Annotated in this window: 93 protein-coding genes and 6 tRNA genes (2 of these 99 running past the window's edge); 30 read left to right on the forward strand and 69 right to left on the reverse strand. The window is 42.1% G+C overall.

Translation table 11 applies throughout. The features are described 5' to 3' along the window. The 3 genes from AC1XUD_RS07445 to AC1XUD_RS07455 all read left to right on the forward strand — a co-directional run. On the forward strand, window positions 1-259 hold the end of the coding sequence (locus AC1XUD_RS07445) for an MFS transporter (RefSeq protein WP_483360346.1). The gene continues 1,025 nt to the left of window position 1, outside the view; the window shows 259 of its 1,284 coding nt (coding positions 1,026-1,284); its start codon lies off the left edge, out of view; its stop codon occupies window positions 257-259. Between the two features lie 645 nt (window positions 260-904). After that, window positions 905-2,824, forward strand: a complete 1,920-nt coding sequence (locus tag AC1XUD_RS07450; protein ID WP_483360347.1) for an AAA domain-containing protein — start codon at window positions 905-907, stop codon at window positions 2,822-2,824. 268 nt (window positions 2,825-3,092) lie between these two features. Then, window positions 3,093-3,166, forward strand: a tRNA-Pro gene (locus AC1XUD_RS07455). Window positions 3,167-3,213: 47 nt separating this feature from the next. Here the strand turns inward: AC1XUD_RS07455 and AC1XUD_RS07460 are convergent. Beyond that, window positions 3,214-3,576, reverse strand: coding sequence for a helix-turn-helix domain-containing protein (locus AC1XUD_RS07460; RefSeq protein WP_483360348.1), 363 nt, complete (start codon window positions 3,574-3,576; stop codon window positions 3,214-3,216). 240 nt (window positions 3,577-3,816) lie between these two features. Here AC1XUD_RS07460 and AC1XUD_RS07465 point away from each other — a divergent pair, with 240 nt between their 5' ends. The 12 genes from AC1XUD_RS07465 to AC1XUD_RS07520 all read left to right on the forward strand — a co-directional run bounded on the left by AC1XUD_RS07465 (window position 3,817) and on the right by AC1XUD_RS07520 (window position 21,548). After that, complete coding sequence (locus tag AC1XUD_RS07465; RefSeq protein WP_483360349.1) at window positions 3,817-5,136, forward strand: glycosyltransferase; 1,320 nt, start codon at window positions 3,817-3,819, stop codon at window positions 5,134-5,136. Further along, entirely contained in the window at window positions 5,133-6,737 is a 1,605-nt protein-coding gene (locus AC1XUD_RS07470; protein ID WP_483360350.1) for a vitamin K epoxide reductase family protein, read from the forward strand. The genes AC1XUD_RS07465 and AC1XUD_RS07470 overlap by 4 nt, the downstream gene beginning before the upstream one ends. A 108-nt stretch (window positions 6,738-6,845) precedes the next feature. Then, complete coding sequence (locus tag AC1XUD_RS07475) at window positions 6,846-7,088, forward strand: hypothetical protein (protein WP_483360351.1); 243 nt, start codon at window positions 6,846-6,848, stop codon at window positions 7,086-7,088. Window positions 7,089-7,345: 257 nt separating this feature from the next. After that, window positions 7,346-8,845 (forward strand): TlpA family protein disulfide reductase, encoded by a 1,500-nt coding sequence (locus AC1XUD_RS07480; RefSeq protein WP_483360352.1) that lies wholly within the window; start codon window positions 7,346-7,348, stop codon window positions 8,843-8,845. Between the two features lie 42 nt (window positions 8,846-8,887). Then, a complete protein-coding gene (locus AC1XUD_RS07485; RefSeq protein WP_483360353.1) occupies window positions 8,888-10,027 on the forward strand; it encodes a glycosyltransferase family 2 protein in 1,140 nt (379 codons plus the stop codon). After that, entirely contained in the window at window positions 10,024-12,438 is a 2,415-nt protein-coding gene (locus AC1XUD_RS07490) for a peptidase domain-containing ABC transporter (protein ID WP_483360354.1), read from the forward strand. The genes AC1XUD_RS07485 and AC1XUD_RS07490 overlap by 4 nt, the downstream gene beginning before the upstream one ends. Window positions 12,439-12,548: 110 nt before the next feature. Then, window positions 12,549-12,752, forward strand: coding sequence for a hypothetical protein (locus tag AC1XUD_RS07495; RefSeq protein WP_483360355.1), 204 nt, complete (start codon window positions 12,549-12,551; stop codon window positions 12,750-12,752). Between the two features lie 170 nt (window positions 12,753-12,922). Next, window positions 12,923-13,387 carry a hypothetical protein gene (locus AC1XUD_RS07500; protein ID WP_483360356.1) on the forward strand — a complete coding sequence of 155 codons (465 nt, stop codon included), beginning with the start codon at window positions 12,923-12,925 and terminating at the stop codon, window positions 13,385-13,387. Window positions 13,388-13,391: 4 nt separating this feature from the next. Further along, the gene (locus AC1XUD_RS07505) at window positions 13,392-14,687 is read left to right on the forward strand and encodes an HlyD family secretion protein (RefSeq protein ID WP_483360357.1); all 1,296 of its coding nucleotides are present in this window, start codon (window positions 13,392-13,394) and stop codon (window positions 14,685-14,687) included. Between the two features lie 870 nt (window positions 14,688-15,557). Further along, window positions 15,558-18,659 carry a SusC/RagA family TonB-linked outer membrane protein gene (locus AC1XUD_RS07510; protein ID WP_483360358.1) on the forward strand — a complete coding sequence of 1,034 codons (3,102 nt, stop codon included), beginning with the start codon at window positions 15,558-15,560 and terminating at the stop codon, window positions 18,657-18,659. 18 nt (window positions 18,660-18,677) lie between these two features. Then, complete coding sequence (locus AC1XUD_RS07515) at window positions 18,678-20,174, forward strand: RagB/SusD family nutrient uptake outer membrane protein (RefSeq protein WP_483360359.1); 1,497 nt, start codon at window positions 18,678-18,680, stop codon at window positions 20,172-20,174. Window positions 20,175-20,513: 339 nt separating this feature from the next. After that, window positions 20,514-21,548, forward strand: a complete 1,035-nt coding sequence (locus tag AC1XUD_RS07520) for an Atu2307/SP_0267 family LLM class monooxygenase (protein WP_483360360.1) — start codon at window positions 20,514-20,516, stop codon at window positions 21,546-21,548. A 122-nt stretch (window positions 21,549-21,670) separates the two neighbouring features. On the opposite strand, the gene AC1XUD_RS07525 is transcribed toward AC1XUD_RS07520, so the two are convergent. The 17 genes from AC1XUD_RS07525 to AC1XUD_RS07605 all read right to left on the reverse strand — a co-directional run bounded on the left by AC1XUD_RS07525 (window position 21,671) and on the right by AC1XUD_RS07605 (window position 38,554). Next, window positions 21,671-22,000 carry a DUF3467 domain-containing protein gene (locus AC1XUD_RS07525; protein ID WP_483360361.1) on the reverse strand — a complete coding sequence of 110 codons (330 nt, stop codon included), beginning with the start codon at window positions 21,998-22,000 and terminating at the stop codon, window positions 21,671-21,673. Between the two features lie 136 nt (window positions 22,001-22,136). Then, window positions 22,137-26,459 carry a DNA-directed RNA polymerase subunit beta' gene (rpoC, locus tag AC1XUD_RS07530; protein ID WP_483360362.1) on the reverse strand — a complete coding sequence of 1,441 codons (4,323 nt, stop codon included), beginning with the start codon at window positions 26,457-26,459 and terminating at the stop codon, window positions 22,137-22,139. A gap of 94 nt (window positions 26,460-26,553) precedes the next feature. Further along, a complete protein-coding gene (gene rpoB, locus AC1XUD_RS07535; RefSeq protein ID WP_483360363.1) occupies window positions 26,554-30,420 on the reverse strand; it encodes a DNA-directed RNA polymerase subunit beta in 3,867 nt (1,288 codons plus the stop codon). 322 nt (window positions 30,421-30,742) lie between these two features. Beyond that, window positions 30,743-31,126: a 50S ribosomal protein L7/L12 gene (gene rplL / locus AC1XUD_RS07540; protein ID WP_483360364.1), complete on the reverse strand. Its 384-nt coding sequence runs from the start codon at window positions 31,124-31,126 to the stop codon at window positions 30,743-30,745. An 89-nt stretch (window positions 31,127-31,215) separates the two neighbouring features. Beyond that, the gene (gene rplJ, locus AC1XUD_RS07545) at window positions 31,216-31,749 is read right to left on the reverse strand and encodes a 50S ribosomal protein L10 (RefSeq protein ID WP_483360365.1); all 534 of its coding nucleotides are present in this window, start codon (window positions 31,747-31,749) and stop codon (window positions 31,216-31,218) included. Window positions 31,750-31,751: 2 nt separating this feature from the next. Beyond that, complete coding sequence (gene rplA / locus AC1XUD_RS07550) at window positions 31,752-32,450, reverse strand: 50S ribosomal protein L1 (RefSeq protein WP_483360366.1); 699 nt, start codon at window positions 32,448-32,450, stop codon at window positions 31,752-31,754. 33 nt (window positions 32,451-32,483) lie between these two features. Next, a complete protein-coding gene (gene rplK, locus AC1XUD_RS07555; protein ID WP_483360367.1) occupies window positions 32,484-32,933 on the reverse strand; it encodes a 50S ribosomal protein L11 in 450 nt (149 codons plus the stop codon). Window positions 32,934-33,010: 77 nt separating this feature from the next. Then, window positions 33,011-33,565 carry a transcription termination/antitermination protein NusG gene (nusG, locus tag AC1XUD_RS07560; protein WP_483360368.1) on the reverse strand — a complete coding sequence of 185 codons (555 nt, stop codon included), beginning with the start codon at window positions 33,563-33,565 and terminating at the stop codon, window positions 33,011-33,013. A 32-nt stretch (window positions 33,566-33,597) separates the two neighbouring features. After that, entirely contained in the window at window positions 33,598-33,789 is a 192-nt protein-coding gene (gene secE, locus AC1XUD_RS07565; protein ID WP_483360369.1) for a preprotein translocase subunit SecE, read from the reverse strand. Window positions 33,790-33,807: 18 nt separating this feature from the next. After that, window positions 33,808-33,878 (reverse strand) — tRNA-Trp (locus tag AC1XUD_RS07570). 102 nt (window positions 33,879-33,980) lie between these two features. Then, complete coding sequence (tuf, locus tag AC1XUD_RS07575) at window positions 33,981-35,168, reverse strand: elongation factor Tu (RefSeq protein WP_483360370.1); 1,188 nt, start codon at window positions 35,166-35,168, stop codon at window positions 33,981-33,983. A gap of 392 nt (window positions 35,169-35,560) precedes the next feature. After that, a tRNA-Thr gene (locus AC1XUD_RS07580) sits at window positions 35,561-35,632 on the reverse strand. Window positions 35,633-35,712: 80 nt separating this feature from the next. Next, window positions 35,713-35,788: transfer RNA gene (locus tag AC1XUD_RS07585), tRNA-Gly, on the reverse strand. Between the two features lie 58 nt (window positions 35,789-35,846). Further along, a tRNA-Tyr gene (locus tag AC1XUD_RS07590) sits at window positions 35,847-35,929 on the reverse strand. Between the two features lie 155 nt (window positions 35,930-36,084). Next, the gene (locus AC1XUD_RS07595; RefSeq protein ID WP_483360371.1) at window positions 36,085-37,167 is read right to left on the reverse strand and encodes a porin family protein; all 1,083 of its coding nucleotides are present in this window, start codon (window positions 37,165-37,167) and stop codon (window positions 36,085-36,087) included. Between the two features lie 21 nt (window positions 37,168-37,188). Beyond that, the gene (locus AC1XUD_RS07600) at window positions 37,189-37,983 is read right to left on the reverse strand and encodes a hypothetical protein (RefSeq protein WP_483360372.1); all 795 of its coding nucleotides are present in this window, start codon (window positions 37,981-37,983) and stop codon (window positions 37,189-37,191) included. Beyond that, entirely contained in the window at window positions 37,964-38,554 is a 591-nt protein-coding gene (locus tag AC1XUD_RS07605) for an RNA polymerase sigma factor (protein ID WP_483360373.1), read from the reverse strand. The genes AC1XUD_RS07600 and AC1XUD_RS07605 overlap by 20 nt, the downstream gene beginning before the upstream one ends. 337 nt (window positions 38,555-38,891) lie before the next feature. On the opposite strand from AC1XUD_RS07605, the gene murI reads away from it, so the two are divergent. After that, complete coding sequence (gene murI / locus AC1XUD_RS07610; protein ID WP_483360374.1) at window positions 38,892-39,701, forward strand: glutamate racemase; 810 nt, start codon at window positions 38,892-38,894, stop codon at window positions 39,699-39,701. 86 nt (window positions 39,702-39,787) lie between these two features. Here the strand turns inward: murI and AC1XUD_RS07615 are convergent, their stop codons facing one another. From AC1XUD_RS07615 to accD, 23 genes are all read right to left on the reverse strand, one after another. Further along, the gene (locus AC1XUD_RS07615; RefSeq protein ID WP_483360375.1) at window positions 39,788-42,301 is read right to left on the reverse strand and encodes a glycosyl hydrolase; all 2,514 of its coding nucleotides are present in this window, start codon (window positions 42,299-42,301) and stop codon (window positions 39,788-39,790) included. 123 nt (window positions 42,302-42,424) lie between these two features. Continuing rightward, the gene (locus AC1XUD_RS07620; RefSeq protein WP_483360376.1) at window positions 42,425-42,709 is read right to left on the reverse strand and encodes a hypothetical protein; all 285 of its coding nucleotides are present in this window, start codon (window positions 42,707-42,709) and stop codon (window positions 42,425-42,427) included. Continuing rightward, window positions 42,706-43,245 (reverse strand): DUF420 domain-containing protein, encoded by a 540-nt coding sequence (locus AC1XUD_RS07625; RefSeq protein WP_483360377.1) that lies wholly within the window; start codon window positions 43,243-43,245, stop codon window positions 42,706-42,708. Before AC1XUD_RS07625 ends, AC1XUD_RS07620 begins: the two co-directional genes overlap by 4 nt. 1 nt (window position 43,246) lies before the next feature. Further along, window positions 43,247-43,882: a hypothetical protein gene (locus tag AC1XUD_RS07630; RefSeq protein WP_483360378.1), complete on the reverse strand. Its 636-nt coding sequence runs from the start codon at window positions 43,880-43,882 to the stop codon at window positions 43,247-43,249. A gap of 6 nt (window positions 43,883-43,888) precedes the next feature. Next, window positions 43,889-44,218, reverse strand: coding sequence for a cytochrome C oxidase subunit IV family protein (locus AC1XUD_RS07635; protein ID WP_483360379.1), 330 nt, complete (start codon window positions 44,216-44,218; stop codon window positions 43,889-43,891). Between the two features lie 28 nt (window positions 44,219-44,246). Beyond that, window positions 44,247-45,017 carry a cytochrome c oxidase subunit 3 gene (locus AC1XUD_RS07640; protein WP_483360380.1) on the reverse strand — a complete coding sequence of 257 codons (771 nt, stop codon included), beginning with the start codon at window positions 45,015-45,017 and terminating at the stop codon, window positions 44,247-44,249. Window positions 45,018-45,030: 13 nt separating this feature from the next. Further along, on the reverse strand, window positions 45,031-45,618 hold the full coding sequence (locus AC1XUD_RS07645) for a cytochrome c oxidase subunit 3 (RefSeq protein WP_483360381.1): 588 nt from the start codon (window positions 45,616-45,618) through the stop codon (window positions 45,031-45,033). A gap of 17 nt (window positions 45,619-45,635) precedes the next feature. Continuing rightward, a complete protein-coding gene (cyoE, locus tag AC1XUD_RS07650; RefSeq protein ID WP_483360382.1) occupies window positions 45,636-46,526 on the reverse strand; it encodes a heme o synthase in 891 nt (296 codons plus the stop codon). A gap of 5 nt (window positions 46,527-46,531) precedes the next feature. Beyond that, window positions 46,532-47,539, reverse strand: a complete 1,008-nt coding sequence (locus AC1XUD_RS07655) for a COX15/CtaA family protein (protein WP_483360383.1) — start codon at window positions 47,537-47,539, stop codon at window positions 46,532-46,534. Next, window positions 47,517-49,394, reverse strand: coding sequence for a cytochrome c oxidase subunit I (locus AC1XUD_RS07660; RefSeq protein ID WP_483360384.1), 1,878 nt, complete (start codon window positions 49,392-49,394; stop codon window positions 47,517-47,519). The genes AC1XUD_RS07655 and AC1XUD_RS07660 overlap by 23 nt, the downstream gene beginning before the upstream one ends. Before the next feature lie 27 nt (window positions 49,395-49,421). Continuing rightward, a complete protein-coding gene (locus tag AC1XUD_RS07665) occupies window positions 49,422-50,531 on the reverse strand; it encodes a cytochrome c oxidase subunit II (RefSeq protein ID WP_483360385.1) in 1,110 nt (369 codons plus the stop codon). 21 nt (window positions 50,532-50,552) lie between these two features. Further along, window positions 50,553-51,899, reverse strand: a complete 1,347-nt coding sequence (locus AC1XUD_RS07670; RefSeq protein ID WP_483360386.1) for a quinol:cytochrome C oxidoreductase — start codon at window positions 51,897-51,899, stop codon at window positions 50,553-50,555. A 37-nt stretch (window positions 51,900-51,936) separates the two neighbouring features. Beyond that, window positions 51,937-52,545 carry a c-type cytochrome gene (locus AC1XUD_RS07675; RefSeq protein WP_483360608.1) on the reverse strand — a complete coding sequence of 203 codons (609 nt, stop codon included), beginning with the start codon at window positions 52,543-52,545 and terminating at the stop codon, window positions 51,937-51,939. A gap of 12 nt (window positions 52,546-52,557) precedes the next feature. Beyond that, window positions 52,558-53,088, reverse strand: coding sequence for a DUF3341 domain-containing protein (locus AC1XUD_RS07680; protein ID WP_483360387.1), 531 nt, complete (start codon window positions 53,086-53,088; stop codon window positions 52,558-52,560). A 40-nt stretch (window positions 53,089-53,128) separates the two neighbouring features. After that, window positions 53,129-54,553, reverse strand: coding sequence for an NrfD/PsrC family molybdoenzyme membrane anchor subunit (nrfD, locus tag AC1XUD_RS07685; protein ID WP_483360388.1), 1,425 nt, complete (start codon window positions 54,551-54,553; stop codon window positions 53,129-53,131). 56 nt (window positions 54,554-54,609) lie between these two features. Then, on the reverse strand, window positions 54,610-57,693 hold the full coding sequence (locus tag AC1XUD_RS07690) for a TAT-variant-translocated molybdopterin oxidoreductase (protein WP_483360389.1): 3,084 nt from the start codon (window positions 57,691-57,693) through the stop codon (window positions 54,610-54,612). A 48-nt stretch (window positions 57,694-57,741) separates the two neighbouring features. Then, complete coding sequence (locus AC1XUD_RS07695; protein WP_483360390.1) at window positions 57,742-59,019, reverse strand: c-type cytochrome; 1,278 nt, start codon at window positions 59,017-59,019, stop codon at window positions 57,742-57,744. Between the two features lie 271 nt (window positions 59,020-59,290). Next, a tRNA-Cys gene (locus AC1XUD_RS07700) sits at window positions 59,291-59,361 on the reverse strand. A 72-nt stretch (window positions 59,362-59,433) separates the two neighbouring features. Then, the gene (rpsA, locus tag AC1XUD_RS07705; RefSeq protein WP_483360391.1) at window positions 59,434-61,260 is read right to left on the reverse strand and encodes a 30S ribosomal protein S1; all 1,827 of its coding nucleotides are present in this window, start codon (window positions 61,258-61,260) and stop codon (window positions 59,434-59,436) included. Between the two features lie 201 nt (window positions 61,261-61,461). Further along, window positions 61,462-61,971, reverse strand: a complete 510-nt coding sequence (locus AC1XUD_RS07710; protein ID WP_483360392.1) for an HNH endonuclease — start codon at window positions 61,969-61,971, stop codon at window positions 61,462-61,464. 135 nt (window positions 61,972-62,106) lie between these two features. Then, complete coding sequence (gene smpB, locus AC1XUD_RS07715; RefSeq protein WP_483360393.1) at window positions 62,107-62,565, reverse strand: SsrA-binding protein SmpB; 459 nt, start codon at window positions 62,563-62,565, stop codon at window positions 62,107-62,109. Between the two features lie 241 nt (window positions 62,566-62,806). Continuing rightward, the gene (locus tag AC1XUD_RS07720; RefSeq protein ID WP_483360394.1) at window positions 62,807-63,784 is read right to left on the reverse strand and encodes a radical SAM protein; all 978 of its coding nucleotides are present in this window, start codon (window positions 63,782-63,784) and stop codon (window positions 62,807-62,809) included. Between the two features lies 1 nt (window position 63,785). Continuing rightward, window positions 63,786-64,628 carry an acetyl-CoA carboxylase, carboxyltransferase subunit beta gene (gene accD / locus AC1XUD_RS07725; protein ID WP_483360395.1) on the reverse strand — a complete coding sequence of 281 codons (843 nt, stop codon included), beginning with the start codon at window positions 64,626-64,628 and terminating at the stop codon, window positions 63,786-63,788. Between the two features lie 234 nt (window positions 64,629-64,862). On the opposite strand from accD, the gene AC1XUD_RS07730 reads away from it, so the two are divergent. After that, complete coding sequence (locus tag AC1XUD_RS07730) at window positions 64,863-65,405, forward strand: NADPH-dependent FMN reductase (RefSeq protein ID WP_483360396.1); 543 nt, start codon at window positions 64,863-64,865, stop codon at window positions 65,403-65,405. 30 nt (window positions 65,406-65,435) lie between these two features. Here the strand turns inward: AC1XUD_RS07730 and ftsZ are convergent, their stop codons facing one another. From ftsZ to AC1XUD_RS07815, 17 genes are all read right to left on the reverse strand, one after another. Further along, the gene (gene ftsZ / locus AC1XUD_RS07735) at window positions 65,436-66,857 is read right to left on the reverse strand and encodes a cell division protein FtsZ (protein ID WP_483360397.1); all 1,422 of its coding nucleotides are present in this window, start codon (window positions 66,855-66,857) and stop codon (window positions 65,436-65,438) included. A 34-nt stretch (window positions 66,858-66,891) separates the two neighbouring features. Further along, window positions 66,892-68,250 carry a cell division protein FtsA gene (ftsA, locus tag AC1XUD_RS07740; protein WP_483360398.1) on the reverse strand — a complete coding sequence of 453 codons (1,359 nt, stop codon included), beginning with the start codon at window positions 68,248-68,250 and terminating at the stop codon, window positions 66,892-66,894. 18 nt (window positions 68,251-68,268) lie between these two features. After that, window positions 68,269-69,045: a cell division protein FtsQ/DivIB gene (locus AC1XUD_RS07745; RefSeq protein ID WP_483360399.1), complete on the reverse strand. Its 777-nt coding sequence runs from the start codon at window positions 69,043-69,045 to the stop codon at window positions 68,269-68,271. Window positions 69,046-69,070: 25 nt separating this feature from the next. Continuing rightward, complete coding sequence (murC, locus tag AC1XUD_RS07750; RefSeq protein WP_483360400.1) at window positions 69,071-70,462, reverse strand: UDP-N-acetylmuramate--L-alanine ligase; 1,392 nt, start codon at window positions 70,460-70,462, stop codon at window positions 69,071-69,073. Between the two features lie 27 nt (window positions 70,463-70,489). After that, window positions 70,490-71,590 (reverse strand): undecaprenyldiphospho-muramoylpentapeptide beta-N-acetylglucosaminyltransferase, encoded by a 1,101-nt coding sequence (gene murG, locus AC1XUD_RS07755; RefSeq protein WP_483360401.1) that lies wholly within the window; start codon window positions 71,588-71,590, stop codon window positions 70,490-70,492. 6 nt (window positions 71,591-71,596) lie between these two features. After that, entirely contained in the window at window positions 71,597-72,751 is a 1,155-nt protein-coding gene (locus AC1XUD_RS07760) for an FtsW/RodA/SpoVE family cell cycle protein (protein ID WP_483360402.1), read from the reverse strand. 20 nt (window positions 72,752-72,771) lie between these two features. Continuing rightward, complete coding sequence (gene murD / locus AC1XUD_RS07765) at window positions 72,772-74,115, reverse strand: UDP-N-acetylmuramoyl-L-alanine--D-glutamate ligase (protein ID WP_483360609.1); 1,344 nt, start codon at window positions 74,113-74,115, stop codon at window positions 72,772-72,774. 150 nt (window positions 74,116-74,265) lie between these two features. After that, entirely contained in the window at window positions 74,266-74,589 is a 324-nt protein-coding gene (gene mscL, locus AC1XUD_RS07770) for a large-conductance mechanosensitive channel protein MscL (protein ID WP_483360403.1), read from the reverse strand. 28 nt (window positions 74,590-74,617) lie between these two features. Then, window positions 74,618-75,592 carry a DUF3078 domain-containing protein gene (locus AC1XUD_RS07775; RefSeq protein ID WP_483360404.1) on the reverse strand — a complete coding sequence of 325 codons (975 nt, stop codon included), beginning with the start codon at window positions 75,590-75,592 and terminating at the stop codon, window positions 74,618-74,620. Window positions 75,593-75,621: 29 nt separating this feature from the next. After that, on the reverse strand, window positions 75,622-76,449 hold the full coding sequence (locus AC1XUD_RS07780; protein WP_483360405.1) for a mechanosensitive ion channel family protein: 828 nt from the start codon (window positions 76,447-76,449) through the stop codon (window positions 75,622-75,624). 35 nt (window positions 76,450-76,484) lie between these two features. Further along, a complete protein-coding gene (locus AC1XUD_RS07785) occupies window positions 76,485-76,673 on the reverse strand; it encodes a hypothetical protein (protein WP_483360406.1) in 189 nt (62 codons plus the stop codon). Between the two features lie 471 nt (window positions 76,674-77,144). After that, window positions 77,145-77,774, reverse strand: a complete 630-nt coding sequence (locus AC1XUD_RS07790) for an RNA polymerase sigma factor (protein WP_483360407.1) — start codon at window positions 77,772-77,774, stop codon at window positions 77,145-77,147. A 132-nt stretch (window positions 77,775-77,906) separates the two neighbouring features. Further along, window positions 77,907-78,743, reverse strand: a complete 837-nt coding sequence (gene tsf / locus AC1XUD_RS07795) for a translation elongation factor Ts (RefSeq protein ID WP_483360408.1) — start codon at window positions 78,741-78,743, stop codon at window positions 77,907-77,909. A gap of 170 nt (window positions 78,744-78,913) precedes the next feature. Further along, on the reverse strand, window positions 78,914-79,723 hold the full coding sequence (gene rpsB / locus AC1XUD_RS07800) for a 30S ribosomal protein S2 (protein ID WP_483360409.1): 810 nt from the start codon (window positions 79,721-79,723) through the stop codon (window positions 78,914-78,916). Between the two features lie 204 nt (window positions 79,724-79,927). Beyond that, window positions 79,928-80,314 (reverse strand): 30S ribosomal protein S9, encoded by a 387-nt coding sequence (rpsI, locus tag AC1XUD_RS07805; RefSeq protein WP_483360410.1) that lies wholly within the window; start codon window positions 80,312-80,314, stop codon window positions 79,928-79,930. Window positions 80,315-80,317: 3 nt separating this feature from the next. Then, window positions 80,318-80,761 carry a 50S ribosomal protein L13 gene (gene rplM, locus AC1XUD_RS07810; RefSeq protein ID WP_483360411.1) on the reverse strand — a complete coding sequence of 148 codons (444 nt, stop codon included), beginning with the start codon at window positions 80,759-80,761 and terminating at the stop codon, window positions 80,318-80,320. Window positions 80,762-80,989: 228 nt separating this feature from the next. Next, window positions 80,990-81,703, reverse strand: coding sequence for a hypothetical protein (locus AC1XUD_RS07815; RefSeq protein ID WP_483360412.1), 714 nt, complete (start codon window positions 81,701-81,703; stop codon window positions 80,990-80,992). A gap of 200 nt (window positions 81,704-81,903) precedes the next feature. Between AC1XUD_RS07815 and AC1XUD_RS07820 the strand changes: the two genes are divergently transcribed. The 4 genes from AC1XUD_RS07820 (at window position 81,904) to AC1XUD_RS07835 (ending at window position 85,168) form a co-directional block, all read left to right on the forward strand. After that, window positions 81,904-82,566, forward strand: coding sequence for a 3-keto-disaccharide hydrolase (locus AC1XUD_RS07820; RefSeq protein WP_483360413.1), 663 nt, complete (start codon window positions 81,904-81,906; stop codon window positions 82,564-82,566). 44 nt (window positions 82,567-82,610) lie between these two features. After that, the gene (locus AC1XUD_RS07825) at window positions 82,611-83,411 is read left to right on the forward strand and encodes a Rossmann-like and DUF2520 domain-containing protein (RefSeq protein ID WP_483360414.1); all 801 of its coding nucleotides are present in this window, start codon (window positions 82,611-82,613) and stop codon (window positions 83,409-83,411) included. Window positions 83,412-83,476: 65 nt separating this feature from the next. Then, the gene (locus tag AC1XUD_RS07830) at window positions 83,477-83,998 is read left to right on the forward strand and encodes a KdsC family phosphatase (protein WP_483360415.1); all 522 of its coding nucleotides are present in this window, start codon (window positions 83,477-83,479) and stop codon (window positions 83,996-83,998) included. 51 nt (window positions 83,999-84,049) lie between these two features. Beyond that, entirely contained in the window at window positions 84,050-85,168 is a 1,119-nt protein-coding gene (locus AC1XUD_RS07835; RefSeq protein ID WP_483360416.1) for an acyltransferase family protein, read from the forward strand. 1 nt (window position 85,169) lies between these two features. Here the strand turns inward: AC1XUD_RS07835 and AC1XUD_RS07840 are convergent, their stop codons facing one another. Continuing rightward, a complete protein-coding gene (locus AC1XUD_RS07840) occupies window positions 85,170-85,970 on the reverse strand; it encodes a polysaccharide deacetylase family protein (RefSeq protein WP_483360417.1) in 801 nt (266 codons plus the stop codon). A gap of 33 nt (window positions 85,971-86,003) precedes the next feature. On the opposite strand from AC1XUD_RS07840, the gene AC1XUD_RS07845 reads away from it, so the two are divergent. Then, window positions 86,004-87,230, forward strand: coding sequence for a metallophosphoesterase family protein (locus tag AC1XUD_RS07845; RefSeq protein WP_483360418.1), 1,227 nt, complete (start codon window positions 86,004-86,006; stop codon window positions 87,228-87,230). Between the two features lie 205 nt (window positions 87,231-87,435). Here the strand turns inward: AC1XUD_RS07845 and AC1XUD_RS07850 are convergent, their stop codons facing one another. From AC1XUD_RS07850 to AC1XUD_RS07870, 5 genes are all read right to left on the reverse strand, one after another. Further along, window positions 87,436-87,819: a TraR/DksA family transcriptional regulator gene (locus AC1XUD_RS07850; protein ID WP_483360419.1), complete on the reverse strand. Its 384-nt coding sequence runs from the start codon at window positions 87,817-87,819 to the stop codon at window positions 87,436-87,438. Window positions 87,820-88,010: 191 nt separating this feature from the next. Further along, window positions 88,011-88,991 (reverse strand): pyruvate dehydrogenase complex E1 component subunit beta, encoded by a 981-nt coding sequence (locus AC1XUD_RS07855; protein ID WP_483360420.1) that lies wholly within the window; start codon window positions 88,989-88,991, stop codon window positions 88,011-88,013. Window positions 88,992-89,183: 192 nt separating this feature from the next. Then, window positions 89,184-90,062 (reverse strand): transglutaminase family protein, encoded by an 879-nt coding sequence (locus AC1XUD_RS07860; protein ID WP_483360421.1) that lies wholly within the window; start codon window positions 90,060-90,062, stop codon window positions 89,184-89,186. Beyond that, window positions 90,052-92,598 (reverse strand): circularly permuted type 2 ATP-grasp protein, encoded by a 2,547-nt coding sequence (locus AC1XUD_RS07865; RefSeq protein WP_483360422.1) that lies wholly within the window; start codon window positions 92,596-92,598, stop codon window positions 90,052-90,054. Before AC1XUD_RS07865 ends, AC1XUD_RS07860 begins: the two co-directional genes overlap by 11 nt. 66 nt (window positions 92,599-92,664) lie before the next feature. Then, window positions 92,665-96,081: a transglutaminase family protein gene (locus AC1XUD_RS07870; protein ID WP_483360423.1), complete on the reverse strand. Its 3,417-nt coding sequence runs from the start codon at window positions 96,079-96,081 to the stop codon at window positions 92,665-92,667. Between the two features lie 297 nt (window positions 96,082-96,378). Here AC1XUD_RS07870 and proC point away from each other — a divergent pair, with 297 nt between their 5' ends. Together proC and AC1XUD_RS07880 are read left to right on the forward strand one after the other, a co-directional pair. After that, complete coding sequence (gene proC / locus AC1XUD_RS07875) at window positions 96,379-97,182, forward strand: pyrroline-5-carboxylate reductase (RefSeq protein ID WP_483360424.1); 804 nt, start codon at window positions 96,379-96,381, stop codon at window positions 97,180-97,182. Between the two features lie 69 nt (window positions 97,183-97,251). After that, the gene (locus tag AC1XUD_RS07880) at window positions 97,252-99,261 is read left to right on the forward strand and encodes a beta-L-arabinofuranosidase domain-containing protein (protein WP_483360425.1); all 2,010 of its coding nucleotides are present in this window, start codon (window positions 97,252-97,254) and stop codon (window positions 99,259-99,261) included. A gap of 15 nt (window positions 99,262-99,276) precedes the next feature. Here the strand turns inward: AC1XUD_RS07880 and AC1XUD_RS07885 are convergent, their stop codons facing one another. Next, on the reverse strand, window positions 99,277-99,762 hold the full coding sequence (locus AC1XUD_RS07885) for a hypothetical protein (RefSeq protein WP_483360426.1): 486 nt from the start codon (window positions 99,760-99,762) through the stop codon (window positions 99,277-99,279). Window positions 99,763-99,891: 129 nt separating this feature from the next. On the opposite strand from AC1XUD_RS07885, the gene AC1XUD_RS07890 reads away from it, so the two are divergent. Together AC1XUD_RS07890 and AC1XUD_RS07895 are read left to right on the forward strand one after the other, a co-directional pair. Further along, a complete protein-coding gene (locus AC1XUD_RS07890; protein WP_483360427.1) occupies window positions 99,892-101,808 on the forward strand; it encodes a S9 family peptidase in 1,917 nt (638 codons plus the stop codon). 284 nt (window positions 101,809-102,092) lie between these two features. Next, on the forward strand, window positions 102,093-104,648 hold the full coding sequence (locus AC1XUD_RS07895) for an adenosylcobalamin-dependent ribonucleoside-diphosphate reductase (RefSeq protein ID WP_483360428.1): 2,556 nt from the start codon (window positions 102,093-102,095) through the stop codon (window positions 104,646-104,648). Window positions 104,649-104,770: 122 nt separating this feature from the next. Here the strand turns inward: AC1XUD_RS07895 and purB are convergent, their stop codons facing one another. Beyond that, window positions 104,771-106,117 (reverse strand): adenylosuccinate lyase, encoded by a 1,347-nt coding sequence (gene purB, locus AC1XUD_RS07900; RefSeq protein WP_483360429.1) that lies wholly within the window; start codon window positions 106,115-106,117, stop codon window positions 104,771-104,773. 157 nt (window positions 106,118-106,274) lie between these two features. Here purB and AC1XUD_RS07905 point away from each other — a divergent pair, with 157 nt between their 5' ends. Together AC1XUD_RS07905 and AC1XUD_RS07910 are read left to right on the forward strand one after the other, a co-directional pair. After that, on the forward strand, window positions 106,275-107,015 hold the full coding sequence (locus tag AC1XUD_RS07905; protein ID WP_483360430.1) for an MIP/aquaporin family protein: 741 nt from the start codon (window positions 106,275-106,277) through the stop codon (window positions 107,013-107,015). Between the two features lie 35 nt (window positions 107,016-107,050). Beyond that, on the forward strand, window positions 107,051-107,548 hold the full coding sequence (locus AC1XUD_RS07910; RefSeq protein WP_483360431.1) for a heme-binding domain-containing protein: 498 nt from the start codon (window positions 107,051-107,053) through the stop codon (window positions 107,546-107,548). On the opposite strand, the gene AC1XUD_RS07915 is transcribed toward AC1XUD_RS07910, so the two are convergent. From AC1XUD_RS07915 to AC1XUD_RS07925, 3 genes are all read right to left on the reverse strand, one after another. Next, the gene (locus AC1XUD_RS07915; protein WP_483360432.1) at window positions 107,545-109,725 is read right to left on the reverse strand and encodes an FN3 associated domain-containing protein; all 2,181 of its coding nucleotides are present in this window, start codon (window positions 109,723-109,725) and stop codon (window positions 107,545-107,547) included. The genes AC1XUD_RS07910 and AC1XUD_RS07915 overlap by 4 nt on opposite strands. Next, a complete protein-coding gene (locus tag AC1XUD_RS07920) occupies window positions 109,725-111,182 on the reverse strand; it encodes a DUF1501 domain-containing protein (protein ID WP_483360433.1) in 1,458 nt (485 codons plus the stop codon). The genes AC1XUD_RS07915 and AC1XUD_RS07920 overlap by 1 nt, the downstream gene beginning before the upstream one ends. A 183-nt stretch (window positions 111,183-111,365) precedes the next feature. After that, window positions 111,366-113,684, reverse strand: a complete 2,319-nt coding sequence (locus AC1XUD_RS07925; RefSeq protein ID WP_483360434.1) for a PSD1 and planctomycete cytochrome C domain-containing protein — start codon at window positions 113,682-113,684, stop codon at window positions 111,366-111,368. Window positions 113,685-113,887: 203 nt separating this feature from the next. Here AC1XUD_RS07925 and AC1XUD_RS07930 point away from each other — a divergent pair, with 203 nt between their 5' ends. Next, window positions 113,888-114,799, forward strand: a complete 912-nt coding sequence (locus AC1XUD_RS07930; RefSeq protein ID WP_483360610.1) for a 2-oxoadipate dioxygenase/decarboxylase family protein — start codon at window positions 113,888-113,890, stop codon at window positions 114,797-114,799. 192 nt (window positions 114,800-114,991) lie between these two features. Beyond that, a protein-coding gene (locus AC1XUD_RS07935; protein ID WP_483360435.1) for a hypothetical protein crosses the window boundary here: on the forward strand, window positions 114,992-115,343 show its start. Its footprint extends 1,352 nt past the window's final position; 352 of the gene's 1,704 nt are visible here — the first part of the coding sequence; the start codon lies at window positions 114,992-114,994; the stop codon falls past the right edge of the window.

Below are 115,343 nucleotides of genomic sequence, written 5' to 3' on the forward strand. Positions count from 1 at the left end.
CACGCTGCCTTCAGATATGTTTCCGAAACAGGCCGTGAGTTCCGTAGTCGGTATCGGGGGTATGGCCGGGGCAGTTGGCGGCATCCTTTTTCCGATGTTAGTCGGTGGTTTGCTGGATAGCTACAAAGCTGTCGGAAAGTTATCGGAAGGGTATAATATACTGTTCACGATTTGCGGGTTAACCTATCTAGTCGCCTGGCTCATCATTCACCTGCTCACCCGAAAGACCGGGAAAGTGACTTTGGAGGAGCTGCGGTAAAGATTTAAACGCAGAGGTTACGGAGTATTGCGCTGAGTTTTTGTAACCGCAATGGACGCGATAGTTTTCGCAAGGGGCGCAAATGGAGAATTATGCCCTTCGATTAATCTTAAACGCAGAGGTTAAGGAGTTTTACGCTGAGTTTCGCAGAAAGGTAAAAATCAGCGTATCAAGAAATATAGTATCTCTATTCCAGTCTCCAATATATATTATCGAAACCATTGCGTCCATTGCGTAACCCATTGCGCCTATCGAGGTTAAATTCCATGAAAAGAAAAATCTCAGCTCAATTCAAGTAAAATTCTTAAACGCAGAGGCTAGGGAGTTTTATGCTGAGTTTCGCAGAAAGTTATAACCCAGCGTAACTCTGCTGCGTTGGTTTGTTCAAGGGTAAAGTTTTTGTAACCGCAATGGACGCGACAGTTTTCGCAAGGGGCGCAAAGGAGAATTTTGACCTTCAATTAACTTGCCTTAAAGCGTATATTTTTTGGTCTCCAAAGTTTACATTTATCAAAACCATTGCGTCCATTGCGTAACCCATTGCGTCTATCGCGGTTAAATTCCACGAAAAGAAAAAACTCAGCGTAACTCAGCGAGCCACTCCATGAACTCTGCGTTTAAAAACAAACGCCGTACCTTTGCAGCATGGATTATTTTAAAAAGCTGCTGGGTCTGCTAAAAATTGAGCGTGAAGAAGATAGAACGTCCTATCTGAAATTAATTGAAAATTCCTCTGTTTCAGACCGGCGAGCCAATGGACTCGCCTGGTATCCAATTGCCATAAGAGGTTCAGAAATGAGCCGCGGCGATTATCTGACTGTTGAACTAGAACGCACTACGCACCATGACATTATCCATCAAATGCGTTCAGGTATACCAGCCGTGCTTTTCTCAAATCACGATGCCAAGAATGACCGTACCGAAGGCGTCGTTAACTATGTAAACGGAAATCGCCTGAAAATCACGCTCCGCACCGACGAATTGCCGGATTGGGCTCAGAACGGCAAATTGGGTATCGATCTGTTGTTTGATGACAACAGCTACGACGAAATGGAAGGTGCATTAAAAAAAGCAGGTGAGCTTTCTCTAGATACTAAAAAGGGGAGACTGATAAATATTCTTACAGGAGAAATCACTCCTACATTTCAAACAGAAACCTATATATTCAACTCTTCTGCATTGAATCCGTCTCAAAATGAGGCAGTCAACCGCATCATATCAGCGAACGAGTTGGCAATTGTCCACGGTCCTCCGGGGACTGGGAAAACGACCACACTTGTGCAGGCAATTAAGGCTTTGTCGAAAACGGATAGCAAACCAATATTGGTTGTCGCACCCAGCAACGCAGCTGTGGATTTACTGAGCGAAAAAATATCTGAAACGGGTTTGAATGTACTTCGGGTTGGGAATCCGGCGAGGGTTTCTGAAAAGCTCCAGTCATTGACAATGGAACAAAAAATGGCCAATCATCCCGCCATGAAGGATATCAAAACCTTGAAAAAGCGGGCGAATGAGTTCAAAAATATGGCTCATAAGTACAAGCGCAACTTTGGAAAAGCCGAGCGAGAACAACGCAAAGCTCTTTTCGATGAAGCGCACAAGATAATGAAGGATGTAGGCAAAACCGAGGAATATATCATCGCCGATCTGATGACCAAAACGCAGGTTGTGACGGCGACGCTCGTGGGTGCAAATCATTACTCCGTTCGTGAATTCGACTATCATACGGTTGTCATCGACGAAGCAGGTCAGGCCCTGGAACCTGCCTGCTGGATTCCGATCCTGAAAGCGCAAAAGGTGGTTTTAGCCGGAGATCCATTTCAATTGCCTCCAACCATCAAATCTGTCGAAGCGGCCAAAGGCGGATTGGAATATACGTTGCTAGAAAAATGCATAGGAACCCATCCAGAAGCCGTTGTATTGCTCGATGAACAATATCGGATGAATGAGGCCATCATGGGTTATTCTTCGAAGGTATTTTATCAAAACAAACTCCGGGCGCATACCTCTGTCGCTAAACATGTGTTGTTCGACGGAGATCAGCCATTGACGTTCATAGATACGGCAGGCTGTGGTTTTGACGAAAAACTGGAAGGCACCAGTTCAACCAATCCGGAAGAAGCCGCGTTCCTATACCGTTTCCTTAGTCGGCTTGTTGAAGATCTCAAGGCATCTCATAGCACGGAAGCTTCATTGATGGCCAATTTCCCGTCTATTGGCATCATATCTCCTTATAAGCAGCAAATCCAACTGCTAAAAGAACAATTAAATCATGTAGCTGATCTTAAACCTTATCTGGCTTATATATCCGTCAACACCATCGACAGTTTCCAGGGTCAAGAACGCGATCTGGTCTTGATTAGCATGACCAGAAGCAACACGGAAGGAACCATCGGTTTCCTCTCAGACTTACGAAGAATGAACGTAGCCATGACACGCGCCCGTAAAAAGCTTGTAGTCATCGGCGACAGCGCCACACTTTCAATTTATGATTTTTACAAAGGTTTTGTTGAATATGCTGAGAACGCGGGAGGATATCATAGTGCGTGGGAGTTTATGGAATAAAGTTAATTTGTTAGTCGTTAGAGGTGTTAAGATATAAATTAAACGCAGAGTTAACGGAGTATAGCGCAGAGTTACGCAGTGAATAAAAACTCCACGCCACTCTGCGCTATACTCTCTTAACTCTGCGTTTAAACACTTGAACCGATAACCCGAAAAATATTTCGAAATAATTATCGCCCCTATTTGGTATATTGAAATTTACTTTTCTATATTTGCACCCCGATACGCACGGTCTTTGGGTTGTTTCGACGAGCAAAGGAAGTGAATTCGGGGAGTGGCGCAGCCCGGTAGCGCATCTGGTTTGGGACCAGAGGGTCGCAGGTTCGAATCCTGTCTCCCCGACAAAAAGCTCGATCTTAGGATCGGGCTTTTTTGATTTTATATGGAATTCACAGTCTTCTTTTAATTTGTTCTTTAAGGTCGCGTAATTCTTTAATTACCTCTTCATTACTTTCCATCAAAAGATTGTTGTGTTTCTGCAAATATGAAGCCACCGCGCGAAGCTCTGATACTGAACTCTTCTCTTCCATTGTATAAGGTTGATCAGACTCCCCGATCAGATAAGACATGAGTTCAATTGGGCAAACGTCAAATGCTTTAGCCAGTTTAACATACACCTTGAGAGTTGGAGTTCTCTTATCATTCTCCCAATCTATGTAGGTACTATGTCCTACGCCAACCCTATCTGCAATTTCTCGGGTAGTTAATCTTTTCGAGTCACGCATTTTGCGTAAAAGAGTTCCTATTTCCATGACTAGTTTGTTGATGTATGAAGTATCAAAAGTATATAAGACAGTAAAAGAAAAATTTCTACTGAAAGCTCACAAGCTTTATTTACTCACCGGTAACAAAAAAGAATTTGATCGAATTTTTATTGCCAATTGATCGAATTCTTAAACAGCATTAAATCCAGATTAAATTTACTTTTGGCCTGTTGACTGATTAGCCATGAGAAAAACTTGTTGTTCCTACCCGCCTCTATTCGCAGCCATGTGATACCGGCATTGTATCTGGCAGACTTATTGGCCGATGAGTATGACATTCATTTTGCTGTAACTACGGAAGTATTAGAGGAGATCGTAGTAAAACAGGGGTATAATGCGATCCTGACTAGTAGCTTTCGGGTCTGCCTGGGAATGGAAGGGCAATTTGTGTATGAGAAGAAAAAGAGACGTAGTAAATGGGACGTCCTTCAGAGTATCAGAAAAAATGAAATTTTTCAATTTCGACAAGAGGAATTGAGCCAGATTATTGATCGAATCAAACCATCTGTGGTATTCATTGATATCTTCAACAGCTCGGATATACTAGTTCTTTACCCAAAATACAAGGACACTAAACTGGTGTTTTTAAATCCAATGCTGTCCACCTATCGCATCAATGGATTTCCAACGGTTGAACAAGGGCACTGGCCAGAACAGACGTTAAAACCTCAGATCCCAGAAAAGAAAAAAGGTATCCCATTAAAATACTGGCTATCCAGGCCGGTTGATGCTTTGATATCAAAAGAACTGGATCGACAGGTTCAGTTCTTAACAAATGTCGACGGATTTGCCAAGGAACATCCGATAGCAAGAGACAAAACCAGTGCATTGCTTTTTGATAATATACCCGAAATTATCCTTGCCCCATTGGAGCTGGAATTTTCGGCAGACGTGCGTAAGCCTAACCAGTATTATATGGGTTTGTGCATCAATGAAAATAGACAAGACACAGAACTGGACACGTCTTTCGATAGGCGGTTTGGTAAAATTCAGGAGGAAACAAGAAAAGATACCCGACTGATTTATTGCACCTTTGGCACCTTTTATCAAGGTTCAGACAAGGCTTTACTAGATTTCTTGAACAAATTACTTGACGCAATAGAAGGTTTAGAAAATGTGCAAGCGATTTTCTCAGTAAACAAACTCGTGATCGAAACGCTCAATTACCAAAGGAAAATACCCGCGTACATCCACATGTTCAGCCGTGTTCCGCAGTTAAAGGTATTAAAACATGCCGATTTGTTTGTGACTCATGGCGGATTGGGATCGATAAAGGAAAGTATTTATTATGGAGTTCCTATGTTGGTGTATCCACTGGATCTGCATTATGATCAGAACGGAAATGGGTTGAAGGTGGAACATCATGGGCTTGGGTTAAGGGGAGTGTTTCAGTTTGAGCGGAGCGTTGATATGAAAAGGAAAATGTTTCAGCTGCTAGCCGATGAAAAATACAAAAACAACATATCCGTATTTAATAACGCTTATGCCTCAAAGTATCCCATTAGCAAACTGGCAACTGTTTTTAAGCCATCAACCGACTACTTATGAATTTAAACCCCTCCGAGAAAAACGCAAAAGACGCCATAGAATACTTACTTTGGGCCGCCAAAGTAAAAGTTACATCTAAAGCTGTAACCGAAGGGCTTTGCTTGCATCCCGATTTCCCAAGCATGGCAGCCGTAAGCGATGCATTATCTGATTGGAATGTAGATAATTTGGCTACCCGATTACATCCTGACCAAATTAAAGAAATACCCTTGCCCGCATTGGCATACCTTAAAATTAAAGGTGGGCTACTAGCCCCCATCAAGTCTGTCAAAAATGAAAGCATCACTTGGCTGGATACCCAAGCGGGATGGCAAACAGAAAGCCTGAAAAACTTCCAACAAAAATGGGACGGAGTTACGCTATTAATCGAACCGAATGAGCAATCAGGCGAGATTGACTATGCCAAAAGGAAGAAGGAACAATGGGGTGCAACGGCACGGAAACCTTTTCTCATTGGAGGCACCCTGCTTTTTTTGTCCATCCTGATTGGCCTATTTTGGGGTTACACTCCAAATACAAACCTCCTTCTACTATCAGGGCTTAAATTAGTAGGGTCATTACTCAGCGGTCTATTGTTATGGCAGACTCTCGATTCTCAAAATCCATTCTTGCAGAACTTTTGCCAAATAGGAAACTCCAATAATTGCAACAGTATCTTGCAATCTAATGCGGCCAAATTAACTCCATGGCTATCATGGTCGGATATAGGTAACATTTACTTTTCTGGAGGACTACTGGGGCTTAAACTAAGTATCCTAGCCAAAGATAGCGGTGTAGTCTTTATCCTTGCTGTCCTAAGTTCGCTGGCATTACCATATACATTGTACTCACTTTACTATCAAAAAGTAATAGCCAACCAGTGGTGTAAACTATGCATGGCCGTTCAAGTGACACTCTGGTTGGAGGGTATTTGGGTGTTTATCAATTACTCACAAATAAGCCCGAAATTTAGTACACAAACCATTGCACTATTGGCAATAGCGTTCCTCCTTCCATCTCTCATATGGGTATTACTCAAATCCCCTATGATACAGGCGACTCAGGTGTTTGGCTTAAGAAAAGAGCTACAAAAGCTAAAGTTCAGTGAGGGATATGTCCAAATGGTGTTTCAAAACCAACGCAAGATGCCACCCATATTCAAAAATATGAATACTGTACAACTCGGTAATCCTGAAGCTCCACACATATTAACTGTAGTAACGAATCCACTCTGTGGTCCATGCGCCAAAATGCACATTGAGATAAACCAACTGATTGAAAAAAATAACCAGTTCCAAACCCAATTTATTTTTCTTGGGCCAAACAACGCTATGCGGGTTGCAAATAAATTTTTAGAGGCACCGGCCAGCCAGTTACAAACTCTGATGAATTCTTGGTATCATGACAACCGGCAGGACACCGAAAAATGGTTAAGACAATATCCATTTGAACAAACGCCGGTCCACCAAGAGCAATTCCGGCTTTACGCACGGTGGTGTGAGCTCGCTAATATTACCTCAACCCCTACTGTATTTATTAATGGCGTTCTCTTGCCAGGAGCCTTTCAAATAAACGAACTAGGCGGTATTGTAATGGCCCTAAATCAAGCAAATAACACCTAATCAACTCCATAAGGATTTTCGAAAATCAATGAATATATTTTAAACATTTAATATTTAGAAATTATGACTCTATCAAGCTTTAGCGCCCTTGCCTTAACAAGGGAAGAAATGAAGAATATTTTGGGGGGCGGTAGTTGTGCGGTAACATGGACTACATCTTCCGGTGGTGGTGGTGGTGGTGGCGGCGGCGGTATTCCTTATAGCTGCAATTCGCTTCAGTGGGAATATAACTCCAATGGAACAAAAACTGTCACATGCTATAGTACAAGTTATAATACCGCAAAAAAAATTGGTTCCAACAGCGGAGCGAACTGGTGTTGTAATTCTTGTTCAAGTGCTTCATGGTATTGATATTATGACGCCTAACTTCAGTTAAAAGGGATCGAAATCAGTCTCCCTCAAATAATGTTAGGAAAACAGTTCAGAGCTCCAAGCAAATCACTTGGAGCTTTCCTTCAAATTACGGAAACACCGCACCATAAAAAGATATAAAATAAACAATCTAGTCGCTTATCCAAAAAATATACCTGACTTTTAAATTTTTTATAGCTGGCGAGATAATTTATAGATCAATAATCATAGTTTACACATTCAACTAAGCTAAAGTTATGAAATTTATTTCCTTTTTATCATTGATATTTATTTCTCTCACTTGTTGTTGCCAAAGTTATACTAAAGAAATAGACAATAAAATAATTATGGTGTTTGACAGCATCCCAATATATGAAAGAAGAATATCTCCATTTCCCAAATTTGAGATCAAAGACAGTCGCCCTCAAATTTCAATTTTCGATAATTTCAACAAATACAATTTCAATCCAAAATTCTTAAAAGAAGACACAATTGTATTTTTCACCAATAGTAAAAACATCGCCATCGAGTTTCGATATAAGTTAACTAAGGAGCCAATCCATTATGTAGTTGGAAACGGAGATGTAATTAATTTTAAATTTAAAAATGGTATTCCATATGTGTCTGGTAGGTCAACCAAATTGGATAGTTTACTAAATTACGAATACTATAGAATCCTAAGAAAAGGAGGACCTGAACATAAGACCGCATACGACATATATTCCAATACGTACTTAGAAATCAATAAAATAGAAGAATTATTCTTAGAAAATAAAATAAAATCAAAGTGGTATCAAACCGTAATAGATTCCTTAAAAAATGAACAAAAATATCTGATAAAATTAAAAACATCTTTTAGCCAAGAGTCAGCTACAATCGATTTATTGTTGGACAAATTATTTTATCAAATTGCCAAAATAGACTTCGAACAACATAAACTTAGTAAATCTACAATTGAAAATATTCTCGAAGAACAAAAGTCAGTTCATACCAAAATACCCTACTCTTATTTTTTAGAATTTTTAGAATCTATATCTGATAGTGTCAACGTAAAAACATCGAAGACAATACCATATAAAAATGGTAAAGAAGTCGACTATAGAGAAGTATACGATCGAACAAAAGAATGGAACAAAATCAACGATTTTTATAAAAAACATCTTCTGTACCAATATTTAATAAAAATAGGGAATATATTTCCAGAGTCAGACTTAGATATTTACCTATTAAAATTCTCCAATACTTTTAAAGACACGTTACTTTCAAATAGAATAAGACAAGAATTTCCCATAGTTATCAATAGCACATACAAGGGAAAAGATTCCCTATACCTGATTAACGATAAGAAAACAAATTTGACATTTAAAAAATTATTGGACGCTAATAAAGGAAAAATAGTATATGTCGATTTCTGGGCAAGTTGGTGTGGACCATGCAGAGAATCCATGATTGCGTCACATAAACTACGAAAAAAACTAAAAGATAAAAATATTGCTTTCGTGTATCTGTCAATTGATGATAAAATAATGGCTTGGCAGAATGCAAGTTCGAAAGAGGGATTAACTCAACTAAACCATAGCTATTTAATAACGAACTATAAAACATCAGACTTCTTTACAAAAAATAAGCTATCAGAAATACCGAGGTATATGATTTTTGACAAGACAGGAAAGTTGATTTATGGCAATGCTCCACGCCCAGAAAATTCCGAAACTGAAAATCTATTGATAAAACTAGAAAAAAATACTAATTACTGAACAAATTAATAAATCTTAACTATCAATACACACTTCAATTTCATGGGAATTCAAATTATAAATACATATGAAAATATTCATTATATAAATTTATCGAAACGCATGAAATATTCCAACTTTAAATACTTTATTTTGGAAAAAGTGTTAAATATTAAAGAGTATATTGCTAGATATAAAAGTACATTAAATCTTTCTATAATTCGTAAAAAAATTGCCAAGAAGATACATAAAGTAGACACAAAGAGAGTTCCTAATAAACTTGATGAAATTCGATTGTTTGCCATTATGCGAAATGAGGCTCTACGATTGCCTCATTTTATTAGCTACTATAAGAAAATAGGAGTTAATCGCTTTTTTTTTCTTGACAATGGATCAACCGATTTATCCATGAGTATTGTTCAGTCGGAGGATCTGGCTCACTTATTTTACACAGAGGAACCATACAAGGATCATTGGTTATGGATGGAATATTTACTGGATAGATATGGCAAAGGGCATTGGTGCGTAGTAGTTGATATTGATGAATTATTTGAATATCCAAATTCCAAAAAACTATCATTAACCACTTTGATCGAATATTTGGATTCCTGTAACAAAACAGCGGTATCTTCCTTCCTACTCGATATGTATCCCGAAGGCTCAATTGATAATTCATATTATGTTCCTGGCCAAAATCCTTTGGAAGTTCTCAGATATTTCGATCCTGAGTACTTTTCTCAATTATTTACTTTTTACGACAGAAAGTCAATGAAATCGTTCACAACATCGATTTTAAGTGGAGGAATGCGCGATAGGATTTTTGGGATTAGCAACCCACCTTCAATACTTTCAAAAATTTCACTTTTTAAAAACAATGCTCGGGGGTATTTGGTGCAAGGAATGCACGCAATAAATAATTCTCAGGTAAGTGACATACAAGGAGTGGTCTTTCATACGAAGTTTCTTCAGGATTTTATACCGGAAGTGAAAGAAGAATGTGAACGTGAAGAACACTTTGGAGGAGCATTCTATTATAAAATATTCAATAAAACATTAGAACAGTCTCCTAACATTAAATTTGTTTACTCAGGTTCCGTAAAATTCATCGATTCGCTACAATTACTTGAACTTGGCTTAATGAAAACAACTCTTGAATTTGATGCTTTTGCTCGGAAAATAGAGAGAAAAGAGGAAGCAATATGAAACCCTTCCCACACTATAAACAACTAGACCAAATGGACTGCGGCCCAACCTGCTTACGCATGGTGGCAAAGCATTTCCGACGACATTATACTGCACAAAGTCTAAGAGAAAAAGCCCAAGTAAGCCGGGAAGGCGTCTCCCTGCTTGGTATTGCCGAGGCAGCTGAAGCAATTGGCTTTCGTACTATTGGCGTGAAGGTCACTTTAGAAAAGTTGATAGAAGAAGCTCCACTTCCGTGTGTACTGCATTGGGGGCACAATCACTTTGTAGTGCTTTATGGCATCGGCAGTAGTCAGTCGGCAGTTGGACGAGGGGCATTAGCTAAAATTTGGGGTGGGCGTAAGCCATCGGTTGACATAGATTCGGTTTTTTTCAAAAATACGGGTATTTCAACTAACAAGCCAACCCAGCACATAAAACCCACTGAGGGTAAAGTTCGTAATCAAGTTTTTCATATAGCAGATCCTGCAAGAGGCTTGATCACCTATACCGCTGAAGAATTCGAAAAATACTGGCTGGCGGGCAATACCGATAACAAAAAAGAAGGCCTTGCATTGTTGCTAGAACCTACTGCCCGATTTTACGAAGAACAAGGGGAAAAAGTCAATGGGCTACGGTTTGGGCAGTTATTGGGATATCTTTGGCAATATAAAAAGCTTGTTGTTCAGTTGGGTCTGGGGATGCTAGTTGGAAGTGGACTGTCACTTCGATTCCCATTTTTGACCCAGTCGGTTGTGGATGTCGGTATCGGCACGCAGAATATTTCGTTTATGTATATGGTGCTCATTGGCCAAACGGTGTTGATGTGCAGCACGGCGGCCGTAGATTTTTTGCGAAGCTGGATTTTGTTGCATATCAGTACCAGGCTAAATCTCACCATATTATCTGAGTTCCTGTCAAAATTGATGCGGTTGCCCGTTTCCTTTTTCGATGTGAAACAGTTTGGCGATATCATGCAGCGGATTGGAGATCATCACAGGATAGAATCTTTTTTAACGGGACAGACACTCAGCATTTTGTTTTCACTTTTCAATCTTGTGGTTTTTGGTTTTATATTGGCTTATTATCATTTCTCCATCTTTGCTGTTGCGGTCGGGGCTTCCATTTTGTATGCATTTTGGGTAATCCTTTTTCTAAAACAACGCAGAAAACTGGATACTAAGCGATTTGATATTTCGTCGCGTAACCAAAGCCAGATCGTTCAGCTGATACAGGGAATGCAGGATATCAAGCTTTCTGGTGCGGAAACGCCCAAACGATGGCAATGGGAGCGGACACAAGCCAAACTCTTTAAGTGGAATGTGCGGAGCCTGTCGCTTTCTCAATTTCAGCAAGCAGGCGCATTACTAATCAATAACGGAAAGAATATTTTCATTACTTTTTTAGCTGCCAAGGCTGTGGTCGATGGGCAACTTTCGTTGGGCGGCATGATGTCTGTGCAGTATATCCTGGGACAATTTAATGCCCCCATAGAGCAAATGATTGGCTTTTTACAGTCATGGCAGGATGCGCAGATAAGCCTGGAAAGATTAAATGAAGTACACGAGCTTGCAGATGAAGAACCCGCTGGTGAACAAAAGCGAAAAGAGTGGGATGAAAATCAGCATATCACTATTAATGATCTTACGTATACCTATCCAGGTGCAGGAAATGATCCTGTATTAAAAAAAATAAATCTAACGATACCATATGGAAAAACGACTGCCATAGTAGGTACAAGTGGCAGTGGTAAAACAACCTTACTAAAATTATTGCTCCGGTTTTACGAACCTCAAAGCGGCAATATTTCTTTAAAAGCTACTGAAACCATTAAAAGAATTGGGGCTGAAAGTTTACCAAAACCCATGGTCCAGCCATTAGGAAGTCAGCTCGACCTGAAATATATCTCACACAGGGCATGGCGGCAACAATGCGGTGTAGTAATGCAGGAAAGTTTTATTTTTTCAGACACCATTGCCCGCAACATAGCTGTAAGTGATGAAGTGATAGACCAAAACCGTTTATATCAGGCCGCGCATATGGCCAATATTCATCAATTCATTGAATCGCTTCCGTTAGGATATTACACAAAAATTGGTGCAGAAGGAAATGGTATCAGCCAGGGGCAAAAACAAAGGATATTAATTGCGCGCTCGGTTTATAAAAATCCGCAACTTTTACTTTTCGACGAAGCTACCAATGCACTGGATGCAAATAACGAAGCGGTAATTATTAGTAATTTGGAAGAATTCTTCAAAGGCCGAACGGTAGTTGTAGTTGCACATAGGCTCAGTACCGTGAAACATGCAGATCAGATTATCGTAATGGAAAAGGGTCAAATTGTTGAAACAGGAACACATGCTGAACTGGTTATCGCAAAAGGGAAATATTTTGAACTAGTAAGTAATCAGCTTGAGTTGGCGGAGGGTTGATATTTTCAAATTTTGGATTTTCGAAAATCATATGTTATACCTTTCAAAATTAAACAATTACAAAAATGAGTCTTCTAAATTTTAGTGCCTTCGCTTTAACAAGATCTGAAATGAAAAATGTTGTTGGCGCAGAAAAATGCATGCCTGCACACTATGACGTCTGGGTTCACAACGGCCAAGGAAGTAGCAAAAACAACGGGAATCAACAAGTTTTCTGCGCAACTAGCAAGGATTCCGCGTGGAGAATGGCGCATAAAACCAAACAGTATGGCAACTATGCTATGAGTGTCACCTATAATGCCGGAACCTGTTAGAATCATTGAGGCTGTATAAAATGAAAATCAGCCAAATATAGTTCTGCGAACTATTGACTAGGATGCTTCACTCAGGTTTTTGAGCAGAACTTAATTAAACAAAACGAGGCCGCTTCGGAATAAAATTTTCGAAATTTGTTTCTGAGACGGCCTCCTAAAACTACTATTTTATGCGAAAATATATTTTTATATCAATTGCACTCTTCACTGTTGCCACAACATTTGCTCAGAATGCCCATCCTGTAAAATGGAGTATCGCCACTGTCAAAAAAGCAAAAATCGGAGATACAATTCAAGTAGAGTTTGCCGGAAAAATTAATAATGACTGGTATGTTTATGCCTCCGATTCAGATTCGACGGAATACGTGGATCCTGCCAGTCTTTTCCTTGAAGCAAACTCATCATTTGAGCTGGTTTCAAAATTAAAATCATTTAATGCAACAAATTACTATGACCGCGCCCTTAAAACGAATACAAAGGTATTTAGAGAAAACATACTTATGAAACAAACACTTATTGTCAGGAAAAAGCCATTCATATTAACGGGAATTTTAAAATACACGGTTGTTAGGCAGGATATAAATAGCGGTACGGTTTCTCCCAAAACCAGACGTTTTGAAATAAATATCGAATAATTAAGTGAATACACTGAAGCCCATCACCCCCTTCCCGGAACTCCACAGCGAGGAAGTCCACGAGATTATCCGCCGTCCGCCACACTGGCTGATACAATGGGGTATTACACTTTTTTTCGTGTTGTTGATTGTGCTTCTTGCTGGTTGCTGGCTTATAAAATATCCTGATGTTGTTCCCGCAGCGTTTACTTTAACAGCAAACGAAGCGCCAAGAGCAGTGATCGTGCGGTCGGAAGGGAAACTTCAGCGGTTGCTGGTAAAAGATGGGCAGATGGTTACCCTCGGCCAGGTATTGGCTTTCGGGGAAAGTACAGGAAATCATGAGCAAGTTCTTCAATTAGACAGAGATATTAAAAAATTCACTGCTTCCATACAGCAAGACAGATGGGAAGATGTTAATCAGTTGCGTGTCAATTCTTACAACCAGCTCGGCGAGGCTCAAAATGATTTTCAGACTTTCGCACAAAAACTAGCGGAATTGAAAACCTTTTTAAGAGGCGGGTATTATCTTCAGAAACGTAAGCTATTGTTAGATGATATAGATGACCTACAGGCCTTGGAAGCAAATATCACCGAACAACTCGAACTACAAAATCGTGATTTTGCGCTCGCTCAGGACGAATTTAAAGTGCAAGAGAAATTGCACAATGATAAAGTTATAGCACCCTTAGAATATAAAAGAGAAAAGGCAAAGCTTTTGGCAAGAGAAATGCCACTCAAAAATTTGTCCTCAGCATTGATTCAAAACCGATCTACTCAAACTGCTAAACAAAAGGAAATTCTGGAACTAGACAACTCAATATCAGAGCACAAAAATGGTTTCCTTCAATCCCTACAATCACTCCGAAGCAGTATAGAATTGTGGGAACAACGGTATGTATTGACAGCACCAGTTTCCGGGCGTGTTTCATTTGCAGCTCCATGGCAAGAACAGCAACATATAGCCGTCGGACAAGAACTTCTCACCGTTGAACCGTCAGGAGGAACGTTTCAAGGTTTGGTAAAAATCCCCCAGGCAAATCTAGGTAAGGTAAAGGAAGGGCAAACAATCTTGATAAAACTAGACGGTTACCCTTATCGTGAGTTTGGGATGGTCGAAGGAAATTTGTCTAGACTTTCTTCAACGCCAGGAAAAGACACTGTCTACTGGGGATACGTAGCATTACCACATCAGCTACAAACCAGATATGGTAAAAATCTGACATATCGAAATGGTCTGAAAGGTACGGCTGAAATTATTACTGCCGACAGACGCTTGATAGAAAGGTTTCTTTCTGGCGTGCGCGATGGCGGAAAGTAGTTTAAAGATCCGTACTTCAATCTGCGTAACAAATATCCTCCGCTGTCTCACCGAAAATTTAACAACCCATTCCCAGCCAATAAATATTCCAAAATTACCCCCAAACGCAGTTCATTATATTGACCTCCGATATATATAGCTTCCTTTATTACAAATTAAATCTCGTTTACGATTTTTTGTAAAATAATACATTTGACATCAATCGTCACATTTGTGAATTCTAAAAATGATGCGTGTTCACATACTCCGAACTCTGAAAATTGAAGATCAACCGACCGATTGAATTTAAAAGCAACTCATAACTAAAACTAATTGTACTTTTCCAATACAATTAACGAATTCAATTTTACTATCTATTACCTACCATATCATCAGATTAATATCATATTAAAGAAATAACTACTACTATACAATCTGTGACAAGTTTCACCGATAAACATCAATTCCTGATTTCCCGACAATGGGTAGTTTATTGTAGAACACAGGTTTTGTTAGTGAGCATGGATTCTAACAAAGTTATTTTTCATTCAAGCTAAAAGGTTTAATCTATATAAAAATACTGTTTTAAAAGTTATTTACAAGCTGACCACCTGTCTACAAGTATGTGTTTGCGGAAAATGGAATTGATCAATACAATCAGCAACATGAATGTCGGAAGGGTTTGGGAATTGTATATACGACAAGCAAAACAAGTTTATAATCGAGAAAATCTGATTAAAATTCACTAAATTAAATTAAAATGAAATTAACATTTTTAGTCAGTAAGCGTTTTAAATATTCGCACTGCATCAGACCTCCAAATTGTAAAATTCAAATATCTGTTTCACAATTATTTATACCAAAATTCGAAAAACAAATATCTACTAACTAATGGAAAAAATATATAGAAGTTCTGGCATGCCTAATGCCCGGCTCGCAAATGCGTTTCTGTTTTGTTTGACTCTGCTGATTTCCATTACAGCACAGGCGAATGTTACAGTTAAAGGAAAAATAACGGATGCTGGAAATGGTCAGTCATTGCCAGGCGTGAATGTGTTAATTAAGGGCTCCAACATCGGCGCATCTACTGATTTGGAAGGCCGTTACGAAATCGATGCTCCAGAAAATGCGACGCTGGTTTTCAGCTTTGTAGGATTTGAAACTCAGGAGGTTTTAGTTGGAAACAAAACAACGATTGACGTTCAATTAAAGGCCGACACAAAAGTTCTGAGCGAGGTGGTTGTAATCGGCTATGGTACGGTTAAAAAATCTGATTTAACGGGAGCTGTTGCCACTATCAAGGCAGAGCAGCTGATGGACAAACCGGTTCCAAACGTATCACAAGCGCTCCAGGGAAAAATTGCCGGGGTTGAAGTGAGCGTGAACAGTAACGCTCCGGGCGCCGCTGCAAAGGTTCGTGTCCGTGGTTTGGGTTCGATCAATTCAAGCCTTGATCCGCTTTATGTAGTCGATGGTGTGATTGGTGTCGATGCAAACAGCATTAACCCGAACGATATCGCCTCTCTTGAGGTATTGAAAGATGCCTCATCTACTGCTATCTATGGTGCAAGAGGTGCAAACGGCGTAATCATGATATCTACGAAAAGAGGTAGAGAAGGCGGAACGAAGGTGTCATATGACGGAAATGTGAACGTGAGCGACTTGAACCGTCACGTAAAAACCTTGAATTCAGATGAGTTTGTAAAGGTATATAACGAGGCATATGCCAACGGAACGAAGTTCGATCCAAACGGTGGTGTTTGGGCACCTCCAGCTGCTCTTAACCACACAAATTTCCCATTGTTGTTTGATTCTAACGATAAACCACTCTACAATACCAATTGGGAAAAAGAAACTTATAAGCCTGCGACTTCAAACAGTCATAATCTCAGCTTTCAGGGTGGTAACAAAACCACCCAATATAGCCTTTCTCTGGGATATCTGGATCAGAATGGTATCATGATCACGAGTGCGTTCAAAAGATATAATGTAAGATTTACACTCGATAATCAGATTAACAAGTGGCTGAAAGTGGGTGGTAACTTGTCGTTGATCAAGAGCAAGCAGAGGATGGTATCCGACGGAAACGGAGGCTTGAATGTTCCGCGTATGGTGTCCGAGGAGGTGCCAATCGTACCGGTTAAATATCCGGATGGAACCTGGGCCGGCAACAACGACATCGCCGGCTTAGAAGGCGGTCCGAACCCGGTAAACATTGCAAACAACCGATATACCATTAATAATAACCTCCAGATCTTGGGGAATGCCTATATGCAGTTCCACATCGCCGAAGGGCTCGACTTCAAAACTGACTTGGGGTACAATGTGAATTCGCAGAAAAATAACTATTTCTCTTCACAAAATCTTGCCCACTTATCAAAAGATCAGGGTGGCGTTGCGAACATCAGAGGATATTTGAATAGTTACTGGCAGTCTGAAAACTATCTGACTTACAACAAAACGATCAATGAAAGAAACCGCTTCACTGCGCTCTTGGGAGCTTCCTGGCAGCGCTACAATCAGGAAACAGATTTTGTGGAAACGCAAAATTTCATTGACGATATCTTCGCATGGCATACGCTTGGTTCGGGCTCTGTTCGCAGCAGCTCGACATCGAGTGACTACCAGTGGTCTATGAACTCGTACTTTGCGAGGTTAACTTATAACCTGGATGAGAAGTATTTGTTCACTGCGACGGGTCGTTATGATGGATCATCCAAATTCGGAGCCAACAACAAATTCGCGTTTTTCCCATCTGTCGGTGCTGCCTGGAGAGTTTCTGAGGAAGACTTTCTGAAAGGAAACAAGAATATCACCAATTTGAAACTTCGGGCAAGTTACGGTATATCCGGAAACCAGGAAATTGGTCAATATCAGTCTATTGCGCAAATTCAGCCAAACACCGTGGTATTGGGTGGAGCTCAGCAGTCGGTATTGTCGCCCAACTACCTGGGTAATCCTAACCTGAAATGGGAGCGTTCGCTGCAATTTGATGCAGGCGTAGAATTGGGTATCAGAGAAAACATTGATCTGACTGTTGATTATTACAATCGTACAACTAAGGATCTTTTGCTTCAGGCACCAATTCCATGGTCCGCCGGTCAGCGTTCTTCAAACGTATATGAAAACGTTGGATCGGTCAGGAATTCTGGGATTGAAGTTAGTTTGAATACTACAAACATTCAGAAAAAAGATTTTACGTGGACAACCAGCTTCATATTTGCTGCTAACACCAATAAAATCCTGACCCTGAACAATGGTAATGCGGATATCTTCCCGGGACCAAACTTCCTTGGGCAAAACAACGTCCTTCGCGTTGGATCGCCAATCGGATCGTTATATGGTATGACGCGTTTGGGAACTTACAGCACCGACGAAGCGGCACTTGCAGCAGAGCATGGATTAAAACCCGGCGACAGAAAATATATCTACAATGCTGACGGCAGCAACTATTACAGCATCATTGGTCGCACTACTCCCAAATGGACTGGAAACTTCAACAGTACATTCAAATACAAAGGATTTGACTTTTCTTTTGATATCCGTTTTGTGGAAGGCATAAACACCGCAGCCAACTTTAAACACTCAGTGGAAGACCGTCAGACGATCGCAAACAGCCTTGCAACCGTACTGGATGCATGGACGCCGGATCATCAGAATACAATGATCAGCCAGGTCCGTAATTACAAATTCGCACAGGATTCGCATTTCGATACCTGGTGGGTTGAAAACGGATCTTTCATTCGTGCACAGAATGTAACGTTGGGTTATAGCGTATCACAAAATGCGCTTGAAAAACTAAAACTAAGCAAGCTGCGTATCTATGCAAGTGTTCAAAACCTGTTTGTGATTACGAAATACACTGGTTATGATCCTGAGGTTGATACGTTTAACGCTAGTTACGGCGCTAACAGTTCCTTCTCGCAAAACCTGGACTTCTTTGCTAATCCACGCCCACGCGTATGGAATCTTGGTCTAAGCCTTACCTTTTAATTGAAATCTAGAAAAGACATGAAACGACTTAAATATATTATTCTGGCAGTTGCCACACTGACGATTAGTTCGTGTACAAAATTCCTGGAGGAAGAACCAACAGGTTTTATTACACCTGACTCGGATGTTTCGAGTATCAAAGTGGCAAGAGCATATGCCAATTCAGGCTATATCAATCTTTCAACCGGTTTCAACGGTGGGCAATCGGGCTCCTATGGTGGCAATACATGGAATCTGATGGAATTTATGACGGGAAAATCCAATAGTGATTTGGGACAAACCGGATTTGTAAATTTCCAGAAGCTTATATATAGTAATACTTCCTTCTATTTCGATACCTGGTGGCAACAAATGTATCAGGGAATCGGTGCATGTAACCTTGCAATTCAGACAATTCCGGGCATCAATGCAGCGGGTTTAACGGATGAAGCTAAAACTAATATGCTGGCTGAAGCTCATACCCTGAGAGCGCTTTACTATTTCTATCTGGTGAGAATGTATGGTGCGGTTCCAAGTGTGACCGAGCCACCTAAGGATCTCAACCTGAATTTGTCAAGAACTCCGGCAAAGGATATTTATGATAATATTATCATTCCAGACCTTCTGTTGGCGGAGAAATCCACTTTACCCTGGAAAGACAACACAGGTTTGGTTTCGATGGGCATGGTAGAATCTTTGCTAGCAGATGTATATCTGACTTACGCAGGCGCGCCGATCAAAGGTGGGGATAATAACTATGCAGAATCTGCGAAAAGGTCGCTGAACGTAATTCAAAATGGTGGATATACCTTGTTCACGAACTATACAGATATGATCAACCCGGCGAATAAGAATACTGGTGAGTTTATCTTCCAAATTCAATACGCTGCGGCTGTCCCTGCCACCAATCCGCTTACTGCCCTTACCATTCCTAACTACTCGGGTATTTCCAAGTATTCGGATGAATATGGTTCAGTGTTCCCGACTGCCGAGTTCATCGCTTCGTTCCCGAAAGGCGACAAGCGCGTGGAAGAAAAGCAATTCTTTTACTCGACTTATCCAAGTATCACCACTGGGCAGCCTGTTTTTTTCAAGAATAAGTATATCTACAAATGGTTTGATGCAACGGCTGTTACAAGCACTGCCAAATCGGATTTGAACTACACCATGTATCGTTTGGCAGATGTCTATCTGATGTACGCGGAAGCTTCTAACCGCGCTGGCGGCGGACCTAACAGCGATGCTGTTTCGTATGTAAACGCGATTCGTGAAAGAGCAAATCTTGCTCCAATCGGTGCTTTAAGTCAGGATGCATTTGAAAAAGAAGTTTGGATCCAGCGATATTATGAATTGTGCTTCGAGAATAAAATGTGGTTCGACATGCTTAGAACCCAAAAGGTTCACAACGACGTGACCGGCAACTGGGACGACTTCATTGGTCATACCACCGTTTACGGGGCAACTTTCACAGATAAACAATTGCTGTTCCCGATCCCTAAACAGGAATCAGATGTCAATCCTAATCTGTTGAATTGATCTTATTTTGCCAAGAAGGCTCGGAGGCGTCAGGAGTAATAACTTGCTTCGTTTCTTAGTGCCTTTTATGGCAGAATCATCTAAGCCTAACTTTGATCAAAAGAGCACTCTTGTCGAGATACAGGAGTGCTCTTTTATTTGCAACGAGGGTACAAGGTGTTAACATGTAATCTCAAGTCAGTCTTCTTTGTGCTTTCGTGTCTTTGTGGCAAAACATTTGTCAATCTTAGTATTCACCTCGCACGTATAGTACCTTTCCTAATATATATCACTCGGGCTGAAGGAATGGCTGGTAAATTGTGTTGGAACTAATATCCCTTGTTTTGAGTAAATTCTTTTATGGAAATAGGCATTAGTAGTTTTGGAGAAATCGTCCCGGAGCACGTTTCGGGAAATGCGACACGTACGCACGAGCGCATGCAACAAATATTGGAAGAGATTCAGTTGGCAGATCAGGTTGGACTTGATGTTTATGCTTTGGGCGAACATCATCGCCCTGACTTTATTATATCCGCACCGGAAGTAATATTGGCAGCGGCTGCCACATTAACAAAAAATATAAGGCTTTCAAGTTCTGTAACTGTGCTTAGTTCTGCTGACCCGGTAAGGACTTTTCAAAATTTTGCTTCTCTTGATCTTGTATCAAATGGTCGCGCCGAAATCATGGCAGGACGTGGCTCTTTTATTGAGTCGTTTCCACTTTTTGGATATGATTTGAAAGATTATGACGCTCTTTTTACGGAAAAGCTCGAGCTCCTTTTAGCCATCAACAAAAGCGAAAAAATTACCTGGAGTGGCAAACATAGGGCGTCACTCAAAAATGAGGGCGTATATCCTCGTCCCTTGCAACCGTCTATTCCGATATGGCTGGCCGTGGGCGGTACTCCTGGCTCGGCGGTGCGCGCCGGAAAGCTCAATATGCCGATGACATTGGCCATGTTGGGAGGAAGCCCCGACCGATTTGTTCCTTTTACGGATTTGTATCGAAAGTCTGCGAAAGAAGAAGGGCATGATGTGAATAACATTCAGTTAGGAATCAACGCCCAATTCTACGCCGCGAACACGAGCCAGCAAGCTTCTGACGAGTTTTTTCCTCCATATGAAGTATTGATGAACCGCGTCGGACGTGAACGCGGATGGTCGCCTATTAACAGAGATCAGTTTGAATATAGTCGGGAATATGGGCCGTTACTGGTCGGAAGCCCACAGGAAATTATAGACAAGCTTCTTAAGATGCATGAGCTTTTTGGCAATACCCGGTTCCTGATGCAGATGATTGGAGGTCCTCAGGTTTCTCATAGTAAAACTTTGCATGCGATCGAATTGCTGGGCAATGTTATCGCTCCGGCGGTAAGAAAAGCGACGGAGAAATGATATTAGGTTCAAACTGGTGCTGTTAACAGGCATTGACTCATTGTCGAAAAACAAGAAAGTGAGCGGCTCATATTGAGAAACGCTCACTTTCTTTTTGAATTTCCTGATAGCTCGGCAACCGCCTATGCCTCTCCGCCCGGTCCACCAAAACTGATCGGAAAATTGAACGTAGGTTCTATTTCCTGAGTATTCTGAATGGGGCCATATTGCTCCTCATATTTGTCTATATTGTCTTTCAAAGCCACGATAAGCCTTTTGGCGTGTTCCGGGGTGATAATAACCCTTGCCTTAACCTTGGCGCGTGGTACGCCAGGCATCAAACGTATAAAATCAAGGATAAACTCACTGTTGGAATGCGCAATCATGGCAAGATTTGAGTAAACACCCTCCGCCATCTCCTCAGATAGCTCCACGTTGATCTGTTGTTCGTTTTCTTTATTGTTGTCTTCCATGATGATTATGATAATTACCTCTCAAAGGGCTATAAATGTCTTTCAGGGTGAAATTTACTAAAATTAACCAGCAACCAAAAGAAAGAGCCGGTTCCACTCTCGCAGAACCGGCTCTTTTATATTTTACGAAACCTAACTAAACAAGTTCTTTCTTCTTACGAGCTTGTTTTTCGCGTGATTCATTCAGTGCATCAAACTCATCCTGAGATCCAACCATTAGATTTTCATACAAACGCATACCCGTACCAGCCGGGATCAAGTGACCAACGATCACGTTTTCCTTCAGACCTTTCAGTTCGTCACGTTTTCCACGTACCGCTGCTTCGCTCAATACTTTCGTTGTTTCCTGGAACGATGCCGCAGAAACGAAACTTTCAGTACCCAATGAAGCTTGTGTGATCCCCATCAAAGTAGGTTTCGCCACAGCCGCTTGTGCATCACGCGCTACAACCAGTTTAAGGTCACGGCGTTTCAGACTTGAATTTTCATCGCGAAGACGACGAACCGAGATAATCATACCTGGTTTCAATGATTCCGAGTCTCCGGAATCCTCAACCACTTTCATATCCAGAATCTTGTCGTTTTCTTCACGGAATACCACTCTGTCAACAGCCTGCATTTCAAGGAAGTTAGTATCACCTGCATCCAGAATTTCAACTTTCTGCATCATCTGGCGTACGATACATTCGATGTGCTTATCATTGATTTTCACGCCTTGCAGACGGTATACTTCCTGAATTTCATTTACAAGATACTCCTGAACAGCGGTCGGTCCTTTGATAGAAAGGATATCTGCTGGCGTAATCGCTCCATCAGAAAGTGGATCTCCAGCTCTTACGAAGTCACCATCCTGAACAAGGATGTGTTTCGAAAGTGCTACCATGTAACGACGTTGTGTTCCGTCTTTTGATTCGATATGAATCTCACGGTTACCACGTTTCACTCCACCATATGATACCACACCGTCGATTTCAGTAACGGTTGCAGGGTTAGATGGGTTACGCGCTTCGAACAATTCCGTTACACGAGGAAGACCCCCTGTAATATCACGAGTCTTACCAACAACGCGAGGGATTTTCGCCAACGGCTGACCAGCTTTCACTGCCGCGCTGTTCTTAACTACCAAACGAGCCCCAACCGGAAGGTTATAACCTTTTTCAGTCTGATCTTTCAACAACGTACTCTTACCTTTCACCACGATTGCCGGGTTTTTGGTTTTATCACGTGTTTCAATGATAACTGACTCCTGGAAGCCTGTTTGCTCATCAAATTCTTCACGGTAAGTAATACCTTCTTCGATTGCATCAAAAACAACTGTTCCTGTGAATTCTGAAAGAATTACTGCGTGATATGGATCCCATGTACACAATTCCTGGCCTTTGAAAACGATATCGCCTTCTTTTACCAAAAGGTGAGCACCATAAGGTACGTTATTACTGATCAGCAATTGTTTCGTTTCAGGGTGAACAACTTTCACCTCACCTGAACGACCCATTACCACTGTTACATCATCTCCTTCCGAGTTAACAGATTGTACCAAACGAAGATCTTCGAATTGGATCAAACCGTCGAATTTTGCTTTGATGTTTGCATCAACAGAAATGTTGGATGCAGTACCACCGACGTGGAACGTACGAAGTGTCAACTGCGTACCCGGCTCACCGATTGACTGAGATGCAATTACACCTACAGCTTCACCGATGTTTACCATATATGCAGAAGCAAGGCTTCGGCCGTAACATTTTGCACAAACACCATTACGCGTTTCGCAAGTAAGTACGGAGCGAATCTCAACAACCTCAATACTGGTTTCGTCAATATACAAAGCGATCTCCTCAGTAATCTCGCCACCTGATTCAACGATCATCTCGCCGCTCAATGGATCGAAAATATCATGTACACTCACACGACCAAGGATACGCTCAGATAACGGCTCAACGATATCTTCGTTGTCTTTCAAGGCCGAAGTAGCAATACCACGAAGGGTTCCGCAATCTTCCTCAACAACTACAACATCCTGAGCAACGTCATGCAAACGACGAGTCAAGTAACCCGCATCCGCAGTTTTAAGAGCTGTATCGGCAAGACCTTTACGAGCACCGTGTGTTGAGATAAAGTACTCAAGAACGTCAAGACCTTCTTTAAAGTTAGAAAGAATCGGGTTCTCGATGATCTCACCAGCACCACCAGCGATGTTTTTCTGAGGCTTGGCCATAAGACCCCTCATACCACCCAACTGACGAATCTGCTCGCGGGAACCACGGGCTCCTGAGTGCATCATCATATAGATTGAGTTAAATCCACCCTGATCTGTTTCCAGTTGTTTCATCAATGTTTCTGTGATACGCGAGTTAACACGTGTCCAGATATCGATCACCTGGTTATATCGTTCGTTTTCGGTAATAAGACCCATCAGGTAATTACTCCAAACGTTTTCAACATCTATTTTTGCCTGGTCGATCAGTTTTTCCTTCTCGTCAGGAACCATTACGTCGTTCAATCCCATTGACAAACCACCTTTGAACGCCATTTGGAATCCAAGTTCTTTGATTTCGTCAAGGAACTGAGCAGTACGAGCCACACCAGCCATTTTGAATACCAATCCAATGATCTGCTGAAGCTTTTTCTTAGTCAACAATTCATTGATATATCCAACTTCTTCCGGCACAGCCTGGTTAAACAGAATACGTCCTGCAACGGTTTCAACCTGCTTGATCTCAAATGTTCCGTCGTCGTTACGAACACGCAGACGGCATTTGATATTCGCATGTTTCGAAAGTTTGCCTTCGTTGATCGCGATAATCACCTCATCCGGACCGTAGAAAATCTTACCTTCTCCAACGATCGGATATTCAGGAGTACTTACACGTCCTTTCGTTACGTAGTAAAGACCCAAAACCATGTCTTGTGAAGGTACCGTGATCGGTGCTCCGTTGGCAGGGTTCAAAATATTGTGAGATGAAAGCATCAACATCGAAGCTTCCAATACGGCTTCTTGACCTAGTGGTACGTGTACCGCCATCTGGTCACCGTCAAAGTCAGCGTTGAATGCAGTACAAACCAATGGGTGTAGCTGAATCGCTTTACCTTCGATCAACTTAGGTTGGAACGCCTGGATACCTAAACGGTGAAGCGTTGGAGCACGGTTTAGAAGAACAGGGTGTCCTTTCAAAACGTTTTCCAAGATATCCCAAATCACAGGATCTTTACGATCTACGATTTTCTTAGCTGATTTTACAGTCTTAACAATTCCACGCTCGATCAGCTTACGGATAATAAACGGCTTGAAAAGCTCAGCCGCCATATCCTTTGGCAAACCACATTCGTGCAATTTCAATTCAGGACCTACCACGATAACCGAACGACCAGAATAATCGACACGCTTACCAAGCAAGTTCTGACGGAAACGACCCTGCTTTCCTTTCAACATATCTGAAAGTGATTTCAAGGCACGGTTACCTTCCGAACGTACAGCGTTTACTTTACGGCTGTTATCGAAAAGTGAATCCACAGCTTCCTGCAACATACGTTTTTCGTTACGCAAGATTACCTCAGGAGCTTTGATCTCGATCAATCTTTTCAGACGGTTGTTACGGATAATAACACGACGGTAAAGATCATTCAAATCGGAGGTCGCGAAACGACCACCATCCAAAGGCACAAGCGGACGAAGTTCTGGTGGAATTACCGGAACCATACGGATCACCATCCATTCAGGACGGTTTTCGATACGTGTATTCGCGTCACGGAAAGCTTCTACTACTTTCAGACGTTTCAAAGCTTCCGCTTTACGTTGCTGAGAAGTATCAGTAGCAGCCTGGTGGCGAAGCTGGTATGAAAGTTCATCCAAATTGATACGGTTCAAAAGCATTTCCAGAGCATCAGCTCCCATTTTGGCAATAAATTTGCCTGGGTCTGTGTCAGGAAGCATTTGGTTTTCACGAGGCAATTTGTCGATGATATCCAGGTATTCATCTTCGGTCAGGAAATCAAGATAACCTACGCCATCTTCCTCCTTAACACCAGCCTGAACAACTGCATACCGCTCGTAATAAATAATCTGATCCAATTTTTTGGTAGACAATCCCAGCAAATAACCAATTTTGTTTGGCAAGCTGCGGAAGTACCAGATATGAGCTACAGGAACTACCAATTCGATATGCCCCATACGCTCACGACGTACCTTTTTCTCAGTAACTTCTACACCACAACGGTCGCATATGATACCTTTATAACGGATACGTTTGTATTTACCACAATGACATTCCCAGTCCTTCACAGGTCCGAAAATACGCTCACAGAACAACCCACCCATTTCCGGCTTATAAGTACGGTAATTGATGGTTTCAGGCTGGGTTACTTCACCAAAGGAGCTTTCAAGTATTGACTCCGGTGATGCCAGACTGATCGTCATTCTGGAAAAATCACTATTTAATTTTTTGTTCTTTTTGAAAGACATAATGAAAAGTCGTTTGTCTGTTAGTCGAAACTCAATTTTTATTTCATTTCTAAGGGGAGCATTTTTTAAGGAACGCTCCCCTTACGACTAAAAATTAGTCCAGCGTGATCTCCAATGCTAATCCACGAAGCTCGTGAACAAGTACGTTGAATGACTCCGGAATATTTGGTTTCGGAAGGTTTTCACCTTTCACGATCGCTTCGTATGCTTTGGCACGGCCAACAACGTCATCAGATTTTACAGTCAGGATTTCCTGAAGGATATGTGATGCACCGAATGCTTCAAGTGCCCAAACTTCCATTTCTCCAAAACGCTGACCCCCAAACTGCGCCTTACCACCCAACGGTTGTTGCGTAATAAGTGAGTATGGCCCGATAGAACGCGCGTGCATCTTATCGTCAACAAGGTGACCAAGCTTCATCATGTACATCAGACCAACTGTTACCGGCTGATCAAATTGCTCACCCGACAAACCGTTATATAGGTATGTACGTCCCCAATCTGGCAGACCTGCTTCTTTCAACTCAGCCGCAACTTCCGCTTCTGTTGCACCGTCAAAAATCGGTGTAGCATAACGACGACCCAGTTTCTGACCAGCCCATGCAAGAATGGTTTCATATATCTGACCAATGTTCATACGTGATGGTACCCCAAGTGGATTCAACACGATATCAACTGGTGTTCCGTCTTCTAGGAATGGCATATCTTCATCACGTACAATACGGGCAACAACCCCTTTGTTACCGTGACGACCCGCCATTTTATCCCCTACTTTCAATTTACGTTTCTTAGCGATATATACTTTTGCAAGCTTAACGATACCAGCAGGAAGTTCATCACCCACTTCAAGTGCAAAACGATCGCGTTTGAAACGACCCATCAATTCGCTTCTAGAATTCAGGTAGTTCTTCAATAGGAGAGAAACCTGAAGGTTGATGCTTGGATCATCCGACCAGTTGTCGGTCAATACGTCTCCGATAAGGTTTACTTCCTCAGGAACTGCATATTGGCTTTCGTCACGATATGGGTTGTTTGCCGGGAACAAATTCTCAGAGATATTTCTCACGTTGAATTTCATTCCATTGCTGATCAACTCATCGCCAAACTTATGTTTAACACCCTGGCTGGTTTTACCGTCAACAAGCTGAACCAACTTGTCGATAACACGTCCACGAAGCTGAGTAAGATCGCGGCCATATTTCTTCATCAACAAACGAAGTTCGTCTTTGTGTTTTGCACGCTCCTCTTTGGTAGGACGAGAGAACAATTTGGTATCGATAACTACACCCTTCATCGATGGTGGTGCTTTTTTCGAAGCATCTTTCACATCGCCGGCTTTATCTCCAAAGATTGCACGAAGTAGTTTTTCTTCCGGAGTTGGATCTGACTCTCCTTTAGGAGTAATCTTACCGATCAATATATCTCCTTCTTTAACTTCTGTACCAACCTGAACGATACCGTTTTCGTCAAGGTTCTTAACTGTTTCCTCACTTACGTTCGGAATTTCAGCTGTTAATTCTTCTTCTCCGCGTTTTGTATCACGAACTTCAAGTTCGAATTCTTCAATGTGGATAGAAGTAAAAATATCGTCACGAACAACTTTTTCAGAGATTACAATAGCATCCTCAAAGTTGTATCCCTGCCAAGGCATGAAGGCAACCAAAAGGTTACGTCCAAGAGCAAGTTCACCACCTTCGGTACCATATCCCTGACATAGTGCCTCACCTTTAGATACTTTCTGACCTTTCAACACCATTGGCTGAAGATTCAAACATGTATCCTGGTTAGTACGACGGAATTTAACCAGATCATAAGAAACGCTGTCTTCAATAAAGCTAACAAGGCGTTCTGCGTCTGTACGGTAATATTTAACGACAATTTTAGTAGCGTCTACGAACTCAATCTCTCCATCACCTTCGGCAACGATAAGAGCACGTGAATCCATAGCCACACGTTTTTCAAGACCGGTACCCACAATAGGAGCCTGAGGGCGCAACAATGGCACACCCTGGCGCTGCATGTTAGATCCCATCAAGGCACGGTTAGCATCATCATGTTCAAGGAACGGAATCAACGAAGCTGCAACAGAAACAATCTGGTTGGCAGCAACGTCCATATAGGATGCCTGAGAAGGATCAACCATAGGGAAGTCACCTTCGAAACGTGTTTTGATTTTGTCTACCTTGAAGTTTCCGTCCTTGTCCACCTGCGAGTTTGCCTGCGCGATGTATTTGGAATCTTCTTCTTCGGCAGTCATATATATGATATCATCCGTCAGCTTTCCGCCGCTATCGATCACGCGATATGGAGTTTCGATGAAACCCATTCCGTTCACTTTCGCAAATACGCAAAGAGAAGAAATCAAACCGATATTTGGACCCTCAGGAGTTTCAATCGTACACAGACGCCCGTAGTGGGTATAGTGAACGTCACGAACCTCAAAACCAGCTCTTTCACGGGAAAGACCACCAGGCCCAAGTGCCGACATACGACGTTTGTGGGTAATCTCAGCCAATGGATTTGTTTGATCCATGAACTGCGACAACTGGTTGGTTCCGAAGAAGGAATTAATTACAGAAGACAACGTACGCGCATTGATCAAATCAACTGGCTTGAAATCTTCATTGTCACGCACGTTCATACGTTCTTTAATGGTACGCGCCATACGCGCAAGACCAACACCGAACTGTGCATAAAGCTGCTCACCTACCGTACGAACACGACGGTTTGACAAGTGATCGATATCATCGACAACCGCTTTTGCATTGATCAAACCGATCAGATACTTAACGATAGATACGATATCACCAGTCGTTAACACGCGAACGTCAAGGCTGGTATCAGAACCAAGCTTCTTGTTGATACGGTAACGACCGACATCACCCAAATCATAACGCTTATCACTGAAGAACAAGCTCTGGATTACATCACGAGCAGTTTGTTCGTCAGGAGCCTCTGCATTACGAAGTTGACGATAGATTTGCTCAACAGCTTCTTTGTCTGAGTTTGAGCTATCTTTTTGAAGCGTATTATAAATGATGTTATAATCCGCAACGTTCATATCTTCTTTGTGAAGAATCACTGATTTTTGACCTGAGTCAACGATCACTTCAATATCATCAGGTGATATTGTCGAATCACGCTCAAGCAAAACTTCGTTACGCTGGATAGAAACTACCTCACCGGTATCTTCATCCACGAAGTCCTCAGTCCAGGTACGAAGTACCCTTGCAGCCAATCTCCGGCCCACTGCCTTCTTAAGATTTGCAGGTGTTGCGCTGATTTCCTCAGACAAACCGAACAAGTCAAGAATATCCTTATCCGAACCAAAACCGATGGCTCTCAAAAGTGTTGTTACCGGGAATTTCTTCTTACGGTCGATATAGGCATACATGACGTTGTTAACGTCAGTAGAGAACTCAATCCACGATCCTTTGAAAGGAATGATACGGGCTGAATACAACTTCGATCCATTTGTGTGCTTACTCATTGAGAAGAACACTCCAGGTGAACGGTGTAGCTGAGAAACGATTACACGCTCAGCACCATTGATTACAAACGAACCACGTTCGGTCATATAAGGGATATTCCCTAAGAATACCTCTTGCTCAATGGTTTCAAATTCTTCATGGTCAGCATCATTACATATCAAACGTAATTTTGCTTTCAATGGAACTGCATAAGTAAGACCACGATCGATAGATTCATCAACCGAATACTTTGGCGGCTCCAAAAGATAATCAATAAACTCAAGAACGAAATTGTCGCGAGAGTCTGCAATTGGGAAGTTTTCAGCGAAAACTTTGTACAAGCCTTCACCTGAACGGTCTTCAACCGATGTATCAAGACTGAAGAAATCCCGGAAAGACTGAACCTGGATTCCTAGCAAGTCCGGATAGTCGATAACCGGATTGATCCTAGAGAAATTTTTTCTGGGTTTGTTTTGTGTAGCCAAGGCCATTTGTGATTTGGGTTAACAGAACGAAAATCAAAGCGCATACGTAACCAAACATAACGCGCAATCGTACCAATTAGTTTAAAACCGCAATCGAATTGCCTCGTAGAGCTTAAAGATTGACAGTCCCTCTTATTCTTTTCTACGAGTAAAGAATTGTTTCAGACGTGTCACCTGTGAAGATTAGAAAACGCAAACCTGTCAAGTTTCCTAATTATAATACCAACGTTTAGTAGCGGACTTTGTTGGATATTAATTTAAATAGGAATAGACCTGATTAGAAAATCAGGCCTATTCCAGGTAATATCAGGCTATACCTGAGGTATAATTATTTAACCTCAACTACTGCACCAGCTTCTTCAAGTTGTTTTTTCAAAGCCTCAGCTTCGTCTTTTGCAACTCCTTCTTTAACTGGCTTTGGAGCACCGTCAACTAGTTCTTTTGCTTCTTTAAGTCCAAGACCTGTAAGATCTTTAACCAATTTCACAACAGCTAGCTTGCTTGCACCAGCTTCTTTCAAGATTACGTCAAAAGAAGTTTTTTCCTCAGCTACAGGAGCATCAGCACCCGCTCCGCCAGCAGAAGCAACAACCACCGCACCAGCAGCAGCTGGCTCGATACCGTACTCATCCTTAAGAATTGTAGCCAATTCGTTCACTTCTTTAACCGTTAGGTTAACAAGCTGTTCCGCGAAAGCTTTCAAATCTGCCATTTTTATTTTTGATTTTGTGATTATACAATAAGATTGATTTTAAAGCTCCTTCTTTATTTACCCGGAGAGCCAGACCTGGTCTTTTATTATTAGTCTTCCTTTTCAGATAAAGTCTTAAGGATTCCTGCCAATTTGTTACCTCCACTCTGAAGAGCACCGATAACATTTTTCGCAGGTGATTGCAACAACCCGATAACTTCTCCAATCATCTCTTGTTTCGATTTCAGAGAAACCAAAACATCAAGCTGGCTTTCGCCTATGAAAACAGCAGTATCAACAGAAGCTCCTTTAAATTTAAGCTTGTCACTACCAGTTTTCTTCTTGAACTCTTTTATCAATTGTGCAGGAACTTTACCTGACTCCGGGTGAAACAAAACTCCTGACATTCCTTTCAATACTTCTGTATTGAAAGCTGAATAATCAGTATCTAATGTTTCTAAGGCTTTCTTAATCAGTGTATTCTTAACAACACGATACTCAATACCACGCTCGAAGCAAAGTCTTCTAAGAGAGTTAGCCTCTCCAACGGACATGCCTGTTGCATTAGTGATATAGAAATATGGCGTGTTCGAGAATTTCTGACTTAACTCGTCAATTATTACTGCTTTCTCTTCCCGTGTCATAATTATAATCCTGGAATCGTGTTTTTATCAACTGTAACACCCGGGCTCATCGTACTTGACAAGTGAATGCTCTTTACGTAAGTACCTTTCGCTGAAGATGGCTTCAAACGCACTAAAGTATTGATCACTTCCTGTGCATTTTGAGCAAGTTGGTCTGTTCCGAAAGAAACTTTACCAACACTAGTGTGAATGATTCCGGTTTTATCAACTTTGAAATCTATCTTTCCAGCTTTTACTTCTTTAACAGCTTTTGCTACATCTGGTGTAACGGTACCTGACTTAGGGTTTGGCATCAATCCGCGAGGACCTAAAACCTTACCTAACCTACCCACTTTTGCCATAACACTCGGCATAGTGATGATCACATCGATATCTGTCCAGCCTTGTTCGATCTTTTGGATATACTCGTCAAGACCAACGAAATCTGCTCCAGCTTCTTTCGCTTCCGACTCCTTGTCAGGAGTACACAGAACCAATACGCGAACTTCTTTACCTGTTCCATGAGGAAGTGTAACCACCCCACGAACCATCTGATCAGCTTTACGAGGATCAACGCCCAAACGAACGTCAATGTCGACAGAAGCGTCAAACTTGGTATAAGAAATCTGTTTCAGAACGTCCGCAGCTTGTTCCAATGAGTACGCTTGTTCAGCGTCGAATTTTGAAAGAGCTTCTTTTTGCTTTTTGGTCAATTTTCCCATGTTCTTTTTGCTTTGGCGTAAATTAAATTACGCTCAGTTGTTTTCTTCCCACGGGGCTTTGCCTGCAACGGTAATACCCATACTACGAGCCGTTCCCGCAATCATTTTCATAGCTGAATCAATTGTAAAGCAGTTTAGATCCGGCATTTTTGTTTCAGCGATCGTACGAACCTGATCCCATGAAACGGAACCAACTTTGATACGGTTCGGCTGAGCAGAACCTGACTTTACTTTTGATGCCTCTAGAAGCAAAATAGCGGCCGGGGGAGTCTTTATGACGAAATCAAAAGACTTATCCTTATAGTATGTAATAACTACCGGCAATACCACACCCATTTTATCCTGGGTACGGCCATTGAATTGCTTGCAAAACTCCATGATATTCAAACCCTTTGAACCTAATGCTGGTCCAATCGGAGGTGAAGGGTTGGCTTGGCCACCTTTTACCTGTAGTTTGACGTATCCACCTATTTCTTTTGCCATTGTTTTGGAATTTGTCGGTTCATTGAAAGCGCTGGTGATTCACATGCAAGTGGAAGCTTACCCTGCTCACCATTCTATCAATTTTCCTTTTCTACTTGTGCGTAACTGAGTTCCACGGGTGTATTACGCCCGAATATTTTTACAACTACATTGAGTTTTTTCTTCTCATCGAATACTTCTTCAACCACTCCGATAAATCCACTGAACGGACCATCCACTACCTTGATCATTTCTCCTTTGATAAACGACAAGCTCGGAGCTTCTTCCTGTTGATCAGCCTCATCAAACTTACCGAGGATACGGTTGATCTCAGACTGACGAAGCGGTACAGGAACCTTGGAATTCCCCTCAGCATTACCTAAAAATCCGATAACACCAGGGATACTTGTAATAATGTGCAGTACTTCACCTTTTGAAAGGTCGGCCGAAATGATAATGTATCCGGGGAAGAAATTCTTTTCCCGAACTCTTTTCTTACCGTTACGCATCTCATAGATCTTCTCCGAAGGGATCAGAATCTGCGGAACGAATTCAGTGAGTTTTTGCCGTGTTATCTCATTCTCGATATAGGACTTGATTTTTTTCTCTTGTCCTGACACTGCTCTTAATACAAACCAATTTAGACCACTCATACCATTATAGGGATTTCTTCTAAAAAAAAGCCTTAGAAAGACTCATAAAACAGCTTGAGTGCGTTCTCAAAAGCAAGATCCATCACACCAACAACGAAGGCAAAAATGAGAGAACCCACTAAAACCAATGTTGTATTGGCCTGAAGCTCATTAAATGGTGGCCATGTTACATGCTCGGTTATTTCCTCCCAAGACGCCTTTAGAAATGAAGTAAATTTTTCCATTTTTCCTGTTTACTAATGCACGGGTGGAGAGATTCGAACTCCCATCAACGGTTTTGGAGACCGCTATTCTACCCTTGAACTACACCCGTATTTTCTTCAACCCATTGTTTGGGGCTGCAAAGATACAAATTAGATTATAAAAAACAAGTGCATTTCTGCCGAAATGCACTTGTTAATTTATTTATCTCGTATTAATCTACGATCTCAGTTACCTGACCAGCACCTACGGTACGTCCACCTTCACGAATCGCGAAACGAAGACCTTTTTCCATAGCAATCTTGTTGATCAATTTCACATCGATAGTGATGTTATCGCCTGGCATAACCATCTCAACACCTGCTGGAAGAGTGATCTCTCCAGTTACGTCAGTTGTACGGAAGTAGAACTGAGGGCGGTATTTGTTAAAGAATGGAGTGTGACGACCACCTTCTTCTTTCGAAAGAACGTAAACTTCACCTTTGAATGCTGCGTGTGGCTTAACAGAACCTGGTTTACAGATTACCATTCCGCGACGGATATCTTCTTTGTCAATACCACGAAGAAGAAGACCTACGTTATCACCAGCTTCACCACGGTCAAGGATCTTACGGAACATCTCAACACCAGTTACGGTTGATTTAAGACCTTCTGCACCCATACCCAAGATATCAACAGGATCTCCAGAGTTGATCACACCACGCTCGATACGACCAGTTGCAACAGTACCACGACCAGTGATCGAGAATACGTCTTCAACAGGCATAAGGAATGGAAGATCAGTCATACGTGGAGGAATTGGAATGTAGCTGTCAACAGCGTCCATCAAATCCTCGATAGTTTTAACCCATTTCGGTTCGCCATTCAATCCACCCAAAGCAGAGCCTTGAATTACAGGAATGTTATCACCATCATAGTCATAGAAGCTCAATAGTTCACGAATCTCCATTTCTACCAGTTCAAGTAGTTCAGGATCGTCAACCATATCCACTTTGTTCATGAATACCACCAATTGAGGAACACCAACCTGGCGAGCCAAAAGGATGTGCTCACGAGTTTGTGGCATAGGACCATCAGTCGCAGCAACTACGATGATAGCTCCGTCCATCTGCGCAGCACCAGTTACCATGTTCTTCACGTAATCCGCGTGACCTGGACAGTCAACGTGAGCGTAGTGACGATTTACAGTTTGGTATTCTACGTGTGATGTATTGATTGTAATACCACGTTCTTTTTCTTCAGGTGCATTATCAATTGACGAGAAGTCACGTTTAGCTGATAAACCTTTTTCAGCCAATACGGTTGTAATTGCCGCTGTCAAGGTAGTTTTACCGTGGTCAACGTGCCCGATAGTACCAATATTTACGTGGGGTTTCGAGCGGTCAAACGTCTCTTTTGCCATGTCTTAAGTACGCTTAAATTAAGTTATTACGAATTTATTAAACACTATATATTGATTCTTCACCTAATAGAACTACAACAACTCCGTAATTCAATTCACCTGAATCAAAATTCTTTTCGAGCCATTGAGGGGATTTGAATCGTGACGACGAACCGCCCTGACCTCTTCCTTTCCAAGGATGCACTCTGCTCAATATTTCAAAATCTTACGAGCCATTGAGGGGATTGGAATCGTGACGACGAACCGCCCTGACCTCTTCCTTTCCAGGGATGCACTCTGCTCAATATTTCAAAATCTTACGAGCCATTGAGGGGATTTGAATCGTGACGACGAACCGCCCTGACCTCTTCCTTTCCAGGGATGCACTCTGCTCAATATTTCAAAATCTTACGAGCCATTGAGGGGATTTGAACCCCTGACCTCTTCCTTACCAAGGAAGTGCTCTACCCCTGAGCTACAACGGCAAAACCTTAAAATGACCAAAAGCGATCAGCGAAAGGCTTCGAATGAATGTTTTCGCTGATCGCTTTATGGTGCTTCAAAATGGAGCGGAAGACGAGGTTCGAACTCGCGACCTATAGCTTGGAAGGCTATCGCTCTACCAGCTGAGCTACTTCCGCAATTGTTATCTGAACGTGCCTTAACTGGTACTTAAGGCTTTAAAAACTGTCCAAATTGTGGGGGCGGATGGATTCGAACCACCGTAGGCATACACCAGCAGATTTACAGTCTGCCCCATTTGGCCGCTCTGGTACACCCCCTTTCAACATTTCAACACCATTGTAAAACCCGCTTGTTTCACTTTTGGAGCTGCAAAATTACACGGGTTTTTTATATTCTCAAACACTTTGCGAAAAAAAATCTGAAATTTTTTCTGCAAAGTGTTTTCGCTATCCCGTAAAAGCCTGGGAATGTTTTAGAAAAGCCTGATACCGAAGCTTAACATATTAAATGAAGGGCCCCGATTGTCCTTGAACAATTCATTGACATCGTAGGTAACAAACAAGTCAGGGAAGTGGCGGATTCCAATTTCGGCTGAAAGCCCGTATCTAATATCATTGATATAAAAATCTTTATGGTCCTTGACGATATCCTTACTGCCATCGTGCTTAACCTTGGTATACCCGCCTAAACGGTATCCAACATAACCACCTGCACTGATATATGATATAAAAGAATGCGGGAAACTGACTGTTGGCATCAAAGACAGATTGACATAGGGCACTACAAGTTTACTTTTATCCAGGTCATTCTGTAAACCTTCTGTTATTTTGAGGTCTGGAAACTCCACCATCTCCTCACCCTTATATGCCTTGTTACTTCCGCTATACATCATATTGTACCAAGAGAAGTCTCCTCCCAGATCGAGATGGAATCTGGCATTTTCACCCCTTATAACTGTGGTACTTACTGTGTACCCAAGACTAACCATTCTTGACGGGAAAGGGCGCAGGTCATAATCCGATTTTGGATAAAGAGCAGTTGAGCTTGCGTTGGCGTAGGTATTGAAACCCAGTGCCATATTAAATCCCTTCCGGGGACTTGACCCTTTGCTTTTGCCATAAATTTTCTTTGTAATCCTGGTATAGTCCGAATCAATTACATCTTCTCCATCATCTTTCACGGATACGCCATCTTCATTAATTCGAACCTCTGTGTCGCCGTCTTTGATATGAATTCCTTTCAAACCGATTCGGACATATTCTGTATCTGTTCCTTCTCTCTCCCTGCTATAATTTTTCCCCTCCAGTTCTTCGTGCAAATAAGTTGTGTCTGAAGCCGAGCTATCCAGTTTCACTTTCAGGTCACGTAGTAACGCATTCAAATCATACTTCAGAATCTTATCCAGTTCTTTCCTATTCTCTCCGTAAATTATAATTCTAGTGTTGTTCCCGAAAGTCACAATTATAGAATCCTTGCGTGCCGGTTTGTCGATTGCGTAACCGTAAGCACTTGCTACACATACAAGAAGGATCAGCGTCAGTAATTTAGTTTTCATTTTTTCAGCGGCTAATTGATTTTATTTCTTTGATTTAGTGTTATCTGAATTTTTTGTTTCTCCTTCATTATCGGCCCTCGCAAAAATAGATTTGGGATTCACTCCCATCTCATTCCAATCTACGCGCTCTCCTTCCCTCGCGTTTTTCAGCTGGCGAAGCACCCGACTAAACTTCGACGTCTTCGCTTTATCATCAGCACCCGATTCAGATATAGGCTCTTCCACCGTCACCAAAACCACTCTGTTTTCTGGTTTCCGCACATCGACCGGCGTTGGTGTTATGCTCGTCCGGCGTTGGAGACCCGACGCTTCCGGATTAGAGTTCACGGAGGGTATGATCACTTCCGGCGTATCAATTTTCGCTATTTCTGCTTTTGCATTATCTACCTCATATGGGAAGCTTTGTATTTGATTGTCTTTTCCTTCAATCGATTTTAGCTCAACGGAATTTCCAGCCAATGCCTCTTGATTCGTGTTAATCCCGGCCTTCTGAGAATTTGCGATCGTTGGTGAAACCGTTTTCTTTACAACCACCTCCTGAGGCAGCGCTTCTTTTACTCCAGTTTTTGGCGACATCTTCACCTCCGCAGCAACCGGGTTCTCCATTTTCCCCTTCCCGTTTTCCATTTGCCACACGATATAACCCGTTACGAAGATGAGGCTCAAACCGGCTGCTGCATACCAAATCCAGCCAGCCAAAACTTTACGTTTTTTCTTGGTTCTACCCTGAATTTTAGCCCAAGCTTCATTCGACGGTTTCTGTTCGTAATCCGTCAGTTTCTTTTCAAAAAGCTCGTCAATTGGATGCTTTTTCATATGTTACTTTTTTTTTAAAGTCTGATTCCCATTCCTTCACCATCTTTTGCAGTATAGCGCGCGCTCTATGCAGTTGCGATTTGGAAGTACTCTCTGTAATACCCAGCATGTCGGCGATTTCAGCATGCGAAAATCCTTCAATCGCATACATATTGAAAACCGTTCTGTAACCAACCGGAAGCGAGCCAATAATCTTCATAAGCTCTTCAGCCTGAATAAATTCATCTGCATAACTTACATCCGGCATGTTTACGATCTCATCAGTCGAAACATCTTCTAATATTCTTTTATATTTCCTCAGGTAACCCAGCGCCTCATTCACCATAATTCTGCGGATCCATCCCTCAAAACTTCCTTCACTGTTAAACTGATCTATCTTTCCAAAAACTTTTAAAAAACCTTCCACCATTACGTCCTCAGCCGCCATCGAGTCATTTACATATCGTTGACATACCACCAGCATCCGGGAAGAATACTTATCATAAAGAAGCCGCTGAGCCTTGGCATCCTCCTTTTTGAGGGCCTTGACAAGCTGAACTTCCTGATTGAATATTGATAAAATTCTACCCATTACTTTTTATTGTATTTAATAACCAGATGCCATGCGGATGACCATAGGTTGCATGAGCCGTTAAAAATTCCTCAAAATTTCGGAAATCTTCTTTTCTAAATATCGACTATTTAAATTTCAGGTACATATTTCACAAATGCGAAGTCAACTAATGTCAAAAGGCGTTATTGCCGAGGATTGTCAGGAAATTGTCATTCTATTGTTATACCGTACTAATTTCGCCAGGCAACGCTCAATCCAAGTCAAAATCTGAGCGACTATTTATTCACTTCTTATAAAAATATTCGGTTCACATCGCTTAGTTTTGGAGCACCTTAAAATTTCAAATTTAAATTCAATGCTTGACTCCTCAGCTCCAATTGGAATCTTTGATAGCGGTATCGGTGGTATGACGGTTGCCAGCGCGGTGACCAAATTACTTCCTTCCGAAAACACGATTTATTTTGGAGATACTGCCCACCTCCCTTATGGTGATAAGTCCACCGCGTCAATACAGGCATATTCGATTAAAATTTGCAATATGCTTTTGCAACAGAATTGTAAGGTGATTTTAATTGCGTGTAACTCTGCCTCCGCCGCGGCATACGAGTTGGTGAAAGAATACGTGGGAAGCAAAGCCAAAGTGCTGAATGTGATAGACCCGGTTGTCGATTATAGCAAAGAGCACTATGAGTCAAAGACAATTGGTTTGATTGGCACGAAACAAACTGTCATGTCTAACGTATATAAAAAGAAGATTGACGATTTGAACAGGAATATTCATTTAAAGTCACTCGCAACTCCATTGTTGGCTCCAATGATCGAGGAGGGATTTTTCAACAATAATATCAGCGAAAGCATTATATCCACCTACCTCAACGACCCATCGCTCTCTAAAATCGAGGCTTTAATATTGGGTTGTACGCATTATCCGTTGATTAAGGAACAAATCACAGCCTTCTATGGAAACCAGGTCGAGATATTGGATACCTCAGAAATTGTGGCGCACTCTGTGAAAGCCTGGCTTGATCAACATTTTCTTGTGAATGAGAAAGGTGAAGGATCCCGTCAATTCTTTGTGTCAGATTACACGCTTTCGTTTGAACAATCTACGAGCATATTCTTCGGCGAAAGAATTCAGTTGTCTCATTATCCTTTGTGGGAATGAAACCTCCCGGTCATGTTTTGTCAGGAGTAGTCATTCAATAATGGGATTCGACTGAATTTTGACTTAGAATTAGGCCTCTAAGTTCCTTACCGATACATTAGCCTCACCGGACCCAATAATCCAGATGGCATGGGAACCCACTGGGCTGCGTCAAATTTTTTGTATGTGATATCGACAATATTGATATCGTAAAAATTCTTCCACTCCGGAGACTGATGATCCCTTAGCCGCATATAGTTTGCGGAAAGATTGGTCACCACAATTTCGAGTTCATTGTCTTTGGCTTTCAAGCTTGCCATTTGAACAGGCAATTTAAACGGAATCGACCACGCAGTTCCGACTAATTTTTTATTAATATATACCTGCGCAGATTCCCGAACATCGCCTAAGTCCAGATGTATATCTTTAGCATCAGATAATGCGGGAAAATCAAATTTAATAGAGTATTTCGCCTTCCCGGAGAAATATTCGGCAGAATCTGGCAGAGACGTCCAGGAAATCAGGTTTTTCATATCTGTTGACTTGGGTCGACCCGGCTTACCTTTTAGAAATTCAATACCCCACGTCCCTGATATTGGATATGCCCGTTCAGATTCAGAGCTCTGAAACTCTCCGCTTTTTGTGGCATGGATCAGGAAACAGGATTGTCCGGGCTCCAATTTCAAATATACTTCCGACTTATTATTACGCTCCCGAGAAACCAGATTTTGGCGTCCGTAAATCGGATCATATTTTTCAACAAAGTCCAGTTTGTTGAGGGTCACCCATCCTTCTTTGTATTTGTTACTTAAATTGGTGATGAAGTAAGTGGCGCGGCGTTTAGAATCGATTTTGCGTATAAAACTTAATCCCCTTTTGGCAATATCCTCGCCAACAATCCCATTCTCTGTCAGGCTGGCACTAATATCTTTGCTGATTTTGATCGAAGAGATCTTCGCAAGCTCCTGTTGAATTCTGCTATATGCTGTCTCCTTTCGCTCACGATCATAATATCCCGTCAACATATCGGGAGTCTTTCCATCGAAAATTACTTTGCCGCCTTTTTTTGCCAGACTGACAATGAGATTTAGTGTGTTTTCCGAAATATAAGTCGAGGCTGGAATTACAAGCGTCTTGTACGAACCACCTGTAGCTCTCAAATTTCCTTTCTCATCAACCTTTAAAACTTCTAGTTGCCGATCCGAAACATAGTCAAATGAGTATCCTTCTGCCAATAGCTTTTGAGATAGTTTGCCAAATGGCAGATCCAGTAGCCAGCGGTCGACATGATGAACTTCTAAAAGGTGAATTCCACCAGCAGATTTGCCCGGAGTTGCCCACAGATCCTGAATTGGAAAATAGACCAATATATCGTTGTCCGGCTTTGACGACTGTAACATCTCCTGGCATTTCTCAACGTATTCATTCAATAAAGGAAACTGTTCGGCGAAATGCGACTGGGGGCCGAAGTTAGTAGAAGCGTAAAACAGCCAGCCAGGATAAGGCGCCTTTTCCGGCGAGTAAGTCGTTCCGTGATAGAATATGTGATTGATTCCCGCTGTAAAAAGTTCGTCAATTTGAGGTTTGACCTGCGACAGCGAGACCTTGAAATGATTGGCAAGCCACGTTCCGGTTTCAGAACTCACTAATGGCTTTCCCGAAATATTGGCTGCAGAAGACGCAAATTTCATGGCAAGCACATTTGGTGTTCCGAATTGCTGAATAGAATAGTCGGGATCAACACGAAGGCCAGGGATATCAAACCGACTCGTTCCAAAAGATTCAGTTTCCGGAATATCTGCCTGCTCATATAAATCCAAAAGATTTCCCGGCGAGCCGTGCGCCTGATATCGTGTTAAAAAATGTTTTTCAGTACTCCAGGAAGTCCATGGATGTGCGTAACGTTCGAGAAGAAGTTCAGACAATGTGTGATGATAATCTATTCTTATCAACTCAGCATCTTTGTTTCCACTGGAATCCGTCAGGAATGATGACTTCGCACTGAGATCATATCCTCTTCTGCGCCTAAACTCTTGCAAAAAATCTTTCGTCCAATTCGCGCCATATGCCTCGTATGAGTCCATGTACATTGCTCGTGGGACATGTGAGGCACCGAAAAAAGCTGAATCAAAACGGGATAGATATTCATTCATAATATCCTTCCCAAATGGATCAAAAACCAGGCCTTCCCCTCCCGGCGCCGCTCTCTTAACTTTTTGATTTGTATTTTCAACTGAGAATTGTCCACTTCTGATCTGCATGCTTTTTGCTCCCATATCCTCACGCACATTTGGCCCACCAAAGGGCCATCCTGTGCCGGTTGTCATATCAACACCCAATCCTAACCGACGCCCTTCGACAATTGTATAGTCCAATAATTTCAACCACTCAGGCGACAGGAATTTCTTGAATTCCTTCTCATGACCTTTCACCCCGTAGATTGGAATGATATGTACGCCACCCAAGCCACTCTTCTGAAAAGTTTGTAATTGATACGATATATCTGCTTCCGAAACGGCGCTCCCCATCCACCACCAGTAAGTCCACGGCTTTGCTGTCGATATTTTTTGAGCATTGGCCGATCCCCAAACCAGCATCAACAATATTAAAATCTTCCTCATTCTAAATTCATATTTGATTCAAAAGGCAGTCGCAGACATTTAATCATGGTGTTTGAAGGATTTATTTCAAAGAAAAAGGCGACCCATCTTCCGGATCGCCTTCAACAACGCTTTATATGAATGTCAGTGTCTATATGCCTGACGTACTCGCGCGGTGATGAACTCTCGTTCCTCACGAATCTTCCTGCTATTTCTATACCAGAGATATCCGATTACTGCCACCAGTAGATAGGGCATAACAAACAGATAAATAATACCTGTGTTGAGTCCCACACCAACATTATTTCTACCATTGCCCATAGAGCTCTCTACGGTTCCGCGACACATCGCACATTGTGCATATACATCCGCTCCGGAAAACAAAACGGCCAAAATAACTACCAAAAATATCACAACCCCCTTTTTCATGAATAATAAGGACTAATCATCAAATATACTATTACCCCGGTTACACTAACATATAGCCAAATAGGCATAGCCCACTTAACAGCCTTTCTGTGTTCGCTCAGCTGATTGGAATATCCAAAGTAGACAGCTCGCAGCACAAACCAAACTACTCCAATCGACAGCACTATATGTGATATCAAAAGAAAGTAGTAAACATACCTCACTACTCCAGTGCCACCATAAGCAGTCGATTCGTTGGAGATATGATAAAGCACATAACAAACTAAAAATAATGAGCCTAAGCCAAACGCCACAGTCATAGTCCGCCGATGCCCGGAATAGTTTTTATTTTTTACTTGATAAAATCCTGTCAATAACAAAAGTGCCGTTGCAGAATTCAGGACGCCAATTACGTGTGGCAATACCTTAGTCCATTCACCTAATGGGAGTTTTTGCCTGATGCCCAATAACAATGCAACAGCAACAGGAATCGCTATCGCAAGGATGTTGATAACGCGTTTGTATTGGGGTTTATTTTCAATAATAAATGTCGACATCTCAATTTTCGAGGCCTTTACCTCTTTCGTAGTTCAATATTTTTATTTCGGCCATTAAGCGTTCCGTCTCCTTTGGCAACCTCGCATCATAATAACCTCTCACATAACCCATATCATCTATCAACAGAAGCTTTGCATAAACAGGAATCGAGTTCAAATTCTCGTTAAAATACAGCTCTTTGTTGAGAACGTCATTCACCTGTCCCGAATTGCCTGAAACCAACGGCCATCCAACCTTCCCGCTGGCCTTCCACTTCTCAACCTGACTAGAATCGACGATCGACAGAATCGAAACTTGACCGATAGTCTTTTCCAGGGTGTGAATTCGATCCAATTGTGCGAGCACTAATTTTATTGAATCTTCCTCCGCATTGTTGATATAGTTAACCACCGTGTATTTGCCGAGAACAGTCGGCTTAGCCAGCGATGAATCCGCAAACTCATATAAATCAATCGCATCCAACTTGCTAAAAATCGTATCAGCTCCTTTCTTCTCCACATTACCCACGGCATCCGTTTTAGGATTATAATAGGGCAATTCATAATGATTTGACCCAAAGTACCGGAGGAACAAAAAGATTAAAGCCGGCATTACTAATGTAAAAATCAGTAACCCGGCTTTACCGTATTTCTTCATATAAACCTATCCAAATATCGCTTCGAATATCGCATGTCCTTCCAGAAGGAGTGCCAGGATCAGCCATGCAACGAATATGATCGGCACTAATATGGACCAGATCAAACCTTTCGTTTCGTGCTTTAAGTGCATAAATTCACCTACAATGTAGAATGCTTTTACGATTGTCATTACTACGAATATCGAAATTCTAAGAATTCCGTGGTGCATCGTAAATGCAATGATAAATTCAAGGGTAGTGATACCCAACAGAATCCAAAATGTTTTCCAGATTGCTTTTCTTTGCTCTGCCCCAGCGTTGGGATCATCATGATGTAGGTGATGCGCGTCTGCCATAACTATATTACTAGAGAATGCTAATTAATTAAACCAAATAGAAGAAAGTAAACACAAATACCCACACCAAATCTACAAAGTGCCAGTACAATCCCACTTTCTCAACCATCTCGTAGCTACCTCTTCTATCATAAAAGCCGGTCGCTGCACGGAAAAATATCAAAATGTTAAGAATGACCCCACTAAAAACGTGAGTTCCGTGAAAACCTGTGATAAAGAAGAAGAAGTCTGCAAAAGCAGCAGGGCCGTATTGGTTCTCTGTGAGATTAGCACCATGCACTGTTTTTTCGATCCATCCGCCGTTTTCAAATACTTTCATCACAGTTCCGGCATCAGTACCATGGATAAAGTGCGACCACTCCCAAGCCTGGCAACCTAGGAAAGCAAACCCTCCTATAATGGTCCAAAGCATATATTTCTCAACGTTCGCACGATCCATTCTGTGCCCCGCTTCCACCGCCAGAACCATAGTTACGCTACTCGCGATGAGAACGAATGTCATGATTCCTACAAATACCAATGGAAGAGATACGCCGTGCAGAAATGGTACGGCTTCATATACCTTTTCTGGTATAGGCCACCACAAATTCGAAAATGTGAAGTTAGCTGTTTCCCCCACGAAAGACGGGAAACTAAATCTTTGATACCCGTAAGCTACAAGCAAAGCAGAAAAGGTAAAGGTATCAGAGATGAGGAAAAACCACATCATCAATTTGCCGTAACTTGCTTTCATAGGCTCAATTCCGCCCATCCACATTTTGGGTTCGATTGCACCAGGAGTTGTTACATGTGCTGCCATTGGTAAATAATAATCAATTAAAGGTCAATAAAAAAACAAATAAGTAAACCCAAAGAATGTCCAAAAATTGCCAGTATGTAACACATATCTGGATCTGTCTTAGATTTTTAGCGTGCAATTTAAGCTTGAATGCGGCCGTCAGTGCAAATAACATCACAATCAGACCACTGATTATGTGAAACCCATGCAATCCCGTAAAAACATAAAAGAATGAACCGGATGGATTTCCTACAAAGTATACATTCATGCCTACCAATTCCTTCCACCCCTGAAATTGCATATAGAGGAAAGTTAAGCCAAGCACAAATGTAACAGAAATTGCCATTTTCAAACGGTCAAACTGGTCTTTTTTTGCCATTGCATATGCGTATTGCATACATATACTACTCAATACCAAAACCCCTGTGCTGTACCAAAAAATCTTTGGCATTTCAAATTCCAACCAATTCCCTTCGGCTCTTCTTACCAGATAAGCACTAGTCTGCGAAGCAAAAAGCATTACTATCGTCACCACAAAAAGCCACAAGGTGAACTTCATGGGATCCATAGACAGCGTAGCCTGAGGCTCCTTCACTTCATTGTACTGTTGAATCTTCTCCATTTCTCAAAAAATCAATTTCACAATTTATCCAACAAAAAAGCAATCTGCACGATTGGAAGATATATAAACGAACCAAACATCAACTGTCTCGCGGTCTTGTCAGTACACGATCTCATTAAATGAAACGTTTGCGCCAAAAACAACACTCCAAAAACAGTTGCAACAAATGCTGAATTAATACCTGTCATCCCCAGCTTATATGGCAACCATCCAATTGGCAATAGGAACAATGTATAAATCATGATCTGCAACGTCGTATCCGAATCTTTCAATCCATTTGCTGGCAACAACTTAAATCCGGCTTTTTTGTAGTCAGAATCCAATACCCAGGCTATCGCCCAGAAGTGTGGAAACTGCCAAAAAAACTGAATCGCAAACAAAATTCCAGGTTCCAAACCGAAATGGTTGGTTGCAGCAACCCATCCGATCATCGGAGGAAATGCTCCTGGAAACGCACCTACAAATACTGCGATAGGCCCTACTTTCTTTAACGGAGTGTATACAAAACCGTATAAAATCAGAGATAACAGTGAAATAAGTGCTGTGCTCAGATTAAAGACAAAAAGAAATATTGTTAACGAACCCACACCCAATATCAGCGACCAAAAAATCGCTTGTTCTACTGTAATTCGACCGCTCGGTAATGGCCTGTCACATGTCCTTTTCATCAATTTATCCGACTCCCTTTCCAGAATCTGATTGATAATATTAGCGGATCCAGTGATACCAATTGATGCAATTACAAATAAAGTTAAAGTCGTATAATCAACGTTTGTTGCCCCAAGACAATAACCCATAGCTCCAGAAAACGCTATGAGAGAAGCCAGGCGAAATTTGAGTAATTCAAATAAAACCTTTATACCTTCCAGGGGCCTCGAAAAACTAATATAACTATCTTGTGATGTCATTACAATCAATTTTCAATCAACTCAACTCTCCTCAACCTTGTGCTTCTTCCAGGATTCAATAATAATTGTATTACAAATTGAAGTCCTAGCAACAGTATTCCCAATGTAAGATGCATCGGCTGAGCGTACGGTGGAACACCGAAATAAGCCATAACTACTCCCGTCAATATTTCGAGAATAAGAACTGCGATACACCCTTTTACACAATTCAAAACAACGGGCGACACCCCCTTCACTCTATATATTAAACTTAACCAATAAAGATTTAGCCCTAATACTATAATTGAAAAAGATCTATGGACATAAAATCTTAGTCCCAAATGATCAATCCATGTATTTCTGGCTTCATAGCCAAGAGCTTTCACAACCTCATCTATGTTCTCCCTTACCTGCGTACCTAAAAGGACTTGTAAAAGAGTAATTAATAAGACGATCAACCCAAGATTCCGTCCAACTCCTTTCGTTTCGCTTTTGCCTGCCACTTCAATCCTACTGACAACGATATAGGCATACAATGCTATAAACACTATCACAATCGCGAGAAGCATATGCAAAGTTACAATCACAGGATGCAACTCAAAACTTACCACTTTGGCCCCGAGCCATCCTTGAAAACCAACCAGAAGCAATGCCGCCAAAGAGGCCCAAACTACCTTACGATTTATGTTGAAGTAAGGCAACGAGGCAATAAATGTGAGCAAAATCATGATGCCGGTAAAGGCCCCCAATAACCTGTTCACATATTCCGTCCAGGTTTTGATCGGGTTAAATTCAATCTCTCCCCTCAACTTCGCGCCGTACATTTCTTTATAATCATGCGGCAACTGTGACACTTCTGTTGGTGGAATCCAGCGTCCAAAACATTTCGGCCAGTCGGGGCAACCCATTCCGGAACCAGTACTTCTTACTACTCCACCTGCTATAATCAGCAAGTAAAGAGTAATAACTGTATTTAAAGCCAGTCGCTTGAATCGGCGACTGGCTTTAATATCAATGTGATTTGAACTGGTCATTAAAATTCTGAGCCTCTATTGTTTTCTCCAATGAGATCAACTCATTCTCATGCGGGAAATTAGACTCCAATGTTTGAGAGTATGGAATGTTCTGAGGAATGAAATCTTCAGGAGCACCTGGCTTGCTGTAGTCATATGACCAGCGGTATACAGGAGGAAGGTCTCCTTCCCAGTTACCATGGCCTGGCATAATTGGCGCCGTCCATTCCAATGTGTTTGATCTCCATGGATTTTGCGGAGATTTTTTACCTTTAAATATGCTATAGAAGAAGTTCCAAAGGAAGATAAACTGGGCAAAGAACGTCAGGATAGCCGCAATAGAAATGAACATATTCATATCCATAAACTTATGCGTGAAATCGTAGCTTGTGAATGCGTAATATCTTCTTGGGAAACCTGCTATACCCACGTAATGCATCGGGATGAAAACAAGATACACACCCAGGAAAGTAAACCAGAAGTGAATCTGACCAAGGGTTGTGTTCATCATCTTACCAAACATTTTAGGGAACCAATGGTAAACCCCCGCAAATAATCCGAATGCCGACGCCGCACCCATTACCAAGTGAAAGTGAGCAACTACGAAGTAAGTATCGTGAAGCTGGATATCCAGGGCACTGTTACCAAGAATAATACCGGTTAATCCACCAGAGACGAAAAGAGAAACCAGACCGATGGAGAACAACATACCCGGAGTGAATACGATATTTCCTCTCCATAACGTAGTGATGTAATTAAATCCTTTAACCGCAGAAGGTACCGCAATGATCAGAGTCAGGAACATAAATACCGACCCAAGGAACGGATTCATACCAGTTACGAACATATGGTGAGCCCAAACGATAAATGCAAGGAATGCAATCCCTAGCATGGACGCGATCATGGCCCGATATCCAAAAATTGGTTTACGAGCGTTAGTTGCGATTACTTCAGAAGTAATACCTAGTGCTGGAAGCAAAACGATATACACCTCAGGGTGGCCAAGGAACCAGAATAAATGTTGGAACAAAATCGGACTACCTCCTACGTTTGGCAACGCTTCTCCATTAATATAGATTTCAGAAAGATAAAAGCTTGTTCCGAAATGCCTGTCAAAAATCAAAAGTAAAACTGATGAGAAAAGAACAGGGAATGAAATCAATCCCAAAACAGCAGTAATAAGAAAGGACCAGATTGTAAGCGGTAGACGGTCGAATGACATCCCGCGCGTTCTCAGGTTAATGATGGTCGTAATATAGTTGATACCTCCTAACAATTGAGATACAATAAACAAAGCCATACTTGCCAGCCAGAGAGTCATACCTGCTCCTGACCCGGGGTGAGCCTGAGGAAGTGCACTCAATGGCGGATAAATTACCCAGCCACCGGCAGCTGGACCGGCTTGCAGAAATATCGATGCAAACATGATGATACTGGCAACAAAGAAAAACCAGTATGACAACATATTCATAAAGCCCGACGCCATATCCCTTGCACCAATCTGGAGTGGGATAAGGAAATTACTAAATGTTCCACTGAGACCTGCAGTTAATACAAAGAATACCATGATGGTACCGTGCATTGTTACCAAAGCCAGGTAGAAATTAGGGTCTAATTTTCCCGAATCACTGATCCACTGACCAAGAACTGGTTTCAACCAAGACAGGTTTGAATCAGGCATACCCAATTGTATCCTAAAAACTACTGACATTGAAATCCCGATTACCGCCCAGATAATACCGGTAATCAGGTACTGTTTTGCAATTATCTTATGATCCTCACAAAATACGTATTTCTGCCAGAAATTTTGTTCGTGATGTTCGTGCCCCTCTGAATGATCGTGTTGAACAGTTTCGATTCCTTCGATAGCTGACATATATCTTTAATGTTTTGTATTGAAAAATTAGCGTAGACTAGAAGATCCCGCACCCACCGAATTCGAAGCAGTTGAGCTATCTGCGGGAGCTGCGCTTCCAGCCGGGATAAACTTCATTGCTTTTGCCTTTAAGTTATCAGGCACTTTGGCCAGATACTCAGGATAAGTTGTAAGAAAAGGCTGCTGTTCTGCGCACCATTTCTTATAAGTCGCCTCATCGTCAACGATTAACTTAGTACCCATCGAGAAGTGACCCATTCCACAAATCTCGGTACAAACAAGTTCATAGTTAAAGTTAGGATCGTTAAGTTCTGCCCTCATTTCTGCTGTGCTTTTGTCAGCAACAAACCAGAATTTAGTTGGCATACCAGGAACTGCATCCATTTTAACTCGCATATGAGGAATGTATACGCTGTGCAACACATCTCTCGCTCTGATCTTCAACAATACAGGCTTATTAACAGGAATATGTATTCCGCTCGCAGGCCCCATAAAATCATCGAATGAATTTTCGTCAGATAAGTCTATACCCACTTCGTTCTGAGCGTCGATCATCTTATAGTTGTAAGTACCCAATTTGTTATCTTTCACACCTGAATAACGGGTGATCCAGTTAAATTGCTTACCTGTGATTTCAATAACCTCCGCATCTCTTGGAGCGTCAGCAGTAATATCCGACCATGCCTTCCATCCTGTGAATACAAGCATCGCCATTACGATGGCAGGAATAATTGTCCAGATCAATTCAAGCTTATGGTTCTCCGGATAGAATGACGCTTTGTTTCCTTTCTTATACTGATATTTCCACGAGAAGAAGAATATCAAGAAGTTCACCAAAATGAAAGGCAAGGTCAATATCCCCATTGAGAACCAGAAAAGGTCATCGGTACGTCTTCCGTGAATAGAAGAAGCAATTGGAAGAAAATATTCCCGCGCGTGCAAATACGACCAGGTTATTGAAACAGCTCCACCTACCAAGATGACAAGAAAGAGTGCTCCATTAACTTTATTACCAGATGGTTCTGCATCAGAAGCATCCGACTGTTTTACAGATTTCAATACATCTTGCAAACGGGATATTACTATTCCTGTAAGAACGATGAAGACAAGAGCAATTAATGCGATAATATAATACATGTCAATTTTACGGTTAGGCGATTAAGCGATGTCGTGATGCAAAGATTCTTCCAACATTGGATGATTTCTCGGAATCAAATTAGCCTTCTCAAGTTGAGCTGCTATCGACCAGGTAAAAGCACACAAAAACAATACAAAGAAGCCCCATTCCAACGGACCAAATGACGCTCCGGAACCCACGGTACCGGGCATAATATTGGTATAAAAATCCATATAATGCCCTACAATCACACTCCAGCAAGCAACCTTCAATATTGAGTGCGTATATTTTGCATCTCTCGTCATCAATACCAGAAACGGAAAGAAGAAATTAAGAAAAAGCGTGATGAAGAAAGGTGCCTTAAAATATCCGTCATACCCTCTGAATCTCTCGATAAAGTAGATCGTTTCTTCCGGTAAGTTAGCATAGTAGATCAAAAGGAATTGAGCAAACCACACATAAGTCCAGAAAATACTGAATGCAAATACAAATTTACCCAAGTCGCGTAGGTGGCTTTTGTTAACAGCTCTCAAATAACCTCTTTCACGAAGCATTACGACTGTTAAAGTAATCACGGCCAATCCGGCTACGTGCCAACTAGCAAGAGTATACCAACCGAACATAGTGCTAAACCAGTGTGTATCGATTGACATCACGAAATCCCAGGCAGATGTTGAGGATGTAACACCAAACACAACAAGGAAAGCAGTACCGAACCTGATTGATTTTTCATAGAACTCTGTTCCACCGATTTCGTCTTCCTGAAGTGATAGGTTACGAATTACCTTCCACAAACCATACCATATGGCAAAGTAGAATACAAGTCTTCCTATAAAGAACGGTGTATTAAGGTATCCCTTTTTCCCGGCGATGATAGCGTCATATTCAGCACCCGGCTGGTAAAGACCTTCGTGCGTCCAGTGAAAAAGATCGTGACCTCCAAAAATAAAGGTAATAAGTAATACAGCTCCTGTTACAGGCAAAAATGCTGGTAAAGCTTCAGGTACTCTTTTAAATACTGTTGACCATCCAGCCTGCGCCAGGTAGTTGTAAGAAAGGAAAAACATCCCGACAACAGCCATCCCTGTAAAATAAACTCCATTAACCCAAAGATTAGCCCAGATACGAGCGGTCCAAGGTTTCGCATGATGACCAGCCGCAGCTTCATGTGCGGCTCCGTGACCCTCAGCTGCCGCGTGACCAGCAGCCGCAGCGTGTTCCGCACCATGTGCAGCCACTTCATGCCCACCACCGCCATTTGCGGCTAAATACGCTCCAACAAGAATAAGAGCAACACCTACGGCGCCTCCGATCATCAGGTTCCTTTTTGCCCCTGAAGTGAATTCAAACCGTTCTTCAATTGAAGGAATCGAATGTGCTGATGCCATTATTAAATTTTATTAAATCTCAGTTATCAAATATGTACTATGATCCTTTTTGCAATTGATGCACATAATGCACAATCTTCCATCTTTCTTCCGGATTAACCTGTGAACCGTGAGGCCACATTCTGGCTTTTCCATAAGTGATTACGTGAAAGATATGTCCATCATTCATCGTCTTATATGCGTCGCTTGCGTAGTTAGGAACACCTTTATACATCGCCGCTACTTTACCATCTCCTGCCCCAGTTGCACCATGACAGTGCTGGCAATATCTTTCGAACAATACCTTTCCTTCTGCCAAAGACTGCTCAGTTAAAGGAATTGGGTTTTTTAATACTCTTTCTGAAATAGCAATGCTGTCTGCAGGAATATTGTAAACCATCAAATCCACTTTTGCTGAGTCGCCTTCACCGAATTTGGTATTGTAATTTCTACGGGCGATAGTTCCTTGAACAGGAAGTCTCATCGTCAAACCCATTGGATTTACCGGATTCGGTTTTTCCTGTTTGTAAGGCTCATATCCTACAGGCAGATACATATTAGGGGCATATTCCTTACCAGGGTTACTAGGATCCTTCTTACAAGAAGAAGCAACAACTAATAACATCGCCGGTATACCAATAAGCTTATATAAATCTCTTAATCTCATCATTACAGCACTTTAAAATTGTTTGATGTTGACTTCTTCAGCACCAGTGTCTTTAAGTGCTCTTGAAATATCTTCCTCACTCATCGCGTTACTTCCCATATTAATGGCCATAACGAATTTGTTGTCCGTGGAACGCGCATCAAATCTTTCGTGAAAGTGCGTGGCTGGTCCCAGGCCATTTGAGATAAAGAAAGTTGTTACCATACCAAACGCAGTAAACAACACAGTTAACTCAAATGTAATTGGTATATAGTTTGGGATGGAAATTGGATCCTTACCACCAACGATCATCGGCCAGTCAATACCCATTGTCCAAATCATTAAAGTCAAAGCGACACAACATCCGGTTAATCCGAACAAAAAGGCAGCAATACCTATTCTCGTCCGTGGATGACCAAGTGCTTCGTCTAACCCGTGTACCGGAAAAGGAGAATACACTTCTTCAATCTTTACTCCTGCTTTCCTTAACTTAGGAACGGCGTGCATGACGGTATCATCGTCATCATATACACCTACTAAATATTTGCCAGTTAACTCTGCCATTTTATACTAATATTAAATGCGCTTTTCTAAAACCCAAACTTTACTCTTTGTCCTTGTCGTAAACCGGAGCTTCCGCTCTCACCTTAGCTACCCCAGCAATTTTCCTAGGTAAATCTGCTGACGTAGACCGTATTACTGCCTTCACTTCCGCCATGTTTATAACTGGAAGATATTTTGAGAACAGAAGGAACAAAGTAAAGAACAATCCGAATGAGAAAATGTAATCCCCTATATCATAGCGAGTTGGAGAGAACATCGCCCAGCTTGAAGGAAGGTAATCGCGGTGAAGAGATGTAACAATAATTACAAAACGTTCGAACCACATACCGATATTCACAACAACTGAGATAAAGAATGTGAATGTGATGCTACGACGTAATTTGCGCGACCAGAACAACTGTGGAGAAATAACATTACATGTCATCATAGCCCAATATGCCCACCAGTAAGGACCAGTCATACGGTTGAAAAATGCGTAATATTCATATTCTACACCGCCATACCATGCAATAAAGAATTCAGTAATATAAGCAACACCCACAACAGAACCTGTTAGCGTGATTACTTTATTCATGGTTTCAATGTGTTCCAATGTGATATAGTCTTCAAGGCGATAAACTACCCTTGTAATCAACATTAGGTTTTGAACCATCGCAAATCCTGAGAAAATCGCACCTGCCACGAAGTATGGAGGAAAGATAGTTGTGTGCCATCCCGGTATAACCGAGGTAGCGAAGTCCATACTTACAATCGTGTGCACAGAAAGTACAAGTGGTGTTGAAAGACCAGCCAGAATTAAGCTGATATATTCGTAACGAGACCACGTTTTTGCTGATCCGTCCCAGCCCATTGCAAATGTTCCGTAAATAAGTTTAGAAACTTTGCTGGTTGCGCGGTCACGTATCGTTGCCAAATCAGGAATTAAACCGATATACCAGAAAACCAATGATACCGAGAAATAGGTACTGATCGCAAATACGTCCCAAACAAGTGGAGAGTTAAAGTTAACCCAAAGTGAACCAAATGCATTTGGAAGAGGAAGTGCCCAGTAAGCCATCCAAGGACGACCCATGTGCATTAAGATAAACGACGCTGCACAGAGTACGGCAAAAATCGTCATCGCTTCTGCTGCACGGTTAATAGACGTTCTCCACTTCTGACGGAAAAGTAAAAGGATAGCTGAGATAAGCGTTCCGGCGTGACCGATACCTACCCACCATACAAAGTTGGTGATATCCCAGGCCCAACCTACTGTTTTATTCAAACCCCATACGCCCAAACCTTCCCACCAGGTCCATGCAAGACAGTACGAACCATACGCTAACACGATGAGGGACAGGCCAAAGGCAATTTTCCATTCCTTGGTTGGCGCACCTTCTACATGCCGGCATATATCCTCCGTTACATCTGCATATGTTTTACCACCTTGAATCAGGGGTGTTCTTACGGGTGAAGTAACATGCATACTACTATAATTTATAATGATTTAAATCTTCAAATAAATTCTTGTTTCTGTGGAAATCAGGCGTGTTCCTTTTTTGCTTCAGCCTTTTCCGCAACATCCTTATTTCTAACCTTGGTAAGGTAAGAAACTTGTGGTCTTACATTGATTTCCTCTAGCATATGGAATGCTCTTCCTTCTCTTTCTTCGGCCAGAAGTTTAGAAATTTTACTCTCAGGATCATTCATATCACCAAAAGTAATGGCGTTAGTAGGGCATGAGCTTCCGCAGACAACAGAAACATCACCGTCCATAACTCTTCTTCTTTCTTTCTTGGCTTTAAGTTTTGCTTCCTGGATCAGGTGCACGCACATTGAGCATTTTTCAATAACCCCACGTGAACGAACAGTAACATCAGGATTGATGACCATTTTGCCAAGGTCGTTATTGAAAGCGTAATCGAAGTTGTCGTTATCGAAGTATTTGAACCAGTTGAAACGACGTACTTTATAAGGACAGTTGTTAGCACAGTAACGAGTACCAACACAACGGTTATATGTCATCTGGTTTAGCCCCTCAGAACTGTGAGTAGTTGCAAGAACCGGACAAACAGTTTCACATGGTGCGTTGTTGCAATGCTGACACATCATGGGTTGGAACGTAACCTCCGGATTCTCCGAAGCAATTTCCAAACCACGCAAATCTTCTACATCCGCATCACTGCTATAATAGCGGTCAATACGAATCCAGTGCATTTCCCGAGCATTGATGATTTCCTGACGACCTACAACCGGAATATTGTTTTCAGCCTGGCAGCTTACCACACAAGATCCGCAGCCAAAGCATGTATTAAGGTCTACAACCAGACCCCATGAGTGATTCTTATATTGGTGCCCATTCCAAAGAGACAAATCTGTCGCGTCGACCTTACCCTCAGAAGTTGGAATTTCCGGGATAAACCTTCCTGCTAACGGATCTTTCTGGAAATGAGAAAGTACTGTATCCTGAAGAACAGACTTTCTGTTCATTACAGTACTGTGAGTTTGAGTCTGAGCGATCTCTCTCGTATCACCGGTTTTGCTGATTGTAACATCACCAGGAGTTAAAGAAAGAAACCCATTGCTATACTTCGCGAATGGATATAAGTTTTTACCTACACCGTTCGCTGATTTACCAGCCTTTTCACGGCCGTAACCAATCGCAACAGAAACAGTACCTTGCGCCTGACCTGGCTGGATCAGTACAGGTACTTCAACAGTTTTGCCGTTAAGCGTAATTTTGATAACATCACCTTGCTTCAAACCTTGCTCGGTTGCAGTCTTTTGAGCAATACATGCGTAATTGTCCCAACAAGCTTTAGAAACTGGCTCAGGGAATTCCTGTAACCAAGGATTGTTTGCCAAAGCTCCCGTTCCGATACCCACTTTCTCATAAAGAGAAAGTTCGATTCCAGAAGAAGAAGCTTTGTAATTTTTTGCTATGCTTAAAGCCGCTTCATCAACATTGCCCGTGAAACTAGCGCCTGTTGAAGCTGTAACCGGAACAGCATAAACACCGTCACAAAGTGATTTAACCCAGAATTGTTCAAAAGAACCAACCTGATTAAATATGTTTTTACTCCAGTAAGATTTAATATATGCGTGGAAATCTGAAGGAGCTCCAGCCCATTTCAATAAGCTTGATTGTGCCTGACGTGTATTAAAAATCAGACTTATAGCTGGTTGAGTCAAACTGAATGAACCTGCTTTTGGTTGTGCATCATTCCAAGACTCAAGATAATGAGGAGCCGGACAGATATATTTTACCAAAGAAGATGTTTCGTCAGCTCTGTCATTGAATGCAACACTTAATCCAATTTTTGGTAACGCCGCAACCAATTCAGCACCGCGGGCGTGATCGTACACCGGATTAGCTCCATAAACGAACAACGCATCCACTTTCCCGCCTTTCACTTCGTCAATGAACTCATTCATTGCGATGTCATTTCCCTGACGAAGATAAAGAGGATTGTCTAAATCAATAGTTGAACTATATGATCCCAATAAACTATTCAGAGCATTTACAACAACCTGAACCGAAGGATCGTTAATGCCGGAAACAACCAAAGCACTTCCTTTCGCTGCTACCAGATCAGCTGCTGCTTTGTCGAGATTGGCAATTTCAACAGCTGCCGATGCAATAGCTTTTCCACCAAGTTTCGCCGCCACCTTATTATATAGTGAAGTAACAACAAGACCAAGCTGAGAAGGTTTAACGGAAGTACGGTAATCCGCGTTTGACCCGGTTAGAGAAAGCGTCGTTTCAAACTGATAAAGGCGGGACATATCTTTCTTCCCTTCTTTACCGCTTCCCAAGATACGTGTTACAGCAAATTGATTTGAGAAGAGTTCTGGAGCGATCCAGGTTCCCAAGAAATCTGCATCGATGCCAACAACCAATTTCGCTTTGCTAAAATCGTATGAAGGTATAACTGCCTTTCCAAAAGAAAGTTCGTTACCTTTTACAATTGCATATGACGAATTTGCATCATATGTAACAACCTTTGTAGTAGGATACTTAGCCGCAAAATCAGCAAATACTGACTTTGTTGAAGGACTAAGAATTGTATTTGAAAGAATACGAATATTGCCTCCTTTTGCTGCCACCTGCGCCAATTGCTCAGCCACCTCTTTATCAATCTGCTCCCAGCTAACCTTAGTATCTTCGCCTTTTTTGGGGCCTCTTAGTTTTTCATTATCATATAAGCCGAGAAGAGATGCGTGAACTCTTGCACTTACGCCGGATGAAAAAGTAGAAAGGGAATTTCCTTCAATTTTGATCGGCCTGCCTTCTCTTGTTTTAACCAGAATACTTGCGTAATCTCCTCCTTCTGAGTATGTTGAAGCATACCAGTTTGAAATTGTAGGAAATTCACCTTCTGGTTTATTTACGTAAGGAAGAGCGTTTTTAACCGGAGTCTCACAAGCTGCCAAAGAAACAGCAGCCATACCAAAGCCGAGAACTTTAAGGAAATCCCGACGATTTGACCCTGTGCCGTCCACCAAACTTTCGTACTGGGTTTCAATTGGAGCATTTCCAAACTCAGATGACGCATCCTTTACGAACTTCTCGTCATTTCTCAGCTCTTCCAGCCCCCTCCAGTATCTTTTATCAGTATTTTTCATAAAAATATTCAATACAAATGAGTTGTATTCCGGTATCTAATTCTTGAATTAATAGTGGCACTTAGAACATTCCAAACCGCCGATGTCCGCTACTTTCAGCGCCTCTTTGCTTTCGGAAGCATGCAATTGTACCAACTTGTCGTAATACGCATTACCCTTAGTATTAACATCCGTTTTGCGGTGACAGTCAATACACCATCCCATTGTAAGAGAGGAGCGTTGCTCAATCACTTCCATTTTTTCGACCTCACCGTGACAGTTCTGGCATTCCAACCCACCTACGTTAACGTGTTGTGCATGGTTGAAATAAGCAAGATCAGGAAGGTTGTGAACTCTAACCCATTCAATAGGCTGATTATTCTCGATTGAAGTGTATATCTTCTGAATTTCAGGTGATTCCTTTTTGATAACACCGTGGCAATTCATACAAATATTCGCAGATGGAATATGTGCAGATTTACCTCTGTTCACACCCGTGTGACAGTAATTACAGTCTATTTTATATTCTCCCGCATGAAGTTTGTGCGAAAATGAAATTGGCTGTTTTGGAGCATAACCTTGCTGAACACCAACACTATACGCACCATCAATAGTAAGCTTTAATACTAAAAGCACAAACACCCAGACGGTTGCAGACCTAATGGCAGGATCAGTAATGAATGACTTGAATGAGTTGCCAAAGCCAGTCATCGCATCAACTTGGGTAGCATCCTCTGGTTTGCCACTTACCGCTTTGCTCAATATTGAAACGATTACTACCAGAACACCAAGTACCAGTAACATAACCAATACCAAAGCAACCAAAACGATCATGAATAGATCAGAAGGACCACTTGAAGATGCTGTTGTCACCGCACCTGCAGCTGCGGGCGTTGCTGCCGCAGGAGCAGCAGTTGCTGCGTTGTCGACATAAGCGAATATCGCTTTGATATCGTCTTCTGACAAGCTTGGGAAACTTGTCATTGGAGTTTTAGAATACTCGTTGTAAATCTTAACTGCATAAGGATCGCCGGAAGCAACCATAGCCTGTGAGTTGTGAACCCACTTCACAAGCCATGCAATATTGTTTCTGGAAGTGGCTCCTTTCAAGCCTGGCCCAACCACTCGTTCGTCGGTCGGAGCGTGACATGAAGCGCAGTTCTCTTTAAAAATCTTTTCACCTTTTGCAGTATCTCCACCGCCTGAGGCAGCCGCTGTTGCTGTGCTGTCTTGTGCATTCACTAAAAGAGGTGCACTAAGAAAGATCGCTAAAACGAATGCAATTAACGATTTCGAACACTTTAAGAAAGGAGTTAACTTAGAGTCTTCTCGGAATGGTATATTCATAATAAACTATGCATTATTCTTCAACAGACAAAACTAGCTTACGATTCTTTATCCGCAAAAGTATTTTAGTGATATTTTGATGACGCTTCTTATTTATAATATTTCTAATTTGGGAATTTTAGAAAATTTCGAATTTTGCAATTTATTCATTCTTATCCAGCGTATTAACAGAAAAATGCCATTTGAAAAACCTTAAAAAGGTCCTACAAATGGCATTTATAAATAATTTCCTATGACTAAAATCAGTTTCAGGAATTATAATTAATCTAAGAGGTTCCGAGCGGATTCGAACCGCTGTACAAGGTTTTGCAGACCTCTGCCTAGCCACTCGGCCACGGAACCAATTTGAAATTTAGCAGGTGGTTTTTTAGAACCAGCCTGCTAAATCCGGTGCAAAAGTACTATATTATTTGACTATTCAGCGCTTTCGCCATCTTTTTTAGTCACTTTTTTTCCTTTCTTTTCACTTTCTTCAAACTGCTCTTTCAAAGCTGAAAGAACGCTTAGGTCTCCAAAAGTAGATTTTTCAACTTCCTTCGCCGGCTCAACTGCCTTAGCAACAGGTGCTTTCTTCTCATCCTTTTTCTCCTCAGCTACCGCAGCTTTCACTTTTGAGTGCGTAAGAACAATCTTCTTCTCTTCTTTCAAGAATTCAAGAACTGTGAAGTCAAGGCTTTCACCTATCTCTGCAAACGTTCCGTCTTCCTTAGCAAGGTTTTTAACAGCAGCTATACCTTCGATACCGTACGGTAACTCAAGTGTTGCGAATTTATCACCTTTTGCAACTACTGTACAACGGTGAACAGAACCTACTTCGAAGATTGATTCGAAAGTATCCCAAGGATTTTCTTCAAGTTGTTTGTGGCCAAGAGCCAAACGACGGTTGTCCGCGTCAAGTTCAAGAACTACAACTTCAAGTTCGTCATTCACTTTCACGAAATCCGATGGGTGTTTAATTTTCTTAGTCCAAGATAGATCTGAAACGTGTACCAGACCGTCGATTCCTTCTTCAAGCTCGATGAACAAACCAAAGTTGGTAAGGTTACGAACCACACCTTTATGACGTGTTCCGATTGCATACTTTTCTTTAAGAGAAGTTTGAGTCCAAGGATCTTCGGTAAGTTGTTTGATACCAAGAGACATTTTGCGTTCCTGACGATCCAAAGTCAAAACTACTGCGCTGATCTCGTCGTTTACGTTCATAAACTCCTGAGGATTGCGCAGGTGCTGAGACCATGACATTTCAGATACGTGGATCAAGCCTTCAACACCTGGCTTAATTTCAAGGAAAGCACCGTAGTCAGCTACATTTACAATGCGACCTGTAACTTTCGATCCTACCTGGATAGCTTCGTCAAGTGAATCCCATGGGTGAGACTGAAGTTGTTTCAAGCCAAGAGAGATACGTTTTTTCTCTTCGTCGAAATCAAGAACAACCACGTTCAGCTTCTGATCCAATGACAGAAGATCTGATGGGTGGTTGATACGTCCCCATGAAATATCAGTGATGTGCAACAAACCATCAACACCTCCAAGGTCGATGAATACACCGAAGTTGGTCATGTTTTTGATAACACCTTCAAGTACCTGACCTTTCTCAAGGTTGTTAAGTATTTGCTGACGTTGCGCTTCAAGATCTTTTTCGATCAAAATTTTGTGAGAAACTACTACGTTATCGTTTGCGTAATTAATCTTCACAACTTTAACCTCCATACGCTTTCCAACAAAAATGTCGAAATCACGGATAGGTTTAACATCTATTTGAGAACCTGGCAAAAAAGCCTCGATTCCAAAAATATCTACGATAAGACCACCTTTGGTTCTTCTCTTTACGTTTGCGTCGATTACCACATCTTCGTCGAAAGATTTCTGGATGTTATCCCATGCAGTAATTACCTTCGCTTTCTTACGTGAAAGAACAAGCTGTCCTTGAGCGTCTTCCTGGTTTTCTACGTATACTTCAACTTCGTCACCAATTTTCAAACCTGGCAGATCGCGGAATTCGTTTGAAGAAACGATACCATCTGATTTGAAACCGATGTTAAGAATTACTTCACGATCGGTAATTCCAACAACAACACCTTTAACAACTTCTTTTTCCTGAACCGGAGAAAGTGTTGTTTCATACATTTGTTCAAAACGATCGCGGTCAGCAGATGAATAACCTGTACCGAAACCTTTGTCTTCTGCCTTTTCCCAATCGAAATCCGGGAGCGCCTGAATGTTTTTTTCCTTTGACATATATAGGAATTATCGCTCTTTCAAGTACATCAACCTACGAGCTAAAAGGTTGAAAATAAGTTTAACAATTGCTTTTTAAAAATCAGACCGCAAAGGTACATGATTTTAAGACAATTTTCCACTTTTTCTAAAAAAGTAATTTAGGGGACTATTCAGCCAGGATTCGCTGAAAATGAGGAGATAATCGAAGGCTATTACAATTTAGCACCGACGCTCCTTTGTGCCAAGGTAGGGAAGCCATTCATCAGCGGCCAATCCGGAAAAATCTCTGATAAACATGAGGAAAGATGGGCGAAACGGTCGTTGTTTCAAGTGCATTCCGGCTTCTTCCGGAGTTAAATCGCCTTTGCGGGAGTTGCAACGTTTGCAGGCGGTGGTGAGATTGTCCCAGTTTGTTTTTCCTCCCCGGGATTTGGGCAAAACATGGTCAAGCGTGAGATGATCGTGGGTTCCGCAATACTGACAGCGGTTCCCGTCCCGCTTGAAGAGATTATGCCTTGTCATCACAACACCTCGATATGGAAGATTTATATATCGGTTAAGGCGGATAACAACGGGCATGGGAAACTCATTGCTGACGGTCCTGAGGTAATGCATTTGCGATTCTGCAAGCATTTCCGCCTTATTCATATAAACTAGTAAAAACGCTTTCGGTACGGTGCAAACACTCAGCGCACTATAATCTTGATTAAGAACCAGTACTTTACCCATGAGTTTTTTAGGTAATTCGTTCCGACAATATAGGAAATTTTGCCTAATAAAATACTCACCACCAATGCATTTATAAGAAATTTATTAGTTTTAGGATATTCGATATTCAAAAAAAAGGAGTGCAATTGCACATCGTCAAAAATTCATTCTATCCACTTCTCTTTTTATATCACGTTCTTTTATCGAGTCTCTTTTGTCGTACAGCTTTTTCCCTTTGGCCAACGCGATGTGTAATTTAACAAGTCCGCGGTCATTGCTAAACATCCTCACCGGGATAATTGTCAGACCCTGATCCTTGATGCTCTCTGCCAGTTTCCGCAGCTCACGTTTCTTTAAAAGCAATTTCCGATCTCTCATCGGATCGTGGTTGTAGTGCGTGCCTTCTGTATACGGAGAAATATGAAGACTTCTTAGATAGAGTTCTTCATCCATAAACAGGCAATAAGCGTCCTGAAAATTCACTTTACCTTGCCGTATTGATTTTATTTCGGTGCCGGTCAGCGCAATTCCGGCTGTATATTCATCCAAAAAGAAAAACTCGAACGATGCTCGCTTGTTCTTGATGTTAACCTCTTTATTCAGCTTTTCGGCCATTATATATGTACTTTAATTCCAGTCGGTAAATTTATAGTTATTTAGTTATCAAAATCAGGCCTCGAAAAGTCATTCCCCAACGATTTCTCAGATCAGACATCGCGATAGCACTCATTCCGTAAATCTCAGCGAGACTTCGTCCTGGTAAATTCTTAGTCAACAAACTACAAGAAGAATAGCTGAAGTGAAGTTTAATCAAAATTGCTAAGACAATTTTAACGCTAAAAGATCATGGAAATGCTTAAAATTTAATCAACTGTTTCCACGTGCCTTTTATTCGGTTATACTTGATGGTACTCGGGAGAGCTTTCCACCAATACCTGTTCATCTCCACGGCAAAAGAGGGTTGCATATAACAATTGATCGCGCATCCTTCACATGCAGGCAACTTTCCTTCGAGTGCTACCAGTTTTTGTACCTCGTCGGAATGATAAAGGTCAAATAGCTGTCCATCAATAGGGAAATCCTTTAGACCCAAATGATAACATGGTAATACTAACTTGTTTTCCGGAGATATCACGATCGTAGTGCTCGCTGCCTTACAAACAGGATCTTCGACATGATTGCCCCCATCCAATCTCAACTGCACGAATGCTTCGTTGAGATAAACATTTTTCTGCTTGGCCCACCACATCATTTCGTCAAGCGCTGATTTCGTCAAATTTCCGCCGACACCATTGTACTCAAAGACAGGGTTCAAAATTAAAAGCAAATCATTTGGGATGCATATCTCTTCCCAAAGTTGCCGGATCTTGCCTACATTATCTTCCATAACCGTGAAGATAATATCCGGCCTTTCTCCAAAACCCTTAGCGATTTCAATTGATTCCATCACCTTATCAAAGCATTTTACGCCTCTTGAGATATTGTGCTCTTCGGCATCAGGTGAATCCAGCGAAAAGTGAAGCATATCAATCAGTCCACGTAGCCGTTCTGCATATTTTGGATATAGCAGTCCGTTACTCGTCACGGTGGTGATCATTCCGTGCTCTTTGGAAATCCGAAGCAGGTCATCGAGTTGACGGTGAAGTAAAGGCTCGCCGCCAGTAAAGTCAATTACCTTAACGCCCAGTCTTTTCAGATCGACCAGATTCTCTTCGAAATTTTCAAGGGTAATGTATGGCGATGGTTTATCCCAGATATCACAAAAACTACATGAGGCGTTGCAGCGATAAGTCACATAGTAATTGCACAAAATGGGATGATGAACCAGACGCATATTAACTGAGCATATTTAACAAACTGGTTAGCTTGTCTTTCAGATCTTTTCGGTCGACTATAAAATCAAGGAAACCATGTTCCAGAACGAATTCCGCACTTTGAAATCCTTTTGGCAAATCTTTACCTATTGTTTCACGAATAACGCGCGGACCGGCAAATCCAATTAAAGCTCCTGGTTCAGATATGTTAAAATCGCCCAACATCGCGTAAGAGGCAGTAACGCCACCAGTGGTTGGATCGGTAAGTAATGATATATAAGGTAGTTTCGCTTCGGAAAGCTGTGCAAGCCTAGCTGAGGTCTTCGCCATTTGCATTAATGAAAACCCGGCTTCCATCATTCTGGCTCCGCCCGATTTCGATATCATTAAAAACGGCAACTTATGGTCTAACGAATAACTGATAGCTCGCGCGATCTTCTCTCCTACGACAGATCCCATCGAACCACCGATGAAATTAAAATCCATACATGCGATTACGATTTTGATACCGTTCATCTCTCCGTGCCCTGTTCTCACCGCATCTTTCAACCCGGTTTTCTTCATCGTCGCCTTGATCCTGTCTGAATATGCTTTGGTATCCACAAAACCTAGAGGGTCTCCTGATATCAGATTTGCATCCAGCTCAACAAATCTGTTGTCATCGAAAAGTAACTCAAAATAGATGCTTGACCCAACTTTTTCGTGATACTCGCAATGAGGACAAGTATATGCATTTTGCTTATGCTCTCTGGTTGGAGTGATCTTTTTACAATTGGGGCATTGATACCATAACCCGTCCGGAGCCTCCCGCTTCATTTCCGTCGGTGTACTAATACCTTTTTCTTTTCGAATAAACCAAGACATACTTATTGTTGATTATGACATTAATAAAGTTCTAAACACCAAAACTTTATGATACTTTCGAGATAAATTTAGGGGTCAAAGATAGCAATAATTGTTTTGTATAGTCAAAGGCTCATGGCGGAATACCGATAAATGAATCCGGGCTCAGAACAATTCAATGATAAAATTGTTAATCTTACATAATCCTGACAGCCGATAACATTATACGGCAATTCATTGAATTTAAAATCCATAATGAGCAGCGTCCATACTCCGATCATAATAATAGTAGGAACCAATCGTACTAATTCCATGTCTGCGCAAGTGGCAGCATATTATCAGAAAATTCTTACCCAAAACAATGCAGAAAGTCTGATTGTCGACCTGGTAAATCTTCCAAAAGACTTTACGTCTACCGCCTTGTACGAAAATAGCGGCAAAAACGAGGGTTTTAATGCACTGCGATCTTTTCTGGATCAGGCTGAGCGTTTCATTTTTATCGTGCCCGAGTATAACGGGTCCTATCCCGGTGTACTTAAGGCCTTCATTGATGGCCTGCCTTATCCCAACAGTTTCAATAATAAAAAAGCGGCATTGGTCGGGCTCTCATCTAATATGCAGGGAGCAGCCGTGGCGCTGAGCCATTTAAACGATGTCTTCAGCTATCTGGGAATGAATACGCTTGCATTGCGTGTAAAACTCGCGCATATCCGTTCCCACTTCAAGGATGGCGCCATTACCAATTCGTTATATCAGGAATTGATTGAAATGCAGGCGCAACAACTCATTAATTTCTAAAACGAAAAAGGAGCCTGAGCTCCCTTTCGTTTATTTCAACCAATGTTGTTCCATTTCGCTGGCCGGTATTGTCGGCTTTTTATACAAATCAACTCTGCTGCGTTTGTATGCCGGCCCTTCCAGGTCTGCAAATTTCACCAGATTCTCTCTGAACGATTTGATCATATCATCTATTCGATATCTTTCTTCATCAACGAGATGATCCTCAAATTCCGGCGTCAGATAAGATATATTGATGGGTGAGTGAATGGCGGTATGAAGATCCTCTATATCAACAACACTTGTCAGCGTAGATTCCTCAGCTGCCAAAACAAGATCGTCATGGAATTTCTCTTCGCTTTCAGGAGCGTACTCCACCTCTGGTTCGCTGAATTCCGTAACGACCACGCCGACAGGTGGCTTGATCGTCATTCCTGGTATAGGCGATTCCACGCTATCAAATCCGGCTGCCACAATCGTTACCCGTAGTTTATCACCAAGCGAGTCGTCAGTGATCGTACCCAGTTTAAACATGCGGGCCTCTCCGCCAACTTGCGAAAGAACATATCTCCAGATTTCGCGTTGCTCCTTCATGGTAGCTTCGCTTTTCTTGCTCGTAGCCAAAGTTACTAAAATACGTTTGGCACCTTTAATATCTCTGTCGTTCAGCAACGGAGAATCCAATGCTTCCTGAATTGCTATTTTTGCTCTGTCCTGACCAACCGATTCGGCAGTTCCCATTACAGACTGACCAGCCTTTTTCAGTACTTTTTCAACATCCTTGAAATCGGTATTGATATTACCGCTGGTCGTAATGATTTCAGATATACTTTTTACCGCGTTGAGAAGTATGCCATCTGCCTCGGCAAAAGCCTGAGTGAGTGTCATATCTTCGTACAATTCTTCCAGTTTGTCGTTTAAAACCACGAGAACTGTATCGCTATATTCCTTAAGTTGCTCGATGCCTTCAAGTGCTTGTTCTTTCTTGTCAAGCCCTTCCCATGTATATGGTGCGGTAACAACAGCAACCGTCAATTTGCCCATTTCCTTGGCAAGCTGAGCAATTACAGGTGCAGCACCCGTCCCTGTTCCACCTCCCATACCTGCCGTGATGAATACCATTTGCGTAGATCCACCCAACAGATTCTTTATTTCTTCAATAGTCTCTAAAGCCGCTTCCTTGCCCTTCGATGCGTCTGTTCCAGCTCCAAGACCTTGGGTAAGTGTTGCTCCCAATTGAATTTTAACCGGAACCGGACTATTAGCCAGCGCCTGACGATCGGTATTACACACAGCAAACTCTACATCTTTGATTTTCTTCTCAAACATGTAATTAACCGCATTGCTACCTCCACCACCGACACCAATTACCTTGATAATTGCTGGTTCTGCATGGCTCAATCCCTGCGACTCCTTTACGATTTCGTTCACGATGTAGTCCTGGCTTAATGCGTGTAATAAATTGCTATTCATAATAACGGGGTGTTGTTGAATCACTTATATTATTCTAGTACTCGTCCGTGTTCTCGTCCTTTTTCCCTAAGAGATTGTCCCAGAAGAAACGTCCACCTTTCTTTACCTCTTCCTGCACTTTCTCTTCCTTTTTCCGAGGCTCTACCGGCGCAGGCTGTCGTAAGCCCATTTCATTCAGTGATGGTTTACAAACCGATTTCACTCTGGAATCGATCTCCTTCAATCCCATCCATGCTAATCCAACTGCTGTAGCAAATGATGAGTTACTGACTGCATCGGCTTTCGCTGTATGCGCCAGATTTTCCGGCAAACCTACTCTGACAGATAAGTTGGACACTCTTTCGAATAAAACTTCTATGTCAGGAATATTAGCTGAACCGCCTGTCAGAACCATACCTCCAATTAGCTGATCTTCGTATCCGGAACTCTGAATTTCGGCGAGCACCATGGCCGCAATTTCTTTTAATCTTTCTTCGATGATCAAAGCAACGTTCTTTTTCAGAACCTGCTTTGGCGGCCGGCCTGCTAGAAAGTTAACTAAAATTTCTATATTAAGGGGTACATCCTCCGAAAGGGCGGAGCCAAAAGTCTTCTTCAATTGTTCGGCATTGTCGGGCTGAATACCACAACCAAGCGCGAGATCATTGGTAATATGCCTTCCACCGATTGGAAAGGAGGCAATATGTCTTACGATTTTATCCTGATAAATAATCAAATCAGTAGTGTGATCTCCAATATCTACCAGAGCTATACCGGCCTTCATTTCATTTTCTTCCAGAACTGCAAGTCCGGTTGCAAGAGGCGCATAGACCATCTTATCGCACTTCAACTTGCTGTCTGCGTCCAATAAACTTTTTCGCGTGCGCTGAATAGACTGATTATTGGCCGATACAATTAAAAAATTAGCACCAAGCTTAATGCCCGTTCTTCCAACCGGCTCCCGTACTCCTTTTGAATTGTCTACCACAAAATCCATTGGCAGTACATGCAGAACGTCAAAGTTTGGTTCAGTTTTGGCACGATACATATCGTCAACCAACTGGTCCACATCACCCTGTGTTACCTCCTCTCCTGTTGAACCAAAAGGTCTGAGAACGCCATCACTTTGAGCACTGACCTTAACATGAGAGCCACTGAAACTGACGTTAACAATCCCTATTTCAAGATCTGAAAGGCGAATTACTTCCTGCAATGCATCCCTCACCGCCGTTCCCACTTGTTTAATATTTTCAACGGATCCATTGACGACGGCCCCATTTGGAACCGGCACTTCACTAAATCCTAATATCTCTATATTGTTATATCGCGACCCGGAAGAGGAGCCTTGTGCAGCGATCACTGCAATTTTCTTACTACCAATATCTACTCCTACTACAATTTTTTCGTGTGCCATGCTATTGGTAAATTACCACTATTCACAAACTATTTGATCTTGAAACTTTACACTTATTCTTGAATACCTTCCCCAGTCCTGAGAAAGTACTTTGTCATAAAACAACCGGAGTTTATCAAATTTCTGTTGGTAGTTTTCGGCAGTGCCAAACTCGACCTTTTGATTTCCGACGACCGTCCAAAGACTGACTTCTCTATTTTTGTCCACTTCCAGTTCGGCAACCTGCGCCTTCCAGAATTCATCCTGATTTAAAAAACGAATCAAATCAAGTAATTCGGTATCTTTTTGTGATCTTAAATTCTTTTTGCTGACAAAATAACTTCCTGTCACTAAAAGTACCCGCGGCGAATAGTTTTCCGATAGTGGAAAAAATGATCCTTCTTCGTTAATATATCTGCCTGAAGTATTCCTCCACTCTCCGTTTGTCGACGTATTGATCCACCGGGCTAGCGGTGTTTCCTGTTCAACATTCACAACCAAATTCCCTTTCAGATCACGATATACCTGGCAGTTTCTTATTAACTTGTTTCGTTCTATCCTCGATTCAATATCAGCCAGATCGACTTCCTTTAACCTGCTGCCAGCTACGGGAGCTCCTCCATTTTCGGTGGCAAGTTTTAATATATCCTTTCTGTTTAGAAAGTGCCTGCCCGAATCGCCTTCAATATTAATTACCAGATTGTTGCAACGCTGGTTACTCAAACGATTCTCAGTCATTCCGATTAGTCCTATGGGCAGAATTACCCATAAACTCTTCTTCAGAAAATGCCATGAATAGTCAAATTTACGTAACATCTGAGTAATATTAAAAGTGCTGTTGCTAATTAATTAGCTTTCGGTTCTCTAAAAACCTCTGAATCGGAGCAACGAATGTATCAATGTCTCCCGCTCCTATTGTAACCAATACATCCACTTCCTGTTCGGCAATAGTACTCAGTAAATTTTCCTTGGCTACAATGCTTTTGTTTTCCAAAGTAACATTGTCCAAAAGAATTTGCGACGTAACTCCGGGAATTGGCAACTCTCTTGCCGGATATATATCAAGCAAAATCAAAGCGTCGGCCAGTGACAAACTTTTTGAAAAATCATCGGCAAAATCCTTAGTCCTTGAAAAAAGGTGAGGTTGAAAAACCGCCGTCACTTTCCTTCCGGGGTAAAGAGATTTCACTGATTTCAGAAAAGCTTCAATTTCTGTCGGATGATGAGCATAATCATCTATATAGATATGCTTTTCATTCTCAACATGATATTCAAACCTTCTTTTCACCCCTCTATAACTTTCCAATGCCTTTTTTATTTCATTTGGCTCCACTTCCAGTCTTAAAGCCACTGCCGCAGCGGCAATCGCATTTTCGATATTATGATATCCCGGAATTTTCATGGCGATTTCCTTGATAACTCCCTCAGGGTATTCCAAATCAAACACAAATCGCGCATTGACTATATGGATATTGGAGGCGTAAAAATCACCTTTATCCAATGAATAAGTCACCACTTTCGCTTTCGAGGCATCGGCTATTTCCAAGCCTTCATGCATAACTAGAAGTCCGTTTTCATCAATCTGTGATACATATTCTCGGAATGAATCTAAAACGGCCTCATGCTTCCCATATATATCCAAATGATCTGCATCAGTGGACGTTACGATAGCTATCTCCGGAAATAAAGTCAGAAATGACCTGTCATATTCATCGGCCTCCACCACACAAACAACCTCCTCTAATTTCTCCGTCGCGGTATTCAGCAAAAGATTGGTGCCGTAGTTTTGAGTAATCCCTCCCAGAAAAGCTGTACTGTTTACACCCGCTGATTTGAGAATATGCGCCACCATCGACGATGTTGTAGTCTTTCCATGAGTTCCGGCTACTCCAACAGTCCTCAGGTTCTGAGTAAGCATACCCAATACCTGCGATCGCTTTAAAATCAAAAAATTATGCTCTCTGAAATACAACATTTGCTGGTGCTGTACTGGCACTGCAGGAGTATATACCACCAGGGTCTGAGAAGGATCTCCCTTAAAGCTTTCTGGAATGGTATTGATATCGTCTTCCAATGTCACTTCAATTCCCTCACCTTGTAATGATTTTACCAGCGTCGTTTCTGTTTTATCATACCCTGCAACCTCAAAATTATTGGCCTTAAACCATCGTGCCAATGCACTCATGCCAATTCCACCTATTCCGACAAAATATATAAACTTGTATTGCGTCATTGCTATCATGGGTATTTCTGAGCTCTGTTAGCTGATTAATTGAAGAATTTCTCTGGCAATGTCTTTGGCGGCTGTTGGTCGTGCCAGAGGTTTTACATTTTTAATCAACTCAATTTGCTTGCTTGTATCGTTAAGTAAGTCTATTGCTTCCGAAACCAGTTTCTGGTCTGTATCTGCATCTTTTACCAATATCGCCGCACCTTTGTCCACCAAACTCAGTGCATTTTTGGTTTGATGATCTTCTGAAGCAGCGGGAAAAGGAACCAGTATCGCCGGCTTTGCCACAAGGCAAATTTCCGACACCGACAATGCTCCTGCGCGTGAGATCACAATATCAGAGGCTGCATAAGCAAGGTCCATTTCGTATATAAACTCATATGCTTTTACAGAGTCTACTAAATTCCTGTTCTTTATTTCAGAAACAGCAGTATCGATAAAGCCCTTTCCTGTCTGCCATAATACCTGGCACCCTGCGTTTGCAAATGCCGAAAGCCCTTTCAAGATACTTTGATTAACCGACCGTGCACCAAGGCTGCCGCCCATTACGAAAATGGTTTTCTTTCCGGGAATCAAGCCAAAATGTGAGATCGCTTCATCCCGTTTGGACACAATATCAAGTATATCGTTCCTTACAGGATTTCCCAAAAATTTAATTTTCTCCTTTGGGAAAAAGATTTCCATTCCTGGATAGGCTACGCATATTTTCTTTGCCCTTTTTGCCAACAATTTGTTGGTAATTCCCGCATAAGAGTTTTGCTCCTGAATCAAAGTTGGTATGCCTAATAACGAGGCTACCATCAATACCGGTCCACTGGCAAATCCTCCCACCCCAATGGCTATATCTGGATCAAAGTCCCTGATGACCGACTTTGCCTTAAACAGACTTTTTACCAATTTAACAGGAAAAGCGAGATTATCAAGTGACAACTCTCTTTTAATTCCGACGATCGGGAGACCGACGATTGAATAGCCCGCTTTTGGCACTTTTTCCATTTCCATTTTCCCCAACGCTCCCACAAAGAGAATTTCAATGGTTGGTTCCAATTCCTTCAATGCGTTGGCAATGGCAACAGCCGGGTATATGTGACCGCCCGTACCACCGCCGCTGATGATTACCTTTTTCGGCATATAACGTTAAATTCTCTTTTCTTCAATATTCTCTCCTCTGCTCACGCTTAGTATCATCCCCATGGCAATACCGGTAAAAATCAGAGAAGTCCCTCCCTGGCTAAAAAACGGCAGCGTCTGACCCGTTACAGGTACCAGACCCACTGTTACTGCCATGGCGGAAAAGGCTTGGGCGACTATAGTAAAAGTTAGCCCGGCCGACAAAAGCCCGCCAAAGGGTCGTTTGGTAACCTCAATGGCTTTGAGGCCGCGGAATAATATAATGAGGTAAAATACAATCAGGATTACGCCTCCAATCGTGCCATATTCTTCAACCGCCACAGCGAAAATAAAATCCTTTTGAGGTTCCGGGAGAAATCGACGCTGGCGGCTTTTGGCTACACCCTCGCCATATATCCCGCCTCGGGCCATGGCCATATATGATTGTTGGGACTGGTAAACAACCACGTCCTTATCAAAAAAGGTCGATATTCTGCTTTGCGCCGTTCCCGACCGTTGTGTTGAGTTAAGTAAAATGGCAACTGTGGCAAAAAACACGAGCCCCAGTCCTGTAAAGAGCAGATAATGAATGGGTACTTTACCTACATACATCAAAACAAAACACACACCTGCCAGCATCATGGCGGTTGACACGTTACTGGTAAAGATCAAGCCACAAACTACACCAACGAGTGCCAGCGGCTCCATAAATAGCTCCCGCGTATTCCAGCCCCCTTTGATATGCCTCGCCAAAATCAAAGATAAATGAGAAACTAAGGCCACTTTGGCCCACTCGGACGGCTGAAATCTCTGGCCTATGACAGGTATTTCAATCCACCGCGAAGCGTCATTAACCGCCGTTCCGAAAAATTGGGTAAAAATGAGCAGTGCAATTGAACTCCACACCGCAAGGCGGGTAACATATACAAATTTTATATAAGGTATCTTATGGATAAAATACATCGTCACCAGCGAAAGAAAGCACAACAATGTGTGCTTATAGAGGTAATACTCCGTGTTGCCTTCCTTCTGAGCATATGCATCTTTGACACTCGCGCTATACACCACGACGATGCTCCACAGAAGCATCACAATGCATATAAACCATATCCAGCGGTCTCCCTTTAAATTATTGGAAAACCATGCCTGTGTTTCCTCTTTCAGTTCTTGCAAGATTTCCATTGATTATAACATGTACTGATTTAAGTCAGGCTTCTGACAGCCTCCTTGAATTTTTCGCCCCGGTCTTCATAGTTCTTAAAGAGATCGAAGCTTGCGCATGCTGGAGAGAGCAAAACAATATCTCCCGGGCTCGCCCATTCCTGCCCCTTCTTCACAGCCTCTACGATATCCTGTGTGGTGAAAATCTGGCTTACGATGTCCTTGAAATAGGTATTCAGCTTTTCCGAATCCGGAGTGAGGATGATAAGGCCCTTCACTTTTTGACGGACTAATTCTTCTATCTGACTATAATCATTCCCTTTGTCAACTCCGCCGGCAATAAGAATGATTGGCTTTTCGAAGCTACCCAGTGCATAGAAAACGGAGTCTACATTTGTTGCCTTGGAATCATTCACATATGTAACCTCGTCAATAATTGCCACCTGCTCCAGACGATGGGCGGCGTTTACAAAACTCCGTAATCCAGCTTTTATCAAATCCTCCGCAATACCTACTCTTCGAGCAACCAGAATAGCGGCCAACGAATTAACCGCATTATGCGGGCCCTTTATGGGAAGCTCGTCAAAAGCTTGCGAAAAGTGGCTGCCTTTTACATTAGTTATCAATTTGCCCTCAGTGTAATATCCCCCTTCTGACAATTTGTTTTTCAGAGAAATACCCAACTTGTTTACCTCCGGATTTCGTACAGACAACTCCTTCTCGATCACCTCACTGTCGGCAAAATATATAAAATCATCAGATATACTCTGATTTCTGAGAATATTGAATTTTGAATCAATATAATTTTGAAACGAATATTTATAGCGATCCAGATGATCTGGAGTAATGTTGAGTATTACAGATATATCCGGCTTAAATCTGATAATATTATCTAGTTGGAAGCTACTGATTTCCAACACGTAATAATCGAAACTTTTAGTAGCTACCTGAAGGGCAAAGCTGTCGCCAATATTGCCAGCCAAACCAACACTCAAGCCAGCGTTTTTAAGAATATGATACGTTAAAAGAGTTGTTGTTGTCTTTCCGTTACTCCCTGTTATTCCTATTATTTTTGCATCCGTAAACCACGATCCGAATTCTATCTCGGATATCACCTGAACACCTTTTTCATACAAGGCTGCCACCAGCGGCGCTTTATCTGGTATACCCGGGCTTTTAACGATTATATCAGCCGAAAAAATGCGCTCCTCGGAATGTTTCCCTTCTTCAAATTCAATATTCTCTTCTTCCAGCAGAGCCTTATATTTTGTCGGAATCAAATTCTGATCCGACAAAAACACGTCATAATTTTTCTTTTTCGCAAGTATCGCTGCGCCTGCCCCGCTCTCACCACCACCTAGTATTACAACCTTTTTATGCACAATTAAAAGATTTCAGTTTCAACGAAAGGATAAGGTACGAAGGTAAAAGTTTTTCGAGGGAGTTATTGAGGATGCTGTCGAAAAATTATTTTGTACAAAAAAAGACATGTTTCCATGTCTTTTTTTAGCTTCATATAGTTTCTGATTAGTATTCTATTCCTTGGGCGTGGTCAATCTTAGCTTGTTTGCAGCCTTTACCACCAAAAATATTACCCAGGCAATAATAACAAACTGGAGTGAGGTTTGAATAAAATTACCGTATTTAATGGCAACCTCAGGAGTTTCTCCAACAGCTTCTTTTAATACTATTTTTAGTTGTGTGAAGTCCACACCGCCAATAACGAGACCAAGAATCGGATTAATGATATCTTCTACAAGAGAAGTTGTTATTTTACCGAAAGCTGCGCCTATTACAACACCGACGGCCAGATCCAAAACATTACCCTGGGCAATGAAAGTCTTAAATTCCTTGAGCATATTCGATTTATTTAGGTAACTGAAGAGTTTATTTAAACTGATATAAAAATCCTACCGACAATCCCTGAGCAAACTGTACTTTATCCACCTGGTCTTTATCATATAATACAATGGCAGTCAGGTTAACGTTAAAGTATTTGGCGATTTTCGCAGTGATCTGTGCATCCAGCCTGTGATCGGCGTTAAATTTGCGTGGACCATCGCGTGATATCAAAGTGCCATCTTCGTCAAAAATCCCTGACTTTTGAAATGATGAATACATAAGATATCTCCATTTAAAATTAATATCTTTTGCTATATCCTTGTTAAAATTCGCCACCAGTTGAATTATACCCACTTCACTTCTAACCCTTTTACCTTGCACTACTCCATAGTTTCCAGGGAAGGTCTTGTAAAGATTTCTGTCCATAACTATCGTTTGACGTAACGCTGCCGGAGCGAAATCAACGAAAAAGTAAGACACCGGCTGATATTCCACCCCGATCGCTTCGGTAAGATACGCAGGAGAGAAAAACGAGGAAACATGATTTCTGACATTTACGGAATCCGGATCTGAGCTATATTCATAGCCATTTGCAAATTGAGACTGCAAGTTGAGCCCTCCAAAAAGGCTCCATACCTTTGTAAGCTCACGATTATATTTCGTGTCAAAGAACAGCCTGTCCACGTTTTTTCGGCTTTGCTGATCCTTGTTTTTAACAAAACCGTATTGCGATTGAAAATCATTACGCCAAGAATTTCTACCTTTTTTATCCAGCGTTAGGGCATTAAATAACAGACCCAAAGCTACTGAATTGACTCCACCACCCGTCCAGTTGGAACTGAAAGAGCCTTGATTCAAATTGATGCCACCTTCAATTTTCCTGAAGGTGCTGTCTTTATCAATTTTCAGCTTTGATGCATTGACGCTGTTGGAGAAATCCACCGTTTGAGCCCAGCCAGAAAAATTCGATGTGAAAAGGATAACGATGGTAAGTAGATGTTTTGCCGAGAATGATTTCATAGATGCACGTGCAACGTTAAAAAATAGTATTAATTAAAAATTTCAACCTGCGCTGTCTGAAAATGTTGCAGCGGGACTATGGTTGTCGTTTTCTCATTTACCAAAGTGACGGTAGTCTGATCAATCTTAGTAATCACACCTTCAACTTCTCCAATTTTGATTCGCTGCCCAACACTATAATTTGCGCGACTGTAAAAAGACGATATAATATTGGCAAGCACGTCCTTCGACGCGATTCCATAACCAAGGGCGAAAGCTCCAATGACTCCACCGATGATGAGAATAAAACTGGACTCCAAAAGCGCGGTCTCGATACCAATTTGACCAAGCGAAGTGATCAAAGTAATGGTCAGAAAGAAAAAAAACACAATATTTCCTATCAACTTGGCCGCACCGATATTAAAAGACTTACAAATGGCGATCACAGCATTTTTAATCGCATCTGCCAGCATTATACCAATCTGCAGCATGATCGCACCTGCTATAACCTTAGGAATAAAGTTAACGAGTGAAAGCACCATATTGGTGATCGTTGCAATTCCCAATGTTTCTGTCGCAAACGTCAGAAAGATAAGCAGGATATAATAGTACAAAACTTTGGCTACAATTTCGCTTAATTTTATCTCTGTCTGGAGTTGCTTGATCACTCCGATTTCATTCAATTTGTCTCCAATACGATCAAACCCGATCTTCTCAAGCACTTTTGATATGATGAGTTTCACGGTTCTGGCTACAAGATAGCCGATAACCAGAATTACCAGGCATGCTATCAGTCTCGGAACAAAGTCCACAAATTGCGTAACAAGTGAATTGAACGTATTCCTCAGAATATCTGAAATATTGGGAAATTTATTCATGTGTGTTATAGGTAGTTTAGTAGTTTGGATGAACACTAGTCTCCGTCCTGTTGTAACAATCTAAAACAGGCGGATAGCGATTTAAGGTAATTCTGAGTAAAATGATTAATGAGAATAATTGACTCTCTTAATGTATCAATCTCCGAAATAACGGCATCTTTGAGACCTGCCGGAATTTCATCATCCAGCTCCAAAGACTTAAAACTTGAATCTCGTGCTTCCATAGCGATACAATTAAAGTTGGAAGTGCCTGCGGACTCCTGACTGATTCAGATTCTCTTCCACGGGGCCGAATTTAAGTCCGGCTCTAAAATGTGACGCAAAAATTTCACATTTTTCACCATAAGGCTACTCATTAGAAAACCTAATGTATAGAAAATAATTGTTTGGGTAATGCCTGTAATATAGCCGACAAGTGGGTTTACTACTATTTTCAGAGAGCCTGAAATTTTCAGATTTCTTTCCATCGTGTGTATATGTATCCTCGCGCCGGCCTTTTCAGGGCTCAGTTGTAATGTGCAAGAGATATGCAGGTGGTCAAGGAGTCTATAAGATGCTTCGTAAAATGATTGACAACGACAATTGAACTTCTCAATGTGTCAATCTCAGAAACAATCTCGCTCCTTAAATACTCAGGCAACTCGTCATCCGGTCTTAATTGATCTAAAATCGAATTTCCTTGATCCATAGCGTGTTTAAATTACTCTGCTGATGAGTGCTATCATCTTGATAGCCAATATACCAAGGAAAATAATTGTTTCCAGATATCTCTTTCTAAGCTTTTCTCTTGCCCTCAACAACCTCATTTTCACAGCACTCTCTGTGATATCAAAGATTGTAGCAATCTCTCTGATACTCAGGTCGTCCATATACTTCATAAATAGCACCCCTTTTTCATCAACGCTTAATTGATCGAGGGCTGTTTTCAAATTTTTCGTCTCCAGATCCTCCCCATCGAACAAATTGTTCAGGTCGACATCATCAGACACTTCAGCCATCTCCTCCATTACGATTTCGCCCCGTTTTTTATTGGTTCTCAGCTGATCCATACAATGGTTGTACGTTATGCTATAGAGCCACGTCGAGAATTTGGCGTCTTCTTTGAAAGTCCCCAACTTAAAAATAAGCTTAAGGAATATGTCGTGTGTGAGATCCTCGGCCTTTGAATTATCCTTCACAAAAGAAATGCATTTATGATAGACTTTCGTTGAGTATCTTTCATATAGCTTTTCAAAATACTTATTCTCCTGAGTTTCGACGAAGAGTTTTACAAGCTCTTCATCCGTAAACCGTTTGAAAGAATCAGTTGTTGAAGTTTTGACCATGTTATTTCCAAAAAGTAATCTTAACGATCTTAAAATATAAAATTATTCAAAAATATTGGGTTCTTTATACACCTTACGCCTGGTATTATAATACACAGGCGTAAGGTAAAATATTTCTGAATAAATTAACAGTTATCCGCCAATCGAAACTCTCTTGAAAGACTTCACGGAAAGACCTTTAACTGTTTTTTCAATCAGCTGACGGATTGTCAATGACGAGTCTTTAACAAATTCCTGATTCAACAACGTATTGTCTTTATAAAACTTGTTCAGTTTGCCCAAAGCAATTTTCTCCAGCATCGCTTCCGGCTTCCCTTCAGCTCTTGCCTGCTCTTTTCCTACTTCGATTTCGCGTTCTACAGTTGCAGAATCAACCTCGTCCTTATCCAAAGCGATAGGCTTCATAGCTGCAATCTGCATTGCTACGTCTTTACCAAGTTCACTTACGTCGTTTCCATCAACCCCTTCGAAGGCTACAAGAACTCCCAATTTTCCATTAGAGTGGATGTAAGGAACAACCTGATCAGCAGATACGTTTTCGTAAGATACTATCTCAAGTTTCTCTCCCAACTTTCCAGTCAGGTCAATGATATGCTCAGACACCGCACGGCCATCTGAAAGTGTGGCTGAAAGCAATGATTCTTTATCCTGAATATCGCCTGAAACAGCTATATCAAGGATGCTTTGAGCAAGGTTTTTGAAGTCTTCAACATTTGAAACCGGTTCAGTTTCGCATGCAAAAGCAACCAATTTGCCATTTTTGCCATCCGCGCTGATCGCAATAAGAACAGCTCCTTCAGAAACTGCGTTATCTGCGCGTTTTGCAGCTACTTTTTGTCCTTGTTTACGAAGTATATCAACGGCTGCATCGAAATCTCCATCAGCTTCCTGAAGAGCCTTTTTGCAATCCATCATACCAGCACCCGTCATTTGGCGCAGTTTGTTTACATCTTGTGCAGTAATTGCCATGATTTTATTGAATATGGTTTTTATTTAAAACTGATAATTCCGTTGAAATGATTTAAATGCTCGCTCAGGAATTATGATTTTTTGACTTAAAAAAACAATAGCCCATAGCAAGGTGGCTATGGGCTATCTTTATCTGTTCAGATAGAAAGAAATGAAATTCTTTGCCCTGACTATTCTTCGTCGCTCGCAGCAACGGTTGGCGCTGCAGCAGCAGACGCTTCTCCTTCACCTTTGTCAGCGTGACGTTTTGCTTCTTCTTCTTCAACCAGACGTTGATCGTCTTTATCTTGCTTACGCTCCATCAAGCCTTCTTCAATTGCTTTACCTACTGCAAGCGTTATCAATGAAATTGCTTTAAAAGCATCGTCATTGCTTGGAATAGGAAAATCAACTAAATCTGGATTTGAGTTTGTATCACAGATCGCAAAAATTGGAATGTTCAATCTTTTAGCTTCTGAAACAGCAATGTGCTCGCGTTTTACATCAACGATAAAAAGTGCTGCCGGAAGACGGGTAAGGTCCGCTACACCACCAAGTACCCTTTCCAACTTGTCCTTTTCACGAGTAAGCATCAGGCGTTCTCTCTTCGCAATATTGTTAACCGTGGTTTCGTCTTTTAGCATCTTCTCTAGAGTCTGCATTTTTTTCAAAGACTTGCGAATCGTACCAAAGTTTGTTAGCATACCACCCAACCAACGATCAGTAACGTAAGGCATCTTCAAACGTTTTGCCTCTTCTGAAACGATCTCCTGAGCTTGTTTTTTAGTAGCTACAAACATGATCTTACGTCCTGAACGAACGATTTGCTTGATAGCAGCCTCGGCTTGCTCAAGGCAATTCAACGTTTTGTTCAGGTCAATGATGTGGATCCCGTTTTTCTCCATGAAGATATACGGAGCCATACGTGGATCCCACTTGCGGGTAAGGTGACCAAAGTGTACACCTGCATCCAATAATTCTTTATATTCTATTTGTGCCATTGCCAAATTAGTTTTGAATATTTTTTTTAACAACTTAATACGCAGCGCAATACATCGGGCACGATAAGTACTGCCTGGACTATTTTATGTCAATGCTTGTCAGGTTTTGCCATTTACTGCCAGGGTTGTCATTTGTTGTAATTAAACAATGTCTGACTAATCTTGACTACTAATGACCAGTTACTGACCGCACCTGACAAAAAATTAACGTTTAGAGAACTGGAATCTCTTACGTGCTTTGCGGCGACCGTATTTCTTACGTTCAACCATACGCGGGTCACGAGTCAAGAATCCTTCTTTCTTCAACGCTGGACGGAATTCTCCGTTGTATTCTACCAAGGCGCGTGAAACTGCCATACGGATAGCTTCCGCCTGACCTGAAACACCACCACCTCTTACGTTTACTTTAACATCGTATCCGTTTCCACCGCTTACAGTTGAAAATGGTTGCTGAAGTATAATCTGGTGAACCTCAAATGGAAAATACGTTTTGAAATCACGGCCATTGACGTTGATTTCTCCTTTGCCGGGCGTAAGGTAGATACGGGCCACGGCTGTTTTTCTTCTACCTATTGTGTTGATAACTTCCATGAATTACAACTGAATTTCTTTTGGTTGCTGTGCACTGTGCGGGTGTTCCGCCGCAGCATAAACAAACAGATTGGTGAACAAACGACGTCCTAAACGATTTTTAGGAAGCATACCTCTTACGGCTTTCTCGATCACACGCCCTGGGTGTTTTTCGAGCAACTCACGGGGAGTCTGAAAACGTTGACCTCCCGGATATCCTGTATGGCGAACATAAACTTTGTCCGTCATTTTCTTTCCAGTCAACTTTACTTTATCGGCGTTGATAATGATAACATTATCACCACAATCCACATGAGGAGTGTAGTTTGTTTTGTGTTTGCCTCTGATCATTTTTGCAACTTCACTGGCCAAACGACCAAGAACTGCATCTTTAGCATCCACAACAACCCACTCCTTGTTTACTGTGTTTTTGTTCGCCGAGATGGTTTTGTAGCTTAACGTATCCACGATTAACAAAATATTTAATTGATTTTCAATAAATTACACTGTAACAAGACAGTCCCATCGCAAAATGGGAGTGCAAATATAGAGTTTAACAAATTGAATTACAAGTATGTTTGCGTTTTTTATCCACACACTTCCGGCAAGTGGCGTATACCTTCAAATTGAGAGAGATACTAAGGAAGTGTAAATCCACAAATTCATTCTCATTTTCCATTCGTAAACTTCGTCATACTAGTTGCTTATTGAAAAGCTAAGTGCAGCGTAAGGCATGCCATAAGATGACGAGAAATGTTTTTGACCATTGTCAAGTACTACCTTTTTGTTATCGACTTTATTCGTTCCATATGTTACTCTTGTATAAAGATATCCTAGTTTTAAACCTATATACCGGTTAATATACACTCTGAGGAAAACCTCGCTCTGCCCTGTTCGTCGACGAAATAATAGGGGAACAGAATTGATTAGTGTTGGAGAGGCGGCTACAAACTTGTCATAATATACCGAACTTTCTCCGCTAGCATTAACTGGTTTAGCATAAAAACCGTTTCTTTTAGACCCAAAGGCCAAACCCAGCAGATCTGTGTTTGCTCCAAAAAGAACTTTCCAGATTTTAAAGCTTGCCCCTCCAACAAAACTAGCTCCATTGACGGAAATTGTTCTGAATTTCAATGTGTCACGTGATGCAGCATTATTTTGGGAAATTAAATCTTTGCCGCCACTATACAGTCCCCAAGCCCTTATACCAACACTTGCTTTAAATCTTCTCCCTCGCAGAAATGCGGGGTCCTCATGATATAATATGGACGGAGAAAATGCATCGCCTTTCAGCCCGATTCCTACGTCGATACCAACGTCCACCGCAGTTTCACCTTTGTATTGATGTTGCCCAACGCAAATTCCCGACCCGAACAACAACAATAGCATGGCGGTTTTAAGTCCTTTCATTTTAGATTTGTTTGATGAAAATTGAAAAACAGGTATATTTTCAAATAAAATCGAAATATGAATCCATTTGCATTTATACCTTGGGACGAGGGACTAGGTCACAAAATTATTAACCAACTACACCTATCGGAAAGATGACAATCAGATTAAAATTCTCAGTACCCTTTAAGCTGCCCGCGCTATTTATTTGTTTTGTCCTGATGTCATCCCCATTGATCGCGCAGGAATCTGATCTCTCTTTCAAGCCTCTCTTCAATGGCAAAAACCTGGACGGGTGGGTAGACGTGAATACCTCCAAAGAAACCTGGAAAATCAAAGACGGTACGCTGATATGCTCCGGATTGCCGATTGGCGTCATGCGGACCGACAGGCAATACGAAAATTTTATTCTGGAAATCGAATGGAAACATATGGAAGCGGGAGGCAATTCGGGAGTCTTTATATGGAGCGAAGGCACTCCATTCGAAAGCGACCCGCTGACAAAAGCTATTGAGGTACAAATGCTTGAACTTGACTGGGCCAACCAACATCATGAAACCGATGCCTATGTTCATGGAGAACTATTCCCGACGATGGGCATGAAAGCTATTCCTGACAATCCGAGGGGCCCGAGGAGTAAGTCAATTGAGAAAAGGTGTAAGGGAAAAGGTGAATGGAATAAGTATGTGGTTGTATGTGTCGACGGGACCGTTAAATTATCAGTGAACGGAAAATTCGTCAATGGTCTAAGGGCGTCGGAGCGGAAAAAGGGGTATATATGTCTGGAGGCAGAGGGTGCAGAAATACATTTTCGAAACGTTCGTATCATGGAACTCCCGTCAGGCGTAACATCGCCAGAACAAACAGCACCAGTCGTGAATTAACAATAATTCCATTTAACAAACCCGAAGATTTCAACAGTTGAAGCATGAAAATCTCATTTGTCGGCGCTGGTAATGTTGCATGGCACCTGGCTCAGGCTTTGGAAGAAGCTGGTCACTGGATATGTGAAGTATATAGTCGAAATACAGAAAACGCCCGTGAACTGGCTGCTCTTCTATATGACACCGACGTTATTACATCACTTAATTTTTCTGACAGTGAAGCGCAGATTATTATAATTGCTGTTTCAGATGACTCGCTCGAGGCTGTGATGGAGCAAATTGTATTTCCGGAAAATGTTGTCGTCGCCAACACTTCCGGCACCAAGTCTCTGGCTGACTTGCAAAGATTAGTAGATGTTTATAGTGACATTCAGGTGGCGACCGGCGTATTATATCCGTTGCAGACTTTTACCAAACATACGCCGCTGGTTTATCAGGATATACCGTTCTGTGTGGAGTCAAGAAATAGCAGCGCGGAAGATTTATTGATAAAGTTGGCTCACAGCGTTAGTGATAACGTAACAAAACTCAACTCTTATGATCGGTTCGTGCTCCACGTTGCGGCTGTGTTTGCCAGTAATTTCACAACGCACCTTTTGAGCATATCGCATGATTTAGTGACTAGGGAATCTCTTGATTTCGACCTGCTGAAACCATTGATTGAAACCACAATCAATAAAGTGCTGTCTTTGGACGACCCTTCGAAAGGATTAACCGGACCAGCACGACGGGGAGACCGGAATATCACGTCCCGGCATTTGGAATATCTTTTAGATTCCAATGAAGACTGGGCTGAAATTTATCAAACCCTCACAGAGAAAATCGAGCAACGATATCTTAGCTGACAGAATAGATAATTGATCCGGAAAAAGTTCATTTATATTTGCACGATCCTTAAACACCGTAACGAATGAATTCGACTGTTAACGAACGTTTCAAAAGAATTACAACATTTATCTTTGATATAGACGGAGTGATGACCGACGGAAGTGTAATTGCACTTGAAACCGGAGAACAGCCCAGGATTTTTAACGTTCGCGATGGCTATGGTATCAACCGCGCTGTAAAACTTGGGTACCGGGTGGCAATTATATCTGCTCAAAATCAGGTTGGGGTGCGTAAAAGGCTTGAATATCTGGGCGTTTCAGAAATATTTATGGGCAGTTCGCCTGATGGAAAACTTCCAATCTATAAGAAATACATTGCTGACAACGGCCTTTCAGAAGATGAAATCGTGTTTATGGGCGATGATCTTCCTGATTATGAGGTGATGCTAACCGGTGCAATGGGCGCATGTCCTGCCGATTCTGCCGACGAAATTGTTGAAATAGCTGATTATGTCTCTCCAAAAAATGGTGGGCGTGGAGCTGTAAGAGATCTTATTGAGCAAGTATTGAAAGCTCAAGGGAAATGGATGAGCTGGTTTAATTAACGCTCGCACCTTAACCCAAACAGTATATTTTCTAAGTTTTAATTCCTTCAGTTGTCAAACTCTAAACGCTATTTCCCCAATCTTAACGGCATCAGATGTATAGCCGCATTGTTGGTACTATTCCACCATCTTGAACAAGCCAAACACGCTCTTAACGTTCCCAACATTTACGAATTTTCCATAATTCAACATGCTGGAAGGCTTGGTGTAGGTTTGTTTTTTGTATTAAGTGGCTTTCTGATTTCTTATCTGTTACTGGAAGAAAGAGCGCGTTTTGGCAACATTGATACTAAGAAATTCTATCTGCGGCGCGTATTCAGAATATGGCCTATTTATTTCTTAATTGTCCTTTCGTCGCTTCTCATTTTCCCGCACCTAGAGCTGTTTCACTATCCTGGCACTGCCGAAAAAATGCAGCAGGAGTATGGAGAGCGCCTGCTACTATTAATGTTGGTGTTACCAAATTACGCTTTCGTACTTTACGAACTACCTTACTGGTGTGCGCAAGCCTGGTCGATTGGTGTGGAAGAACAATTCTATTATTTATGGCCGTGGCTCATCAAATATCGCAAAAAACGTCCTCAAATTTTCCTGCTGTTTATTTCAGTAACCATACTTCTGCTTTGGGCCGGGTTACACCTTTCGGAGGCGAGCTGGGCTAAAAAGGAGGTGATGATTTATACGTTTATCGGACAATTCAGGATACAAACGATGGCATTGGGAGGCTTCTGTGCCTGGCTCGTCTTTCATAACAAAACCAACATTCTCTCAATATTATTCCGCAAGGATTTGCAGGTAGCGGTATATGTAGTTTTATTGTCAATGTTCTTTTCGGGCGTTCACTTTTTTGGTTTTCTGGAAGTCTATTCAGTTTTCTTCGGATTTTTCATTCTCAATCTGTCCTGCAATCCCGACTCGATCATTAGTCTGGAAAATCCAGTGATGAGTTATTTGGGGAAAATATCATATGGACTTTATATATACCACGTCGCAGTCATCGTATTTCTGATTAACGTGATGAAAACATATTTTCCAGCATTTCATGGCAGCAAATATGAAGCAGTGATATATACTGCATCCTTTCTAGGTTCTATCGGCGTGGCTTCGTTGTCGTTCCATTTCTTCGAAAAACCGCTTCTTGCATTTAAGGACAGGAAATTTGGAAGGTAATCTATTGATCAGGAAGCTCTGACATGGTGTAAAATTTCAATCCGAGTTGATCGGCTTTTGCCAATATACCTTCGAGAAAAATTACATCAAAACCATAAGCACCTACTTTCGAATCCGTCGACAGAGGTTCATGACCAAAAAGCATAACCGCCTCTCCTTGCTCTTTGGCGCGATGCAGGGCGTCGTCTATCTGATCTTCTGAAACTTCTGCCGAAGTGTCTATCAGTAGCGCATCCACTTCTCTTCTTTTATCAAAATCATAGAATATCGAATTCATCAACCGTGGAGCGATTGTGAAGAGCGGTATGCCGTACATTTTCCGCCTGGAAATGGCCACGTCTCTCAATATCCTGAAGCCTTGTGTAAACAATATAGAATCTGCCTGTTCATTGTGATTGCCTCCGGGATGCGCATAGGAAGTGGGCAAAAAGCCGGCCTTTTTCAAATTCGTTAAGCCTGGTATAATCTCTGTAGACAGATATCCTCCCGGACCAGAAGCTGCGATCAATTCAGTAGCCCGGCCATGAATGGTACCGTGAAATCCGATTTCGTGTCCCTCGCTTTGAAGTATTTTCAACTTCTGAATCTCATCGGCAGCAAGCGAATCCGGGCAGGTAATAAAGAAGGTAACTTTGGCATTATATTTCTGAAGCAACGGACGTAACTCATACCATTGATCAATAAAACGATCGTCAAAGGATATCGCAATACCGGCTTTTGCGTTGGATTTTTGTGTTGTCTGACAGGAAACATTACAAAAAGCCAGGAATAAAAGAATACAGAAGCACTGACGATAACTCATGGATTGTTATTTTCGCTAAAATAATCACTACCCATGAAAATCCTGCATACGGCCGATTGGCATATTGGAAAAAGACTTGATAACTTCTCGCGCCTGGATGAACAGCGGCAAGTTCTGAGTGAAATTTGCGAGATAGCCGATATCGAAAACGTTGACGCGGTTGTCATAGCAGGTGATTTGTTTGACAATTTCAATCCATCCTCAGAGGCAACCGAGCTTTTATATAGTACACTCCATCGCTTGTCTGACAACGGGGCGAGAGCCGTCATCGCCATTGCTGGTAACCATGATTCTCCTGAGCGTATTCAGGTTCCTGACGCGCTTGCCAGGGTCTGCGGGATCATTTTTGTGGGTTACCCAAATACGCAGATCGCACCTTTCAAAACGCAGTGTGGTATTGAACTTCTAAGATCGGAACCTGGCTTTTTTGAATTGAAACTTCCAAAAACGGATATTCCACTGAGGATAATCCACACGCCGTATGCCAATGAGCAGAGATTAAAAACATACCTCGGCATGGAAGATTCTGAAAATGCGCTGAGAGAACACTTGCAAAATCACTGGGCAGATATCGCTGCCACGCACCTTGATCCCCATGGATTCAACCTTCTGACAACACATTTATATGTAAGCAAAAAAGGTGATCCGAATCCGGAAGAAGAGCCTGATGAAGAGCGACCTATTTTGCATATTGGCGGAGCTCAGGCCATATATACGGAGAATTTCCCGAAAGAGGTTCACTATGTGGCCCTTGGCCATCTTCATCGATATCATAGTGTTGATCAGAATCCACCCATAGTCTATTCCAGCAGTCCGCTTGCGTATAGTTTCTCGGAAGCGAATCAGAATAAATACGTGGTAATTCTGGATGCAGAAAGAGGAAAATTGACTGGGTATCGTCCTGTTCTCCTAAAAAAAGGTAAAAAGCTCCGCACGGGACAATTTGACTCGATTGACGATGCGATCAGCTGGCTCGGGCAATATCCCGACGACTTGATTGAGCTGACGATCGTTTCGGACACCTATCTGGAAGTAAGCGACAAAAAACGGCTTCTTGAAGCTCATTCGGGTATATTGCAGATAATCCCCAAAATTATCAATATTAACGAAAACGAATCACCTTCGGAAATTGACCTGAGCCTGAGCATTGACAAACTGTTTTTGGAATATTTTAAAAGTAAAAATAAAGGCCAGCAGCCATCGGAGGGCCTAATGGAAGTTTTTAAGGAGGTTTTGGGTAGCGAATCAGAGGAGTATTGAAATAAAAAAGCTACCGGCCTAAACCGATAGCTCCATATTATCTTTTCAATACCATTTTCAGAGCCTCGCAGGAGACCGCTTGCTATTTATCTTCTTGCATTTGAAATTTGAATAACAACTTCCCGACTACTAACAAACCTATCCTCCCTCGCTTTCAAAATTCCAGTTGATTGCTAAATAAAACCAAACAACTTCCAAAAGAGCCCTAGCTCGCTCTTTTCAGCTTAGCTTCAATAGTTTGTTGCGTGTGAGGAACGATTCTCAATCGCTCTTTCGGAATCAGTTTGCCTGTATCTATACACACGCCGTATGTTCCGTTTTTAATTCTTACTAATGCATTTTCTAACTGAATAGAATATTTCTGAAGCCTTGCAGCGAGCTGACTTAGATTTTCTCTCTCACTTGCATCCGCACCATCTTCCACGAGCTTCGCTGATCCAGCCGTAATATCAGTACCCGTATCGTTTTTCTTGCTTAGCCCAGTCTTGATGTAGTTCAATTCACTGAGCGTATTTTCCAATTTCCCACGAATTAACTCTTCAAATTCCCTTAATTCTTCTTCCGAATAACGTGTCCTTTCTTCTTGCATAACCTTTATAAATTTAATAGATCACAATCAGATGCGCAGTAAATAAATATCCCCAAAATTTTAATTTATAAATGAATACTTACAACCAAATTTCTATAAAAAGCTGAATACCAATTCTATATGCATTCGTAACAACCATATTAACAGCAAAGCCGTAAAATTGGTTTTTTTACGGCTTTGGAAGCATAAATTTATTTATACAAAACAGTCTTTACTGCCTCGACAACCCGCTTGGTACTTGGCAGAATCTCTTCTATCAAAGTAGGCGCATATGGCAATGGAACGTCTCTATTTGTAACCCTTAATACAGGAGCATCCAGGTAGTCGAAAGCATGACGCTGGATGTGAAATGCAAGCTCCGATGAAATGGAAGCCAAAGGCCACGCTTCTTCAACCACAACCGCACGATTCGTCTTTTTCACAGATTCAATAACTGTTGCATAGTCGATAGGACGAACTGTCCTCAAATCGATTACTTCTACATCAATTCCTTCTTTTTCAAGCTGGATAACCGCCGGATTAACAACACGCGGTATCATTTTACCGAAAGAGATAATCGTCACATCTTTTCCCTGACGTTTCACCTCAGCCTTGCCCAAAGGAATGATATACTCTTCCTCAGGCACTTCCATTTTGTCACCGTACATAACCTCCGACTCCATGAAAATTACCGGGTTGTTATCACGAATGGACGCTTTAAGCAATCCTTTTGCATCGTATGGGTTCGACGGAACAACAACTTTCAGACCCGGGGTATTGGCAAACCAGTTTTCAAAGTTTTGTGAATGTTGCGCACCCAGCTGGCCGGCATTACCGGTTGGTCCACGGAAAACGATCGGACAACCAAATTGTCCGGCAGACATTGAAAGAATTTTAGCCGCACTATTGATAATCTGATCTATAGCAACCAAAGAGAAGTTGAATGTCATAAATTCAATAATCGGACGAAGGCCATTTCCGGCAGCTCCAACTCCGATTCCCGCAAAACCCAACTCAGCGATAGGAGTATCGATTACGCGATCCGGCCCAAACTCATCAAGCATACCCTGACTTGCTTTGTACGCTCCGTTATATTCGGCAACTTCTTCTCCCATTAGGAAAACACTCTTGTCCCGACGCATTTCTTCGGACATTGCGTCGCGAATGGCATCTCTAAATGCAATTTCTTTCATTCGAAATTTTATAATTAATAAGTCCCCGGGATATCAAACGCTTTCTTCAAAGTTGAGAATCAAGAAAACATCAGATAGCACCCAAATGGATTTGTAAACTGAAATCAAAAAACGTTGCGGTAAAATTAGAGAAACAAGGTCAATTCTCAAATTCTTTAAAACAACCATTCTGTTAAAAGTGAAAGAGATATGTCAATCTAATGGGATTACATCCACTTCGACCGATAAAGACTGCTTTCCCGAACTAAAAATCACTCCTTTCAAAGGTGGCACGTCACTGTAATCCCTTCCCCAGGACGTGACGATATGCCTTTCTCCAGGTACAAGGTCGTTGGTCGGATCAAAATCACACCATCCATAATCGGGAACAAAAACCGAAACCCATGCATGCGAAGCGTCGGAGCCCTGCAATTTCCTCTGGCCAGGCGGAGGCAGCGTCTCAAGATATCCGCTTACATACCTCGCCGGAAAACCAAAACTCCTGATACAGGCAATTGCCAAATGAGAAAAATCCTGACAAACTCCCTTTTTGGCCCTCAATACTTCTTGCGTAGGCGTGTGGATGGTTGTGAAATCCGGCACAAAGTCAAACTCGTTGAATATCTTGTGTGTCAACGCCCGCACACAATCGTATAAAGGTTTCTCATCACTAAAACAATCCCTGGCATATTCATGAATATCGTTGTCCCATTGAATCATCGGGCTGGGTATCATATATTCAAGTAATGATACTTTCAACGAACGATCACCTTTCAACCTGTTTATCGCCTCAGCGCAAGATATCGGAGAAGGAAGAAAATGCGTGCCGATTGAGCCCGTAATAGATTCGACAATACTCGTTGCAACAACCGAAAGATGCCTGTGTGGCGAATGCAAGGATATGTAATGTACCGTATTCCCATAAAAATCGACACGTTCAATTATCTCCGACGGAGCGGGCGAGATATCAAGCCTGAAATCCTGGCATACCTGCATTGGTAATGTCCGCGGCGCAAGACAAAGCAAACTTTGATAGCTCGTGACTACATCCGGATACTTATATTCTGTCTTATGAACGAGCTTATATCTCATTGTCTTCCACAGGTTTTAGGAAAGAATGTTGCATGACTGTATGGCTGAAATACAGATTAGTAAGGCTCACCGACACCGAGGCAATCAGATTCCTGACTTTTGACAACAACTCAAAAAGCGTTTCCCGTTCATTCACCGAACTCCAGACATTTAGAGAGTTGATATCAGACAGTTTGATCAGTGTGGAGGCTTCCAAAACTGCTCTCTCGGCTTCGTTCAAACGATCCCGTTTCGAGGTGGGCGATAATTTTGACAGATTGGATGCTAACTCGTCTAGCATATGCACCATCGAATAAGGCAAGGATGTCTCCAGAAGCACCATATCGATCATCGCTTCCATGGAAAGCTGCGATTTATATATCTGTCTGTAATTAACCAGTAAATGATGATATTGAAGCACTACCTCAATAAACTCATTCTCGATGGAGGTGTCATGTTTTATACCGAAACAAGACTGAATGATGCTGATTCTGGAAAGAATTCGCTCGACCAATTTGCCTGTATCCAAAAGCAGATATCCTTTATCTCTCGGCATGGTTTCCCCGATCACGCCGATGAAAGTTACCATAGAGTTATTCAAAGAATCGATGGTTCTCTGAATATTACTACTATTCATCTGGCTACCCTTTCTTGCGTTGACCAGCCCGTGCTCAATTACATCCACTATCCGCCAGATTTCGATATCCCACTGATTACGGACAGCTGCCACAGAATTGAGAAAATAGGAAATATTGGAAACGATGGATCCGGGAAGCGTGGAGTCAGAAACTATATTAATTATTTCAGGATATGGATCGCGACGTTTACTTTCATCTTCAATAAACCCCGGATAAGTGGCAGTAAGATTTGTAAGCGCTTTTAGAAGGATATTAATATGTGTTTTTTTCACCGAACCGCTGAAATACCTTTCCTGATTCAACGCATTGATCACAATATTGATAAACTTGAGAGAGCTCACAGTTCTTTCACAATATCGTCCAACCCAAAAAAGACTTTCTGCGCTGCGGCTTGGCAAGCTGACATGCTTCTTTACCGCTGGTTGGGATAAAATCGATATTTTTTCGCTTTCACGTCTCGTTTTGTCAGAAACGATCCAGGTATCTTTTGAAAGCCCCCCATATTGATTCGAAACCTGAAAACGATCCTTAACAGGGGAACTACGCGTCAGGCCACCCTGCATGACCTGATATCCATTATTATCAGCCACTAAAAAGCCTCTGAGCGCTGCATATCTTGGAACAATATTTCCGTCAATCAGCGAAGGGGTGGTTGAAAGGCTTACCTCCTCCTGCGCAATATAGTCAAGTGGAGCGTTTTGAATTTGTAATTTCAAAAGCTCCCGATCGTGAAGACTAAGTAACCTTCCATATATCGACCTGAACTTGGATTTGCGGTTAGCTTTTTTGATAATCAGTTTATCAATATTGCTGAGTACAAATTGAAGCTCCTTTTCATGACCACACCACCAGGTTGCAACGGAAGGCATGATCAAATCTTCATTTAAAAAGTACTTGCAGATATTGCTCATGAAAGCTAGAAACGCATGGTTTTCTAATACCCCTGAACCTGGCGGATTCAGCACTTTTACATTGCCCAAACGCACCGCTTGCAATAGTCCCGGAACGCCTAACTTGGAATCTTCTCTCAATTCCAGTGGATCACACCAATCGTCATCTATCCGGCGAATAATGACATCCACTTTTTCCAGACCATCAATGGATTTCAACCAAACGGAACCATCTCTTACCACCAAATCCTCCCCCTGCGCAAGGGTATATCCCAGATATGATGCAAGATAAGCATGCTCAAAATATGCCTCATTGTTTGGCCCGGGTGTTAGGTAAACTATATTCGGGCCTTCTTTTGACCTGCTTGAATATTTTAAAACACTATCCTGAATGGCGTTAAAATAAGGAGAAAGCTTGTTGACATACATTCCATCGGCCATCTCCGGGAGCAGTTTGCTCATTACCGACCGGTTCTCGAGCGCATATCCCGCACCTGATGGAGCTTGCGTCCGGTTGTCAACAACCCACATCTGGCCGTCCGGTCCTCGCGCCATATCAATCGCACAAAGCACGAGCTGCGTCTCCCCGGGAAGTTTTACATCGTGGGAAGCACGTAGAAATCCATTATTGGCAAATACCAGTTCAGCTGGTATAATCCCGTTTTTGACCAGATTCCGGGGACCATATATGTCCTTGAAAATCATGTCCATCAAAGTGGCCCGCTGTTGAAGCCCTTTGGATATCTGATTCCATTCTTTTTGTTCAATCAAAAAAGGAATGGGATCTAAAATCCACGGTCGGTTGAGCCCTTCCGTTCCCTCATATACATTGTAGGTTACCCCGTTTTCCCGAAGTTTGCTGATGACCTCCTGATTGCGAACCTTCAGTTCCTCCATACCCAGTTTTTCCAATGTCGCGAACAAAGTGTTCCAGTAGGGCTTGATCCTACCGTCCTTGTCCAATACCTCGTCATAGGAGTTTAAGGCACTTTGGTAATTTTGTAAAAGATTCACAGATTCAATAAACATGGTTGATGACGGAGGTTATAGGGTCAGTCTATGGAAAACCGCAGACTGACGTTTAGCTTCAACATATCAGGATCTCGATCTCCAGAATTTACGGAGGTCGAGGGTATTTGGATATTCAGGATTTATGAGTTCAACCGGTGTATCAATTTTCATATCTTTTTTGCTCTGCGCAACGAACCGGGAGACAGTACCTGTCGTATTTTCAACAATCGGCGTGATCTGAGGCGGTGACGGAGTATGCCCAAATCCCTGAAACAGACTGATTCTCCTCGATTCTGCTTCAAAACTGTTGACAGGGTATGTGTCAAAACTACGGCCGCCCGGATGCGAAACAAAGTAGGTACAACCGCCCAATGTACGGTTATTCCAGGTATCGACAATATCAAACACCAGTGGCGCATCAGCTCCGATTGTCGGATGTAACGCCGATGGCGGATTCCATGCTTTGTATCTGATACCTGCCACATACTCGCCTTTTATACCCGAACTTCTCAGCGGAACCCGGCAACCATTGCATACCAGAATATGCCTGTCTTCCACAAATCCACTGATTTTCACCTGCAGTCTTTCCAATGAAGAATCCACAAAACGGGCCGTTCCGGAATTGGAAAGTTCTTCTCCCAAAACATGCCAAGGTTCAATTCCAAGCCGCAATTCCAGTTGGATATTGTCGACTGTAATGCCGCCATAAGTCGGGAAGCGGAATTCAAAGAATGGATCAAACCATGATATATCAAAATTATATCCCGCGTCTTTCAGGTCGTTTACGACATCGACCACATCCAGATAAGCAAAATGCGGCAACAGGAATCTGTCGTGCAATTCAGTTCCCCATCTGATCAGTTTGTGTTTATACGGCTGTTTCCAAAACTTAGAAATCAACGCCCTTACCAACAAAGTCTGCACGAGGTTCATATGCTTGTGAGGAGGCATATCAAAGGCTCGAAACTCAAGAATCCCCAGCCTTCCGGTATCGGAGTCTGGTGAATATAGCTTGTCCATGCAAAACTCGGAGCGGTGGGTATTTCCTGTAATATCGACAAGGAGATTCCTGAATATTCTGTCCACCATCCAGAAAGGAATTTCTTTCCCATCCGGAATTTGCTCAAATGCCAGCTCTACCTCATACAATCTCTCATCGCGTCCTTCATCGATCCTCGGTGCCTGACTGGTAGGCCCAATAAACGGACCGGCAAAAAGGTAGCTGAGCGCAGGATGATGCTGCCAATAAGTTATCAAACTTCGCAGAAGATCGGGCCGGCGCAGGACTGGGCTATCCGACGGCGTAGCACCTCCTATGGTGACATGGTTTCCACCACCCGTGCCGGTATGCCTGCCATCGACCATAAATTTATCTGTACCCAATCTCGAAAAGAAAGCCTCTTCGTAAAGGGCACTGATATTATCGACTATTTCCTGCCAGGTTTTGGAAGGATGAATATTAACTTCGATAACCCCGGGATCCGGCGTAACGATTAGTTTTTGAAGCCGGTAATCGGAAGGAACAGGATATCCTTCTATCCGAACAGGCAATTTCAGCTTTTCTGCAGTTGCTTCCACGGAGGCGATCAAATCCAGATAATGCTCCAGATATTCAACCGGAGGCATAAAGATATAGATGATGCCGTCGCGCTCCTCAACACCCAATGCCGTTTTGATAATCGGGACTTCAAACAAAAGTTTGGAATCCTCCTGCTCTTTCGTTTCCTCCTCCGATTCCGCTGCTACTTTATGAGTAACAGGTACATATGCGGGAGCCACACTTCCATATCTGTTTTGAACAATCGGCGCATAGTTTTCCAAAGCGGGCAGGTCTTCGAACGGGCTGCGTTCAACCTGATGCTCACGTTTTTCCTTTGCTACTTCCGGTAGTGATTTTAACGGAAGCCGATATCCCATCGCCGAATTACCCGGTATCAAAAAGCAGTGGGTTCTCCGAAACTGCCATTCACAACTTGCCCAGGAATGAGTGGTAAAATTCCATTTTAAAGGCAAAACATATCCTGCCGGATTATTCAAGCCCTTTTCCAGTAACTTGGCCAACGTACGCCGCTCAATCGAATCCTTGAGGTTGGCTTTCATTGGATCAACATTAACTGGCAATTTCCCCTCCTCCATGGCCCAGAAAACCGGATCCTCGTATGCAGGGGTTATATTGTTGATATCTATTCCAAGATATTTCGTCAGTTCTGTTGCAAATAATTCAGCATCCCGGAAGGTCGCCTTTACGTCATTTTCTTTAGCTACAAGGCTATCATTTTGCCAGATATGCTGTCCGTCTTTTCTCCAGTAAAGAGCATATTGCCATCTGGGAAACGGCTCGCCCGGATACCATTTACCTTGTCCGAAATGAAGCAAACCTCCAAAAGCAAACCGGTTTTTCAGACGGAGCGCCAAATCATACGCTAGCTGTCTTTTGAGCGGTCCGTCAGCAGCGGTATTCCATTCAGCCGACTCAAAATCATCTATCGATACAAACGTGGGCTCGCCACCCATCGTCAAGCGAACATCATTTTCCTGAAGATCTGTCTCTACAGCCTCCCCTACTTTCATGATCGAATTCCATTGTTCTTCGGTATATGGCTTGGTAACGCGTGGATCTTCGTGAATCCGAAAAACATTATTTTCGAACTCAAAAGTTACCTCGGCGATATCAGTAGCTCCTGAAACAGGCGCCGCGCTCGCATAGTCGGGCGTACAGCACAATGGGATATGACCTTCACTCGCAAAAAGTCCGGATGTAGGATCCAGACCAATCCAGCCAGCGCCTGGCACATATGCTTCCGCCCATGCGTGTAAATCAGTGAAATCAGCTTCCGGTCCCGAAGGGCCATCCAGCGACTTGATATCAGAAGTTAGCTGAACCAAATAACCGGAAACAAATCGGGCCGCTATACCTAAGTGACGCAGAATTTGCACCAAAAGCCAACCTGAATCGCGGCAGGAGCCGCTTGCCTGTAACAAGGTATCCTCACAAGTCTGCACTCCGGCTTCCATACGGATATTGTATTTCAGCGCCTGATAAAGCCTTGTGTTGAGGTGAACCAGAAAATCGACCGTCTTAATGTCTCCGTAAACCTGATTCTGGGCGATCCATTGATGAAGTAAAGGTCCGCTCTCGCTCGGCGTGAGATATGGACCTAACTCACTTTTTAAATTATGCTCATATTGAAACGGAAATTTATCGGCATACTCCTCTACGAAAAAGTCAAACGGATTAATAACCTGAAGTTTCGCAATCACCTCCACATCCACGCGCAATTCCGTTGTTTTTTCGGGAAAAACTACTCTCGCCTGGTAATTCCCGAATGGGTCCTGCTGCCAGTTTATGAAGTGATTTTCCGGAAAGATTTTAAAGGAATATCCCTCAATCGGAGTACGTGAATGAGGAGCAGGGCGCAACCTGAAAATATGCGGTCCCAGCGAAACACTACGGTCAAACTTATATCTTGTTTTATGCGAAATAGCAACTTTGATAGCCATAGTTGGATTATTACAATGATTTTCTGATATTCGGACGTTCAGAAATTAACTTATCTAAACAAATGCATTCTGAGCAGTTTTCAAAATTTATATATCACCCGACCGTCTATTATCAAAATAATATTTTTCAGGCGACCGGTCCTTTCTGAACACAATTAAATGAATCTGCATTCAAAAAATCCAGAATTATCTGCAAACATGCGACTAATCAGTTTCATTCCCTTTAAATTCGGAGTTTACTCTTCAAATTACTCAAGAGTTTAGTCATTTTATTCTAAGCATTAAGTATAGTATCTGATGAAAATTGCAATAATCGGTTGCGGTAATATGGGTCTGGCCTTTGCGCGGGCCTTCCTCAAATTTGATCTCGTAGGAAAACAGGATTTCCTTCTTGTTGAAAAAAGTGAAGACCGGATGGATAAACTGAGTAGTTTCCAGCCTGGCGTTATTACAGGAGTTATTAGCCCGCAGGTTAGTGATTATGACCTTGTTATCTTGTCGGTCAAGCCTCAGGATTTTTCGTCCGTTTCAGAAGCATTAAAAGCGGTGATCAAACCAGAGCAAGTGGTCCTTTCCATCATGGCCGGTGTGACTATCCAGGCTATTCAGGAATCGCTTGACCATAAGGCCGTTATCCGCGCCATGCCAAATACACCAGCCATGTTGGGTATGGGTATTACTGCATATACTGCCTCTTCGGAGGTGAATTTCAATCAATTGAAAAAAATTGAAAACCTGATTAACGCTACGGGACGGTCGGTGTTTCTGGAAGACGAAGAACAATTGAACGCTGTTACCGCACTCAGCGGAAGCGGGCCAGCATACTTCTTCTATATGGTGAAAGCGATGGTTGAAGTTGGAAAACAAATGGGCTTTGAAGAATCCGTGTCAGCACTTTTGGTAAAACAAACGATGCTGGGCTCCTATCACCTGATCAATAATGCCGACAAATCACTCGATGAGCTGATCAAAGCGGTGGCTTCGAAAGGTGGCACAACCGAGGCGGCATTGAAACAATTCGAAGCAGGGCATCTGGATCAGACACTGAAAGACGGTATTCTGGCGGCTCAGTCAAGATCCTCTGAATTGTCGAAGGGATAATACACCAAACATGATATACATATAATGGCTCAAATTGAGCCATTTTTTATATTATAACCTTTTTTCAAAATGAATATCTATCGCCACCTCATCATTTGTTTTTCGTTGATTTGTCAAATATCTATTTCAGGTTTTTCTCAAACGAAAGAAAGGAAATACAATAAGCTGGCTTCGGGTATGTATTATGAATTGCCGTTAGGTGCAATCAAACCTAGCGGATGGTTAAAGGAAATGCTGGTCAGGCAAAAAAACGGCGCGACAGGGAATCTCGACAAGTTATATCCGGTGGTGATGAGTGACCGCAACGGTTGGCTTGGAGGTGACGGAGATCAGTGGGAAAGAGGGCCATATTGGCTGGATGGTTTGTTGCCGCTGGCATATATCCTCGATGATAAAGAGCTGATTGCCAAAACGAAACCGTGGATTGAGTGGGCGATCAGCAGTCAGCAACCGGATGGATTCTTTGGACCATCCAAAGATTATCCAAATGAACCCGGCGTGCAGCGCGACAATGCAAAAGACTGGTGGCCAAAGATGGTGATGTTGAAAATTTTGCAGCAATACTATTCCGCCACCAACGATCCGCGCGTCATCCAACTGATGACAAACTATTTTAAATATCAATTAAAAGAATTGCCGAAAACTCCGCTGGATCATTGGACATATTGGGCAAAATTTCGTGGTGGCGACAACCTGATGGTGGTTTACTGGCTATATGATATCACGCATGAAGCATTTTTATTAAAATTAGGAGAACTCATTCACAGTCAGACTTTTGACTACACCAACTCTTTCCTCACCTCCAATTTACTCTCGACAACAGGTAGCATTCATTGTGTAAATCTGGCGCAGGGAATAAAGGAGCCCGCCGTCTATTTCCAATACCATCGAGATCAAAGATATCTTGATGCAACCAAAAAAGGATTTGCAGACCTGATGAAATTCAATGGAATGGCACACGGACTATATGGGGGAGACGAAGCACTTCACGGAAACAATCCGACACAAGGCTCCGAGTTATGTTCAGCAGTTGAAATGATGTTTTCGCTTGAAAATATTCTTCGAATTACGGGCGACGCAAGCTATGGCGATCGACTTGAAAAAATTGCTTTCAACGCGCTTCCCGCCCAAACCAGCGATGACTATATGAGCCGCCAGTATTTCCAGCAGGCCAACCAGGTGATGATCAACAGAACGATGCGGAATTTCGCAGATAATCATAGCGGAACAGACTTGTGTTATGGATTGCTTTCGGGATATCCTTGCTGCACGTCCAATATGCATCAGGGATGGCCGAAGTTCGTTCAGAATTTGTGGTATACCACAGCCGATAACGGAATTGCTGCGTTGGTTTATTCATCCAATGAAGTAAAAACCAAACTCAAAAACGGAAAGACGGTCTCCTTTTCGGAGGTCACAAATTACCCATTTAATGAAACTATTCAGTTTACATATACTGCGGAATCAAATTTAAAATTTCCACTGCATTTACGTATCCCGGCTTGGTGCAAGTCGGCTGATATTAAGGTCAATGGCATTTCGGCGCTCCGATCAGAAGGCAATAAAATTGTGAAACTGGATCGGATTTGGAAAACAGGGGATGTCGTAGATATGACCCTTCCAATGCGTATTGTGAACAATACCTGGTTCGAAAATTCAATTTCCGTTGAGCGAGGACCAATTACTTATGCCTTGAAAATTAAGGAGGAAGTGCAGCACGTTGAAAATACAAAAGACCCGATTGCATATGGCGCTGGATACGACGAAATCCTGCCTGGCTCCCCGTGGAATTATGGCATTTTTGAAATGAAGGAAGAAAAAATGGCTCAAAACTATCTCCTCGAAAGAAATGACAAAACCAGCTCCTTCCCATGGAATTTGGAAAATGCACCATTAAAGATCAAAACAAAAGGAAAACGTATTCCGGCGTGGAAACTTTATAATGATATGGCCGGCCCGCTGCCATATAGCCGTATTTATGGATTGGAAGCAGATACCGCCGAAGAAGAAATTGAGCTCGTTCCATATGGTTGCACCCAGTTGAGAATTTCGCAGTTCCCAATTGTTGGGCGAAAGTAACCCGTCAAAGTTCAATCAAAGAAATTTCACCGACTTAAAAATATTCAAAATCTGTTGTTCGTTTGAGCTCGTTCCTACGAGGTTGAAGCTGACCATATCGTCCAGCTTCACATATAGGCCAATCTGCCCATTTCCTTTTATGCGAGGTCGGGCAATCAATGCATCATGACCGTCTATTTTTGTTTTCTCGCGGAAATGCGTTTTTTCCGTTAAGCTGCTCAAATCATCGGAATACCAGCCATAGTCAAAATTGAGACGATCCTTTTTGTTGGATATATAGCCTACTTTGGAATCAATACCTTGCAATTTTTCACCATCCCAGTCCTCCGGTACATTCACCGTAAAATTATCAAACTTAATAAGCTTGGGATATACTTCACCTGGGGGCAGCAGCGGATCATCCGTCTTGCAACCGACTAAAATCATAAATACCATCGAGAAAAGCAATAATGTCTTCATTTTTGGCAGTCGCCTGATATATATTACTACGAGTCGTTTCATTCAAAAAAGGTTGTAACCGGAGCAAAATGACCGGCAAATAAAATCCTGGCCGGTTTGAACAGTAAGTGTATGGATATCACTATCTTATCCAAGTAATTGGCTATTGTTTCATCAAATCCATATCTCTAAATGCACCCATTCAAATCATTGCTCAGCGTAATTTTGATTGCCGGCTCTCTAGCTTCATGCGGTAAAAAGGAAGAACAAGACAAGCCGCGAACACCAAAAGAATATACCATTGAACAGCTCGCCAACAACCTGGCCGTCGGGGCAGCTGGTTTTAACGCCGACGAATCCAAGGTTTTGGTTCATAATAACTCGTCCGGAATTTACAACGTCTTTGAAATAAACACTGCAGACACTGCCTCAAAAGCGCTTACTTCATCTAAAAAAGAGTCATTCTTCGCGGTCGATTACTTACCGGGCAGCACCAAATACCTCTATTCCGCCGATCAGGGCGGGGATGAAAACACGCATCTTTATTTACGAAACAGGACAGATTCCATTGCAAAAGACTTAACACCCTGGCCCAAAAGTACAAATAGTTTTGCGGGCTGGAGTGATAATAAAAAATCGATGTATGTCGCCAGCAATAAACGGGATCAAAAATTTTTCGATGTCTGGAAATTGGACACCTTAAGTTGGAAGCCCGTTTTATTATATGAGAATAAAGATGGCTTTTATCCCTCGCTAGTCAGTAAAAGCGAGCGTTATGTTGCGTTAACGAAGGAAATTAGTGCTGACAAAAACGATCTCTACCTATACGACCGCACCACAAAATCAACAAAAAGGCTTAGTAATGACAACGAAGCCACGTGGTTTCCGCTAGCTTTTGAGAGAAATGACAGCCTGATGTACTATGCCTCAAACGACGGAAGCGAGTTCAGTTATATCATTAAATACCACATCAATACTGGTAAAACCGAAAAGTTTTTTGAAGACAAATGGGATGTTGTCGGCATGAATTTGAGCGAAAAAGAAAAGTATCATACCGTTTTTGTGAATGACGATGGGAAAAACAAAGTATTGCTCTTCGACCACTTGACGGGCAAAGAAGTAAGTTTTCCCGATATAAAAGATGCGGATATATTGAATGTCATTATTTCAAACTCGGAAAAGAATTTGTTGCTGACTGTTGGTAGTAGCACAAGTCCGGCCAACTTATATGCTTACAACATCGAGAAAAAAGAGTTAAAACAGCTTACATCGACTTTAAACAAAGCCATAGATCAAAATGACCTGGTGAAGGCTGAAGTTGTCCGTTTCAAATCTTTTGATGGAAAAGAAATTCCTGCTATTTATTACAAACCTCTTCAGGCCGGAAAAGATAGCAAAGCCGCTGCACTTGTATGGGTGCATGGCGGCCCTGGCGGACAGAGTCGGGTTGGATTCAGTAATTCAATTCAATATCTCGTCAATCACGGATACGCCGTTTTGGCTGTTAATAACCGCGGAAGCAGCGGATATGGCAAAGCTTTTTACAAAATGGACAATCGCGATCATAGCAACGGAGATTTGAAAGATTGCGTTTGGGGTAAGAAATGGCTTGCCGAACAAGAATATATAGATAGCAGCGCAATTGGAATATATGGAGGCAGCTACGGCGGGTGTATGGTATTGGGCGCTTTGGCATTCCAGCCCAACGAATTTAAAGTTGGTGTAGATCTGTTCGGAGTCGCCAACTGGATCAGAACACTACGCAGTATTCCGCCCTACTGGGAAGCAGCCAGAAAAGCATTGTATGATGAAATGGGCGACCCCTATTCTGCGGATAGCGTTCGTCTGAAAAGCATCTCCCCTTTATTCAATTATCAAAAGATCAAAAAACCTTTGATCGTATTCCAGGGCGCAAACGATGTCCGCGTTTTGAAAGTGGAAAGTGATGAAATTGTAGCCGGGGTTAAGAAAAACGGTGTTCCAGTTGAATATGTGATATACCCAGACGAAGGCCACGGCTTTGTCAAAAAGGAAAACCAGATCACAACATCGAAAAAGACACTCGAATTTTTGGACAAATATCTGAGAGTGAAAGGAGACGCCAAGTAATTTCTTATTGATATCTATGGGGTTAGAGGTTGCTAAATGCGACCTCTTTTTTTATAAACCATTCATTTAGTGGAAAATAAAAAAATGAACATAAATAAAACTGAGTAGAAATTAGGTTTTCACTTTTTGTAAACTTTTTATACCTTCTTGAAATTTAATAACCTCATTATAAATCAATTATGTTTTTTTTCTGTAAACTTTTATTTTCTACTACGTATCCAGAATTAATAAATCGTTAAATTTACGATTCGCAAAAAGTTAAAAATATCCAGCCAACACACCAAATGGAAATCACAAATACTTCATATACAGCTCAAACTTATACTTCCGACGAAGCATATCAGGCTTCATTAAAATACTTCAAGGGCGACGACCTGGCTGCACGTGTTTGGGTTAACAAATATGCGCTTAAGGACTCCCAGGGAGCGATTTATGAATTAACGCCAGATGATATGCACAAGCGTATCGCCAGCGAAATCGCAAGAATTGAAAAACAATATCCCAACCCTATGACGGACGACGAGATTTTTGATTTAATCAAAAATTTCAAATATATCATTCCGCAGGGAAGTCCGATGACGGGTATTGGAAATCCCTTCCAGATCGCTTCGTTATCAAACTGTTTTGTGATCGGAAATGATGGCTCGTCTGATTCATATGGCGGGATCATGAAAATTGATCAGGAGCAGGTGCAATTGATGAAACGCCGTGGTGGTGTTGGACACGACTTGTCGCATATCAGGCCGAAGGGTTCTCCAGTAAAGAACTCCGCATTGACATCTACAGGAATTGTGCCCTTTATGGAGCGCTATTCCAATTCTACGCGAGAAGTAGCTCAGGATGGCCGCCGCGGAGCACTTATGCTATCAGTGGCGATCAAACATCCTGACTCTGAAGATTTTATCGATGCAAAAATGGAGCAGGGCAAGGTAACAGGAGCCAATGTTTCTGTCCGTATCGACAACGAATTTATGCGGGCCGTTGAAGCTGGTAAGTCTTATACGCAGCAATATCCGGTTTACAGTGCCGAACCTGTTTATCAAAAAGATATTGATGCAAAAGCACTTTGGAAAAAGATCATCCACAATGCATGGCGTTCGGCAGAACCGGGAATTTTGTTCTGGGATACGATCATCAACGAATCGGTACCTGACTGTTATGCCGATTTGGGATATAAGACCGTATCAACAAACCCGTGCGGTGAGATTCCGCTTTGTCCATATGACTCTTGCAGGTTGCTGGCGATCAACCTTTTCTCTTATGTTGACCAGCCTTTTACTTCCAAAGCAAGTTTCAACTGGGATCTTTTCCGTAAGCATATTTCCGCCGCTCAGCGCATGATGGACGACATCATCGACCTTGAATTGGAGAAGGTAGATGCGATTCTTCAAAAAATTGATGAAGATCCGGAGACCGATGAAGTAAAAGCTATCGAGAAAAATCTTTGGCTCAAGATCAAAACCAAGGCTAACGAAGGTCGCAGAACGGGTATTGGAATCACTGCAGAAGGAGATATGCTTGCTGCTCTTGGCCTGCGATATGGTAGTCAGGAAGGAACCGACTTCTCTGTTGAAATTCACAAAACTGTTGCTCTGGAGGCCTATCGCAGCTCCGTACATACTGCAAAAGAAAGAGGTGCATTTGCGATTTTCGACTCGGAAAGAGAGAAAAACAATCCTTTCATATTGAGATTGAAAGAGGCCGACGCTCAGTTGTATTACGAAATGCTGGAATATGGCAGAAGAAACATCGCGCTTCTGACCATTGCGCCTACTGGAACTACGAGTTTGATGTCTCAGACAACGTCCGGAATTGAGCCCGTTTTTCTTCCTGTTTACAAGAGAAGAAGAAAAGTTAATCCTAACGACAAAGATGTCCGAGTTGATTTTGTAGATGAGGTTGGTGATTCGTGGGAAGAATATATTGTTTTCCACCACCGTTTTAAGCAATGGATGGAAGTAAATGGTCATGACATTTCGGTTAATTATTCTGAAAAAGAATTGGATGATCTGGTGCGTCAATCTCCATATTATAAGGCTACTTCCAACGATGTCAATTACCTGAATAAGGTAAAAATGCAGGGAGCAATCCAGAAATGGGTAGACCACTCGATCAGTGTTACGATCAACATGCCGAACGACGTGACGGAAGAGTTGGTGGAAGAATGCTACATGGAGGCTTGGAAGGCAGGCTGCAAAGGAGTTACGGTATATAGAGATGGTTCGCGATCGGGCGTTCTGATTTCTGCATCTGAAAAAACCGCAGAACCGGAAACTGCTGAAGGCAAAACGCCTTTCCCGACTACACGCCCGCAGGTTTTGCAAGCGGATGTGGTACGTTTCCAAAATAAAAAGGACAAATGGATCGCCTTTATCGGTTTGATTGACGATCAACCATATGAAATTTTCACGGGTTTTGCCGATGATGAAGATGGTATATTGATCCCACGCTGGGTAAATGAAGGATTGATCATTAAAAACCGCGAGGCTGATGGAAGTTCGCGCTACGATTTCCAATATAAAAATACGCGTGGCTATAAAACTACGATTGAAGGATTGTCTCACAAATTCAATCCGGAGTACTGGAACTACGCCAAGCTGATTTCCAGTACATTACGCCACGGAATGGCGATCGAAAAAGTAGTGGATCTGATCAGTAGTTTGCAATTGGACGAAGCAATCAATACATGGAAAAACGGTGTTGCCCGCGCTTTAAAGAGATATGTACCGGACGGTACTGAAGTAAAAAAACAATCTTGTCAGAACTGTAATTCAACAAACCTGATGTATCAGGAAGGTTGCCTTACCTGTAAAGATTGCGGATCATCGAAATGCGGTTGATAATTGGTTTTATACTTGCCAGGTTCCAGACTTACAAGGTTTTGAAAATCTGGTAAGTCTGAAATAAAAACGGGAGCCCCAAACTGAGCTCCCGTTTTTCTTGAAAATCATTTAAATAAACCCTACTCTACCACTCCCAAATAATTAAACGGGGTGATCTGACGTAGTTCTTCTCTTATTTTTTCAGAAACATCCAGTGTTTCAACGAATTTCGATATCGAATCCTGGGTGATTTTATCGTTAGTTCTGGTCAATTCTTTCAACGCCTCGTAAGGTTTCGGATATCCTTCACGACGTAATATTGTCTGAATTGCTTCTGAAACAACTGCCCAGTTTTCTTCCAATTCCGACTTCAGCATATCGAGGTTGAGCTCAACTTTACCAAGTCCCTTTAGCAATGAATTCAAAGCAATGGCCAAATGAGAAACCGGCACTCCGATATTACGCAGCACAGTTGAATCTGTAAGATCCCGCTGCATACGTGAGATAGGAAGTTTGCCTGCAAAGTGCTCAAAAAGCGCAGATGCAAGCCCTAAATTACCTTCCGAATTTTCAAAATCAATCGGATTGACTTTGTGCGGCATCGCTGACGAACCTACTTCACCAGCCTTAATTTTTTGTTTGAAATAACCCATCGATATGTAAGTCCACATATCACGGTTCAAATCCGTCAGTATTGTATTGATTCTTTTCAGGCCGTCAAATATCGCTGCGAGGTTATCATAGTGCTCGATTTGGGTAGTATGCTTGCTTCTTTTCAAACCAAGCCCTTCCACAAAATGATTACCGAAAGCCATCCAGTCTTGCTTTGGATATGCCACGTGGTGCGCATTGAAATTTCCGGTCGCGCCTCCAAATTTGGCAGAATGCGGAACCTTGTCAAGCATTTCTATCTGACGCTCCAGTCTTTCCACAAATACCAAAAACTCCTTACCAACCCGAGTCGGGGAAGCGGGCTGGCCATGGGTGAAAGCAAGCATTGGTATATCACGCCATTCCAGTGACATTCTTTTTAAAACGAACAAAACCTGGCGAAAAAGGGGCTTGATCTGACGCTCCAGCGCGTCCTTAAGAGAAAGCGGGATAGCAGTATTGTTAATATCCTGAGACGTTAATCCTAAGTGAATAAACTCCTGATATGCCTCGATACCCAACTTTTCAAATTTCGTTTTGATAAAATATTCAACCGCCTTTACATCGTGGTTGGTCTCTTTTTCTGTCTCCTTAATCTGCAGGGCATCCTGCTCAGAAAAATCTTCATATATACTTCTCAGTGCAGCATAATTCTGCTTATCAAATTCAGATAGTTGCGGCAACGGAATCTCGCAAAGTGCGATAAAGTATTCTATTTCAACATACACTCGGTAATAAATAAGTGCATATTCAGAAAAGTAATTCGAAAGCTCAGATACCTGCTTGTAATAACGGCCGTCAACTGGTGAAATAGCCGTAAGTTGATTCAATAACATGATTTTCAGTACAAAAGATAGATTAGAGGACAAAGTTAGTAGAATTCACCAACCAAAACTGGTATACCGCGCATGAAATATTCTTTATGGTATTTGAGATAGAAATTTTAAAACAATTTACATATTCGTATTTTAATCCTTAATCATCACTTTCTTCATGCAACCATCCCCATTTCTTGGTGAACTAGTTGGCACCTTGGTTCTTATTCTTCTTGGCAATGGCGTGGTAGCCAATGTAGTTTTAAAAGGCACAAAAGGCAATAACGGGGGCTGGATAGTCATTACCGCTGGCTGGGGCTTCGCCGTGATGTTCGGCGTTTTTATAGCTACTGTTTTCGGAAGCCCCGCAGCACATCTGAACCCTGCCGTCACGATCGGGTTCGCCGTTCTTAACGATGATTATAGTTTGATTCCAAGCTTCATCCCTGCACAATTGATTGGTTCATTTTTAGGTGCAGTTTTAGTCTGGCTCCAGTACCTTCCACATTGGAGAGTTACAGAAGACCCGGGTTCCAAGCTGGCCTGCTTCGCAACAAATCCCGCGATCAGACTTGCAGGAGCTAATTTTTTGAGTGAATTTCTGGCGACAGCCGTACTAATCGTTGGTATCGTTGCAATTGGATTTGCCAATACTTCCGCTGCCACCAGAGGAGGAATACCCGCAGGCGTATCGCCGTATCTGGTGGGAATGCTGGTTTGGAGTTTGGGCTTGTCGATGGGTGGAACGACCGGATATGCAATTAACCCGGTGCGGGATTTAGGTCCTCGAATTGCACATGCGATTCTTCCTATTTCGGGCAAAGGAAGCTCAGAATGGCAATATGCATGGATACCCTTTGTTGCGCCGTTGGCCGGTGCTGCAGTAGCAGGTTTAATAATGAAAATGATTTCATTATAATTATATTAGACTATTAAACTCCAAACTTTCAGATCATGGCGAAAAAAATCTTCATTGTATTAATAGTCATTTTAGTTATTATTCAATTCATCCGACCTACGCCCAACGTATTGGCCGAGCAAAGTGCAACCGATATCGAAAAGCATTATGAGGTGCCGGAAAACGTAAAAGCCACTTTGAGCAAGGCTTGCCGCGACTGTCATTCGAACAATACTGTTTACCCATGGTATTGGAATATCCAGCCCGTGGCATGGTGGCTGGATGGTCATATCCGTGATGGTAAAAGACACTTCAATTTATCCGAATTTGCCTCTTATCCTCCGAAAAAGGCAGAACACAAACTCGAAGAATTGGTAGAATCGCAGGAAGATCATTGGATGCCGCTTGAATCGTATACCAAACTGCATTCAGAAGCCAGGCTGACTTCCACTGAATCCAAAGAATTGATCGACTGGGCTAATGCCCTTCGTCAAAAAATAAAATTAGAGAATCCAGCGGCTTTTGTAGGCGGAGATGACAAGGAAGAACATTAATTCACCAAAACCTCGTCCACAAAAACCCAGGCTTTTTGACCTTTTCCAGGATGCCAGGCAGGAAGTTTGCCCAACGGCTTGGCTATCACTTTTACGCAGGTTAATTGTTGTGGTGCAAAATCAGCAGTAAAAATTATATTTTTCACATTGGAAGTCGTTTTGTCCGGCATTTCGGGACTCAGGGTTTTCAATAAATGAAGATTCTTCTCATCCATTCCTCCCCATACCTCAATTTTGTGGGGAGGGAATATGAACCCGCCCACGTTTCTGAACATACTAAGTGTCACGCTCGAAGCCTGAACCGGTTTCTTGAACAATAGATATGCCTGAAAATCAGAATCCCGATATCCCAGCCATTTTCCGCTCGAACCGGATTCATCACTCTTCACCCCGTCTCTAATCGATAAGTCCAGTTTTGCGCGGTATTTAGGATCGGGCAGGTTTACAAGCCTCACACTATCAACAGGATATCCAGCTATTATAAAAAACTTCTCAACATCCTTACTTCCATACCAGCCCTTCTTAAATGCCTGCGCTTTAACTGTTGTATTCTTCTCAATAACAATCGGCTTGGTATATATCGGAGATTTTACACTATCCGGATCCGTTCCATCAAGCGTATATCGAATTTCTGTACCCGGAATCTGGTGTTTCATTTTGACAGGAACGCCGGGTTTCAATATCTGTTCTTCATTTTCAATAACGGGTGGATTGAGCGCCAGAACGATCGTGTCACTTCTGAAACCTGTCTCAAAATTGAGTTGCTTGTCGGATTTCAACTTTGCCAGATCTTCGGTTGAAATGCCTGTGCTCCAGACAAACACTTTCTTCAATGAAGGGATTTCTTTCAGTTTTTGAACCTCAGCAAAGGTTACTTTTGTACCGCTCAGTGAAACCTCGCGTATATTGTTCAGCTTTTTGAGCTCACCCAAAGTCGCTCCCGTCACATCCGTAAAATTTAATATCAGTGCTCTCAATTGCGGGAATTGAGCAATTGCTTTCAAGTCTTCGTCTTTGACCGGCATTTTACTCAAATCCATTGAGACGATTTGATCCTTCAGCCCGTTCAAATCGCTGATATCCGAACTTTTAAATGTAGCACGATTATAGAAATTCACTGCCAACGCCGGAGATTCCATCGCAATTGGCTTGATGCGTCGATAAGTGGTATTCAGCTTATTGATATCGTCTGAGCTCGCCGCTGCAAAGTCGTAAATCTCCTCTGTGCGACTTCCACCTAAAAGGTTCTGGGCATATACATATACAGGACTTCCTACCGGCAGACTTGTGACTTTCTGCTGGAAGTCTGAGCCTGCTTTTATCCAGGAAGCCAATAAGACCACCTCTTCGTCAGTCAATTGCGGTTTCCCACGAGGCGGCATATGCTTTTTATCATCTACAGGCAAATGAACTCTTGAAATCAAAAGACCCAGATCAGCTTTGGTTGTGTCCCACAGGATGCCATTTTTACCGCCCTTTTTCAACAACGCCTCTGTCTGCATCTGCAAGCCGCCTTTGTCCTTCTGTTCGTTATGGCATGAATAACATTTTTGCTCCAGGACGGGCTTCACCAAATCATTATAAACCTTGGCTTCTTCCAAACTTACCTTTGGAGCGTCAGTATCATCTTCGGAAAACTTTGCTGTCAAAAAGTCTTCCCCATGTGTCAGATTACCACCAAAGTGCCCTCCGATCATCAGCACAGCCACCATAGCCAGCGCCATAATCTTGGCAGGGATTTTCCATGGCAAGAAGAACCCTAGACTGCTATACCAAATAATACTTCCGAAAGAGATCGCAACGCCAAGCCACTTATGCCAGAAAAGTGTATTCCCGTCGTATCCCTGCTCCTTGGACAATATAAACCCCGAGAAGGCCGCAACCACCGATGATATTACTCCGATCAGCAATAAATTATTGGCGAGCTTTCCATGCCACCGGAGCGATTCGGGCTTCTCGACGATTATCACCCAAATTGCGTAGATGAGCAATACGACTAGCGGAAAATGTAGTATTAGAGGATGGAGTCGGCCGAAGGGTTGCATCCAGGAAGGAACGACAAATCTATCCTCAAAAACGAGTAGAAACGCGAGTAATCCATTTAAAAAAAAGGCCGAATTGTAAACAACAACCTTAACAGTCGCCCCAAGTGGAGCATTTTTAGAAATTTCAGCCATTAAGCAATAATACCTTTTACAAGTTTCCCGGCCACATCTGTAAGCCTGTATCGACGTCCCTGATGCTTATACACAAGTTTTTCATGGTCAAGACCCAATTGATTCAATATCGTAGCATGGAAATCATGAACGTGAACAGGATCTTTGGCAATATTGTATCCAAATTCGTCGGTCTCTCCATATACGATTCCCGGCTTGATGCCGCCGCCAGCCATCCAGACTGTAAATGCTCTTGGGTGGTGATCACGTCCATAGTTATCTTTTGTCAAGGTTCCCTGACAGTAATTTGTTCTCCCGAACTCGCCTCCCCATATCACCAACGTTTCGTCTAACAAACCTCTCTGTTTCAGATCAGTGACCAATGCAGCTGATGCCTGGTCAACATCCATACACTGCCCTTTTATTTCATTTGGAAGTCCTCCATGACTGTCCCAACCCTGGTGATATAGCTGAATAAACCTCACGCCCTGTTCCGATAATTTCCTCGCAAGCAAGCAGTTCGCAGCATAGGTACCAGGTACCAGACATTCGGGTCCATACATCTTCACAATGGATTCAGGCTCCTTGGTCATATCGGTAATTTCTGGCACAGCGGTTTGCATACGGAAGGCCATTTCGTACTGACTTATTTTGGTCGTAATCTCAGGATCACCAAATTCATCGAAAGTACCGGAATTAAGTTCCGCCAATTTATCGAGCATTTTGCGACGCTCATTCCTGTCCATTCCATCCGGATCATTCAGATACAACACCGGATTTTCACCGCTACTGAACTGTACTCCCTGATGAACTGAATCCAGGAACCCGTTTGTCCACAATTTCGAATATACCCCTTGCCCATTCCCCTTACCTCTGGACAACAGCACACAAAAACCGGGAAGGTTCTGATTTTCACTTCCCAAGCCATAACTTAGCCAGGCACCCATACTGGGACGGTTACCCACCTGCGCGCCTGTTTGAAAAAAAGTAAGCGCCGGATCGTGGTTAATCGCCTCTGTATTAAGGGTTTTGATAATACAAAGATCATCTACAATGCTCGACATATGCGGAAGCAATTCACTCATCCACGCTCCCGACTTGCCATATTGTTTGAAGTTGAAAACAGATCCTGCCAAAGGAAATTTGGTCTGGTTGGCAGTCATACCCGTCAATCTCTGACCGTTTCTGATCGATTCCGGTAAGTCTTGTCCGTGCATTTTATTCAACATCGGCTTGTAGTCAAACAAGTCGAGTTGTGACGGTGCGCCGTTTTGGAACAAATAGATCACGCGCTTTGCCTTTGGAGCAAAATGCGGAAGGCCCGCTACGAAATCGTTCATATCGCCTCCACCCGTACCTTTAAAAATATCGGGAATCAGCAAGGACCCCAATGCAGCACTCCCCACTCCCAGACTCAATTTCGATAGGAAATGACGTCTGGTGGTATTCATTCCAAAATCAAAAACCTGCTTTTCCATGTGTTTTAGCTGTTAGCTGTCGGCTATTAGCCGTTAGCTTTTAGTTTGGCTGCTAGTTTTTACTTATCAGCTTTAATTCTTTTCTTTTAACTCACTAGGTATGCTTGTTATTCCTCCATGCTTGTTAATGGCAGTCGCTATGAGCTAACCGTGCGACGCACTGCCCTAATAGCTAAGAGCTCCTCACGTTTTCGTGATGGTTTCTTCCATATTATATAGTGTACTGATCACTCGCATCAGCGCTGCTGTTTGATCTGCCGGAATCTTTTCTATATGTGGGAACTCACCTACATTCAGTATTCTTTCAGCCTGCTTTTTATTTTTTGCGAATGCAGATACCTCTTCGTTATAATAGTCTATTAGCACCTTCAATTCCTTCTCTGATGGCGCCCGACATACGATCCGTTGAAACGACTCTTTGATCTTATCTTCAACACCTTTATTCTCTTTAACCAGCCTTTCCGCCAATACACGCGACGCCTCCAGAACCGTTGGATCGTTCATCATCACCAAAGCCTGCAGGGGAGTGTTGGTATTCAGCCGCTTAACTTCACAATGATCCCGATTACTGGCATCAAATATGATCATGGATGGAGGCGGCACTGTGAGTTTGATGAATGTGTACATACCTCTTCGATATAACGCATCCCCTCTGTCCTGAACGTATTTGGAAAGCTGACCACGCCCGGAGGTTGCTGCTTCCCAAAGGCCCTTGGGTTGATATGGTTTTACACTCGGCCCACCGATTTTTGAATTCAACAATCCACTGCTGGACAGGACGATATCACGAATAAACTCGGCCGACAAACGATATCTCGCCCCTCGCGACAAATAGATATTCTCAGGGTCTTTTTCCTGTTTTTCTTTCGTTATTTTAGCGGACTGCCTATATGTAGCCGATGTTACAATTTGCTTAACCAGCCTTTTGATATCCCAATTGTGATCCATAAAATCGACGGCCAGCCAATCGAGCAGCTCAGGATTCGTCGGAAGTTCGCCTTGCATACCAAAATCCGCAGTGGATTTTACAATACCTCTTCCGAAAAACTCCTGCCATATCTGATTTACAAACACACGTGCAGTCAGCGGATTTTGCTTACTAACAGTCCATTTGGCTAATCCAAGCCGGTTTTTTTCAAAACGGGTCGTATCGAATTTTAGCACAGACGGAAGTCCTCTTGCTGTCACAACCCGACCTGGTGCATCATATACGCCGCGATTCAATATATGTGTCGCTCTCAAAGTGTCATTTTCGCCCATAACCGAAACCATCAAACCACTCGTATCGGGCTTATTAATAAATGTAAGCAGGCTTTTGGCCTCCGAATCAGAAATAGTCAAAATTGGAGTTTTCGCCAATTTGGTAACAGATATATCTCCTTCATATCCTTTTTCCCTTGAGTTATTAAAAAAGGCAAAAAGCCGGTAATAATCTTCCTGGGATATAGGATCGTATTTGTGATCGTGGCATTGCGCACACTCTACTGTAAGCCCCAGTACACCAGCACTATATGTTTTCGTTTTATCAATGTTATATTCAATTCGATACTCCTCTGGAATTACTCCTCCTTCCTCGGTATACTTATGATTCCTTAAAAAAGCGGTCGCCAGTACTTGTTCTTTATTGGCATTGGGAAGCATATCGCCCGCTAGTTGCCATGTCAAAAACTGATCGTAATGCATATTTCTGTTAAAAGCACTGATTAGCCAGTCGCGCCATGGCCATTGACTTCTGATTTCATCATCCTGATAACCATATGAATCGGCATATCTGGCCACATCCAGCCAGTGAACTGCCATTTTTTCTCCATATGCTTTTTTGGCAATTAGCTCATCGACCATTTTATCATATGCCTTATCGCTTTCGTCAGCCATGAACTTGTTCTGCATCTCGACAGTTGGGGGCAATCCGTTCAGATCAAGTGAAAGTCTTTTCAGCAAATGAACTTTGTCAGCCTCCTCGTTGGGCTTCAAACCCACCTCTTCCATACGGGAAAGCGTAAAACGATCGATTTCGTTTTTAACCCATTTTCCATTTTCCACTTCCGGCAACGCAGGTTTAACAGGTACTGAAAATGCCCAGTGTTTTTCATATTTCGCACCCTGTTCGATCCACTTTTTTACCAGCCCAACTTCATTTTCATTTAACAGACCCAAATGAGATTCAGGCGTAGGCATCTGATAATCAGGATCAGAAGATGTTACTCTTTTGTAAAGTTCTGATTCATCCACATTTCCAGGCACAATGGCATATCCTTTTCCATCTTTCAGTTTGGCATATGCACTTTCAGCCATATCAAGCCGCAGACCAGCTTCCCGCTTCTTGGCGTCGGGGCCGTGGCAAGCAAAACATTTGTCGGACAGGATGGGGCGAATATGAAAATTGTAAGAGACAACCTTGTCACCAGACTTCTTTAAAGCCCCGTTTTTTTGAAAACACGACACAGCAATTCCCAGAATAAACAGCACACATATCCCCGCCGCAAACCAACGCTTTACCATATTGACTCCTTTAATTCCTTAAACCTTTTCAATTCTTATATTTATGCCAAAGTTGCTGACATTTCCTTCACAAAGCCAATATTATATTGATTTGTTTCAATACAAAATATATACTCTATTAACGCATTTTGGCCATAGGAAAGTGAAGTCAAAAGCCTCAAAATATTGATTTATATCCATTCTTTCAACTATTTTAATAAATGATGCAAACTAAAAACACAAAATTGGCTCAATTGGATATCGTACTCGACGGGTTGATGCGCAGATATAAGGAGCGGGTTCCTGATGTAAAGCATATCATTGAAGCCATGATCAAAAATAATATCATTGACCGGCAGGATGATATCGAAAATGACCATATCGCGTTCCGGACCATGGGAGTGCCACAACTTGGTGTTCAATCGTTTGAGAAAATATTTTTGCATTACGGATACACTAAACGCGACCACTATTTTTTTGAAGGAAAGAAGCTGGATGCCTGGTGGTATAGCCCGCCGAGAGACACCGATCCGAGAATTTTTGTCAGTGAATTGCGGGTCGGCGACCTGTCGGAGGAAAGCCAAAAGATCATTAAAAGTTATACTGATGAAGTATTACACGATCCGGTTGACGACCTCGATCTGGATAATGGTGAAGAAGTAGACGCATTTTTGCACCGTCCTCTCTGGCGAACGCCTTCTCTTTCAGATTATCGAACGCTTTTGAATGAAAGCGAATATGCCGCCTGGGTGATATATAATCGATATTACCTGAATCATTTTACAATTAGTGTTCATAATCTTCCCGACGGTTTCAATACCGTTGCCAGTTTTAACGAGTTCCTTGAAGACAACGGAATCAAACTAAATACTGCCGGTGGAAAGATTAAAACCAGCCCTGATGGCGGCCTGATCCAAAGCGCAACGGTAGCCGAAATGATTGAAGCGAAATTCCAAAACAACGAAACATTCACAATATCAGGATCATATGTGGAGTTCGCCGAGCGAAAAGTTCTTCCTGAATATGCCGATTTACCTAAAGAAGAGATCTCAAGAAAACATCGTCGCGACGGATTTGAGGCGAGTAATGCGGACAAGATTTTTGAGAGTACTTATCTGGGGCAGACGCGGGGGTGAGGTCAACTTAATTGACGATATGTAGAAAGTGTATCCCCTATATAGAGTATAATACATCTTTTAAGTTCTTCTTAATCAAAATTTTACAACAATCCGAAATCAAACAACTCCATAACAGAATTGGAAGAATTATGCATATTTAATGGAATATAATTCTCAAAATGCGATGTTACTCAACCCTCCTGATCATTAATGACATACTTCCTGGAAAACCTGTCGTGGATTCTACCTTCGATCATTGCCATCCTGGCGATAGCGATACCAATTTATTATCAATATCACAGAAAAAATGAAGAAAAAAACGTAGTTGAAATACCGGAATCAATTATCATCGTTATCGCGAATCAAAGTGCAACAATTAAGCAAGTGACGGAAGAAAACAGATCACTGCAAGTTCAACTAAGTAGCACGAAACTTCTCGCTGCTTCAAGTAAAGACGAATTTTCGAAGCGCCAACTGAATCATATGATTAAGGAAATAATAAATGTCACTGTTAGCAGGGATTTTTATTTAGAGCTGGAGGATATTCTGTTGAAAATTCTTT

Source organism: Dyadobacter sp. HNCC25DJ184 (genome assembly GCF_056895215.1).

Coding starts and splice junctions, on each gene's coding strand:
- AC1XUD_RS07600 (WP_483360372.1), bottom strand. CDS start 37,983: ATGAAAAAGCATCCAATTGACGAGCTTTTTGAAAAGAAACTGACGGAT.
- tsf (WP_483360408.1), bottom strand. CDS start 78,743: ATGGCAATTACTGCACAAGATGTAAACAAACTGCGCCAAATGACGGGT.
- AC1XUD_RS07895 (WP_483360428.1), top strand. CDS start 102,093: ATGGAAATCACAAATACTTCATATACAGCTCAAACTTATACTTCCGAC.
- AC1XUD_RS07695 (WP_483360390.1), bottom strand. CDS start 59,019: ATGAATATACCATTCCGAGAAGACTCTAAGTTAACTCCTTTCTTAAAG.
- AC1XUD_RS07690 (WP_483360389.1), bottom strand. CDS start 57,693: ATGAAAAATACTGATAAAAGATACTGGAGGGGGCTGGAAGAGCTGAGA.
- secE (WP_483360369.1), bottom strand. CDS start 33,789: ATGGAAAAATTTACTTCATTTCTAAAGGCGTCTTGGGAGGAAATAACC.
- AC1XUD_RS07495 (WP_483360355.1), top strand. CDS start 12,549: ATGAAAAATGTTGTTGGCGCAGAAAAATGCATGCCTGCACACTATGAC.
- AC1XUD_RS07925 (WP_483360434.1), bottom strand. CDS start 113,684: ATGGTAAAGCGTTGGTTTGCGGCGGGGATATGTGTGCTGTTTATTCTG.
- AC1XUD_RS07850 (WP_483360419.1), bottom strand. CDS start 87,819: ATGCAAGAAGAAAGGACACGTTATTCGGAAGAAGAATTAAGGGAATTT.
- AC1XUD_RS07670 (WP_483360386.1), bottom strand. CDS start 51,899: ATGGCATCAGCACATTCGATTCCTTCAATTGAAGAACGGTTTGAATTC.
- ftsZ (WP_483360397.1), bottom strand. CDS start 66,857: ATGAATAGCAATTTATTACACGCATTAAGCCAGGACTACATCGTGAAC.
- rplK (WP_483360367.1), bottom strand. CDS start 32,933: ATGGCAAAAGAAATAGGTGGATACGTCAAACTACAGGTAAAAGGTGGC.
- AC1XUD_RS07625 (WP_483360377.1), bottom strand. CDS start 43,245: ATGTCGACATTTATTATTGAAAATAAACCCCAATACAAACGCGTTATC.
- AC1XUD_RS07655 (WP_483360383.1), bottom strand. CDS start 47,539: ATGACCAGTTCAAATCACATTGATATTAAAGCCAGTCGCCGATTCAAG.
- AC1XUD_RS07595 (WP_483360371.1), bottom strand. CDS start 37,167: ATGAAAACTAAATTACTGACGCTGATCCTTCTTGTATGTGTAGCAAGT.
- AC1XUD_RS07880 (WP_483360425.1), top strand. CDS start 97,252: ATGAATATCTATCGCCACCTCATCATTTGTTTTTCGTTGATTTGTCAA.
- AC1XUD_RS07515 (WP_483360359.1), top strand. CDS start 18,678: ATGAAACGACTTAAATATATTATTCTGGCAGTTGCCACACTGACGATT.
- AC1XUD_RS07860 (WP_483360421.1), bottom strand. CDS start 90,062: ATGAGATATAAGCTCGTTCATAAGACAGAATATAAGTATCCGGATGTA.
- AC1XUD_RS07475 (WP_483360351.1), top strand. CDS start 6,846: ATGAAGAATATTTTGGGGGGCGGTAGTTGTGCGGTAACATGGACTACA.
- AC1XUD_RS07480 (WP_483360352.1), top strand. CDS start 7,346: ATGAAATTTATTTCCTTTTTATCATTGATATTTATTTCTCTCACTTGT.
- AC1XUD_RS07745 (WP_483360399.1), bottom strand. CDS start 69,045: ATGTTACGTAAATTTGACTATTCATGGCATTTTCTGAAGAAGAGTTTA.
- AC1XUD_RS07870 (WP_483360423.1), bottom strand. CDS start 96,081: ATGGCTATCAAAGTTGCTATTTCGCATAAAACAAGATATAAGTTTGAC.
- AC1XUD_RS07630 (WP_483360378.1), bottom strand. CDS start 43,882: ATGAAGAAATACGGTAAAGCCGGGTTACTGATTTTTACATTAGTAATG.
- AC1XUD_RS07780 (WP_483360405.1), bottom strand. CDS start 76,449: ATGAATAAATTTCCCAATATTTCAGATATTCTGAGGAATACGTTCAAT.
- AC1XUD_RS07675 (WP_483360608.1), bottom strand. CDS start 52,545: ATGAGATTAAGAGATTTATATAAGCTTATTGGTATACCGGCGATGTTA.
- rpsA (WP_483360391.1), bottom strand. CDS start 61,260: ATGTCAAAGGAAAAAAACATTCAGGCGCTCCCGGATTTCGATTGGGAA.
- AC1XUD_RS07790 (WP_483360407.1), bottom strand. CDS start 77,774: ATGGTCAAAACTTCAACAACTGATTCTTTCAAACGGTTTACGGATGAA.
- purB (WP_483360429.1), bottom strand. CDS start 106,117: ATGTTATTGAATCAACTTACGGCTATTTCACCAGTTGACGGCCGTTAT.
- AC1XUD_RS07825 (WP_483360414.1), top strand. CDS start 82,611: ATGAAAATCTCATTTGTCGGCGCTGGTAATGTTGCATGGCACCTGGCT.
- AC1XUD_RS07525 (WP_483360361.1), bottom strand. CDS start 22,000: ATGGAAGACAACAATAAAGAAAACGAACAACAGATCAACGTGGAGCTA.
- AC1XUD_RS07815 (WP_483360412.1), bottom strand. CDS start 81,703: ATGAAAGGACTTAAAACCGCCATGCTATTGTTGTTGTTCGGGTCGGGA.
- rplJ (WP_483360365.1), bottom strand. CDS start 31,749: ATGACACGGGAAGAGAAAGCAGTAATAATTGACGAGTTAAGTCAGAAA.
- rpsB (WP_483360409.1), bottom strand. CDS start 79,723: ATGGCACAAATAGAATATAAAGAATTATTGGATGCAGGTGTACACTTT.
- tuf (WP_483360370.1), bottom strand. CDS start 35,168: ATGGCAAAAGAGACGTTTGACCGCTCGAAACCCCACGTAAATATTGGT.
- AC1XUD_RS07905 (WP_483360430.1), top strand. CDS start 106,275: ATGCAACCATCCCCATTTCTTGGTGAACTAGTTGGCACCTTGGTTCTT.
- AC1XUD_RS07910 (WP_483360431.1), top strand. CDS start 107,051: ATGGCGAAAAAAATCTTCATTGTATTAATAGTCATTTTAGTTATTATT.
- AC1XUD_RS07775 (WP_483360404.1), bottom strand. CDS start 75,592: ATGAAATCATTCTCGGCAAAACATCTACTTACCATCGTTATCCTTTTC.
- AC1XUD_RS07470 (WP_483360350.1), top strand. CDS start 5,133: ATGAATTTAAACCCCTCCGAGAAAAACGCAAAAGACGCCATAGAATAC.
- cyoE (WP_483360382.1), bottom strand. CDS start 46,526: ATGACATCACAAGATAGTTATATTAGTTTTTCGAGGCCCCTGGAAGGT.
- nrfD (WP_483360388.1), bottom strand. CDS start 54,553: ATGCATGTTACTTCACCCGTAAGAACACCCCTGATTCAAGGTGGTAAA.
- AC1XUD_RS07890 (WP_483360427.1), top strand. CDS start 99,892: ATGCACCCATTCAAATCATTGCTCAGCGTAATTTTGATTGCCGGCTCT.
- mscL (WP_483360403.1), bottom strand. CDS start 74,589: ATGCTCAAGGAATTTAAGACTTTCATTGCCCAGGGTAATGTTTTGGAT.
- accD (WP_483360395.1), bottom strand. CDS start 64,628: ATGTCTTGGTTTATTCGAAAAGAAAAAGGTATTAGTACACCGACGGAA.
- rplL (WP_483360364.1), bottom strand. CDS start 31,126: ATGGCAGATTTGAAAGCTTTCGCGGAACAGCTTGTTAACCTAACGGTT.
- AC1XUD_RS07720 (WP_483360394.1), bottom strand. CDS start 63,784: ATGCGTCTGGTTCATCATCCCATTTTGTGCAATTACTATGTGACTTAT.
- AC1XUD_RS07915 (WP_483360432.1), bottom strand. CDS start 109,725: ATGGCTGAAATTTCTAAAAATGCTCCACTTGGGGCGACTGTTAAGGTT.
- AC1XUD_RS07510 (WP_483360358.1), top strand. CDS start 15,558: ATGGAAAAAATATATAGAAGTTCTGGCATGCCTAATGCCCGGCTCGCA.
- AC1XUD_RS07635 (WP_483360379.1), bottom strand. CDS start 44,218: ATGGCAGACGCGCATCACCTACATCATGATGATCCCAACGCTGGGGCA.
- AC1XUD_RS07620 (WP_483360376.1), bottom strand. CDS start 42,709: ATGAAAAAGGGGGTTGTGATATTTTTGGTAGTTATTTTGGCCGTTTTG.
- proC (WP_483360424.1), top strand. CDS start 96,379: ATGAAAATTGCAATAATCGGTTGCGGTAATATGGGTCTGGCCTTTGCG.
- AC1XUD_RS07665 (WP_483360385.1), bottom strand. CDS start 50,531: ATGTATTATATTATCGCATTAATTGCTCTTGTCTTCATCGTTCTTACA.
- murC (WP_483360400.1), bottom strand. CDS start 70,462: ATGACGCAATACAAGTTTATATATTTTGTCGGAATAGGTGGAATTGGC.
- AC1XUD_RS07490 (WP_483360354.1), top strand. CDS start 10,024: ATGAAACCCTTCCCACACTATAAACAACTAGACCAAATGGACTGCGGC.
- AC1XUD_RS07885 (WP_483360426.1), bottom strand. CDS start 99,762: ATGAAACGACTCGTAGTAATATATATCAGGCGACTGCCAAAAATGAAG.
- AC1XUD_RS07645 (WP_483360381.1), bottom strand. CDS start 45,618: ATGGAGAAGATTCAACAGTACAATGAAGTGAAGGAGCCTCAGGCTACG.
- AC1XUD_RS07500 (WP_483360356.1), top strand. CDS start 12,923: ATGCGAAAATATATTTTTATATCAATTGCACTCTTCACTGTTGCCACA.
- rpsI (WP_483360410.1), bottom strand. CDS start 80,314: ATGGAAGTTATCAACACAATAGGTAGAAGAAAAACAGCCGTGGCCCGT.
- murG (WP_483360401.1), bottom strand. CDS start 71,590: ATGCCGAAAAAGGTAATCATCAGCGGCGGTGGTACGGGCGGTCACATA.
- nusG (WP_483360368.1), bottom strand. CDS start 33,565: ATGAGTGGTCTAAATTGGTTTGTATTAAGAGCAGTGTCAGGACAAGAG.
- AC1XUD_RS07640 (WP_483360380.1), bottom strand. CDS start 45,017: ATGGCAGCACATGTAACAACTCCTGGTGCAATCGAACCCAAAATGTGG.
- AC1XUD_RS07930 (WP_483360610.1), top strand. CDS start 113,888: ATGCAAACTAAAAACACAAAATTGGCTCAATTGGATATCGTACTCGAC.
- AC1XUD_RS07830 (WP_483360415.1), top strand. CDS start 83,477: ATGAATTCGACTGTTAACGAACGTTTCAAAAGAATTACAACATTTATC.
- AC1XUD_RS07845 (WP_483360418.1), top strand. CDS start 86,004: ATGAAAATCCTGCATACGGCCGATTGGCATATTGGAAAAAGACTTGAT.
- AC1XUD_RS07710 (WP_483360392.1), bottom strand. CDS start 61,971: ATGGGTAAAGTACTGGTTCTTAATCAAGATTATAGTGCGCTGAGTGTT.
- AC1XUD_RS07660 (WP_483360384.1), bottom strand. CDS start 49,394: ATGTCAGCTATCGAAGGAATCGAAACTGTTCAACACGATCATTCAGAG.
- AC1XUD_RS07450 (WP_483360347.1), top strand. CDS start 905: ATGGATTATTTTAAAAAGCTGCTGGGTCTGCTAAAAATTGAGCGTGAA.
- AC1XUD_RS07680 (WP_483360387.1), bottom strand. CDS start 53,088: ATGGCAGAGTTAACTGGCAAATATTTAGTAGGTGTATATGATGACGAT.
- AC1XUD_RS07840 (WP_483360417.1), bottom strand. CDS start 85,970: ATGAGTTATCGTCAGTGCTTCTGTATTCTTTTATTCCTGGCTTTTTGT.
- ftsA (WP_483360398.1), bottom strand. CDS start 68,250: ATGGCACACGAAAAAATTGTAGTAGGAGTAGATATTGGTAGTAAGAAA.
- AC1XUD_RS07460 (WP_483360348.1), bottom strand. CDS start 3,576: ATGGAAATAGGAACTCTTTTACGCAAAATGCGTGACTCGAAAAGATTA.
- AC1XUD_RS07920 (WP_483360433.1), bottom strand. CDS start 111,182: ATGGAAAAGCAGGTTTTTGATTTTGGAATGAATACCACCAGACGTCAT.
- smpB (WP_483360393.1), bottom strand. CDS start 62,565: ATGGCCGAAAAGCTGAATAAAGAGGTTAACATCAAGAACAAGCGAGCA.
- AC1XUD_RS07820 (WP_483360413.1), top strand. CDS start 81,904: ATGTCATCCCCATTGATCGCGCAGGAATCTGATCTCTCTTTCAAGCCT.
- murI (WP_483360374.1), top strand. CDS start 38,892: ATGCTTGACTCCTCAGCTCCAATTGGAATCTTTGATAGCGGTATCGGT.
- rpoC (WP_483360362.1), bottom strand. CDS start 26,459: ATGTCTTTCAAAAAGAACAAAAAATTAAATAGTGATTTTTCCAGAATG.
- AC1XUD_RS07865 (WP_483360422.1), bottom strand. CDS start 92,598: ATGTTTATTGAATCTGTGAATCTTTTACAAAATTACCAAAGTGCCTTA.
- AC1XUD_RS07615 (WP_483360375.1), bottom strand. CDS start 42,301: ATGAGGAAGATTTTAATATTGTTGATGCTGGTTTGGGGATCGGCCAAT.
- AC1XUD_RS07855 (WP_483360420.1), bottom strand. CDS start 88,991: ATGAAAGAAATTGCATTTAGAGATGCCATTCGCGACGCAATGTCCGAA.
- AC1XUD_RS07785 (WP_483360406.1), bottom strand. CDS start 76,673: ATGGAAGCACGAGATTCAAGTTTTAAGTCTTTGGAGCTGGATGATGAA.
- rpoB (WP_483360363.1), bottom strand. CDS start 30,420: ATGGCCTTGGCTACACAAAACAAACCCAGAAAAAATTTCTCTAGGATC.
- AC1XUD_RS07485 (WP_483360353.1), top strand. CDS start 8,888: ATGGGAATTCAAATTATAAATACATATGAAAATATTCATTATATAAAT.
- AC1XUD_RS07760 (WP_483360402.1), bottom strand. CDS start 72,751: ATGGAAATCTTGCAAGAACTGAAAGAGGAAACACAGGCATGGTTTTCC.
- AC1XUD_RS07730 (WP_483360396.1), top strand. CDS start 64,863: ATGAGCAGCGTCCATACTCCGATCATAATAATAGTAGGAACCAATCGT.
- AC1XUD_RS07605 (WP_483360373.1), bottom strand. CDS start 38,554: ATGGGTAGAATTTTATCAATATTCAATCAGGAAGTTCAGCTTGTCAAG.
- rplA (WP_483360366.1), bottom strand. CDS start 32,450: ATGGGAAAATTGACCAAAAAGCAAAAAGAAGCTCTTTCAAAATTCGAC.
- AC1XUD_RS07520 (WP_483360360.1), top strand. CDS start 20,514: ATGGAAATAGGCATTAGTAGTTTTGGAGAAATCGTCCCGGAGCACGTT.